Annotated in this window: 85 protein-coding genes, 1 rRNA gene and 1 riboswitch; of the genes, 55 read left to right on the top strand and 31 right to left on the bottom strand. The window is 72.2% G+C overall.

Features of this window, described 5'->3' with window-relative positions:
- Positions 1–157: 157 nt before the first annotated feature.
- From rrf to H181DRAFT_RS23745, 11 genes are all read left to right on the top strand, one after another.
- Positions 158–274 (top strand): 5S ribosomal RNA (gene rrf, locus H181DRAFT_RS23795).
- A 188-nt stretch (positions 275–462) separates the two neighbouring features.
- Complete coding sequence (locus H181DRAFT_RS23790; protein WP_045866436.1) at positions 463–1,071, top strand: cardiolipin synthase ClsA; 609 nt, start codon at positions 463–465, stop codon at positions 1,069–1,071.
- A 114-nt stretch (positions 1,072–1,185) separates the two neighbouring features.
- On the top strand, positions 1,186–3,681 hold the full coding sequence (locus H181DRAFT_RS23785; protein WP_045866435.1) for a mannose-1-phosphate guanyltransferase: 2,496 nt from the start codon (positions 1,186–1,188) through the stop codon (positions 3,679–3,681).
- A 59-nt stretch (positions 3,682–3,740) separates the two neighbouring features.
- Complete coding sequence (locus H181DRAFT_RS23780; RefSeq protein WP_074468019.1) at positions 3,741–4,640, top strand: DUF881 domain-containing protein; 900 nt, start codon at positions 3,741–3,743, stop codon at positions 4,638–4,640.
- A complete protein-coding gene (locus tag H181DRAFT_RS23775; protein ID WP_028432652.1) occupies positions 4,637–4,969 on the top strand; it encodes a small basic family protein in 333 nt (110 codons plus the stop codon). The genes H181DRAFT_RS23780 and H181DRAFT_RS23775 overlap by 4 nt, the downstream gene beginning before the upstream one ends.
- 5 nt (positions 4,970–4,974) lie before the next feature.
- A complete protein-coding gene (locus H181DRAFT_RS23770; protein WP_074468018.1) occupies positions 4,975–6,030 on the top strand; it encodes a DUF881 domain-containing protein in 1,056 nt (351 codons plus the stop codon).
- 427 nt (positions 6,031–6,457) lie between these two features.
- Entirely contained in the window at positions 6,458–6,991 is a 534-nt protein-coding gene (locus H181DRAFT_RS30290) for an FHA domain-containing protein (RefSeq protein ID WP_045866433.1), read from the top strand.
- A gap of 16 nt (positions 6,992–7,007) precedes the next feature.
- Complete coding sequence (locus H181DRAFT_RS23760; protein ID WP_045866432.1) at positions 7,008–7,781, top strand: transcriptional regulator FtsR; 774 nt, start codon at positions 7,008–7,010, stop codon at positions 7,779–7,781.
- 98 nt (positions 7,782–7,879) lie between these two features.
- On the top strand, positions 7,880–8,353 hold the full coding sequence (locus tag H181DRAFT_RS23755) for a bifunctional nuclease family protein (RefSeq protein WP_027764781.1): 474 nt from the start codon (positions 7,880–7,882) through the stop codon (positions 8,351–8,353).
- Between the two features lie 200 nt (positions 8,354–8,553).
- Positions 8,554–9,144, top strand: a complete 591-nt coding sequence (locus H181DRAFT_RS23750) for a MerR family transcriptional regulator (protein WP_074468016.1) — start codon at positions 8,554–8,556, stop codon at positions 9,142–9,144.
- Between the two features lie 34 nt (positions 9,145–9,178).
- Positions 9,179–10,591: a DNA polymerase IV gene (locus H181DRAFT_RS23745; protein WP_045866430.1), complete on the top strand. Its 1,413-nt coding sequence runs from the start codon at positions 9,179–9,181 to the stop codon at positions 10,589–10,591.
- Positions 10,592–10,597: 6 nt separating this feature from the next.
- Here H181DRAFT_RS23745 and H181DRAFT_RS23740 read toward each other — a convergent pair whose 3' ends face one another.
- Positions 10,598–10,993, bottom strand: coding sequence for a PRC-barrel domain-containing protein (locus H181DRAFT_RS23740; RefSeq protein ID WP_045866429.1), 396 nt, complete (start codon positions 10,991–10,993; stop codon positions 10,598–10,600).
- Positions 10,994–11,261: 268 nt separating this feature from the next.
- Positions 11,262–11,359: riboswitch (glycine riboswitch) on the top strand.
- Positions 11,360–11,546: 187 nt separating this feature from the next.
- Between H181DRAFT_RS23740 and gcvP the strand changes: the two genes are divergently transcribed.
- The gene (gene gcvP / locus H181DRAFT_RS23735) at positions 11,547–14,432 is read left to right on the top strand and encodes an aminomethyl-transferring glycine dehydrogenase (RefSeq protein ID WP_045866428.1); all 2,886 of its coding nucleotides are present in this window, start codon (positions 11,547–11,549) and stop codon (positions 14,430–14,432) included.
- Positions 14,433–14,533: 101 nt separating this feature from the next.
- Here gcvP and H181DRAFT_RS23730 read toward each other — a convergent pair whose 3' ends face one another.
- Together H181DRAFT_RS23730 and H181DRAFT_RS23725 are read right to left on the bottom strand one after the other, a co-directional pair.
- Positions 14,534–14,737 carry a DUF5999 family protein gene (locus H181DRAFT_RS23730; RefSeq protein WP_045866470.1) on the bottom strand — a complete coding sequence of 68 codons (204 nt, stop codon included), beginning with the start codon at positions 14,735–14,737 and terminating at the stop codon, positions 14,534–14,536.
- Between the two features lie 284 nt (positions 14,738–15,021).
- A complete protein-coding gene (locus H181DRAFT_RS23725; RefSeq protein WP_045866427.1) occupies positions 15,022–15,627 on the bottom strand; it encodes a hypothetical protein in 606 nt (201 codons plus the stop codon).
- A gap of 514 nt (positions 15,628–16,141) precedes the next feature.
- Here H181DRAFT_RS23725 and H181DRAFT_RS23720 point away from each other — a divergent pair.
- Together H181DRAFT_RS23720 and H181DRAFT_RS23715 are read left to right on the top strand one after the other, a co-directional pair.
- A complete protein-coding gene (locus H181DRAFT_RS23720; RefSeq protein WP_045866426.1) occupies positions 16,142–17,638 on the top strand; it encodes a glutamate-cysteine ligase family protein in 1,497 nt (498 codons plus the stop codon).
- Between the two features lie 195 nt (positions 17,639–17,833).
- The gene (locus tag H181DRAFT_RS23715) at positions 17,834–18,643 is read left to right on the top strand and encodes a CPBP family intramembrane glutamic endopeptidase (protein WP_074468015.1); all 810 of its coding nucleotides are present in this window, start codon (positions 17,834–17,836) and stop codon (positions 18,641–18,643) included.
- A 48-nt stretch (positions 18,644–18,691) separates the two neighbouring features.
- On the opposite strand, the gene H181DRAFT_RS23710 is transcribed toward H181DRAFT_RS23715, so the two are convergent.
- On the bottom strand, positions 18,692–19,525 hold the full coding sequence (locus H181DRAFT_RS23710) for a PhzF family phenazine biosynthesis protein (RefSeq protein WP_045866424.1): 834 nt from the start codon (positions 19,523–19,525) through the stop codon (positions 18,692–18,694).
- 131 nt (positions 19,526–19,656) lie between these two features.
- Complete coding sequence (locus H181DRAFT_RS23705) at positions 19,657–20,139, bottom strand: GNAT family N-acetyltransferase (RefSeq protein WP_302622654.1); 483 nt, start codon at positions 20,137–20,139, stop codon at positions 19,657–19,659.
- A 225-nt stretch (positions 20,140–20,364) separates the two neighbouring features.
- On the opposite strand from H181DRAFT_RS23705, the gene H181DRAFT_RS23700 reads away from it, so the two are divergent.
- On the top strand, positions 20,365–20,994 hold the full coding sequence (locus tag H181DRAFT_RS23700; RefSeq protein WP_078895920.1) for a PadR family transcriptional regulator: 630 nt from the start codon (positions 20,365–20,367) through the stop codon (positions 20,992–20,994).
- A 105-nt stretch (positions 20,995–21,099) separates the two neighbouring features.
- Here the strand turns inward: H181DRAFT_RS23700 and H181DRAFT_RS23695 are convergent, their stop codons facing one another.
- The gene (locus H181DRAFT_RS23695; RefSeq protein ID WP_045866421.1) at positions 21,100–21,765 is read right to left on the bottom strand and encodes a DUF4232 domain-containing protein; all 666 of its coding nucleotides are present in this window, start codon (positions 21,763–21,765) and stop codon (positions 21,100–21,102) included.
- A gap of 210 nt (positions 21,766–21,975) precedes the next feature.
- Between H181DRAFT_RS23695 and H181DRAFT_RS23690 the strand changes: the two genes are divergently transcribed.
- Together H181DRAFT_RS23690 and H181DRAFT_RS23685 are read left to right on the top strand one after the other, a co-directional pair.
- Complete coding sequence (locus H181DRAFT_RS23690) at positions 21,976–22,542, top strand: Clp protease N-terminal domain-containing protein (RefSeq protein WP_045866420.1); 567 nt, start codon at positions 21,976–21,978, stop codon at positions 22,540–22,542.
- 12 nt (positions 22,543–22,554) lie between these two features.
- Complete coding sequence (locus tag H181DRAFT_RS23685) at positions 22,555–23,583, top strand: EamA family transporter (protein WP_045866419.1); 1,029 nt, start codon at positions 22,555–22,557, stop codon at positions 23,581–23,583.
- A gap of 46 nt (positions 23,584–23,629) precedes the next feature.
- Here H181DRAFT_RS23685 and H181DRAFT_RS23680 read toward each other — a convergent pair whose 3' ends face one another.
- Both H181DRAFT_RS23680 and H181DRAFT_RS23675 read right to left on the bottom strand, forming a co-directional pair.
- Positions 23,630–24,268 carry an FMN-binding negative transcriptional regulator gene (locus H181DRAFT_RS23680; RefSeq protein WP_045866418.1) on the bottom strand — a complete coding sequence of 213 codons (639 nt, stop codon included), beginning with the start codon at positions 24,266–24,268 and terminating at the stop codon, positions 23,630–23,632.
- Positions 24,269–24,348: 80 nt separating this feature from the next.
- Positions 24,349–25,026: a pyridoxamine 5'-phosphate oxidase family protein gene (locus tag H181DRAFT_RS23675; RefSeq protein ID WP_045866417.1), complete on the bottom strand. Its 678-nt coding sequence runs from the start codon at positions 25,024–25,026 to the stop codon at positions 24,349–24,351.
- A 58-nt stretch (positions 25,027–25,084) separates the two neighbouring features.
- Between H181DRAFT_RS23675 and H181DRAFT_RS23670 the strand changes: the two genes are divergently transcribed.
- Positions 25,085–26,419 (top strand): aminotransferase class I/II-fold pyridoxal phosphate-dependent enzyme, encoded by a 1,335-nt coding sequence (locus H181DRAFT_RS23670; protein WP_074468014.1) that lies wholly within the window; start codon positions 25,085–25,087, stop codon positions 26,417–26,419.
- Between the two features lie 196 nt (positions 26,420–26,615).
- On the opposite strand, the gene H181DRAFT_RS23665 is transcribed toward H181DRAFT_RS23670, so the two are convergent.
- Both H181DRAFT_RS23665 and H181DRAFT_RS23660 read right to left on the bottom strand, forming a co-directional pair.
- Positions 26,616–27,059: a Rieske (2Fe-2S) protein gene (locus tag H181DRAFT_RS23665; RefSeq protein ID WP_107068832.1), complete on the bottom strand. Its 444-nt coding sequence runs from the start codon at positions 27,057–27,059 to the stop codon at positions 26,616–26,618.
- A 72-nt stretch (positions 27,060–27,131) separates the two neighbouring features.
- Positions 27,132–29,267: a prolyl oligopeptidase family serine peptidase gene (locus tag H181DRAFT_RS23660; RefSeq protein ID WP_078895919.1), complete on the bottom strand. Its 2,136-nt coding sequence runs from the start codon at positions 29,265–29,267 to the stop codon at positions 27,132–27,134.
- A gap of 247 nt (positions 29,268–29,514) precedes the next feature.
- Between H181DRAFT_RS23660 and H181DRAFT_RS23655 the strand changes: the two genes are divergently transcribed.
- The 7 genes from H181DRAFT_RS23655 (at position 29,515) to H181DRAFT_RS23625 (ending at position 35,879) form a co-directional block, all read left to right on the top strand.
- A complete protein-coding gene (locus H181DRAFT_RS23655) occupies positions 29,515–30,348 on the top strand; it encodes a HipA family kinase (protein WP_045866414.1) in 834 nt (277 codons plus the stop codon).
- Positions 30,345–30,743 carry a DUF3037 domain-containing protein gene (locus tag H181DRAFT_RS23650; protein ID WP_045866413.1) on the top strand — a complete coding sequence of 133 codons (399 nt, stop codon included), beginning with the start codon at positions 30,345–30,347 and terminating at the stop codon, positions 30,741–30,743. The genes H181DRAFT_RS23655 and H181DRAFT_RS23650 overlap by 4 nt, the downstream gene beginning before the upstream one ends.
- 108 nt (positions 30,744–30,851) lie before the next feature.
- Positions 30,852–31,613: a 3-oxoacyl-ACP reductase FabG gene (fabG, locus tag H181DRAFT_RS23645; RefSeq protein ID WP_045866412.1), complete on the top strand. Its 762-nt coding sequence runs from the start codon at positions 30,852–30,854 to the stop codon at positions 31,611–31,613.
- Positions 31,614–31,630: 17 nt separating this feature from the next.
- The gene (locus H181DRAFT_RS23640; RefSeq protein WP_045866411.1) at positions 31,631–32,401 is read left to right on the top strand and encodes an SDR family oxidoreductase; all 771 of its coding nucleotides are present in this window, start codon (positions 31,631–31,633) and stop codon (positions 32,399–32,401) included.
- A gap of 311 nt (positions 32,402–32,712) precedes the next feature.
- Positions 32,713–34,305, top strand: a complete 1,593-nt coding sequence (locus H181DRAFT_RS23635) for an ABC transporter substrate-binding protein (RefSeq protein ID WP_045866410.1) — start codon at positions 32,713–32,715, stop codon at positions 34,303–34,305.
- 137 nt (positions 34,306–34,442) lie between these two features.
- On the top strand, positions 34,443–35,126 hold the full coding sequence (ung, locus tag H181DRAFT_RS23630) for a uracil-DNA glycosylase (RefSeq protein WP_045866468.1): 684 nt from the start codon (positions 34,443–34,445) through the stop codon (positions 35,124–35,126).
- Positions 35,127–35,405: 279 nt separating this feature from the next.
- On the top strand, positions 35,406–35,879 hold the full coding sequence (locus tag H181DRAFT_RS23625; RefSeq protein ID WP_045866409.1) for a hypothetical protein: 474 nt from the start codon (positions 35,406–35,408) through the stop codon (positions 35,877–35,879).
- A gap of 115 nt (positions 35,880–35,994) precedes the next feature.
- Here H181DRAFT_RS23625 and H181DRAFT_RS23620 read toward each other — a convergent pair whose 3' ends face one another.
- Complete coding sequence (locus H181DRAFT_RS23620) at positions 35,995–36,588, bottom strand: TetR/AcrR family transcriptional regulator (RefSeq protein ID WP_045866408.1); 594 nt, start codon at positions 36,586–36,588, stop codon at positions 35,995–35,997.
- A gap of 135 nt (positions 36,589–36,723) precedes the next feature.
- Between H181DRAFT_RS23620 and H181DRAFT_RS23615 the strand changes: the two genes are divergently transcribed.
- Both H181DRAFT_RS23615 and H181DRAFT_RS23610 read left to right on the top strand, forming a co-directional pair.
- Positions 36,724–37,950 carry an FAD-dependent monooxygenase gene (locus tag H181DRAFT_RS23615; RefSeq protein WP_045866407.1) on the top strand — a complete coding sequence of 409 codons (1,227 nt, stop codon included), beginning with the start codon at positions 36,724–36,726 and terminating at the stop codon, positions 37,948–37,950.
- A gap of 10 nt (positions 37,951–37,960) precedes the next feature.
- Complete coding sequence (locus H181DRAFT_RS23610; protein ID WP_045866406.1) at positions 37,961–38,854, top strand: Gfo/Idh/MocA family protein; 894 nt, start codon at positions 37,961–37,963, stop codon at positions 38,852–38,854.
- Here the strand turns inward: H181DRAFT_RS23610 and lnt are convergent.
- Positions 38,838–40,499 (bottom strand): apolipoprotein N-acyltransferase, encoded by a 1,662-nt coding sequence (gene lnt, locus H181DRAFT_RS23605; protein ID WP_052708692.1) that lies wholly within the window; start codon positions 40,497–40,499, stop codon positions 38,838–38,840. The two genes, H181DRAFT_RS23610 and lnt, sit on opposite strands and share 17 nt — an antisense overlap.
- A 218-nt stretch (positions 40,500–40,717) precedes the next feature.
- On the opposite strand from lnt, the gene H181DRAFT_RS23600 reads away from it, so the two are divergent.
- From H181DRAFT_RS23600 to H181DRAFT_RS23590, 3 genes are all read left to right on the top strand, one after another.
- The gene (locus H181DRAFT_RS23600) at positions 40,718–43,102 is read left to right on the top strand and encodes a GH92 family glycosyl hydrolase (protein ID WP_045866405.1); all 2,385 of its coding nucleotides are present in this window, start codon (positions 40,718–40,720) and stop codon (positions 43,100–43,102) included.
- A gap of 99 nt (positions 43,103–43,201) precedes the next feature.
- On the top strand, positions 43,202–44,947 hold the full coding sequence (locus H181DRAFT_RS23595) for an IlvD/Edd family dehydratase (RefSeq protein ID WP_045866404.1): 1,746 nt from the start codon (positions 43,202–43,204) through the stop codon (positions 44,945–44,947).
- Between the two features lie 280 nt (positions 44,948–45,227).
- Positions 45,228–45,929 (top strand): hypothetical protein, encoded by a 702-nt coding sequence (locus H181DRAFT_RS23590; RefSeq protein ID WP_045866403.1) that lies wholly within the window; start codon positions 45,228–45,230, stop codon positions 45,927–45,929.
- 206 nt (positions 45,930–46,135) lie between these two features.
- Here H181DRAFT_RS23590 and H181DRAFT_RS23585 read toward each other — a convergent pair whose 3' ends face one another.
- The 3 genes from H181DRAFT_RS23585 to H181DRAFT_RS23575 are packed head-to-tail and all read right to left on the bottom strand — an operon-like array spanning position 46,136 to position 50,184.
- Positions 46,136–47,758 carry an LCP family protein gene (locus tag H181DRAFT_RS23585; protein ID WP_368073290.1) on the bottom strand — a complete coding sequence of 541 codons (1,623 nt, stop codon included), beginning with the start codon at positions 47,756–47,758 and terminating at the stop codon, positions 46,136–46,138.
- A gap of 60 nt (positions 47,759–47,818) precedes the next feature.
- Positions 47,819–49,900: a bifunctional polysaccharide deacetylase/glycosyltransferase family 2 protein gene (locus H181DRAFT_RS23580; RefSeq protein ID WP_045866402.1), complete on the bottom strand. Its 2,082-nt coding sequence runs from the start codon at positions 49,898–49,900 to the stop codon at positions 47,819–47,821.
- The gene (locus H181DRAFT_RS23575) at positions 49,897–50,184 is read right to left on the bottom strand and encodes a hypothetical protein (RefSeq protein ID WP_045866401.1); all 288 of its coding nucleotides are present in this window, start codon (positions 50,182–50,184) and stop codon (positions 49,897–49,899) included. The genes H181DRAFT_RS23580 and H181DRAFT_RS23575 overlap by 4 nt, the downstream gene beginning before the upstream one ends.
- A gap of 1,088 nt (positions 50,185–51,272) precedes the next feature.
- On the opposite strand from H181DRAFT_RS23575, the gene H181DRAFT_RS23570 reads away from it, so the two are divergent.
- Together H181DRAFT_RS23570 and H181DRAFT_RS23565 are read left to right on the top strand one after the other, a co-directional pair.
- Complete coding sequence (locus H181DRAFT_RS23570; protein ID WP_045866400.1) at positions 51,273–51,800, top strand: GNAT family N-acetyltransferase; 528 nt, start codon at positions 51,273–51,275, stop codon at positions 51,798–51,800.
- A 68-nt stretch (positions 51,801–51,868) separates the two neighbouring features.
- Positions 51,869–52,480 (top strand): flavin reductase family protein, encoded by a 612-nt coding sequence (locus H181DRAFT_RS23565; protein ID WP_045866399.1) that lies wholly within the window; start codon positions 51,869–51,871, stop codon positions 52,478–52,480.
- Between the two features lie 52 nt (positions 52,481–52,532).
- On the opposite strand, the gene H181DRAFT_RS23560 is transcribed toward H181DRAFT_RS23565, so the two are convergent.
- The 3 genes from H181DRAFT_RS23560 to H181DRAFT_RS23550 all read right to left on the bottom strand — a co-directional run bounded on the left by H181DRAFT_RS23560 (position 52,533) and on the right by H181DRAFT_RS23550 (position 55,467).
- On the bottom strand, positions 52,533–53,573 hold the full coding sequence (locus H181DRAFT_RS23560) for a DMT family transporter (protein ID WP_052708691.1): 1,041 nt from the start codon (positions 53,571–53,573) through the stop codon (positions 52,533–52,535).
- 172 nt (positions 53,574–53,745) lie between these two features.
- Complete coding sequence (locus H181DRAFT_RS23555) at positions 53,746–54,633, bottom strand: undecaprenyl-diphosphate phosphatase (protein WP_045866398.1); 888 nt, start codon at positions 54,631–54,633, stop codon at positions 53,746–53,748.
- A gap of 120 nt (positions 54,634–54,753) precedes the next feature.
- The gene (locus tag H181DRAFT_RS23550) at positions 54,754–55,467 is read right to left on the bottom strand and encodes a TVP38/TMEM64 family protein (protein ID WP_045866397.1); all 714 of its coding nucleotides are present in this window, start codon (positions 55,465–55,467) and stop codon (positions 54,754–54,756) included.
- 358 nt (positions 55,468–55,825) lie between these two features.
- On the opposite strand from H181DRAFT_RS23550, the gene H181DRAFT_RS23545 reads away from it, so the two are divergent.
- The 3 genes from H181DRAFT_RS23545 (at position 55,826) to H181DRAFT_RS23535 (ending at position 58,157) form a co-directional block, all read left to right on the top strand.
- A complete protein-coding gene (locus H181DRAFT_RS23545) occupies positions 55,826–56,650 on the top strand; it encodes a spermidine synthase (protein WP_045866465.1) in 825 nt (274 codons plus the stop codon).
- 97 nt (positions 56,651–56,747) lie between these two features.
- Positions 56,748–57,206 (top strand): DUF4442 domain-containing protein, encoded by a 459-nt coding sequence (locus tag H181DRAFT_RS23540; protein ID WP_045866396.1) that lies wholly within the window; start codon positions 56,748–56,750, stop codon positions 57,204–57,206.
- 171 nt (positions 57,207–57,377) lie between these two features.
- On the top strand, positions 57,378–58,157 hold the full coding sequence (locus tag H181DRAFT_RS23535) for a DedA family protein (RefSeq protein ID WP_045866395.1): 780 nt from the start codon (positions 57,378–57,380) through the stop codon (positions 58,155–58,157).
- 3 nt (positions 58,158–58,160) lie between these two features.
- Here H181DRAFT_RS23535 and H181DRAFT_RS23530 read toward each other — a convergent pair whose 3' ends face one another.
- Positions 58,161–58,706, bottom strand: a complete 546-nt coding sequence (locus H181DRAFT_RS23530) for a gamma carbonic anhydrase family protein (protein WP_045866394.1) — start codon at positions 58,704–58,706, stop codon at positions 58,161–58,163.
- Positions 58,707–58,835: 129 nt separating this feature from the next.
- Here H181DRAFT_RS23530 and H181DRAFT_RS23525 point away from each other — a divergent pair, with 129 nt between their 5' ends.
- Positions 58,836–59,564 (top strand): acyltransferase, encoded by a 729-nt coding sequence (locus H181DRAFT_RS23525; protein ID WP_045866464.1) that lies wholly within the window; start codon positions 58,836–58,838, stop codon positions 59,562–59,564.
- A gap of 28 nt (positions 59,565–59,592) precedes the next feature.
- Here H181DRAFT_RS23525 and H181DRAFT_RS23520 read toward each other — a convergent pair whose 3' ends face one another.
- Complete coding sequence (locus tag H181DRAFT_RS23520; protein WP_045866393.1) at positions 59,593–60,468, bottom strand: DMT family transporter; 876 nt, start codon at positions 60,466–60,468, stop codon at positions 59,593–59,595.
- 110 nt (positions 60,469–60,578) lie between these two features.
- Here H181DRAFT_RS23520 and H181DRAFT_RS23515 point away from each other — a divergent pair, with 110 nt between their 5' ends.
- The gene (locus H181DRAFT_RS23515; RefSeq protein WP_045866392.1) at positions 60,579–61,151 is read left to right on the top strand and encodes a helix-turn-helix domain-containing protein; all 573 of its coding nucleotides are present in this window, start codon (positions 60,579–60,581) and stop codon (positions 61,149–61,151) included.
- Between the two features lie 39 nt (positions 61,152–61,190).
- Positions 61,191–61,754 (top strand): YbaK/EbsC family protein, encoded by a 564-nt coding sequence (locus H181DRAFT_RS23510; protein WP_045866463.1) that lies wholly within the window; start codon positions 61,191–61,193, stop codon positions 61,752–61,754.
- Between the two features lie 65 nt (positions 61,755–61,819).
- Here the strand turns inward: H181DRAFT_RS23510 and H181DRAFT_RS23505 are convergent, their stop codons facing one another.
- Entirely contained in the window at positions 61,820–62,227 is a 408-nt protein-coding gene (locus H181DRAFT_RS23505) for a CoA-binding protein (RefSeq protein WP_045866391.1), read from the bottom strand.
- Positions 62,228–62,305: 78 nt separating this feature from the next.
- On the opposite strand from H181DRAFT_RS23505, the gene H181DRAFT_RS23500 reads away from it, so the two are divergent.
- The 7 genes from H181DRAFT_RS23500 to H181DRAFT_RS23470 all read left to right on the top strand — a co-directional run bounded on the left by H181DRAFT_RS23500 (position 62,306) and on the right by H181DRAFT_RS23470 (position 73,244).
- Positions 62,306–62,932 (top strand): YigZ family protein, encoded by a 627-nt coding sequence (locus H181DRAFT_RS23500; protein WP_045866390.1) that lies wholly within the window; start codon positions 62,306–62,308, stop codon positions 62,930–62,932.
- Between the two features lie 222 nt (positions 62,933–63,154).
- The gene (locus tag H181DRAFT_RS23495; RefSeq protein WP_045866389.1) at positions 63,155–64,675 is read left to right on the top strand and encodes an MFS transporter; all 1,521 of its coding nucleotides are present in this window, start codon (positions 63,155–63,157) and stop codon (positions 64,673–64,675) included.
- Positions 64,676–64,869: 194 nt separating this feature from the next.
- A complete protein-coding gene (gene asnB / locus H181DRAFT_RS23490) occupies positions 64,870–66,714 on the top strand; it encodes an asparagine synthase (glutamine-hydrolyzing) (protein WP_045866388.1) in 1,845 nt (614 codons plus the stop codon).
- Positions 66,715–66,802: 88 nt separating this feature from the next.
- The gene (locus tag H181DRAFT_RS23485; protein ID WP_045866462.1) at positions 66,803–67,609 is read left to right on the top strand and encodes an SDR family NAD(P)-dependent oxidoreductase; all 807 of its coding nucleotides are present in this window, start codon (positions 66,803–66,805) and stop codon (positions 67,607–67,609) included.
- 273 nt (positions 67,610–67,882) lie between these two features.
- Entirely contained in the window at positions 67,883–69,112 is a 1,230-nt protein-coding gene (locus tag H181DRAFT_RS23480; protein WP_045866387.1) for an exonuclease SbcCD subunit D, read from the top strand.
- Entirely contained in the window at positions 69,109–72,237 is a 3,129-nt protein-coding gene (locus tag H181DRAFT_RS23475) for an AAA family ATPase (protein ID WP_045866386.1), read from the top strand. Before H181DRAFT_RS23480 ends, H181DRAFT_RS23475 begins: the two co-directional genes overlap by 4 nt.
- Before the next feature lie 185 nt (positions 72,238–72,422).
- On the top strand, positions 72,423–73,244 hold the full coding sequence (locus H181DRAFT_RS23470; protein ID WP_107068836.1) for an SDR family oxidoreductase: 822 nt from the start codon (positions 72,423–72,425) through the stop codon (positions 73,242–73,244).
- Positions 73,245–73,430: 186 nt separating this feature from the next.
- Here the strand turns inward: H181DRAFT_RS23470 and H181DRAFT_RS23465 are convergent, their stop codons facing one another.
- On the bottom strand, positions 73,431–75,134 hold the full coding sequence (locus H181DRAFT_RS23465; protein ID WP_045866460.1) for a DUF885 domain-containing protein: 1,704 nt from the start codon (positions 75,132–75,134) through the stop codon (positions 73,431–73,433).
- 41 nt (positions 75,135–75,175) lie between these two features.
- The gene (locus H181DRAFT_RS23460) at positions 75,176–75,649 is read right to left on the bottom strand and encodes an Lrp/AsnC family transcriptional regulator (RefSeq protein WP_045866385.1); all 474 of its coding nucleotides are present in this window, start codon (positions 75,647–75,649) and stop codon (positions 75,176–75,178) included.
- 59 nt (positions 75,650–75,708) lie between these two features.
- Between H181DRAFT_RS23460 and H181DRAFT_RS23455 the strand changes: the two genes are divergently transcribed.
- Entirely contained in the window at positions 75,709–76,953 is a 1,245-nt protein-coding gene (locus H181DRAFT_RS23455; RefSeq protein ID WP_045866384.1) for a trans-sulfuration enzyme family protein, read from the top strand.
- On the opposite strand, the gene H181DRAFT_RS23450 is transcribed toward H181DRAFT_RS23455, so the two are convergent.
- The 3 genes from H181DRAFT_RS23450 to H181DRAFT_RS23440 are packed head-to-tail and all read right to left on the bottom strand — an operon-like array spanning position 76,883 to position 80,504.
- The gene (locus tag H181DRAFT_RS23450) at positions 76,883–78,244 is read right to left on the bottom strand and encodes a GNAT family N-acetyltransferase (protein ID WP_107068831.1); all 1,362 of its coding nucleotides are present in this window, start codon (positions 78,242–78,244) and stop codon (positions 76,883–76,885) included. The genes H181DRAFT_RS23455 and H181DRAFT_RS23450 overlap by 71 nt on opposite strands.
- Positions 78,245–78,301: 57 nt before the next feature.
- A complete protein-coding gene (locus H181DRAFT_RS23445; protein WP_074468013.1) occupies positions 78,302–78,910 on the bottom strand; it encodes a DUF1990 family protein in 609 nt (202 codons plus the stop codon).
- 4 nt (positions 78,911–78,914) lie between these two features.
- On the bottom strand, positions 78,915–80,504 hold the full coding sequence (locus H181DRAFT_RS23440) for an alkaline phosphatase D family protein (RefSeq protein WP_045866383.1): 1,590 nt from the start codon (positions 80,502–80,504) through the stop codon (positions 78,915–78,917).
- Between the two features lie 722 nt (positions 80,505–81,226).
- Between H181DRAFT_RS23440 and H181DRAFT_RS23435 the strand changes: the two genes are divergently transcribed.
- The 4 genes from H181DRAFT_RS23435 (at position 81,227) to H181DRAFT_RS23420 (ending at position 85,664) form a co-directional block, all read left to right on the top strand.
- Positions 81,227–82,261 carry a hypothetical protein gene (locus tag H181DRAFT_RS23435; RefSeq protein WP_045866382.1) on the top strand — a complete coding sequence of 345 codons (1,035 nt, stop codon included), beginning with the start codon at positions 81,227–81,229 and terminating at the stop codon, positions 82,259–82,261.
- Positions 82,262–82,377: 116 nt separating this feature from the next.
- On the top strand, positions 82,378–83,904 hold the full coding sequence (locus H181DRAFT_RS23430; RefSeq protein WP_045866381.1) for an amino acid permease: 1,527 nt from the start codon (positions 82,378–82,380) through the stop codon (positions 83,902–83,904).
- Between the two features lie 205 nt (positions 83,905–84,109).
- Positions 84,110–84,571, top strand: coding sequence for a VOC family protein (locus tag H181DRAFT_RS23425; RefSeq protein WP_045866380.1), 462 nt, complete (start codon positions 84,110–84,112; stop codon positions 84,569–84,571).
- Positions 84,572–84,632: 61 nt separating this feature from the next.
- Positions 84,633–85,664 (top strand): glutathione S-transferase family protein, encoded by a 1,032-nt coding sequence (locus tag H181DRAFT_RS23420; RefSeq protein ID WP_045866379.1) that lies wholly within the window; start codon positions 84,633–84,635, stop codon positions 85,662–85,664.
- Between the two features lie 28 nt (positions 85,665–85,692).
- Here H181DRAFT_RS23420 and H181DRAFT_RS23415 read toward each other — a convergent pair whose 3' ends face one another.
- Positions 85,693–86,565: an alpha/beta fold hydrolase gene (locus H181DRAFT_RS23415; protein WP_045866378.1), complete on the bottom strand. Its 873-nt coding sequence runs from the start codon at positions 86,563–86,565 to the stop codon at positions 85,693–85,695.
- A 138-nt stretch (positions 86,566–86,703) separates the two neighbouring features.
- Between H181DRAFT_RS23415 and sigJ the strand changes: the two genes are divergently transcribed.
- Positions 86,704–87,762, top strand: a complete 1,059-nt coding sequence (gene sigJ / locus H181DRAFT_RS23405) for an RNA polymerase sigma factor SigJ (RefSeq protein WP_302622653.1) — start codon at positions 86,704–86,706, stop codon at positions 87,760–87,762.
- Positions 87,763–87,819: 57 nt separating this feature from the next.
- Here the strand turns inward: sigJ and H181DRAFT_RS23400 are convergent, their stop codons facing one another.
- On the bottom strand, positions 87,820–88,575 hold the full coding sequence (locus H181DRAFT_RS23400; protein ID WP_045866375.1) for an SDR family oxidoreductase: 756 nt from the start codon (positions 88,573–88,575) through the stop codon (positions 87,820–87,822).
- Between the two features lie 206 nt (positions 88,576–88,781).
- Here H181DRAFT_RS23400 and H181DRAFT_RS23395 point away from each other — a divergent pair, with 206 nt between their 5' ends.
- Positions 88,782–89,525, top strand: a complete 744-nt coding sequence (locus H181DRAFT_RS23395) for a GntR family transcriptional regulator (RefSeq protein ID WP_045866374.1) — start codon at positions 88,782–88,784, stop codon at positions 89,523–89,525.
- Positions 89,526–89,634: 109 nt separating this feature from the next.
- On the opposite strand, the gene H181DRAFT_RS23390 is transcribed toward H181DRAFT_RS23395, so the two are convergent.
- From H181DRAFT_RS23390 to H181DRAFT_RS23380, 3 genes are all read right to left on the bottom strand, one after another.
- Positions 89,635–90,795: an ROK family protein gene (locus tag H181DRAFT_RS23390; RefSeq protein WP_045866373.1), complete on the bottom strand. Its 1,161-nt coding sequence runs from the start codon at positions 90,793–90,795 to the stop codon at positions 89,635–89,637.
- A 71-nt stretch (positions 90,796–90,866) separates the two neighbouring features.
- A complete protein-coding gene (locus H181DRAFT_RS23385; RefSeq protein ID WP_045866372.1) occupies positions 90,867–91,517 on the bottom strand; it encodes a response regulator in 651 nt (216 codons plus the stop codon).
- Positions 91,518–91,536: 19 nt separating this feature from the next.
- Positions 91,537–92,874 (bottom strand): histidine kinase, encoded by a 1,338-nt coding sequence (locus H181DRAFT_RS23380; RefSeq protein WP_368073289.1) that lies wholly within the window; start codon positions 92,872–92,874, stop codon positions 91,537–91,539.
- A gap of 108 nt (positions 92,875–92,982) precedes the next feature.
- On the opposite strand from H181DRAFT_RS23380, the gene H181DRAFT_RS23375 reads away from it, so the two are divergent.
- The 3 genes from H181DRAFT_RS23375 to H181DRAFT_RS23365 all read left to right on the top strand — a co-directional run bounded on the left by H181DRAFT_RS23375 (position 92,983) and on the right by H181DRAFT_RS23365 (position 95,326).
- Positions 92,983–93,915: an ATP-binding cassette domain-containing protein gene (locus H181DRAFT_RS23375; protein ID WP_045866371.1), complete on the top strand. Its 933-nt coding sequence runs from the start codon at positions 92,983–92,985 to the stop codon at positions 93,913–93,915.
- 3 nt (positions 93,916–93,918) lie between these two features.
- Positions 93,919–94,710: an ABC transporter permease gene (locus H181DRAFT_RS23370; protein ID WP_045866370.1), complete on the top strand. Its 792-nt coding sequence runs from the start codon at positions 93,919–93,921 to the stop codon at positions 94,708–94,710.
- A 169-nt stretch (positions 94,711–94,879) separates the two neighbouring features.
- Positions 94,880–95,326 carry a hypothetical protein gene (locus tag H181DRAFT_RS23365; protein ID WP_045866369.1) on the top strand — a complete coding sequence of 149 codons (447 nt, stop codon included), beginning with the start codon at positions 94,880–94,882 and terminating at the stop codon, positions 95,324–95,326.
- Positions 95,327–95,368 lie beyond the last annotated feature (42 nt).

The following is a 95,368-nucleotide window of genomic DNA, read 5'->3' as shown; positions in this document are numbered from 1 at the left end:
GGGTTGGAGTTGACTGGTACTAATAAGCCGAGGGCTTGACCATTGATTGCTCGCGTCCACTGTGTCAGTTCTGAGACAACAACCCGCTTGTGATAATTGCAGAGTGAGTGTGTGTTGCCGATACAGGTTTCCACCACCCATGGTGGTGGTGGTGTGTTTCGGTGGTCATAGCGTGAGGGAAACGCCCGGTTACATTCCGAACCCGGAAGCTAAGCCTGACAGCGCCGATGGTACTGCATGCGGGAGCGTGTGGGAGAGTAGGACACCGCCGAACAAATCTTGAGAGAATAGCCCCGTTGGATGGTTAACCCCACCAACGGGGCTATTCTCATTTACCGACCCATGCCCGCGTATTCGTGGAACACCGCACCGCCCGTATCCCCGCCCCCCTGGACGCTGGCCCGCGGCCTGCCGGTAGTGTCAGGGGGCATCGTCGGCACGGTTGCTCACAGGAGGCTCCGGGTGGAGGTCCAGGAAAGACAGGCTGAGGAGGGCCGGGTCTTCACCATCCCCAACATCCTCAGCATGGCCCGCCTGGTCGGCGTGCCGCTCTTTCTGTGGTTGATCCTGTGGCCGGTCTTCGGCGGCCCCAACTGCGACGGCTGGGCGCTGCTCGTCCTCGCCTTCAGCGGCGTGAGCGACTACCTGGACGGCAAACTCGCCCGCCGCTGGAACCAGGTGAGCAACCTCGGCCGGATCCTGGATCCCGCGGCGGACCGGCTGTACATCCTGACCACGCTCCTCGGCCTCACCTGGCGTGACATCCTCCCGCTCTGGCTGACGCTCACGCTGCTGGCCCGAGAGCTCCTGCTGCTGGTGATGGTGTGGCTTCTGGACCGTCACGGTTATGCGCCTCCCCAGGTGAACTTCCTGGGCAAGGCCGCCACGTTCAATCTCATGTACGCGTTTCCGCTGCTGCTTCTCAGCGACGGGAGCGGCTGGATCGCGTCACTCGCTCTCGTTTTCGGGTGGGCTTTCGCCGGCTGGGGTACGACGCTCTACTGGTGGGCCGGGATCCTCTACGTGGTTCAGGTGCGCCGTCTGATCAGATCGGGTACTTCGGCCGACTGACCTGCCTTTCCTGAAGCGGCGTGAGCCAGTGTCGTTCCTCACTCGCGGGTGTGGTCCTTACCGGATCGGGGAAGTCGGTATGACCGTCGTCTGACCGAGGAGGACGCTTCCGACATGAAGGCCGTCGTAATGGCCGGCGGTGAAGGTACCCGCCTTCGCCCGATGACCGCGAGTATGCCCAAGCCGCTGCTTCCCGTCGCCAACCGCCCGATCATGGAGCACGTGCTGCGGCTGCTCAAACGGCACGGGCTCAAAGAGACAGTGGTGACCGTCCAGTTTCTCGCGTCACTCGTCCGGAACTATTTCGGTGACGGCGAGGAGCTCGACATGGAGCTCACATACGCCAACGAGGAGAAGCCCCTCGGCACCGCCGGCAGCGTCAAGAATGCCGAGGAGGCGCTCAAGGACGACTCGTTCCTCGTCATCTCGGGCGATGCGCTGACGGACTTCGACCTGACGGACCTCATCGAATACCACAAGCGCAAGGGCGCGCTCGTTACGGTATGCCTCACGCGCGTTCCGAATCCGCTCGAGTTCGGCATCACCATCGTGGACGACGACGGGAAGGTCGAGCGCTTTCTCGAGAAGCCCACCTGGGGCCAGGTCTTCTCCGACACGGTCAACACCGGCATCTACGTGATGGAGCCGGAGGTGTTCGACTACGTCGAGCCGGATGTCTCCGTCGACTGGTCGGGGGACGTCTTTCCGCAGCTGATGAAGGAAGGCAAGCCCATCTACGGCTACATCGCCGAGGGCTACTGGGAGGACGTCGGCACGCACGAGAGTTACGTCAAGGCGCAGGCGGACGTCCTCGAAGGCAAGGTCGACGTCGACATCGACGGCTTCGAGATCTCCCCGGGCGTATGGGTCGCCGAGGGGGCGGAGGTCCACCCGGACGCCCAGCTCCGCGGCCCGCTCTACATCGGTGACTACGCGAAGGTCGAGGCGGACGCGGAGATCCGGGAGCACTCCGTCGTCGGCTCCAACGTGGTGGTCAAGAGCGGTGCGTTCCTGCACCGCGCCGTCGTGGACAACAACGTGTACATCGGTCCGCAGGCGAACCTCCGCGGGTGCGTCATCGGCAAGAACACGGACGTCATGCGTGCGGCACGTATCGAGGACGGTGCGGTCATCGGCGACGAGTGTCTCGTCGGTGAGGAATCCATCGTGCAGGGGAACGTGCGCGTCTACCCGTTCAAGACGGTCGAGGCGGGAGCGTTCGTCAACACCTCGGTCATCTGGGAGTCGAGGGGACAGGCGCACCTGTTCGGTGCGCGGGGTGTCTCCGGCATTCTCAACGTCGAGATCACCCCGGAGCTGGCCGTCCGGCTGGCGGGCGCCTACGCGACGACGCTGAAGAAGGGTTCGACGGTCACGACAGCCCGTGACCACTCCCGCGGTGCGCGAGCCCTGAAGCGCGCCATGATCTCCGCCCTGCAGACCAGCGCCATGGACGTCCGGGACCTGGAGAACGTGCCTCTGCCCGTCGCCCGCCAGCAGACGGCACGCGGCGCGGCCGGCGGCATCATGATCCGTACGACGCCCGGCGTGCAGGACAACGTCGACATCATGTTCTTCGACGAACGAGGCGCCGACCTCTCCCAGGCCGCGCAGCGCAAGCTCGACCGTGTCTTCGCACGCCAGGAGCACCGGCGCGCGTTCCCCGGCGAGATCGGCGACCTGGCGTTCCCCTCCAGCGTCTACGACTCGTACACGGGGTCGCTGCTGCGCTCCGTCGACACGACGGGAGTCGCCGAGTCCGGGCTGAAGGTCGTCGTCGACGCGGCGAACGGCAGCTCGGGGCTCGTCCTGCCCAGCCTGCTCGGCAGGCTCGGCGTCGACTCCCTGACCATCAACCCGGGCCTGGACGAGTCCCGGCCCACCGAGACCGCGGACGCCCGCCGGGCCGGTCTCGTCCGGCTGGGCGAGATCGTCGCCTCCGCCCGTGCGGCCTTCGGTATCCGCTTCGACCCGGTGGGGGAGCGTCTCTCCCTCGTCGACGAACGCGGCCGGATCATCGAGGACGACCGTGCCCTGCTGGTGATGCTCGATCTCATCGCCGCCGAGCGGCGCAGCGGCAAGGTCGCACTGCCCGTCACCACGACCCGCATCGCCGAGCAGGTCGCGGCCTACCACGGCACGCAGGTCGAGTGGACGACGACGTCGCCCGACGATCTCACCCGCGTCGGCAGGGACGAGAACACCGTCTTCGGCGGAGACGGACGGGGCGGCTTCATCACCCCGGAGTTCAGCTCGGTCTTCGACGGGGCCGCGGCCTTCGTGCGCCTCATCGGCCTCGTCGCCCGCGCTCAGCTCACGCTCAGTCAGATCGACGCCCGCATCCCCCGTGCGCACGTGCACCGCCGGGACCTGGCGACACCGTGGGCGGTGAAGGGGCTCGTCATGCGCACGGTGGTCGAGGCGGCCGGTGACCGCTCCGTCGACACCACGGACGGCGTGCGCGTGGTGGAGTCCGACGGCCGCTGGGTGATGGTGCTGCCCGACCCGGCCGAGGCGGTCACACATCTCTGGGCAGAAGGGCCCGATGACGCTTCAGCCCAGGCGTTGTTGGACGAATGGGCCGCCGTGGTGGACAGCGCCGGACGGTGACGTCACCATCCGGTGGCCCCATTCGGCGGTAGCGGCCATGGCGTGCGACGATGTGCGTCATGTCGCAGCAGCACCCTGATCGGAGTACCGCATCGCGGCCTGCGCGACCCGATGCCTCCATGTCGCTGCTGACCAACGCGATGGACCACAGCCTTGACGACGGGTACGCACAGGCGGCCGCCCGCCGTGGCGTCGAGGGCCGGTCCGGCATGCCTCGCACCGTGCGTGCCAAGCTCGGCCTGGCAGCCGGACTGGTCCTCGCCGCGCTCGTGGTCACCGTCGGCGCGGCGCAGGCCCGGGTCTCCGCGCCGGAGCTCGCCAAGGAGCGGCAGGAGCTCATCTCCAGGATCGACGACGGGGACAAGCGGGCCGACTCCCTTCAGCGCAGCGTCAACAGCCTGCGCAAGGACGTCGAGGCGAAGCAGCGCAAGGCCCTGGAGAAGCACGGGGGCAACGAGGCGGAGGTCGTCGGGCTGCTGTCCGGCTCGCTGCCCGTGCACGGCCCGGGGGTCAAGCTCGTCGTCGACGACGCCGAGGACACCCAGGACACCGACTCCGGAGGCCCGCGGCAGGGCAGCGGTTTCTCGGACAACGGGCGCGTACGGGACCGGGATCTCCAGCGCGTGGTCAACGGCCTCTGGGAGTCGGGCGCCGAAGCCGTCTCCGTCAACGGACAGCGTCTGACGGCCCTTTCGGCGATCCGTGCCGCCGGCGACGCGATACTCGTGGACAACAAGCCGCTCGTGCCGCCGTACACGCTGCTCGCTGTCGGGCCGGGGCAGAAGCTCAGCACCGCCTTCCAAGACAGCGCCGACGGGCAGTACTTGCAGGTGCTGGAGGAGAACTACGGTGTGCGCACCAGCATCAGCACTCAGGACGACGTGCGGCTTCCGGCCGCGCCGAGCCTGATCGTACGAACGGCAGAGCCCGTGCAGACAGGAGAGGGCAGCAGATCGTGATCGCCGTACTGGGCCTCATCGTGGGAGTGGTGGCCGGACTCGTCGTCCGGCCGGTTGTCCCGACGCTGGTCGAGCCCTACCTCCCGATCGCCGTCGTCGCGGCGTTGGACGCGGTCTTCGGGGGCCTGCGAGCCATGCTCGACGGGATCTTCGACGACAAGGTCTTCGTCGTCTCGTTCCTGTCGAACGTCGTGGTGGCAGCACTGATCGTCTTCCTCGGCGACAAGCTCGGAGTCGGAGCCCAGCTCTCCACCGGCGTCGTCGTGGTCCTGGGGATCCGCATCTTCTCGAACGCGGCAGCGATCCGCCGTCACGTTTTCAGGGCGTGAGTTCGATGAGCGACGAGGACGACAAGAAGCGCCCCGGCCAGCTGCCGCCGGAGGAACCGACCGGCGGCGAGGGATCCGGGGACGCGCGCGAGCACTCCGGCCGGCCCCTCCGGCCGGAGGGAGACTCCGGCGCAGAGCCGGGGCCGGAGCAGCGGCAGGCGCAGGACGCCCCCTCCTCGCCGGCGGATGGAGCGGAGAAGGCCCGCGAGCCCGAGGGGGGCGGCCAGGGGCGCCCAGCTGGTCCGGACACCTCACGAGCCGGGCAGGACGCCCAGGAGACACCGGAGGAGCCGAAGAGCGGAGAACCCCAGGCGGCCCCGGCCCCGGGCGCGGAAGCGCCGCGTACCGGACGCCAGCGGCTCGCACAGGCTGTCTGGCCGCCCCGCGTCACGCGAGCCCAACTCATCGTGGCTCTCCTGCTGTTCGTGCTGGGCCTCGGTCTGGCGATCCAGGTGCGCTCCACAAGTGAGAACAGTTCGCTGCGCGGGGCGCGCCAGGAGGACCTGGTCCGCATCCTCGACGAACTGGACGACCGCACGAAGCGCCTCGAGGACGAGAAGCAGAACCTGGAGGGTCAGCGGACCGAGCTGGAGAACAGCTCGGACCAGGCGGAGGAGGCCCGTAAGCAGACCCGTCAAAAGGCGCGCCAGCTGGGAGTGCTGGCGGGTACGGTCGGCGCCCAGGGCCCGGGCATCGAGCTGACGGTGACCGACCCCGGCAAGGCGGTCGAGGCGGACATGCTGCTCGACGCGGTGCAGGAGCTCCGCGCGGCGGGCGCCGAGGCCATAGAGATCAACAACGTACGGGTGGTGGCGAGCACGTACTTCTCGGACAGCCCGGGCGGGGTACGCGTGGACGGACGCAAGATCAGCGAGCCGTACCGCTTTCAGGTGATCGGCAAGCCGCAGGACCTGGAGCCGGCGCTCAACATTCCCGGTGGTGTCGTCCAGACGCTGCGCAAGGAACAGGCCGATGTGTCGGTGAGAGCCTCGAAGAAGATCGTCGTGGACGCCTTGCGATCCGCGAAGCGCCCTGATTACGCTCGGTCATCGTCACCGTGAAGGTGATGGGGGCCTTGCGGGGGGTCGGCGGGCCCGGTGACCATCGCGTGAGGGAAACTGTCTGAAGATCAGGGACGTTGTCCGGGCGTCGCTGTCGGCCAAATGAGAGCATCGAGGGTCTGTCCTGCCCCACGGGCGGGTCTGTTTCGTGCGAGGGGAATCGCCCGTGAGTTTCTTTGCAAAATTGTTCGGCAAGGGCCGCCCGCAGGACGGCGGGGATGCCGCGCGGGGCGGGTCCTCCCAGGAGAGCGATTCCACGGGGCGGATCGCGGGCGAGGATGCCGAGCGGCCGCTGTTCCGTGACGAGGTCGCCGCTCCCGGCGGTGACGAAGCAGGTGGTCACGGTAGGGTTTCTGTTGACCCCGGAGCGTCGGGCCGCATAGGTTCCGGTGCACCATCAACCTCAAGTACGGGTGGAGGGGCAGACGTGCCGGTGTGTAGCAGGTGCGGGACGCAGGTCGCCCAGGCGAGCCGGTTCTGTTCCAACTGCGGGGCACCGCTTCGGGGCGGGGCACCCGTCGCCGAGGGTTCCTCCGAGACGACCTCGACCATCTCGATCTCCGGTCTGGAGGCCTACGAGGCGGAGGCCACAGGCCAGAAGACCCCTCCGCTCTCCCCCGAGGCCCAGGCCGCCGTCGACGCCCTTCCGATGGGCTCCGCGCTGCTGGTGGTGCGCCGCGGTCCGAACGCGGGAAGCCGCTTCCTCCTGGACGGCGAGCTGACGACCGCCGGACGCCACCCGGAGAGCGACATCTTCCTCGACGACGTGACGGTCTCCCGCCGCCACGTGGAGTTCCGCCGCGGTCAGGACGGTGTCTTCACCGTCGCCGACGTCGGCAGCCTCAACGGCACCTACGTGAACCGTGAGCGGATCGACGCCGGTGTGCCGCTGGCCAACGGCGACGAGGTACAGATCGGTAAGTACCGGCTCGTCTTCTTCGCCAGCCGGCACGCGATCTGACGTCTTTCGGGGGCCCATGGAACGCACACCCTCGGGCGGTGCCGGCGGCGGCACCGCCCCGGATCAGGGCAGCGGTCCCATGGGTATCGGCGCCGTCCTCGACGTACTGCGCGAGGAGTTTCCCGAGGTCACCGTCTCCAAGATCCGGTTCCTGGAGGCAGAGGGCCTCGTCGAGCCCCGGCGTACGCCATCCGGCCACCGCATGTTCGGCGCAGAGGACGTCCGGCGCCTGAGCTTCATCCTCCGTATGCAGCGCGATCACTACCTCCCGTTGCGAGTGATCCGGGAGCAGTTCGACTCGCTCACGGACGAGGAAGTGCGGCTGGCCGATCGTCGGGGAAACGTTCCGCCGCACGGAAGAACCCCGGTCGGCGGGGCTCTCGTCCCGGACGCCGTCTCCGGGGACGCCCCGGTCGGCCGCGAGGAGCTGCTGCGCGCGGCCGGACTGTCGGCGGAGGACCTCGCGGAGTGCGAGGCGTCCGGTCTGATCACCCCCGACGACGCGGGCGTGTACGGGCCGGAGGCCGTCGGCATCGCCCGTCTCGTGGCTCGTATCCGCCGCTCGGGAGCGGACCCGCGTCACCTGCGGGCGCTCCGGTCGACCGCGGAGCGCGACGCCGAGACAGTGAGGACGATCTTGGCGGCGCCGGGAAGTGAGAAAAATCCCGCCCTCGGCCCGGAGGCCGGGCCGAGGGCCCGGCCGGAGTCCGGTGCCGCTGAGCTCGTCGCACTGTCGCTGCAGCTCCATGCGGCCCTTGTGCACTCGGCCCTGCGGCTGCGTTCCCGGTGAGGACGTGGTTTGCCGTCCCCCGGGTGAGTCCCTGCACACGACAGCTCAGGGCGGGTCCCGACTACCCAAACAGGCGGGACACGGCCTAGGGTTGCTGTGTGAACGAGCTCGACGTTGTGGGTGTCCGGGTCGAAATGCCCTCCAACCAACCGATCGTGCTGCTGCGTGAAGTGGGTGGCGACCGGTACCTCCCCATCTGGATTGGCCCCGGGGAGGCGACCGCGATCGCCTTCGCGCAGCAGGGGATGACGCCTGCGCGCCCGCTGACCCACGACCTCTTCAAGGACGTGCTGGAAGCGGTGGGGCAGGAGCTCACAGCCGTCCGGATCACGGATCTCCGCGAGGGCGTCTTCTACGCCGAGCTGGTCTTCGCCAGCGGCGTCGAGGTCAGTGCCCGCCCGTCCGACGCCATAGCGCTGGCGCTGCGGACCGGCACGCCGATCTACGGCAGTGACGGTGTGCTGGACGACGCGGGAATCGCGATCCCGGACGAGCAGGAGGACGAGGTGGAGAAGTTCCGCGAGTTCCTCGATCAGATCTCGCCCGAGGACTTCGGCACCAGCAGCCAGTGACGCCTGCCTGTCAGGTCCTCGTCGAGCTGCCGAATCGAAACCCCCAGGACTTCCCCGGCCGAAGTCACGCCAAACCACTCGATGGGTGATTATCACCCGGCGTGCCGAGTGTGGCGATCGTTGACGCACCCCTGGTGACTGCCTACCTTCGGTGAGGCAGGTCCCGGGGGGACTCCGGGATGTGAAGGACGGAGGTCGGCGTGAGAAGTACCGGCGACGGTATGGCAGCGGATGGCCCCGCCCCGGTCACGGGCTCGCAAGGACAGACACCGCCGGAAGAGACCGCGGGCCCGTCCTCGGACCTGGTGGGATACCGCGGCCCCACAGCCTGTTCGGCGGCCGGCATCACGTACCGGCAGCTCGACTACTGGGCGCGCACCGGTCTTGTCGAACCCAGCATCCGACCCGCGTACGGCTCGGGCACGCAGCGGCTCTACAGCTTCCGTGACGTCGTCGTTCTCAAGATCGTCAAGCGGCTGCTGGACACCGGTGTGTCTCTGCAGAACATCCGCACCGCCGTCCAGCATCTGCGCGCGCACGGAATGACCGACCTGGCGCAGATGACGCTGATGAGCGACGGGGCCACCGTGTACGAGTGCTCCTCCCCGGACGAGGTCGTCGACCTGCTGCAGGGGGGTCAGGGCGTCTTCGGCATCGCCGTGGGCGTCGTCTGGAAGGACGTCGAGAGCGCACTGTCGCAACTGCACGGCGAGCACGTCGACACCGGAGAGACCATCGTCGGCGACCACCCCGAGGACGAACTGGCACGCCGGCGCAACCGCGCCGGCTGAGGATTGTCAGAGGCGTCCGGCAGCATCGACGAGTGTGAGAGGCGCACCGACGATCCTGCATCTGGACATGGATGCCTTCTATGCCGCCGTCGAGCAGGCAGCGAAGCCGAGCCTGCGCGGGAAGCCCGTCGTCGTGGGCGGCCTCGGGCCCCGCGGGGTGGTCTCCACCGCTTCCTACGAGGCACGGATCTACGGGGTGCACTCGGCGATGCCCATGGCGCAGGCACGCAGGCTGTGCCCCAACGCCGCGTACCTCACCCCGCGCTTCACGCTCTACCGGCAGGTCAGCGACATCGTGATGGAGATCCTCGGCCGCCACTCCCCGCTGGTGGAGCCCCTGAGTCTCGACGAGGCGTTCGTCGACCTCGAAGCCGGGGAGGTGCTGGAGGCGGCGGAGGCGCGGGCCGCACGCGAGGTGGGGGAGCGGCTGCGCGTCATGATCCGCGAGGCGACGGGCCTGAGCGGCTCGGTCGGCCTTGCGGGCTCGAAGATGCTGGCCAAGATCGCCTCGGAGGAGGCCAAGCCCGACGGCCTCTACCTCATAGAGCCGGGAGCGGAGCGCGAGCTGCTGGCCCCGATGCCGGTGCGCACGCTTCCGGGGGTCGGCCCGGCCACGGCCGAGGTGCTGCGCCGGGCGGGCCTCACCACGGTGGGGGACGTGGCCGAGGCGGGGGAGGCGGAGCTGCTGAGGCTGCTGGGGAAGGCGCACGGCGCGTCGCTGTACGCGATGGCGAACGGCTGGGACGACCGGCCCGTGGTCGCCGAGCGGGACGCCAAGTCCGTCTCCGTGGAGGACACCTTCGACGTCGACCTCACCGAGCGCACCCTGGTGCAGGCCCATGTGGCCCGGCTCGCGGGCCGGTGCGTCGAGCGCCTGCAGGCCGCGGGGAGGTCCGGGCGGACCGTCGTGATCAAAGTGCGCAGCTACGACTTCTCCACGCTCACCCGTTCGGAGACGCTGCGGGGCCCCACGGACGACCCGGCAGTCGTGCGTGAGGCCGCGGCCAGGCTGATCGACACCGTGGACACCACGGCCGGGGTCCGGCTGCTCGGTGTGGGCGTGACGGGTCTCGCGGACTTCACGCAGGAGGACCTCTTCGCCCAGGCCGCAGCCGCCGCGGAGGCCGCCGAACCACCGGAAGGGGAGCCGCATGCTGCCGGCGGCGCCCCTGTGCCGTCAGCGGAGGAGGACGCGGAACCGCTCGCGGACCGGCGGTGGCTTCCCGGGCGTGACGTGTGGCATGCGGAGCACGGCTTCGGCTGGGTCCAGGGAAGCGGCGTGGGGCGTGTGACTGTGCGGTTCGAGACCCCCGATTCGGCGCCGGGGAGGGTGCGCACCTACCCCGTGGACGACCCGGACCTGCAGCCGGCGGACCCCGTTCCGCTGGCTGCGATGGCCGGGCGTGAAGGGCGGGGGAGCGGTGGTGGGGCGGGGCCGGCGGAGTGAGGCCCTTCAGCTCTCCGACCCCGCTATGCGCCCGAAGTCGCGGTCAGGCGGCGGGGAGGCCGGGTACGGCGGGCCCTCCTCCGCCGGGGCGGGTACGTCGAGCCCGTAGTGGATGTAGAGCTGCAGCTCCTGCACGGGAGAGAGGTGCCGTCCTACGCCGAGGACGGGAGTACCCCTGACGAGCGAGCGTGCGAAGGGGACCAGGAGCACGCCGTCCACGAACTCGCTCGGCCCCAGCGGGACGAGAGCCTCGCGCCGGAGGAGACCGGCGCGGACGGCGGCCCACTCCGGCTCGCCGGTGGCGTCGTCGAGATAGACCTCGCCCACCGTTCCGATCTTGCATCCGCTCGAGTCGAGCGCTCTGCGCCCGATCAGCTTCCGGGGGTCGATGTCCCTCTGCACGGGTCCTCCATGTGCTCGCGAGTGGGCGCTGTGTGACCGCGTGTGCGGTGGCCCGGTACGGCTCCGGCTCTCCGGCGGGCAGGTCCAACGGGCCCCGGTACCCGCTCGGGTGCTTGTCACGCGCGGCAGAGTGCTGGGGCTCCAGCGGCGCCGGGAGCCGGTCGCGCAAGCCGTATTACCTACCCAAAGGCACATTGCGGGGTTTGGCCACTCGAGTGCACCTCCAGTTCCCGTCAGCGGAACCGCTGGTACGCTCGAAAGCGGCTGACGACCCCGAGCGGGAGAGTCCTCCGGCGCAGGTGCCGGGGGCGCCGAAGGAGCAACTCCTCCCCGGAATCTCTCAGGCTCACGTACCGCGCGGGTGAGGTCACTCTGGAAAGCAGGGCGAGCCATGCAGTGCCTGGGCTCCCCCTCACCGACGGTGAAAGCCGGACCGGCCGCGTGCTGGGCGGGCCGGTGAAACTCTCAGGTTGAGATGACAGAGGGGGAGGCCGTCCGGGCACCCGTGTCGTGGTGTCCCTCGCAGGTCGCAACGACCAGGAGGCCCCCGCAGATGACCGCCAACCGCATCCCCCTCACCGATCTCGAGCGCGGCACTCCTTTCGAACGGCGCCACATCGGTCCCGACTCCGGCGCGCGGGCGAAGATGCTCGCCCAGGTCGGCTACGGCTCCCTCGACGAGCTCACGTCCGCCGCCGTCCCCGAGGTGATCAAGAGCCACGGGGAACTGGACCTGCTGCCGGCGCAGAGCGAGGCCGAGGTGCTCGCGGAGCTGCGCAGCCTCGCAGGGCGCAACCGCGTCCTGCCGTCGATGATCGGCCTGGGCTACTACGGAACCTTCACGCCGCCGGTCGTCGTGCGGAACATCCTGGAGAATCCCGCGTGGTACACGGCGTACACGCCCTACCAGCCGGAGATCTCGCAGGGCCGACTCGAAGCCCTCCTCAACTTCCAGACGATGGTCGCCGACCTGACGGGGCTCCCCACCTCCGGAGCGTCGCTGCTGGACGAACCGACCGCGGCGGCGGAAGCCATGGCGCTCTCCCGCAGGGTCGGCAAGGTCAAGCAGGGCGTCTTCCTCGTCGATGCGGACTGCCTGCCGCAGACCATCGCCGTCGTGCGTACGCGGGCCGAACCCACGGGCGTCAAGGTGGTCGTCGCGGACCTCAGCGACGGGATCCCGGCCGACGTCGCCGAACAGGGCGTCTTCGGTGTGCTGTTGCAGTACCCCGGGGCGTCCGGCGCCGTACGCGACCACCGTGCCGTGATCGACCGGGCGCACGAACTGGGCGCGATCGTGACCGTCGCCGCCGACCTTCTCGCGCTCACGCTGCTGACCTCGCCGGGCGAGCTCGGCGCGGACATCGCCGTGGGCTCCAGCCAGCGTTTCGGCGTGCCCATGGGCTTCGGCGGACCGCACGCCGGCTACATGTCGGTGCGGGACAAGTTCGCGCGGAGCCTGCCCGGCCGTCTGGTGGGCGTGTCCAAGGACGCGGACGGCGACCAGGCCTACCGTCTCGCGCTGCAGACCCGTGAGCAGCACATCCGCCGCGAGAAGGCCACCAGCAACATCTGCACCGCGCAGGTGCTGCTCGCCGTGATGGCCGGCATGTACGCCGTCCACCACGGCCCGGAGGGGCTTGCCGGGATCGCCCGCCGCACGCACCGCTACGCGACGATCCTCGCGGACGGGCTCCGCGCGGGCGGCGTCGAGGTCGTCCACGGAAGCTACTTCGACACCGTCACCGCCCGGGTCCCCGGGCGGGCGGCGCAGATCGTGGCCCGCGCCCTCGAAGCCGGGGTGAACCTGCGGGAGGTCGACGCGGACCACGTCGGCATGTCCTGCGACGAGACGACGGGGCGGGCCCAACTCGCGGCGGTGTGGTCGGCGTTCGGCGTCGAGGCGGACGTCGAGGAGCTGGACTCCCGCGCGGAGGACGTCCTCCCCGCGGAGCTGCTGCGCACCGACGACTACCTGACGCACCCGGTCTTCCACGAGTACCGGAGCGAGACGGCGATGCTGCGCTACCTGCGCAGGCTCGCCGACCGCGACTACGCGCTCGACCGCGGCATGATCCCGCTGGGCTCCTGCACGATGAAGCTCAACGCCACCACCGAGATGGAGGCCGTCACCTGGCCGGAGTTCGGCGCGCTGCACCCCTTCGCGCCGCTCGACCAGGCGGAGGGCTACGTGACGCTGATCCGCCAGCTCGAGCAGCAGCTCGCGGAGATCACCGGATACGACCGGGTGTCGCTGCAGCCCAACGCGGGCTCCCAGGGCGAGCTCGCGGGTCTGCTGGCGGTGCGCGCCTACCACCGCTCGCGCGGCGACGAGCAGCGCAACGTGTGCCTGATCCCCTCCTCCGCGCACGGTACGAACGCCGCCTCCGCCGTGATGGCCGGGATGCGCGTCGTCGTCGTCAAGACGAGCGAGGACGGCGACGTCGACGTCGAGGACCTGCGGGCGAAGATCGCCCAGCACGGCGAGGAGCTCGCCGTGCTCATGGTCACCTACCCCTCGACGCACGGCGTCTTCGAGGAGCACATCACCGACATCTGCGCCGCCGTGCACGACGCCGGAGGCCAGGTCTACGTGGACGGAGCGAACCTCAACGCCCTGATGGGGCTCGCGAAGCCGGGCAAGTTCGGTGCGGACGTCTCGCATCTGAACCTGCACAAGACCTTCTGCATCCCGCACGGCGGCGGCGGTCCCGGGGTGGGCCCCATCGGCGTGCGCGAGCACCTCGCCCCGCACCTGCCCAACCACCCGCTGCAGCCCGCCGCGGGGCCGGCGAGCGGGATCGGGCCGATCGCGGGCTCGCCCTGGGGTTCGGCCGGGATCCTGCCGATCTCCTGGGCGTACGTCCGGCTCATGGGCGCCCAGGGGCTGCGGCGGGCGACGCAGACGGCGGTGCTGGGCGCCAACTACATCGCCAAGCGTCTGGAGCCGCACTACCCCGTGCTCTACACGGGCCCGCGCGGCCTCGTGGCGCACGAGTGCATCGTCGACGTCCGGCCGCTGACGAAGCAGACGGGTGTGAGCATCGACGACGTCGCGAAGAGGCTGATCGACTACGGCTTCCACGCCCCGACCATGTCGTTCCCCGTCCCGGGGACGCTGATGATCGAGCCCACCGAGAGCGAGGACCTGGCGGAGCTGGACCGCTTCTGCGAGGCGATGATCGAGATCCGTGCCGAGATCGACAAGGTCGGCTCGGGGGAGTGGCCCGCGGACGACAACCCGCTGCGCAACGCACCGCACACCGCAAGGCAGTTGAGCCGTGAGTGGGAGCACAGCTACGGACGGGAAGAGGGAGCGTTCCCCGCGGGGGTGAAGGCGTCCGACAAGTACTGGCCGCCGGTCCGCCGCATCGACGGTGCCTTCGGCGACCGCAACCTCGTCTGCTCGTGCCCGCCGGTGGAGGACTACGACGGCTGACGGGCGGCGCGCCCGAGCGTTCGCGTGCCGCCGGTGGCGGCACAGGTCAGGGCCGGTGCGGCGGTGACGCCGGGCCGGCCCTGGTTTCTTGTCGGGGTCTCTCAGGCAGCGGTGGCGATGCCGCGGACGAGAGGGCGGTGCGGGTCGATGATCTTGCCGTCCGGCAGCAGCTCACCGGTGTCCTCGAAGAGCAGCACGCCGTTGCACAGCAGGCTCCAGCCCTGCTCCGGGAAGTGGGCCACAGGGTGAGCGGCTTCCCGGTCGGCGGATTCGGCTGTGGGGCATGGTGGCTGGTGCTGGCACATTTTCGCTGTCGTCTTCCGTTGTGTCGTGGTGTTCGTGCTGCGGCTGGTCACGGTGTCCATGGCCGCCCCCGTTCCTCGCTCGGTCCCCAGTGTTCCCCTGTGGACTCGAATCCGCAGGGATTTCGCGTCACCACTCCTCAACCAGGACAGACGCATCACCCGTGCGGGTGGTTGCGCCTCAACTGGCTGGCACTGCAAGGCGATTTGCCGGATATGGGCAGGAGGGGGCCGAGGCTTCCGGGGAACTCACCGGATGCGGTTGGCGGTACGCTACCGCACCCTCGTCAGGCCGGAGTCCGCATCAGCGGAGCCGGCACGACGCGGCGAGTCAGCAGCGGCAGGAGGGCGCCGGCCCGGTGCGGGCGGTGTGCCGCGATGCCGGGCGGTGCCGGGGCCAGGGGTATGAGTACGTCGGAGGGCAGCGGGGTGCCCTCGGCGGGCTCGGCCGCGGTGTCCCCGTGCAGCCACAGCGTCAGCATGTACAGCTGCGGTACGGACAGCAGCCGCGGCTGGAGCTCGTCGTCCAGCGATTCGGCCTGCTCCAGCGCCTGCCGTGTCGCGGCGACGTAGGGGCCGCCGCAGAAGTACGCGAACGCCCAGCCGTCCGGGGTGAGTACCGACTCGGCGGCGGCGGGCGCGGAGGTGCCGGACGGGGCCTCCGGGTCGCGCAGCAGGAAGCGCCAGCCGGTGAGACGGGTGGCGGAGCTGCCGGCCGCGGGGGTGAAAGAAGCCAACTCGTGTAGCGGCAGGGGGAGTTCGGGCTGAAGCCGGCTGCGTGGACCTTCCGGCGCGGCGGGCCCGCCTCCCTGGCCGTGCGCGGCGGGGGAGCCGAGGGCTGCGAGAACACTGCGGAGCGCGGCGGGCGGGGCCGGGGGAAGGTGCAGCGGCATGACAGGTCGCCTCTCACTGGGAGACACACGGGTGGTGCGGCCGGGGTGCAGACAGCGCTGTCGGCGTGAGGAAGGCCGCGTCGCGGGCGGCGGGGTGACTGCGGGTGCCGGGCGTCGGCGGTACCGCGTCTCAGCCTTGCCCGGAGTTTATACGAAGGGTGTTCTTGTGTGCTTTCGCCTCGCATCGCCCGATAATGGACGCAAGGGCATATCAAGCCGATATTCACGTTCTCTGCACAGGGTTTTCCATGCCTTTCCGTCGCTCCGGTGCTTCACCGGGTCTCCGGCCTGCCGGAACCGGAGCAGTCGCGGTTCGGCCGGAACCGGTCGGGTCCTTCCGCGCGGGTGTGTGCTTCCGGTGCGGGACGGGGACGTATGCCGGCGGAACATGCCGTTGAAGTGCAGGTGCGCGCGTACTGACAGGTGGGTAGCGAGTGGGCGGTGAGGCGTGATCCACGACCTTGCCGGGCATCATGGCTGACACCACGCGGTCGCATCTAGGAGGGACGTCCCGATGGGTGAGAAGGTCGTCTCCGACGGGTTCGACCTGTCCGACCGGCACCAGTACCGGCGGAAGCTCCGGGAGTGCCTCGACGCGCTGCGCGTGCTCCTGGACGAGAAGCGCTTCGAGCGTCCCCGCAACCTCATGGGGCTGGAGATCGAGCTGAACCTCGCCGACGGCGACGGGCTGCCCCGGATGATGAACCTCGAAGTGCTCCGGCGGATCGGCAGCGAGGACTTCCAGACGGAACTCGGGCAGTTCAATCTCGAGGTGAACATCGTCCCGCACCGTCTGTCCGGACGGGTCTTCGACCAGCTCGCCGAAGAGCTGCGGACGGGGCTGGGGTACGCGGACCGGCAGGCGCGCCAGGAGGGCGCCGGCATCGTGATGATCGGCATCCTCCCCACCCTCACCGACGAGGACCTGGTCTCCTCGAACCTCACCGAGGTGGACCGGTACATGCTGCTCAACGACCAGATCATGGCCTCGCGCGGCGAGGAGGTCGTACTGGACATCGACGGCGTGGAGCGGCTGAACCGCACGTCGAGTTCGATCGCACCCGAGGCGGCTTGCACCTCGGTGCAGCTGCACCTGCAGGTGACGCCCGAGCGGTTCGCCGACGTGTGGAACGCCTCCCAGGCGGTGTCGGCCGTGCAGATCGCGATGGGCGCCAACTCGCCGTTCCTGTTCGGGCGTGAGCTGTGGCGGGAATCGCGGATCCCGCTGTTCCTCCAGGCCACCGACACCAGGCCGGACGAGCTGCGCGCGCAGGGCGTGCGTCCGCGCACCTGGTTCGGCGAGCGGTGGATCGAGTCGGCCTACGACCTCTTCGAGGAGAACTTCCGCTACTTCCCCGCGCTGCTGCCGATCTGCGCGGAGGAGGATCCGCACCAGGTGCTGAGGGAGGGCGGCGTTCCCGCCCTGTCCGAACTGGTGCTCCACAACGGAACTGTCTACCGCTGGAACCGGCCCGTCTACGCCGTCGCCGGAGGGGTGCCGCACCTGCGGGTCGAGAACCGCGTACTGCCGGCAGGGCCCACGGTCACGGACGTCCTGGCCAACACCGCCCTCTACTACGGGCTCGTGCGCAGCCTCGCCGACGAGCAGCGCCCCGTGTGGCGGCGGCTGCCGTTCGAGGCGGCGGCCGAGAACTTCGACGCGGCGTGCCGTCACGGCATCGACGCCGAGCTGCACTGGCCCCGCTCGGGACGTCAGGGCGGTCTGGTGAAGGTTCCCGCTGTGCGGCTCGTACAGGAGGAGCTGCTGCCGATGGCGGCCGCCGGCCTGGAGGCGTGGGGGGTGGAGCGCGCCGACCGTGAGCGCTACCTGGAGGTCCTCGAGGCCAGGTGCCGCTACCGCGTCAACGGCGCCTCGTGGCAGGCCGCGGCGTACCACCGGGCCGTCGACTCGGGGCTCGACCGGGAGAAGGCGCTCGCGGCGGTCACCCGCCGGTACTGCGAGCTCTCGAACACCGGCGAGCCCGTGCACAGCTGGCCGCCCGGTCCATAGAGGGACACGCGGAGGGACGTGCGGAGAGACGTGTGGAAGGACACCGCCGGCCGGCCGGTGACCCCTCCGACGCCCGCGCGGGCCGGGTCGGGCAAGCTGTGACGCATCACCGGAGCGCCGAAGCGGTACGGCCGGCGGGAGCGCGCCGGGCAGCGGAAGCGCGCGAGGCGCGGACCGGCCGAACGGGAGGCATGTGTGAAGTCGCAAGCGCGGGACCCCGGGTCGTCCCCGCCCCTCGGGGAGGACCCTTCGCCGCGCACGCTGCGGAGCGAGATGTACCTCGTGCTGGCGCTCTCCCTCGGGGCCAGCGCGGTCTCCGCCCTCATCAGCTTCGTCGGTTCGCTGACCGCGCCCGGATCGCTCGCGGACCAAGCGGCGCGCATGAACACCTCGCGCGCTCCCGACAGGCCCTGGCTCGACCTGGCCTGGCAGCTCTTCGGCGTGGCGACGGCGCTCGTCCCCGTCGTGCTCGTCGCGCACCTGCTGACGCGGGAGGGGGCGGGCGGGCTGCGCGCCATCGGCTTCGACCGGGCAAGGCCCGCATTCGACCTCACGCGGGGAGCGCTGCTCGCCGCCGCGATCGGAGGCAGCGGCCTCGCCCTGTATCTGGGCGCGGTGCAGGCCGGGTTCAACCTCACCGTCGTGCCGGAGTCGCTGCCGCACGTGTGGTGGCGCATTCCCGTGCTGATCGCGTCCGCGCTGCAGAACGCGATCGTGGAAGAGGTGATCGTCGTCGGCTACCTGCTGCGCAGGCTCGGCCAGACGACGCGGTTCTCGCCCTGGGCGGCGCTGGCGGTCAGTGCGGTGCTGCGGGGCTCGTACCACCTGTACCAGGGCGTCGGCGGCATGGTCGGGAACATGGCGATGGGCGTCATCTTCGTCTGGCTGTACCGGCGTTGGGGCCGGGTCGGGCCGCTGGTGGCGGCGCACGCGCTGATCGACATCGTCGCGTTCACGGGCTACGCCGCCCTCGAGGGACGGGTCGACTGGCTGCCCACGCCCTGACGGCGGGCCGGGGCCCGCACCGCCGCGGGGGCGTGGGCGCCGCGCCCGTCAGAACTCGACGCGCAGCCGTGCGTCCAGCACCGTGACCGCGCTGCCGGTCAGCTCCGTCCGCTCGCCGCGCAGCGCCGTGCGGACCCGGCCCGTACGGGCGGAGCACTGCAGACCGGTGAGGACGTCGCTGCCCAGCCGGCCGGACCACAGCGGAGCCAGCGCGGTGTGCGCGCTGCCGGTGACGGGGTCCTCGGGGATGCCGACGGCGGGGCCGAAGACCCGCGAGACGTAGTCGTAGCCGCTGCCCGCGGGGTCGGCCGCGAGGGCCGTCACGATGACCGCCCGGTGCGGCAGCCGCAGGAGCGCGGTGGGATCGGGCGTCACGGCGCGTACCGCCGCCTCGTCCGGGAGCTCCACGAGGAGGTCGCCGAGCGGCCCCGTGTCGTGGACGGCCACAGGGGCGGAACCCAGGCCCGCCTGCACCTCTGCCGGGGGAGTCACCCGGGTGAGGGGCGCGGTGGGGAAGTCGAGGGTGATGTCGCCGTCCGGGCCGGTGGCCGCGGTGAGCACCCCGCTGCGGGTGCGGAAGCGGACCGGGCCGTCGGCTGCCCGCGTGGCGCCGTCGCCGTGCAGGACGTGCGCGGTGGCGAGCGTCGCGTGACCGCACAGGTCCACCTCGGCGGTGGGGGTGAACCACCGCAGCGCCCAGTCCGCTCCGGGGTCGTCGCGCAGGGGGTGGGCGAAGGCGGTCTCCGAGAGGTTCATCTCCAGTGCCACGCGCTGGAGGCGCTCGTCGGACGGGAAGTCGGAGCTGTCCTCCAGCAGTACGACGGCGGCCGGATTGCCCGTCCAGGGGCGGTCGGTGAAGGCGTCGACAGTGCGGATCCTCATGGCGGGACCGTAGGTGCGACGTGGGGCCGCGGGCCACGGCCAATCACGGGGAGGTGGACCGGGCACCGTCCGGAAGACCCGGCGGCGGACCGTGATCTGCGTGCCGCCGCCGGTCCCGGCGACGCCGGACCTCAGTCCAGGGTGACGCGGTAGACGGCCGAGTCCCTCCGCTGGAAACCCGCCTTCTCGTACAGGCGGTTCGCGGCTTCCCGTGAGGGTCTCGACGTGAGGTCGACGGTCCGGGCCCCGGCCGCGGCGGCCACGTCGAGGGCCTTGTCGATGAGGGCGCGTCCGACCCCGTGGCCGCGTCCGGCCGAGTCGACCACGACGTCCTCGATGTGGGCCCGCAGCCCTGACGGCAACGGGGACATCACCAGCGTCAGAGTTCCGGCGATCACTCCCTCGACCCGGGCCACCAGCACCGTGTTGGTGCTTGCAGCCGTCAGCCTCTCCACGGCCCGGCGGTCCAGCGGCTCGGCACTGGACGACAGTTGCGGCAGGAGGCGGGCGAAGGCCGCCACCAGTTCGTCCGTCGCCTCGTGGACGGCTTCAGTCTCGACGCTCATGCCCTGGAACCTATCGGCCCGGCCGCCGGTGCCTTCGCTGACAGGCACGCCTCAGCTCAGCAGGTCGGCCGTGAACGTCCTGCGGTGGTCCACCGGCCAGGTCTGCTCGATGAGGCCGGGCAAATCGGCGCGGTCCCGAGGAGGAGGCGTAGCTGTCGGCCACCGTGGAAGAGGCTTGCCGCTGGACTATCTCCGATATATCGTTGACGCATCGCGACTAGGTTGAGAAACTCAAAGACAGGTCAATGACAGATCACGATGGAGGGGTCTGCGATGCGCAAGGAAGAGCACGGACGTGGTGGAGGAAGCCGCGGCTTCGGGGGAGGGCCGGGCGGTTGCGGCCCCGGCGCGCACCCCGGGCACGGCCCCTGGGAGCGGAAGGCGTTCGGCCCCTTCGGGCCGCCTTTCGGGGACGGCCCGCCCTTCGGTCCGCGCGGCCGCGGGCGGGGAGGGGCGCGCGGGCGTGCGCGCCGGGGCGACGTACGGGCGTCGATCCTGGCTCTGCTCAAGGACCGGCCCATGCACGGCTACGAGATGATCCAGGAGATCGCGGAGCGCAGCGGGGGTGCGTGGAAGCCCAGCCCCGGATCGGTCTACCCCACCCTCCAGCTCCTGGAGGACGAGGGTCTGATCAGCAGCGCGAGCGAAGGCGGCAAGAACCTCTTCTCGCTCACCGAGGCGGGCCGCGCGGAGGCCGAGGCCGGTCCGGACGCTCCCTGGGAGGAAGCCGGGCGCGGCATCGACTGGGACGCCATGAACGAGGTGCGCAAGGCCGGCGGGGGACTCGTCAGCGCGTTCCAGCAGGTGTGGGCGAACGGCACGCCCGAGCAGCGTGAGAAGGCCGTGGGTGTCGTGAACGATGCCCGCAAGAAGCTCTACCTCATCCTCGCCGAAGAGGAGTAGGGAGGGGGCGGGCGACAACGGGGGCGAACAGCGCGGCCCGGGCAACCGGGGCCGGGAGCGGGGCAGTCGGCGCCCCTCGGGGAGCGGCGCCGGGTGTCCCGCCCGTCAACTGGTCCGCAGCGGCAGTACGTCGATCTCGCCGGCCCCGCAGACCGTGCCGAGCTTCCACGAGGCGGTCTTGGAGGTGCGCTGGTCCGGCGGGATGACGCGCAGCTTCGCCGGCTCGGGGCACTTGCCGTCGGCGGGGTCGCCCTCGCCCGGCACGACCGTCCAGTGCAGCCGGGCCGACGCCTGCCCGCCCGCGGCGAGGGTGAGTGGGCGCGACGGGTCCGAGTGGTCCCGTACGACCTCGGTCGGGATGGCCTCGCCGTCGCCGCGCGTCAGTTGCAGGCCGGGCCAGCCCTGCGTGCGGCAGGAGGTGCCGGAGGAGTTGGTGAGCACGAGAGTGCCGTAGCGGTTGCCGGCGGCCGGCTGGCCGGGGCGGAGTGAGACGGAGAGCGCGCCGGTCGTGCACCAGGGGGGACGGTTGCCGGCCTCGTCGCCCGGGCGGTCCTGCCCGCCTCCCTGTTCCTCGCCGGCCCCGGGGGCCTTCTGCTGTACGGGGGCGGACCCTGCGGAATCGTCCCGTGAGCCGTGCGACGAGGGGCCTGCCTCTCCGGCGGACGCGGGCCTGTCCGAGGAGGAGGCCGCCCCGGCGGTGCATCCGGTCGCGGCCAGGGCGGCACCGACGGTGAGGGCGGCGAGGGCGGCGCGTGCATGGATCCTTGCCATGGGAGTCTCCAAGTGCTGCCGTACAAGCGGGTGTTGTAGGTCAAGACGCGTGATTTCGGGCCCCGGTTCCCTCCCGGGTGGCGGTGCCCGCCTACGCTCCCGCTCCTCCCTGAGGAGGAGGAGCGAGGCCGCCGGCACCACCCACGGTGTGATGTGCAGATGCCTCACAACGAGGATGCCCGCAGGGAGTGTTTGTGATGTGGTGGTCCTGTGAACAGCAGTACGCCTTCAGCTCCCGCAGTCCTCCCGGCCGTCGCCGCCGAGGATCTTTTCAGCGAGCAGCTGGCCGTCGTGGTCGCCGGTGCCAGGAGGCGTGCTGCCCGCAGCGGCGACGGCGACCTGGACACGGCGCACCTGCTGCACAGCCTCCTCGAATCGGATCCGGCTGTCCGCGCGCTGCTCGGCGGCGAGGGCACGCGTACGGCGAAGGTGCTGGGCTACCTGGCGCAGCGGTCCATCGGGTACGGGGTGCGCTGGCGCGACGCCGTCGAGGACGCGCCTTCGTCCGGCGCCGGTGAGGCGGCCGCCCCTGCTGCGCCGCCCGGCTGGTCGCCGCGCGCCGCTCAGGCGTTGCGCGTCGCGCAGGAGCGGGCGGTCTCGCGCGGTGCCGCTGACGTGGAGGGCGTCGACCTGTTCGCCGGGCTCCTCGCGGACGAGGGCTGCCGGGCGGTGGAGGTGCTGCGCGCCTCGGGGGCCGGGGCGGACGGGCTTCCGGGCGCCCTCCCGGACGCGCGGGACGTCAGGAGCATGCGGGGTGACACTGCTGTCGCGCGTTGACATGATGAGCGCATGCACGACTCCGCCCGCCCAGGCCCCCCGGCCCCGACCGCGCAAGCGCGCGGTTCCGGCCTGACGCTCGCCCTCGTCTCCGCCTTCGCGTTCGGAGGATCGGGGCCCGCCGCCAAGCCGCTCATCGAAGCGGGTCTGGAACCGCTGCACGTCACCTGGCTGCGGGTCGCGGGAGCCGCGCTCGTCCTGCTGCCGCTGGCGTGGCGGCACCGCGGGCTGCTGCGCGAACGTCCGGGCCTGCTCGCGGGGTTCGGGCTGCTCGCCGTGGCCGGGGTGCAGGCCTGCTACTTCGCGGCCATCTCCCGCATCCCGGTGGGCGTCGCCCTCCTCATCGAGTACCTGGCTCCCGCGCTGGTGCTGGGCTGGGTGCGGTTCGTGCAGCGCCGGCCGGTGACGCGGGCAGCGGGCGCCGGTGTCGTCCTCGCCGTCGGCGGCCTCGCCTGCGTGGTGCGTGTGTGGTCCGGACTGACCCTGGACGCCCTGGGGTTGCTGCTCGCCCTGGGGGCGGCCTGCTGCCAGGTGGGCTACTTCGTCCTCTCCGACCACGGCGCCGACGGCAAGGACGGCAGGCGGCCGTCCGACCCGATGGGCGTGATCGCGTACGGACTGCTGTCGGGAGCCCTCGTGCTCACCGTGGTGGCCCGGCCGTGGACGATGAACTGGGCGGTGCTGGGCGGGAGTTCGTCGATGAACGGGACGTCCGTGCCCGCCTGGCTGCTGCTGGCGTGGATCGTGCTGGTGGCGACGGTGGCCGCGTACCTCACCGGCGTGGTGTCTGTGCGACGGCTCTCCCCGCAGGTCGCCGGCGTCGTCGCATGCCTGGAGGCCGTCATCGCCACCGTGCTCGCGTGGGTGCTGCTCGGCGAGCACCTGGCGGTCGTGCAACTCCTCGGCGGGGCCGTGGTGTTGCTCGGCGCCTTCATCGCGCAGAGCTCCGCGCCCAAGGACGCGGGCGCCGAGCCGATCGCGTCCGGCGCGGGGGCCGCGGCCGGTGACGAGGCCCGGCTGAAGGACGTTCCCGCGCCGTGACGCGCGCCGCCCCGGCGAGAATCCCCCGGCCCCCGGCACCTTCGGCTCACTGGCAAGGGGGCATGCGGCTCAGCTGAACCTTCAGCGCCCCGCTGTCGCGGTCCTCGCAACGCGAGGCGAGGCCGGAGGCGATGCGGTAGCGCACGGATTCCGGCTTGCCGTCCGCGTACTTGAACTTCGCCCGCACATCGTTGACTTGGAGACGCAGGACCCGGAGGCCCGCCAGCTTCGGCCCGTAGGGCGGTGCGTCCGCGACGACCTCCGCCGAACCGCCCTCCGGCTGGAAGTGCTCCACCTGGGCCTGCAACAGGGCGGCTTTCGCCCGCGGTTCGTCGATCACGTGAGCGGTGCAGCGCAGCTGGACGGCCGCGTAGAAGCTGGTGGGCACGCCGTGTTCGGCCGGTGTGCCCTCGGGCGCCTGCCACGGGCCGGGTATGAACGCGTAGTCGTCCACGACGCTCAGCAGGACCTCGGGGTCGGCTTCGAGCGCCTTCCAGACCGGGTTGGGCCGCGCGAGGTGGCTCAGGACGTGCGCGGCGGCAGGGTCGTAGACGAAGTGGAGGGGCTGCACCAGCGGCGGCTCGCCCGGGGCGCCGTTGACGGCGAGCTGCCCGAAGTCGTGCTCCGCCAGCCAGCGTTGCCACTCCGTGTCGTCGCGTGCTGCGTCCCAGGGGTGGATGAGCATCCGTGCCCGGCCTCTCTTCCTGTCGTTCGGGTGCGCGGGTGGGGCCGGTGCGAGGCGTCCGCATCCGACCCGTCCCGGGTTCAGCGGCCGGAGAGGTACCCGGGCAACGGCGTTCCCGGGGCGAGGTCCTCGGCGGGCTCCGGCGTTCCGTAGGTACGGCTGACCGGCAGCACGCCGGTCCAGTAGGGAAGGGACCGGTCCTCGGGTTCGTCGTTCGGGCCTCCCTGGCGCACCTTGGCGGAGACCTCGTCGAGATCGAGCCGCAGCACGGCTGTCGCGGCAAGCTCCTTGGCGTCGGCGGGACGGGAGTCGGCGGCCCGGCCGGGGACCACGTTGTCGACCAACGCGTCCAGGGCGGCGGTGAGTTCGTCCCGCTCGGTGACCCTGCGGGCGAGGCCGTGGGCCACGACGGAGCGGTAGTTGACCGAGTGGTGGAAGGCCGACCGAGCCAGCACGAGCCCGTCGACCCGGGTGACCGTGACGCACACCGGCAGTCCCTCGCCGTCCGCCTCCCGCAGCGGCCGGGAGCCGGTCGAACCGTGCAGGTAGACGCGATCGTCCACCCTCACGTACAGGGTGGGCAGGACCACGGGGGCGCCGTCGCGGACGTATCCCACGTGGCACAGGTAGTCGTCGTCGAGGATCGCGTGCACCGCCGCGCGATCGTACTCGGCGCGTTCGCGGTTGCGGGTCGGGGTGCTTCGCCCGGTCGGTGTGTAGCTGCCTGACGCGGGGCCTTGTTCGGGGGTGGCCGGCAAAGCGCCTCTCCTTGCTCGGTCGTTGCGCGATTTTTTGTACTAGTGCATACTCGTGATTGTGTTAGAAGGATATCGGATCGAGGGACGGCGCGCAGCGGAGATCTCGGCCAGCGTGGAGAGCGGCGTGCGCTCAGGAGAGCTCGCTCCGGGCGACGCGCTGCCGCCCGTCCGGGACTTGGCGGCGGATCTCGGCGTCAACGCCAACACCGTCGCCTCCGCGTACCGCACCCTGCGCGAGCGGGGGGTGATCGAGACGGCGGGGCGGCGCGGGACCAGGATCCGCGAGCGCCGGGCGGAGACGACGCCGCGGGAGGCGATCCGCGTCGAAGTCCCCGAAGGCGGCCGGGACATCGCTTCCGGCAACCCCGATCCCCGGTTGCTCCCCCCGCTGCACGCGGCCCTCGCCGCGGCGGCCGAGGCCGTCTCGCACCGGAGCACGTTCTACGGCGGCCCCTCCGTCGACGCCCGGCTCGCCCGTACGGCCCGCGCGCTGCTCGACGCCGACGGCGTTCCGGACGGCCCTCTGGCGCTGACCTCCGGCGCTCTCGACGCCATCGGCCTCGCGCTCTCCGAGCAGCTGGACCCGGGTGACGCCGTCGCCGTCGAGGACCCGGGCTGGGGGAGCGTGCTGGATCTCGTGCCCGCCCTGGGTCTGCGTCCGGTGCCCGTGGCCGTCGACGACGAAGGCCCGCGCCCCGAGGGCGTGGAGCGCGCTCTGGGCGAGGGCGCCCGCGCGCTGATCGTCACCAGCCGGGCCCAGAACCCGACCGGCGCCGCCGTCAGCGCGGAGCGTTCCAGGAAGCTGCGCGAGGTGCTCGCCTGCCGCCCGGAGACCCTGCTCGTGGAGGACGACCACGGGCACGGCATCGTCGACGCGCCGCTCCGTCCGGTCGTGGGCACGACGGACCGCTGGGTGCTGGTGCGCTCCACCGCGAAGGCGTACGGCCCCGATCTCCGGCTCGCGGTGGTCACGGGCGACGCCCTCACCCTCGACCGCATGCAGCGGCGGCAGCTGCTCGGCCCGGGCTGGGTCTCGCACCTGTTGCAGGGAGCGGTCCGCCACCTGTGGGAGACGGACGCGCTGGACGTCCGGAGCGTCGCGCGCGGCTACGGAGAGCGGCGGGAGGCTCTGGTGCGGGCGCTGGCCGCACGGGGCGTGGCCGCCCGCGGGCGTACGGGGATGAACGTCTGGGTGCCCGTGACGGACGAGACGGGAGCGGTGGCGAGGCTCCTGCAGTCCGGCTGGGCCGTCGCTCCCGGGGCGCGTTTCCGTGTCGACTCGGCGCCCGGCGTGCGGCTCACAGTCTCGGAACTGGCCATGGGCGACATCGAGGACCTCGCCGGAGCGGTCGCCGCGGCGCTGCGGCCGGGCGAGGCCCGGCGCTACGAGTGACGGCGCTGCGAGTGACGGCGCTGCGGGAGACCGCGCTCGTCGTGCCGGCGCTGCGGGCGCTGCGGGCGACGCGCCGCGGCTGACGGACGGCGGCCGAGGGCGGGTGCCGGGAGTGGACGCGACTGCGGGGCGTGCGCGCTCCCCGGCGCATCACGCCCCGCAGTGCCCGGCAGGCTTCGGGTCCCGGCGGACCGGATCAGGCGAGCTTGATCTCGCCGCCTTCGACGACGACCTTCTTCGGCGCCAGCGGCTTCTTCGCGGGGCCGCCGGTGGGGCTGCCGTCGTTGATGTCGAACTTGCTGTTGTGGCAGGGGCAGACGATGTTCCCGCCGGTGATCTCCTTGACCGCGCAGCCCTGGTGGGTGCACGTGGAGTCGAACGCCTTGTACTCGTTCGCGCTGGGACGGGTGACGACGACCTTCTGGTCCTTGAAGACCTTGCCCCCGCCCTCCGGGATCTCGGAGGCCTTGCCGAGCGCCCCGCCCGCGGCGTCGCCCCCGCCGTCTCCTCCGCCCTCGCCCGAGCCGGTGTCCTTGGACTCGCCTCCGCCGCTGTCCGAGCCGCAGGCGGCGAGTGAGACGGCGGCTGTGGCGGCGCCCGCGGCGGCGATCACGGACCGGCGGCTGGTCGATGCAGTCATGGGCGAACACATCCTGTTCTGTCGGAGGGCTGCACGCTTGCCTCTGCCTTGGGCATCCTGCCTTCGCGGTTGTCAGGGGCGAAGGGCTTTGTCAAGAAAGACCAATTGAGTGGTCAACAGCCTCATGCTCGTGACCTCGTCGCTTACGATGTGCGACTGGCCGGACAGGGGCAGCACGGCGTGCTCGCGTCCCGCGGCCTGCAACGCGGCGGACATCCGCAGAGTGTGTGCGAATGCGACGTTGTCGTCGGTGGTCCCGTGCACCAGCAGCAGCGGACGGCGCAGCAGCTCCGCCTCCCGCGTCAGGGTGCAGCGGTCGTAGTGCTCCGGATACTCGGCGGGGTGCCCGAGGAAGCGCTCCTTCCAGTGCGTGTCGTACAGCCTCGGGTCGACGGCCGGTGCGCCGGCGACGGCGGCGTGGAAGGTCTCGGGACGGCGCAGCACGGCGGCCGCCGCAAGCCATCCGCTGAAGGACCATCCGCGGATGCCGACCCGGTCCAGGTCGAGGAAGGGATACCTCTCGGCCGCCGCGTGGAGCGCGTCGGTCTGGTCCTCCAGTACGGGCGTCAACTGATCGCCCCAGACGGCCTTCTCCCAGGCCGGTCCGCGCCCGGGGGTGCCCCGGCCGTCGGTGACGAGCACCGCGTAGCCCTGCTCGGCGAACCACTGCGAGACGCATGCGTTCCACGTCCGCCCCCGCACCACGAGCTGGAGGCCGGGCCCGCTGTAGGGGTCGGCCAGCACGGGCAGCGGGGCCGCGCCCGCGGCTTGAGGGTCGTACCAGGACGGCAGGAACAGGGCGCTGCGCAACCGCCGTTCCCCGAGCGTCAGACGGACGGGCCGGGGCAGCAGCGACGGCTCCTCGGCCCGTGAGGTGATCACGGCCGGCGGGCCTTCCGCGCGGAGGACGCCGACCTGGTGGCCGTCGTCCGTGAGGCTGTCCAGCACGGTCGTGCCGCCGCGCGAGAGGCCCGTGTGCACTCCGGGCGTGCTGCTGAGCCGCGTGCACCCCGATGCCGGGGAGTAGGCCCACACATGCGTTTCGAGGGGGTCTTCGCTCGCGGTGAAGAGCACGCTGTCCCCGTCGGTGCCGAGGACGACCCTCAGTTGCAGGCCGGCCGGCGTGACCACTTCGCCGCCCACGCGCAGCCGCCGGGTCCCCTCGCTCTCGCAGGGCACCACGAGCGCACCCGACGCCGTACGGCGGTAGGCGCCCGGCACCAGCTCCACCCAGTGGTCGTCCCGCTGCTCCGCCAGCACCCGCGTCCCGCCGCTCGCGGGATCGACGGCCAGGGTGCGCACGGTGCGCTGGTCACGGCTCTGCACCGTGATGAGGGGGCCGTGGGCGTCCCAGCCCCCGGACGCGAGGTACTCGAACCCCTCACGGTCCCAGTCGACGGGGACCCGGCTGCCGTCGAGGCCCAGCAGCCAGCAGGTCACCTCGGCGTTCGCCGAACCGGCGACCGGATAGCGCTGCACGCGAGGTGGCTTGTGCGGCTCGGCGGGGTCCGCGAGGTAGCGGCGCCCCACCGCGCTCTCGTCGACCCTGGCCGCCAGCAGGGCGCTGCCGTCGGGAGCCCACCAGTAGCCCCGCATACGGCCCATCGACTCGGCCGAGACGTGGTCCGTCAGGCCGTACTTCACGTCGTCCGACTCGGGCGCCGCGAGCCGGCGTTCCCCGCCGCCGTCCGTGGCGACGACGTGCAGGGCGCCGCCCGTGACGTAGGCGACGAGCCGACCGTCCGGGGAGGGCCGCGGATCGGTCGCCGGACCGGCCGCCGGCACGGGGAACGGCTCGCCCCGCCGCGTACGCACCGCCCACACCGCGCCGTCGAGGGAGAAGACGGCCAGTTCGGCGGCGCCGTCCACCGCGTAGGAGGTCACGCCCGAGGCCACGTCGCGCGCCCGCTCCCTGCGTGTCAGCTCCTCCTCGGTGGGCTCCGTCGGGCCCGCCGCCAGGGAGCGCGGATGCGCGAGCAGCCTCTCCCGGCCGTCCTCCCACTCCCAGAGGGCGGCGAGCGGGTCTTCCGGGTCGGTGCGCAGGAACAGCGCGCGCAGCCCGTCGGGAGAGAGCGTCACGTCCCGGACGGCGCCGAGTGAGAAGCGCCGGGTCCGGCCGAACTGCCGGGGGAAGTCGGGGGATCGGAATCGGGCTGGGGCGCTGCGCGAAGCGCCGCCTCGTGCCGGGGAGATCTCAGCTTCAGCCATGCGGGAACCATGGCACCCGCCGGGGCGCGGAGCACCCGAGTATTCAGTGAGTGTTCCGCCGGCCGGCGAGTAGGACGTGTCGTTTGGATCTCCGCGGGCTCGCGACGCCGGCTACGGCACCTCCCTGCGTTGTCGGAGTCGTCCGAGTACGCCCAGTACGAGGACGATCCTCCGCCTTGCGATGCACCGCATCCGACGCCGCGAGCTGATCCACGAAGATCCAAACGACACGCCCTAACCTTTGCGGATGCTCACCCAGGTCACCGCCACCCGCTACGTCACCCCTCTGCGGGAGGGCGGCTCGCTGCCGGGGATCGTCGAGGCGGACGACTGCGGCACGTACGTCATGAAGTTCACGGGCGCGGGGCAGGGCCCCAGGACCCTCGTGGCGGAGGTCGTCAGCGGGCGGCTCGCCCAGCGTCTCGGCCTGCGCGTCCCGGAGCTCGTGGGGATCCAGCTCGACCCGGTCATCGGCCTCGGCGAACCCGATGAGGAGGTGCAGGCGCTGCTGAAGGCCAGCGGCGGCCTCAACCTCGGAATGGACTACCTGCCGGGCTCGTTGGGCTTCGACCCGCTCGCCTTCACCGTGACCCCGTCCGAGGCCGGACGCGTCGTGTGGTTCGACGCGCTGGTCGGGAACGTCGACCGGTCCTGGCGCAACCCCAACCTGCTGATCTGGCACGGGAAGCTGTGGCTCATCGATCATGGGGCCACGATGATCTGGCACCACAACTGGCCGGCGGCCCGGACCGCCGCCGCGAAGCCCTACGACGCGTCCGACCACGTCCTCTCCCCGTTCGCCCCCGATCTGGCCGCCGCCGCCGAGGAGTTGGCGCCGAGGGTCACGCGCGGCCTCCTTGAGGAGTGCGTCGCGGACGTCCCCGGCGAATGGCTGGCCGACGGCACGGGCGAGGCGGACGCGGAAGCGCTGCGCGCCGCGTACGTGGACGTCCTGCTGGAGCGCGCTCCCGCCGTGCACGAGCGCGTCACGCTGGGCGAGCCCAGCACGGACGGCGGCTCGCGGGCTCCCGGCTGGCTCACCGGCGACTGGCCCCACGCCGGACGGGGCGTGAACCGGTGAACGCCCAGGAGACCCCGGACCGCGACGTGTTCGAGTACGCGCTGCTGCGCGTCGTGCCCCGCGTGGAGCGCGGGGAGACGATGAACGCGGGCGTGGTCGTGTACTGCCGCGCGAGGTCGGCGGTCCTCGCCCGCACGCACCTGGACGAGGAGCGGCTGCGCGCCTTGGACCCGGAGGCCGACGTGGCGGGTGTGCGGGCCGCGCTGCGCGCCGCCGAACGCGTCTGCGGCGGCGGGGAGGAGGCCGGCCAGGCGGCGCAGGACGGGCCGGGACGGCGCTTCCGCTGGCTGGTCGCCCCGCGCAGCACCGTCGTGCAGCCCGGCCCGGTGCACACCGGACTGACGGCGGACCCCGAGGGGGAGGCGGAGCGGCTGCTGGACCTGCTCGTGCGGTGAACGTCATGTGGCCGGGTCCCCGTTGACAGCAGGTGGTGGGACTCATAGCGTCTCGACTGCCATAGGTACTAAGCGGTTGCTCACCACTTGAGGGCAGGAGAGAACAGCATGTCCACCACCGACCAGCGCGTCGCGATCGTCACCGGCGCGGCCCGGGGAATCGGCGCCGCCACCGCGGTGCGCCTCGCGGCCGAGGGCCGCGCCGTCGCCGTGCTCGACCTCGACGAGGCCGCCTGCGGGGAGACCGTCGAGAAGATCACCTCCGGGGGCGGCAGGGCGATCGCCGTCGGCTGTGACGTCTCCGACTCCGCGCAGGTGGAGTCGGCGGTGGCGCGGGTCGTCGACGAACTGGGGCCGCCCACCGTGCTCGTGAACAACGCGGGCGTGCTCCGGGACAACCTGCTGTTCAAGATGAGCGACTCCGACTGGGACACCGTGATGAACGTCCACCTGCGCGGTGCGTTCCTGATGTCCCGCGCCTGCCAGAAGCACATGGTCGACGCCGGCTTCGGGCGCATCGTGAACCTCTCGTCGTCCTCCGCGCTGGGCAACCGCGGACAGGTCAACTACGCCGCGGCCAAGGCCGGCATGCAGGGCTTCACCAAGACCCTCGCCAAGGAGCTGGGCAAGTTCGGCGTCACCGCCAACTCCGTCGCCCCGGGCTTCATCGTCACCGACATGACGGCGGCGACCGCGGAGCGCGTCGGCATGGGCTTCGAGGACTTCCAGGCGGCCGCCGCGTCGCAGATCCCCGTACAGCGCGTGGGCAGGCCGGAGGACATCGCGGGCGCCATCGCCTTCTTCACCGGCGAGGAGGCCGGGTTCGTCTCCGGCCAGGTCCTGTACGTGGCCGGCGGCCCGCTCAACTGACCGGAGGGCACGGGAACATGGCAGAGCAGAGCGCAGAGCGGCCGGACAGCGGCGAGGTCGCGATCGTCACCGGCGGCAGCCGGGGCATCGGCTACGGCGTCGCGCAGGCGCTGATCGCGCGCGGCCACCGCGTGTGCATCACCGGGCGGAACGAGGACGCACTCCGGGAGGCGGTCGAAGGACTGGGCCCGGGGCGGGCGATGTACGTCGCCGGCAAGGCCCACGACGAGGACCACCGCCGCGTCGCGGTCGAGAAGGTCATGGAGGCGTACGGGCGTGTGGACCACCTGGTCAACAACGCCGGTACGAACCCCGTGTTCGGGCCCATCGCGGAACTCGACCTCGGAGTGGCGCGCAAGGTGTTCGAGACCAACGTGGTCTCCGCGCTGGGCTTCGCCCAGGCGACCTGGGCGGCCTGGCAGCGCGACAACGGTGGCACGGTCGTCAACGTCGCCTCCATCGCGGGGATGTCGGCGTCACCGTTCATCGGGGCGTACGGCATGAGCAAGGCCGCGATGATCAATCTCACGCAGCAGCTCGCGCACGAGTTCGCGCCGGGGGTGCGGGTGAACGCGGTCGCCCCGGCCGTGGTGAAGACGAAATTCGCCGCCGCTCTCTACGAGGGCCGTGAGCAGGAGGCAGTGGCGCGGTACCCGATGCAGCGCCTGGGCGTTCCCCAGGACATCGGCGGGGCGGCCGCCTTCCTCACGTCCGCCGATTCCGCCTGGATCACCGGTCAGACGCTTGTCGTCGACGGCGGACTCTCCCTCAACGCGGGTGTGGAGTAGGGATATTCGCTCTGCTCAGCACCTTGAACGGAGGGTAATTCGGGTGCCGGTCCGTCGTCGGACCGGCACCCGCTGTCATCAGCGGGTTCGGGCGGGCTTGGCAAATGATGAATGGTTGACCAGTGCATGTTCTGAGCTCGGGTGCTGAGGTAAGGTCTCTCTCGCCCCTCGGCCAGCGGGTCCGCGTATGGCGTCGGCGTACCGCTACGGCGACGCGGAGAAACGCAAAGAACGCATAGACCGGCCGACCGGCATTTTCCCTTATGCAACCGCATCAGCAGCAGTGGCCCCGCCGAATGAGGAGCGCGTAGGTGTCCGACCGGAACGGATCTCTGAGGATCGCAGCGACCGTCGTCATATCGACGTCCCTGGTCGCCGGGTGCAGTTCGCTCCCCGGGGACGACGCCGAGCAGCAGCGCCGCGAGATCGTCACGGGAACCACCAGCGCGCCCAGCACCCTCGACCCCGCGGCGGCGTGGGACGGCTCCTGGGAGCTGTACAAGAACACCTTCCAGACACTGCTCTCCTTCCCCAGCAGCAGCTCCTCGCCGGAGCCCGACGCGGCCGAGCGGTGCCGGTTCACCGACAACGCCAGCCGCGTCTACCGCTGCACGCTGAAGAAGGGCCTGAAGTTCTCCAACGGGAATCCCCTGGACGCGGAGGCCGTGAAGCATTCCGTCGAGCGCGTCGGGGCGATCAAGTCGAAGTCCGGTCCGCTCGGTCTGATGGGCAGCCTCGACCGCGTCGAGACCCTCGGCAAGAGCACAGTCGTCTTCCACCTGAAGAAGCCGGACGCCACCTTCCCGTTCATCCTCGCGACTCCGGCGACGGCGATCGTCGATCCCGAGACCTATCCCGCGAAGAAGCTCCTCGAAGGCGACAAGCTCGTGGGTTCCGGCCCCTACACCCTTGAGTCGTACTCCAAGGGCAAGAGCGCGAAGCTGGAGAAGTACGCCGGCTACAAGGGACCGGCGAAGGTCAAGAACGACGTCGTCACGGTCAATTACTACAAGGAGTCTTCCCAGATGGTGAAGGCTCTCAAGAGCAAGAAGATCGACGTCGCCTACCGTGGTCTGACACCCGATCAGGTAACGGGATTCCAGAAGGACAAGGCCAACGGCAAGACCGACATCGAGCTGAACGAGATCCTCGGATCCGAGATCAGCTATCTCGTCTTCAATCCCCAGGACCCCACCGCGGGGAAGGCGCCGGTACGGAAGGCGATCGCGGAGCTGATCGACCGGAAGGCGCTGGTGCGCAACGTCTACAAGCGCACCGCGGACCCGCTGTACTCGATGGTCCCGGGCGGTATCACCGGCCACACCAGCGCCTTCTACGACGCGTACGGGGAGCCGAGCAAGGCCGAGGCGGAGAGGACGCTCCGCGAGGCCGGCATCAACAAGAAGGTGCGGCTGACGCTCTGGTACACGACCGACCGTTACGGCGACACGACCGGTGACACCTTCGCCGAGATCAAGCGTCAGCTGAACGAGTCCGGGCTCTTCGACATCACCGTCAAGGGCCGTCCCTGGTCGGAGTTCGTCGAGGGGTACAGCAAGGGCAAGTACCCGGCGTTCGGCCGCGGTTGGTTCCCCGACTTCCCGGACGCCGACAACTACGTCGCGCCGTTCGTGGGCGAGAACAACGCGCTCGGCACGCCGTACGAGAACCGCGAGATCACCGAGGACCTGCTGCCGACGTCGCGCAAGGAGAGCAACCGCGCGACCGCCAGCCGCGCCTTCACGAGCGCACAGAAGATCATCGCGAAGGACGCGCGTCTCCTGCCGCTGTGGCAGGGCCGGGTCTACGTCGCCTCGGCCAAGGAGGTCTCGGGCGTCGAGTGGGTGCTCGACCCCTCGACCCTGCCGCGCCTGTGGGAGCTGCAGAAGAAGTCGAGCTGGTAAGCGGGGCTTTCGGGGCCCGGGAGCACGGGCCCCGCACCGCCTCCCGCGGTCGGATTCACGCGTTGTCAGCGGTCGCCGGTACGTTCTTCCTCACCGACAGCTATGAACGCACCGCGGAGGTAAGTGAGTTGAGCGACATGCTGGGCACGCTGCCCGAGTCCTGGCAGCACGCCCTGGGCGAGGAGACCGGGAAGCCCTACTTCAAGGAGCTCGCCGAATTCGTCGAGCAGGAGCGGGAGCGGGTCCGCGTCTTCCCTCCGCGTGACGAGGTGTTCGCCGCTCTGCACGCGACGCCGTACGACGAGGTGAAGGTCCTCGTCCTGGGCCAGGACCCGTACCACGGCCACGGGCAGGGCCACGGCCTGTGCTTCTCGGTGCGGCCCGGTGTCCCGACCCCGCCCTCGCTGCGCAACATCTACAAGGAGCTGCGCGAGGACCTGGGCCATCCCGTCCCCGACAACGGCTACCTGATGCCGTGGGCCGAGCAGGGCGTGCTCCTGCTGAACGCGGTGCTGACGGTCAGGGAAGGGGAGGCCAACTCCCATAAGAACAAGGGCTGGGAGGCCTTCACGGACGCGGTGATCCGCGCCGTCTCCGAGCGGGAGGACCCGGCGGTCTTCGTGCTGTGGGGCAACTACGCGAAGAAGAAGCTGCCCCTGATCGACACGGAGAAGCACGTCGTCGTGCAGGGAGCACACCCCTCGCCGCTCTCGGCGAAGAAGTTCCTCGGCTCCCGTCCCTTCAGCCAGATCGACGCCGCGATCGCGGCCCAGGGCCACACCGCCATCGACTGGCGCATCCCGGACATCGGGTCCGTCTGACAGGTCTCGCCTTGCTCGCGGCGGACGGCGCTTCGTCAGACAGGCTCTGGGCCCGCTCTCCTGAGCCGCGTACCGCGATTCCCGGCCTGCCCGGCCGGCCCGGGCCCGCACCCCGCACCCGCTCGTGACCGCATCCTCCGTGCAGTGCGGGCGGGTGCGCCGTGCGTGCGGGCGGGTGGGCGCCGCGAGCGCCTGAGCCCGAATGTCGGTGCCGGCCGCTAGCGTCTCGGAACAGGCAGGCGGCAGTAGCCTGGCGCGCTGGTGAGCAGGAGGAACCCCGTGGCGGAGCCGCAGCAGGAGACGTCTCCGGACGCGATCATGGTCCGGATCGGTCAGGCGATCATGCTTCACCGGGCGGGGGACCGGGAGGAGGCCCGGAACCGCTTCGCGCTGCTGTGGTCGCAGACCGGCGAGGAGACCCTCTTCCACCGGTGCACCATCGCGCACTACATGGCCGACACCCAGGACGACCCGGCCACCGAACTCGAATGGGACCGGCGCGCGCTGGCGGCGGCGGACGCCCTGACGGAGGACGAGGTGCAGTGGGGTGAGCACGCCCTGGCGGTGAGCTGCCTGTACCCCTCGCTGTATCTGAACCTGGCCGCGGACCACGCCAGGCTCGGTCAACTGGCCGATGCGCGCAGGGAGTTGCGCCGCGCGCAGGACGTACTGGGCACGCTGGCCGACGACGAGTACGGAGCGGGGGTCAGGGCCGCGGCCCAGCGCCTGGAGCGGACCCTCGCCCTCGGCTGAGCTTCAGCCGTGAGCCGTGAGCCGTGAGCCGTGAGCCGTGAGCCGTGAGCCGTGAGCCGGTGCGGCCGCCGTCCCGGCAGGACCCCGTCCGGCCGGGCCGCCGGCGGCCGGGGCTTCACCCGAGCATCCCCCGCAGCAACTCCAGCAGCCCGCGGCGCAGTTCGTCCCTGCCGGGAGTGTGCGCGGAGTAGGAGCCCGCGGTGCACGAGAAGAGCATGCCGTCGCACCACGACACCAGGGAGAGGGTGTGCCTCTCGGGGTCCGGGGAGCCGGCCCGCCGCAGCATCGCCTCCAGCGGCTCCCGGAACGCGGTGGTGCCCGTGCGTACGTACATCTCCCGCAGCTCCGGCCTGCGGGTGATCTCCAGCGCCAGTTCGTAGCGGGCGACGAGCAGGTCGGGGTCACCGGTGAGGTAGCGGTGCATGGCGAGGGAGAGACCGTCCGCCAGCTCCTCGGGCCCTTCCCCCTGGGGCAGATCGTCCATGGAGACGACCTGCGTCTCCCGGACGGCGAGCCGCCGCACCGTCGCCTCCAGCAGGGCCGCACGCGTCCGCGCGTGGTTCGACGTCGACCCCTCCGGCAGCCCGGCCGCCTCGTCCACGGCGCGGTGGGTGAGGCCCCGCAGCCCGCGCCGGGCGAGCAGGCCGATGGCCGTGTCGGCGATCAACTCGGCGCGTGCGGTGGGCCGTGGGGGAGGGGAGGTGCGCATGGCAGCAATCTACGTGGGGGATCGGGCACCGAGGAGCGCGGAACTACAGCAGTAGTACACTACGGCTGTAGTGGACGGTGCGATCCGTACCGCCATGAAGACCGCTGCTCGGTCCACGCGTGTGAGGAGCCCGCCATGTCCCAGCCCAGTGCGCTCGTCGTCGGTGCCGGAATCGGCGGCCTCACCGCCGCACTCGCCCTGCACCGGCGCGGGTGGCGCGTCACGGTGCTCGAACGCGCCCCGAGCGTCGAGGCAGTGGGAGCGGGCCTGGGTCTGACGCCCAACTCCCTCCGCGCGCTGGACACTCTGGGCCTCGGCGACACCCTGCGTGCCAGACGCACCTGGACGCAGGAGGGCGGTCTGCGCACATCGTCGGGCCGCTGGCTCTCCCGCACCGACCCGGAGGCCGCGTCCCGCCGGTTCGGGGGCCCGCTCGTCCCCGTACACCGGGCCACGCTCGTCTCGCTGCTGCTCTCGCGGCTTCCGGAAGGGACCGTGGTCACCGGAGCGACGGGCCGGATCGACGACATCGGCGACCGCGGACGCCCGGCAGCCGTCCGCGCCGGTCGGAGCCGGTGGGAAGCGGACCTCGTCGTCGCGGCCGACGGCATCCACTCCACGGCACGCGGCGTCCTCTTCCCCGGCAGCCCGGAGCCCCGCTACGCCGGATTCACCGCATGGCGCATGGTCGTCCCCGCCCCGGAGACCGGCTACCCGCCCCACGAGACGTGGGGACGGGGCACGCTGTGGGGCACCCAGCCGCTCGCCGACGGCAGCGTCTACGCCTACGCCGCAGCGACCGTACCCCCGGGTCAGCGGTCTCCCGACGGGGAACTCGCCGAGCTGCGGCGGCTGTTCGGCGGCTGGCACGCGCCCGTGCCGGCCATCCTCGACGCCGCCGTCCCCGAGCGGATCCTGCGCAACGACGTCTACCGGTCCGCCGGGCCGCTCCCCGCCCTCCACCGAGGGCGGGTCGCGCTGCTCGGGGACGCGGCGCACGCCATGCCGCCCAACCTCGGCCAGGGCGGCAACCAGGCCGTCGAGGACGGCGTCGTGCTCGCCCATCACGCCGCCGCGCTCTCCGGCAGCGGGGTCGGGGAGGCACTCGCGGCCTACACCGCCGACCGTCTGCCGCGCACCACCGAGGTCGTGCGGCGCTCCGTCCGCGTCGCCCGGCTCGTCACGGTGACGTCCCTGGTGGGATGCCTGCTGAGGGACGGTGCGATGACGGCCGTCAACCGGATCGCCCCGCACCTCGCCCTGCGCGCCCTGGACGGGATCGCGGACTGGAGCCCGCCGGGTCACACGTATGCTTCCCCCTCACAGCGCGACAGTACGGCGGCCCCGTCCCCACCGAACTGAGGAGCACCACGTGAAGATCGGCGTGATCGGTCTCGGCGACATCGCGCAGAAGGCCTATCTGCCCCTGCTCGCCTCGCAGCCGGAGCTCGAACCGCATCTCGTCACCCGCACCCCGGCCGTCCTGGAACGCGCCGGCGCCGCCCACCGCATCCCCGCCGCGCACCAGCACGCGGACGTGGAGTCCCTGCTCGCGGTGCGGCCCGACGCCGCCTTCGTGCACGTGGCCACCCCCGCGCACCCCGAGATCGTCTCCCGGCTGCTCGACGCCGGCGTCGCCACCTACGTCGACAAGCCGCTCGCGTACCGGCTGGAGGAGGCGGAACGCCTCGTCGGTCTGGCCGCCGAGCGCGGCGTCAGCCTCGCCGTCGGATTCAACCGCCGCTACGCGCCCGCGTACGCCCAGTGCCTCGAACACCCCCGCGACCTGATCCTCATGCAGAAGCACCGGCTCGGTCTGCCCGAGGAGCCGCGCCGCATGGTCTTCGACGACTTCATCCACGTCGTCGACACGCTGCGCTTCCTCGTTCCGGGCGCCGTCGACCACGTCGACGTGCGGACGCGGGTGCGGGACGGGCTGCTGCACCACGCGGTGCTGCAGCTGTCCGGTGACGGGTTCACCGCCGTGGGCGCCATGAACCGGCTGTCGGGATCGGCGGAGGAGGTCCTCGAGGTCTCGGGGCAGGACTCCAAGCGCGAGGTGCGCAACATCGCCGAGATCGTCGACCACAAGGGGCAGCCTAGCGTGCGGCGCCGGGGCGACTGGGTGCCGGTCGTGCGGCAGCGCGGCATCGAGCAGATCGTGCTCCGCTTCCTCGACGCGGTACGCGAAGGGGAGGTGCTGTCCGCCCAAGACGCCCTGCGCACGCACGAGTTGTGCGAGCGGGTGGTCAAGTCCGCCCGGTGAGTCGGCTGCCCGCGCGACCGGAGGGCTTCCCGCGCCGCCGGCCGCGTACCCGGCGCACGCCCTCGACGCCGGCGAACAGGGCGAGCCCCGCCACCGCCGCGTACACCACCCAGTCGCCGTAGCGCACGTAGAGCGTCTCGCCCGTGGCCAGGGGGACGCGGTAGACCTCCGCGGTGCTGCGCCCGGTGCCCAGCCATCGGCCGACGGGTTCGCCGCGCGGCCCGTTCACCGCGGTGCTGCCGGTGAGGGTGGCGTGCACCATCGGGCGACCGGACTCCGCCGCTCTGAGCGCCGCGAGGGAGGCGTGCTGGGCAGGGGCCCAACTGTGCTGGAACGTCGAGGTGGAGGACTGCGCCACGAGCAACTCCACGCCCTGACCCGCCAGTTCACGGCTCATGTCCGGGAAGGCCGTCTCGAAGCAGACCAGCGGCCCGAAGGTGACGCCGCCGGCCTTCATCAGCACCGGGCCGTCCCCGCGCAGCCGGTCCTCGGCGGCGGCGCGGCCCACCGAGGTGGCCCAGCCGAGCAGCTCGCGCGCGGGGACGTACTCCCCGAACGGCACCAGACGCGTCTTGTCGTAGCGGTCGCCGACGGGCCCCTCCGGTCCGATCAGTATCGAGCTCTTGTAGATGCCCGGACGGTCGGAGCGGCGGGCGTCCACGTTCACCAGGATCCCGGCGCCGACCTCGGAGGAGAGGGCGGCCAGCCGGTCGCGCACCTTGCGGTGGGCGCCGAGGTCGTAGCTGACGCTGCTCTCCCCCCACACCACCAGGTCCACGTCGCGGCCCGCGAGCCGCCGGGTCAGCTCCTCGCTGCGCTCCAGTCGCGCACGCTGGCCGACGACGACGCCCGGCTGCACCACCGCGACGCGCGACTCGCCGGCCGGACGCGGCACCGGAGCCCAGGCCCATGCCGCCCCGAGGGCACCGGCGGCCACCGCGAGCAGCGAGACCGCGCACACGGCCGCCGGAGCGGCGGGGCGCCGGAGCGGAGCGGGCTCGGCGGCCGCAACTCCCGCCGCGGCTGCACCGGTCGGCTCTCCGCCGTCCTCGGTGCGACGGCCCGCGGCCACCGCGACGAGAGCGGTGAGCATGGTGTTGACGGCAACCAGGACGAAGCCGGCAAGCCACACGCCGCCCACCGACGCCAGCCGCAGCACCGGGGCCACCTGCCACTGGCTCGCGCCCAGCAGGCCCCAGGGTCCCCCCAAGTACTCCCAGGAGCGGACGAGTTCGGCCATCAGCCACCCGGACGGCACCAGGCCGGCGGCTGCCGCGATCCGCCCGGCGCCGGGCCGGCCGCGCAGCATGCGCCGCACCAGCCACCCCCAGGGCGCCCACAGCAGCGCGAGCAGAGCGGCCAGCACCAGGAAGAAGACGTGCAGGCTCGGCAGGAGCCAGTGGTGCACCGACAGCATGAAGCCCACGCCTCCGAGCCAGCCGCTCAACGCCGCCTGACGCCCGGAGGAAGCCGAACGGATCAGCAGCATCCACGGCACCAGCGCCACCCAGGCGAGCCACCACAGGGCGGGAGCGGGGAAGGAGAGGGCAGGCAACGCCCCCGCCAGGAGCGTGAGGACAGCACGTACCCATCGAGTTCGGGAGCCGATCGCCGCAAGCCGCCCCGGTACCCGCCGTGCGGCCATCCGCAGCCCTCCGTCTCCCGTGTCCCGGTTCCCGCGCCCCTCCCGCCGATTGACGGGAGCGCCGACTGTGCGGAGGGATTCCCCGGCGGCCGGGTGCGCATGCACCGCGGCAATCGTACGGACATGTTGTGACCTGGGGCATAGACAGCCGCAGGTCACGTGGCGAAACCTGGGCCGCCCGACAACGATGTCCCGGCCTCGGAGGCTCAGTGGTACGAGTGAAACGCGTCCGGACCCTGCTGGGTCTGGCCGGTGCCGCCCTGTGCGCGGGACTGGTGGGCGCCTCACCGCACGCCCCTCCGGTCAGCGTAGGGGAGATTTCGGACGGAAAGCCCGCCGGGGATCCTGTGAGCCTCGTCAACCCCTTCATCGGCACCCGCAACGAGGGGAACACCTTCCCCGGAGCGGCCTTCCCCTTCGGCAAGGTGCAGCTCTCGCCGGACACCGGCGCCAACACCGGCTACGACTGGGACGACGACCGCATCCGCGGCTTCTCCTCGGTCCACCTCTCGGGCGTGGGCTGCAAGCTGGGCGGCGACCTGCCGGTGATGCCCACGACCGGAGACGTCACCACCACCGACAACGCGGAGTACGCCTCCGCCTTCCGGCACGAGAAGGAGAGCGCCTCACCCGGCTCGTACGAGGTGGCGCTGGACGACTACGGCGGCACGAAGGCGGAGCTGACCGCGGCCCGGCACACCGGCCACCAGCGCTACACCTTCCCGGAGACCGGCAAGGCCAACGTGCTGCTCAACTCCGGGCAGGCCCTGCACAAGGTCACCGGCAGCTCCGTACGCGTGCTGGACGAGCGGACGGTGGCCACCAAGGTCACGGGGAGCGGCTTCTGCCAGGGGACGGAGCCGTACACCGTCTGGCAGGTGACCCGCTTCGACCGCCCCTTCGACTCCTACGGGACGTGGGACGGGGAGCGCGTCACCGAGGGAAGCAGGTCGTCGGAGGGTGGCGGACGGCGCGGGGCCTACGCCCGGTTCGACACCAGGGACGGGGACCGGGACGTCGAAGCGGTGACCGCTCTGTCGTACGTCGACGCCGAGGGCGCAGCCCGCAACCTCGACGCGGAGGGCGGCCGCACCTTCGACGAGACGCGCGAGAAGGCCCGGTCCGCCTGGCGGGAGCGCCTCGGCAGGGTGAAGGTCACGGGAGGGAGCCCCGAGCGGCGCCGCGTCTTCTACTCGTCCCTCTACCGGTCGCTGCTCCACCCCAACATCGGCGAGGACGCCGACCGCCGGTACCGCGGATGGGACCAGAGGATCCACCGCGCGAAGGGGCACACCTACTACCAGAACTGGTCGCTGTGGGACACGTTCCGCACGCAGGCGCAGCTGCTGACCCTCGTCGCGCCGCGCGAGTCGCGCGACATGGCGCTCTCCGTGCTCGACGTCGAGGAGCAGGGCGGCTGGCTGCCGCGGTGGGGCTACGGGACGACCGAGACGAACATCATGACCGGGGACCCCGTCACCCCCTTCCTCGCGAACGCCTACCAGCAGGGGCTGCTCGGGAAGGGCGAGGGCGAGCGGGCGTACCGCGCGCTGAAGAGGAACGCGGACGGCGTACCTCCGCGCGAATCGCCCTATCTCGGACGTATGGCGAACAAGGAGTACATCAGGGACGGTTACATACCGCACCAGCCGGACAGGCCGAAGCTCAAGCCCGGCAGCCCCGACTGGCGGCACAGCGCGTCGGCCAGCCTCGAGTACGCCGCCGCGGACGCCTCCCTCGCCGGGATGGCGCGCGACCTCGGCCACGACGAGGACGCCCGCCGGTACGCCGAACGATCCCGCAACTACCGCGAGACCTTCGACCCCGGGACGGGCTTCCCGCGCGCCCGCGACAGCCGCGGAGAGTTCACGGGACCCTCCGATCCGGCCCGCAGCAAGGGCTTCCAGGAGGGCACGTCCTGGCAGTACCAGTGGTCGGTGCCGCACGACATCCCCGGCCTGATGTCGCTCATGGGCGGAGAGAAGGCCGCGGAGGACCGCCTGGACTCCTTCTTCGCCCACGACGACCTGGTCAGGGACCCGGAAGGGACGGCGCGCGGCACGTGGGTCAACGGCCCGTACGACTACTACGGCACCGACAAGTACAACCCGCACAACGAGCACGACCTCATCGCCCCGTACACCTACCTCTCCACCGGCTCCCCGTGGAAGACCACCGACGTCGTCGACGCCGCGCTGCGTCTCTTCGACGACTCCCCGGCCGGGGTCACGGGCAACGACGACCTGGGCACCATGTCGTCGTGGATGGTGCTCTCCTCCATCGGCGTCTTCCCGGTCTCACCCGGCACGGACACCTGGGGGCTGAACACGCCCGCCTTCGACCGCGTAGAACTCGCACTGGACCGCGAGTGGTATCCGCGGGGCGGCTTCACCGTCACCGCGGACGGCACGGAGGACGGCAGCCGCTACGTCCGCTCCGCCTCGCTCGGCGGCTCGGACACCTCCCGCACGTGGATCACCACGGACGACATACGGCGCGGACGCGACCTGCACTTCGACCTCGCGCGCACGCCCTCGGACTGGGGGACCGGTGACGGCGACGCGCCTCCCTCGCTGCGCAGACCGCCGCCGCAGGACCGTTGACCCGGCGGCGGCGCGCCCAGCAAGATCGATTACCAGGTCGCGTCAGGTCAGGAGGGGACAGGTCGGGCCGGGAAACAGTGAGACGGCACAGGGAGTGAAATGAGCAACGACGGGACCAACGGCCGGCGCAGCGCGGAATGGTTCGCGGCGGAGGGGCGCAACGGCTTCATCCACCGGTCCTGGATGCGCAACCAGGGGTTCGGCCCCGAGGTCTTCGACGGCCGCCCGGTCATCGGCATCGGCAACAGCTGGTCCGAACTCACGCCGTGCAACGCGCACTTGAGGGACGTCGCCGAAGCCGTCAAGCGGGGGGTGTGGGAAGCCGGCGGCCTGCCGCTGGAGTTCCCCGTCATGTCGCTGGGCGAGACGCTGATGCGTCCCACCACGATGCTCTTCCGCAACCTCATGGCCATGGAGGTCGAGGAGACCCTGCGGGCCAACCCCCTCGACGGCGTCGTCCTGCTCTCCGGCTGCGACAAGACCACGCCCGCCATGCTCATGGGCGCCGCCAGCGTCGACATACCCGCACTGATGGTCACCGGCGGGCCCATGCTCAACGGCAAGTTCCGCGGACGCGACATCGGTTCCGGCACCGCCGTGTGGAAGCTGAGCGAGGAGATGCGCGCGGGGAAGCTGACCGAAGCGGATCTGCGCGAGGCCGAAGGGTGCATGTCGCGGAGCCGGGGCCACTGCATGACGATGGGGACCGCCTCGACCATGGCCTGCATCGCGGAGGGGCTGGGCATGCAGATGTCGGGCGGCGCGGCCATTCCCGCCGCCGACTCCCGGCGGTACGCGCTGGCACAGGCGTCCGGAAGGCAGGCCGTGCGACTCGTCGAGCAGGACCTGCGGCCGTCGCAGATCCTCACCCGGGAGGCGTTCGAGAACGCGATCCGCGTCAACGCCGCGCTCGGGGGCTCCACCAACGCGGTGGTGCACCTGCTGGCGCTGGCCGGACGGGTGGAAGTGCCCCTGGAGCTCGCCGACTTCGACCGGCTCACCGCAGAGGTGCCGGTGCTGGCCGACATGATGCCCTCCGGACGCTTCCTCATGGAGGACTTCTACTACGCGGGCGGGCTGCCCGCCGTCATGCGCGAACTGGGCGACCTCGTCCACCGCGAGTCGATCACCGTCACCGGCCGGCCCATCGGTGAGGAGATCGCCGACGCGGAATGCTACAACCGCGAGGTCATCGGGACGATGTCCGAGCCCTTCATGGCGCCTGGTGCCGGAACCGCCGTGCTGCACGGCACCCTCTGCCCCGACGGGGCCGTCATCAAAGTCTCCGCTGCGGACGAGCGCCTGCTGCGGCACCGGGGGAAGGCCCTCGTCTTCGACCGCGTCGAGGACTACACGGCGGTCGCCGACGACCCGGGACTGCCCGTCGACTCCTCCACCGTCATCGTCGTGCGCAACGCCGGACCCAAGGGCTACCCGGGCTTCCCGGAGGTGGGCAACGTACCCGTGCCGAAGGCCCTGCTGGAAGCGGGAGTCGAGGACGTCGTGCGGATCAGCGACGCCCGGATGAGCGGCACGGGGTACGGCACGTGCGTGCTGCACGTCGCCCCCGAGTCGGCTGTCGGCGGGCCGCTCGCGCTCGTGCGGACGGGAGACGTCATCGAACTCGACGTGCCCGGGCGGCGGTTGGACCTGTGCGTCGGCGACGACGAACTCGCTGCCCGGCGCGAGGAGTTGGCGGCCGAGGGCGAACCCGCCGACATGTCCGGCCGCCGGCGCGGCTGGGAGAGGCTCTACACGGAGCACGTCATGCAGGCCGACCGGGGTGCGGACCTGGACTTCCTGACGGGCGGCAGCGGCGACAAGGTGCCGCGCCACTCGCACTGAACCACCCCGGGTCTCCCGGTGTGGTCCGCCCGACGGGGCCGCCCTCGCGCTGCGGGGGCGGCCCCGCTTGTTCGAGCGCCCGGGCGGCCGTGCCGCGGCACCGCTGCTCGGAACCGCGTCGCCTCACGCTCCGGTCCTGGCGCCCGTGTCCCAACTCCCGCACGGGGACGTCCACTCGGGTCGCCGCCGCCTGGCCGCCGGGTCTCACCAGTGGTTGACTCTGCGTCGACCGGCCGACGGCCGGTCGCATCCTTGAACCCCCCACCCCGAGGAAGAGACCTTGAGACCCGTAACCTCCGTACGCATAGCCGTCGCCACGGCCCTCGCCGCCTCCTCGGTCCTGCTGACCGCGCCGCTCGTCTCGGCGCAGCCGGCGGAGGACAAGGCGGAATCGAAGGCCGCCGACACCATCGGCGTCTACCCGCCGATCCAGGGCAGCTCGATCTGGGACCGGTTCGGCCAGACGCCGCCCTCCTCCCACCACCGCGTCTTCTACAACTACGGCTATCTCAACGACTGGGCGGTCGACATCTACCAGAACCCGGGGGCCACGGTCGTCTCGCCGTTCGGCAGCAAGACGTCCGCAGGGAACCCGGTGTCCGTCCAGGTCGTGACCGTCCAGCCGGGATGCGCCACGGGGGACCTCGCCGACGGCGGTTACCGCGTCGGCCTGGAGGCACGTGACGAAGCCACGGGCACGGTCGTCGGACGCGCGGACGTCATGCACGTCGACAAGAAGCCGGACGCGATCGCCGTGGGAGCCGCCGTCGGACCGTGGACCAAGCTCGGCGAGACCGGACGGTTCCGCTACTCCTCGTGCTACCAGGTCAACGGCGACTCCGGCGCCCACATCCACCTCGAAGTCATCAACAAGACGCGCTACTCCTGCTACGTCAACCACGGGGCCGGCACCACGCTCGGCGACGAGACCGTCGTCGGCCGCGTCGGCACGCAGAACACCGGCCCGCAGCAGGCCTGCTGACGCCGTCCCGACCACGGCGGGCGCGATCCGCTCCGACGGCCCGGGCCGGGGGCCGACGCAGCGGACGGCAGACGTGAGCCGTGCCGGACCCGGGCGTCGGACGACGCACCTGTTCGGCACGGCCGACCAGCAGCCGTGACCTGCGAGCCGCCCGCAGGAGAAGACAGGAGGGCGCTGCCGGCCGGGAGTCGGAAGGCCGCCCCGCTCTACTGCGAGCGGACCGTCACCCTTTGATCCCGCTTCAGCTGGCCGAAGAGCTTCTCCGCCTGAGCCGAGTTCCAGGCCACCGCGTCGCCCTTGCGGGTGCGGATCGGGCCCTTCGTCGGCACGTTGATCCGCTTGCCGCCGCCTTCCGAGATGCCCTGCACCGTCCGCAGCATGGTGCTCAGCTCCTTCAGGCTCATGCCCTGGTCGACGACCAGGGTGTCGAGCCCGGCGCTCACGGCGGGATACACGGCGCCGGGGTCGAGGGCCGTATCCGGGTCCGCCGCCTTCTTGGCGAGTGCCGAGAGGAACTTCTGCTGGTTCTGCGTCCGGCCGAGGTCGCCCTTGGCCTCCTGCTTGCGCTGGCGGACGAAGGCCAGGGCCTCCGCACCGTCGAGGTTCTGGCAGCCCTTCTTCAGGTTGGCGCCCGAGTCCTTGTCCTTGATGTTCCGGTCGACGCACATCGGGACGCCGCCCACGGCGTCGACGATGTTCACGAACCCGGCGAACCCGATCTCCGCGTAGTGGTCGATCCGAAGGCCCGTGTTCTGCTCGATGGTGCTGATCAGCAGCTCCGGACCGCCTTGCGAGAAGGCCGCGTTGAGCTTGTTCTTCACGGGCCCCGAGGTCTTGCCCGTGGAGGGGTGGGTGTACCCGGGGAGGGTGACCCACGAGTCACGCGGGAAGCTGACCATCGTCGTCCCGTTCGCGCCCTTGTGCACCAGGATCATCGAGTCGGTTCGACGGCCCCCGAAGACACCGGTGTTGAGCCTCTTCCTGTCCTCCTCGGAGAGACCTTCACGGCTGTCGGAGCCCACGATGAGGTAGTTGGTGCCTTTGCCGGACGGGGGCCGGGAGTCGAACTTGTTGAGATCGACGTTGCGCTGCAGCTTCGTCTCCGCCCACGCGTACGTCCCCACGGAACCCGCGATGATCGTGGCGAGCAGGATGACGGCCGCACGGCGCAGCGGGCGGCGGCGTTTGGGACGCCGGCCGGCGCGGGGGGCCTCGGGCCCGAAGCGCGAGGAGAAGCCGCCCGGGCCGCCCGGACCGTTCCCTCCCGGCGGGAAGGCCGGAGTGCCGGGCCCGCCCGGGCCGCCCGGCTGGACGGCACCGGGATGGCCCACGGGCTGGACGGCGGCTGCGGAGTGGCTTCCTGTCCGGACGGCACCGGGGTGTGCTCCGGGCGGCATCGCACCGGGGTGCATTCCCGGCTGCGCCGCCCCGGGCTGTACTCCGGGCTGTCCTCCGGACTGGATCGGTCCGGGAGGGCCCGCGGGCTGGGCCGCACCGGGCGGCATGCCGCCACGCCGGCGCGTTCCCTGCTCCGCCCCGGCAGCGGGGGGCTCCTGGGCGGGCAGGGGCGTCGTGCGCCGGGACACGGCCTCACCCTGGATGACCTCGCCGCCGGACCGCTTCCGCTCCTCCGGCCTCGGCGGAAAGGTCACGGGCCCTCCGGGCCGGGCCGGGCTCACCACGTTGACGGGGTCTCCCACGGCGTACTCGCCCGTGTCGAAGTCGTCGCGCTTGCGACGGCCCGCGGAACGGGCGGCACGGCCCCGCCGGGCCCCGGCGCGCGAACCGCCGCGGCCACCCTCGGCCCACTGGTCGTGTGGGTCCTTCATGGCCCGACTCTCCCCTCGCTCACTTGATTCCGGTCACTTCGCTTCGTCTCGCGCCGCCGGTCACTTCGACGACAGAGTGCGCTGCCTGACGGGTTCGCTGAGCAGATGCTGGTCGGCGGTGCCCGATCGGCGCATGCGCTGCCACTTCAGCCGGTTACCCAGCAACGCCGTCACCACCGACTGGATGATCACGAAATAGAGCAGCTGCCGGTAGACGAACAGCTGCAGAGGCAGCGACCACAGCTCGCGCAGGGGCTCCCTGTCCAGCCTCAGCGCGTACGCGGCGGTCACCATCTGCATGGCCAGGAAGCCGAGCCAGACGCCCAGCGCCTCCAAAGGGTGGCGGAAGAAGAGGCCGTACAGGAAGAACACGTCGACGACGGGCGCGGCGAAAGGCAGGGCGATCTGGAAGAGCGTGAGGTAGCTCAGACCACGGCGCCCGAAGCGTCCTGCCGGTCCCACCTCCAGCGCCGCCCGCCGGTGCTTCCACATGGACTGCAGCGTGCCGTAGCACCAGCGGTAGCGCTGCCGCCACAACTGGCTGAGGGTCTCGGGCACTTCGGTCCAGGCGATGGCCGTCTCCTCGTAGACGACGCGCCATCCGGCACGCCACAGGGCCATCGTCAGGTCGGTGTCCTCGGCCAGCGTGTCCTCGCTCACGCCGCCGATGCCCAGCAGCGCGTCGCGGCGGAAGGCGCCGATCGCTCCCGGGACCGTCGGCATGCACTCCAGCACCTCGAACATGCGCCGGTCGAGGTTGAAGCCGAAGACGTACTCCAGGTGCTGCCACTTGCCCAGCAGCTTCTGCCTGTTGCCGACCTTGGTGTTGCCGCTGACCGCGCCGATCGCGGGGTGCGCGAGCGGCTGGACGAGCTGGTGCAGGGCCTCCGGCTCGAAGACGGTGTCCGCGTCGACCATCACGACGATGTTCGACCTCGCGTGCGCCAGGCCGGTGTTGAGGGCGCCCGGCTTGCCGGTGTTGCCCTGCCGGATGACGAGGACCCGCGGGTCCTGGATGCGTTCGGCGATGTCTGCGGTGGCGTCGGTCGAGCCGTCGTCGATCACGATCACCTGCAGATAGGGATGCGTGGACGCCAGCAGCGAACGCACCGTCGACTCGATGCCCGCCTCCTCGTTGTGGGCGGGCACAAGCACCGTCACCGGTTCGTTCACCTCCCTCAGCCACGGCGAGCCCGGCCGGAACCGCTGCAGCCGGTTCGTGTGCATCCGCGCGAACATCAGCAGCAGGATGAGCCTCAGCAGGCTGAGCCCTCCCGCCGCCACGAGGGCCCACGCCATCGCGCTGGTGAAGAAGGCGCCGAGCATCCTCGCCCAGATCAGGCCCTCGCCCCGCAGCCTCTCCGAGGCGGAGACGGTCGTGGTGGGGGAGGGCCGTCCCAGTCCGTCTGTGACGGTGGTGAACCTCTCCACGTTCCGGTTGCGCAGCAACTGCTCAGCCTCGTGATAACCGAGGTCCGAGTTGCTGTACTGGCGCACCACGCCCTGCGACGGCTTCCGCGACTTGCGGTCCGCCGCGACGATCAGATAGCCCTGCTCGGCGCTGCGCACGGCGGCGTCCCAGGACTCGCCGCACAGGGTGTCCGCCGCGGTCGTGTGCGGCAGCCTCAGCAGCCCCGTGTTGACGCCGGCCGAGCCGGCGAGCGCCGTCTGCGTCAGCGACAGCTCCATCTTGGAGCGCAGCGGAGACGCCGACCCGAGGTCGCCGCCCGTGTAGGTGTACGAGCCGATCTCATGGCCCTCGGCGCGGATCCGGCGCACCAGTTCAGGGTGGCGTGTCGCCTGGGACCCGTAGATGAAGAAGGTGGCCTGCGCGCGGTGCTTGCGCAGCAGGTCCAGTACCCGGGGCGTCCATACGGGATCGGGGCCGCCGTTGAAGGTGAGGGCGGCCGTGCGCGGGGGCATGGAGGCGGTCTGGATGGTGCCGTCGTTCAGGCGCAGTACCGGGTCGCCGGTGTCCGCGGCCTTGGGCATGGGAGTCGTGCACGGGCGCTTGTTGCGCGCGTCGTCGACCTCGTGGTTCGTCCAGCCCTCGAAGACGAGCGCGGCGATGACCACGGGGAGGAAGAGCAGGAGCAGCAGCCAGTGCCCCCGCGGGTCCCGGCGCAGCGCGTGACGGCTCACCTGTTCGCGCCGCCGGGACGGGCCGAGGAGGTGGCCGGTGCGGTCGGGGACGGCGAGGGGTCACGGCCCTGGTCCTGGGAGGACTTGGGCGAGGGGTTCGCTCCGGGCGACTCCGAGCGCGCGGGGAACTGTGCGCCCGCGGGAACGTCCGAGTCCTTCTGGGAGGAACTGCTGGGCAGCGGCTCGTCCATGCGCGGCGGGTTCTCGCCCGTGGACTCCTGCAGACCCCCGAACACAGCGGCGAAGATGGCGAGATACCCGGTGCAGGCACACCCGATGGTCACTGCCGCATAGCGCACGAGTCTCCGACGCCTACCTGAACTGGCAATGAATATCGGGTGATTCTGGTCTTCACGCCTCCGACGGCTGTCGTTCATGGATCGCATGGGGCGTGAGTGTAGCCAGCCCGGAACGCGAGTGAGCCGGAAAGATTCAGTAATCCACCTGTGAACTGTGTCGCCTTTTTCTCAGGCTCGCTGGGAAGTAGCCGTATTCGCATGCGTCACCACTCTTGGTTGGCGGTCCGGCCCCCCGGTTCCCCCACTGCGCATCATGCCGCTCGACTGTGCGGGAAACGCAGCCGTATGGGCGTCGGGGCTTGTCGTTGACACCGCTGCGCGTTGCGGTCACGTGGCGGGAATTCGCCTCGGGGGCGGCGCTCCTGATAGGCCGGGAGGGATTCGCCCGCGCAGTGGGCAAGGGGGTTTCCCGGCGAACGGGCGAGGGGAATGACCCGGTCGTGGCGGGGTGGACGGGCGTACGCGCAGCGATCGGCGACCACGACGGGCCCGGAGTACGGGCTCCGGTGCCGCCCCGCCGTTCTGAACCTTTTGCCGGCATTTCTCCGATCACCGCGTCTTCACAGAGTCGCCCGCACCGTGACGGTGACATTGGCCGGATCCGCTCGGCGTACGGGAGCCGGCCGCCTCTCCCGTGCAGGCCTTCGGCGTTCGCCCAGGTGCGGAGAAAGGGCGAAGTAACTGCTCTGAAAGACAAAGAAGTTGTTGTGCGTGATTTTCAGCTTCTTCCTTACTTTCCCGTCAATCGCGACGGGGCGGATCTGATGCAGGTTCCTCGTCTTCCGCTGAATCGCGACATTCGCCACCGCGTCCGCGAGAGATCGCACGTCACGGGCCTGCGTGAAGAAGAAGTGAAGATCCAGTGCCGAAGGGGAAACTCCCGGCCGGGAGTGCTGGAGCGACCGCCGAGTCCACTCGTACCGGGCGCCGCCTGCGTCCGGCCGAGGCGTTCGTTCGCAGCCCTGCGTATCACGCCGATTACCCCTCGCGTCATATTCAGTTGAGCATGCAATCGAGTAGGTGCTACTTCTCATCGGGTCCGCCAGTTCTGCTAGACGACAGGAAGGCCCGTCATGGTTCTCGGAGAAGGCATCGAACTGCGGGCTCTGGACCCGTCCGAGGCGGACCGGTTGTGGCGCTGGAACCACGACCCGGACGTGTTGCGCTGGATGCAGGAGAATTATCCGCAGTCCCTGGCCCAGGTCAGGAAGCGCCTGGAGGAACGGGCGCCGAACGCGTACGGGGAAGTCCTCTTCGGCATCCAGGTCCGTGAGGACGGCGAGTTGATCGGTCTCGTGCGGCTGCGGGACGCCGAACCCGAGACGGGCTGCGCCGAACTCGACATCTACATCGGTGAGAAGGCGTACTGGGGACGCGGTCACGCGACCGACGCCATGCGCACGGTCTGCCGCTACGGGTTCGACAGGATGCGGCTGCACAAGATCTCGCTGACCGTCGCCACCGAGAACCACTCGGCCCGGCACGTCTACGAGAAGGTCGGGTTCGTCGAAGAGGGGCGCCTGCGGCAGGTCTTCCGCCGGGACGGCCGCTGGCACGACATGTTCACGATGGGCCTGCTGGAGGGCGAACTCCGCGACTGAGCGCGGCATTTCGCCTCCCGCCGGGCGCGGTGCCGGAAGCGGGGCGGCAGGCTGGGACACTTGTCACCATGCGTACCGACTTCGATCCCGGGGGCCTTCCCCGGGAAGCCTTCTACAGGCTGCTGACCGCGCTCGTCGTGCCCCGCCCGATCGCCTGGGTCTCCAGCACCACGCCCGACGGCACGGACAACCTCGCGCCGCACTCGTTCTTCAACGTCGCGTGCGTCACACCGCCTGTCGTGCAGTTCTCGTCGGTCGGCCGCAAGGACTCCCTGCGCAACATCGAGGAGACCGGGGAGTTCGTGGTGAACCTGGCCCCCGAGCGGCTCTTCGAGCAGATCAACGACACGGCCACCGACTTCCCCCGGGGGACGAGCGAGTTCGACGCCGCCGGCGTGGAGCGGGAGCCGAGCCTGCGCGTGAAGCCCCCGCGGGTGGCCGCCTCGCCTGCGGCGCTGGAATGCGTACTGCACAGCACGGTCCGGCTGGGTGACTCCACCGTCGTCTTCGGCCGTGTCGTGCACGCCGCCGTCTCCGACGACGTCCTCGTCGACGGCCACCCCGAGGCGGAGCGGCTGCGTCCGCTCACTCGGATGGGCAGGAACGAGTGGGCCACGCTCGGCGAGGTCCGCGAGATCGCCCGTGTCCCGTACAGCGAGTGGCAGGGACGGTCCGAGTAGCGGCCCTCGCTGGTCGGCCGAGCGGCCCTCGATGGTCAGGGGCGTTCGCGGATCACCCGCGGCGGGCCGTTCGGCGCCGGGAGCCCGTGACGCGTGGCCCGTGCGGTCGGGCGCCGATCCGCGCACGGCGCGGGTGGAGTCCCAGGTGCCCGTGCGCGGCTGCCCTGTGCACGACGCCGGAGAGCCGGCCCGGCGGCCGCACCGGGACGGGACCGGGGCCGCGCACCGGCGTGGACGCGGCGGGGGCCCGCGCGGGAGCGCCGCGCCCGCTGTGGTCGACGGCCAGCACGAAGAGGCCCCGGACGGTGGCGCAGGCCGCGAGGACCGCGCCCGCCGCGCCCAGGGCCCCGAACCGGAACCCCTCGTCGAGCAGCACGATGCCCACGGCGGCGGCGAAGGCCGGGTTGACCACCGTGGTCGTCGCGAGCGGCGTGGCGAGCCCGCCGCCGCGGTAGGAGGCCTGCGACGTCGCGAGGCCGGTCGCGGCGAGGACGCCGATCAGGCCCATCAGCGGCGCGAGGACCAGCAGGGGCGTCGAACCCCAGTTGTCGGCCACCGTCTTGATGAAGACGGACGCGGCTCCGTAGGCGACCCCTGCCGCAGTGGCCAGCGAGACGGTGCGCGTCAGCCGTGCACGACGGCCCGCCGTCGCGGCGGTCGCCACGAGGAGTACGAGGGCGCAGGCCACCGCTGCCGCGAGCACCGGCTGCTCCGCTCCCGCGAGCGCGTGGTTCGGCGTGGAGCCGGTGAGCACCAGGAGCACGGCAAGGCCGCCCGAGACGAGGGCGATGCCCCGCCAGGCCGGGCCGCTCACGGGCCGCCGGACCATGACGGCCGCCAGGGGAGGGGCGAGGACGAGGGTCAGGACACCCAGCGGCTGCACCACGGACAGGGGGCCGAGGCTCAGCGCGCCGACGTGCAGCACCGCCCCCAGTCCGTTGAGGGCGACGGCCCCCCACCAGCGGGGAGAGCGCAGCAGGCCGTAGCGGCTGGGCGGCGTCGTCGCCGCGATGCGTTCCTGGACGATGGCCGCCGTGGCGTAGCAGACGGCCGAGAGCAGTGCCAGCAGCACCGCGCCGATGAGGGCGTTCACGGCCGAACCGGCCGGAACAGGCGCATCCGGTTCATACCGTCAACGATGCCTCTCGCGAGGGCGGGGCGTCGCCGTACCGCGGGTGCGTACTGCCGTACGGCCCCAGGACTGCACCCTCGCGCTGCTCACCCGGTGCGCTCCCGGGCTCATCGAGCCACGCCGGGACCACGGGTCAGCCCGAGGAGACGCCTCCGGACGACGCGCCTTCGTTCGGGCTCAGAACCCCCATGGCGACCAGCGCGAACAGCAGCAGGCCCAGCAGGATGCGGTAGATCACGAAGGGCATGAAGCTGCGCGTGGAGATGAACTTCATGAACCAGGCGATCACCGCGTACGCCACGAAGAAGGCGAGCAGGGTCGCGAAGATCGTCGGTCCCCAGGAGACATGGCCTTCGCCGATCTCCGTCAGCTCGAACACGCCGGAGGCCATCACCGCCGGGATGGCCAGCAGGAACGAGTAGCGCGCCGCGGCCTCACGCGTGTAGCCCATGAAGAGGCCGCCGCTGATGGTGGCGCCCGACCGGGAGACGCCCGGCACCAGGGCCAGCGCCTGGGCGCAGCCGTAGAGGAGCCCGTCCCTGACCGTCAGCTGCTCCAGCGTCTTGCGCTCCCGCCGCTGCCGGTGCTCGCCGCCGCGTGCGTCGCGGGCGGCGAGCCGGTCGGCGATGCCGAGGACGATGCCCAGCACGATCAGGGTGGTGGCGATCAGGCGCAGGTCCCGGAAGGGCCCCTCGATCTGGTCCTTGAGCGTCAGCCCCAGCACGCCGATCGGGATCGAGCCGACGATCACCAGCCAGCCCATCTGCGCGTCGTGGTCGCGCCGCATCTCCCGGTCGGTCAGCGACCGGAACCAGGCGGAGACGATGCGGGCGATGTCCTTGCGGAAGAAGATGATGACCGCCGCCTCCGTCCCGATCTGCGTGACGGCGGTGAACGCGGCCCCCGGGTCCTCCCAGCCCGCGAAGGCCGCGGTGAGCCGGAGGTGTGCGCTGGAGGAGATCGGGAGGAATTCGGTCAGTCCCTGGACGAGCCCGAGGATGAACGATTCGAACCAAGACATCTGCTTAAGACCCGTCCTGTCATCAGACATGCCGGTGAGCCGCGCGAGCGCGCGCCGCGATCACGCGGAGCACACTACAGCGGCTGAATGACGCGTCCTCATGGGGGCGCGGAGAGGGTCCTACGCGCGCGGTTCCGCGTCGCGCAGCATCGCGCGCTTGCGCCAGGCGACAGCGGCGCCGCCCAGTCCGGACAGGGCGATGAAGCCGAAGGCGGCGAGGAAGACGGGCGAGGTCGGGGCCGCGGCGTGGCTGCCGGCGATCACGTACGCGGCGGTGTTGGGGATCACTCCCAGCGCCGTGGCCGCGAGGAACGCGGGCCAGGTCATACGGGAGACGGCCGCCCCGTAGTTGGAGGCCGCGAAGGGGACGCCGGGCAGCAGCCGGATCACCAGCATCGAACGGAACCCGTGCCTGCTCAGCTGGCGGTCCGCCGCGCTGAGCCACCGCGCCCGCAGCATGGGGCGCAGGGCGTCCTGGCCGAGCATGCGGCCCAGCCCGAAGGCGATGCCGGAGCCGATGACCGTCCCGACGACGGCCGAGACGGTGCCGGCCTCGATACCGAACAGCGCGCCCGCGGCGACGTTGAGGACGGGGCGCGGGACGAAGGCCGCCGTGCACAGGCCGTACGCCACGGTGAAGACGACGCCCGCCACGCCGCTGGAGAGGTGCGGGGGCAGGCCGTGGATGAACAACCGCTGCGGCTCGTACAGCAGCACCGATATGCCCCCGGCGCACAGGAGCACCAGCAGCAGGGCCAGGCGGCACCTGGGCGAGAGCAGAGTCCGTGCCAGCCGGCTGGTCGGCTCGGCGGACTGCGTGGCGGTTACCGGCACGTCGGCGAGCGTAACGGACGTTCCGGGAACTCCGCGGGGTGGGAACGCCGGGAGTAAGGCGTCACACACAGGGGAAGGGACGCCGTGGCGGCCGGATGCGGGGCTCGGGACGGGCCCGGGAAATTCGCCCGACCGTACGGCTGTTGGGGCGTCCGTCTCGTACGCGTGTTCCCGCAGACCCCCCGTGGGGACGTCCGCCGTCTCAGCGGCCCCGCACCGCTGCCGCTACGACCGCGCGTACGGGCCGCGCCCCGCGCGCCCGCACAATGGGACGGTGGAGAAGAACCAGCCCGAACAGCAGGGAAGCCGTCAGTCCTCGGCGCCGGAAGCGCCGCCCGCCACCGAGGCGATACCCGTGATGCGTGCCGTCGGTTCGGGGACCGCCAAGCTGATGCCCGACGTCGACCGGCCGGAAGCCTGGCTGCTCACCGTCGACGGCGCCCCCCAGTCGTACGTCGACCTGCGCGACCCCACGTACCTGGAGTTCGAGTACGCGCGGCGGGTCGCCCACGTCCTCGACCTCGCCGCCGAGGACGCACGCCCGCTCGACGTCCTTCACCTCGGCGGCGGCGCACTGACCCTGCCCCGCTACGTCGCCGCCACCCGGCCCGGCTCCCGGCAGCGCGTGGCCGAGACGGACGAGGCGCTGTCCGCGCTCGTCGTGGAGCACCTCCCGCTGCCGGAGGACTCCGGCATCGCGGTCGAGGCGGCGGACGCCCGCCGCTTCCTCGACGCCTCACCGGCGGAGTCGGCGGACGCCGTGGTCGCCGACGTCTACGGCGGTGTCCACGTCCCGGCGCACCTCACCACCCTCGGCTACGCCCGGGCCGCCTGCCGCGTCCTCCGCCCGCACGGCCTGTACATCGCCAACCTCGCCGACTCCGCCCCCTTCCCCTTCGTGGGGGCGCAACTGGCCACGTTCGCCGAGGTGTTCCCGTACATGTGCCTCATCGCGGAACCGTCCGTGCTGCGCGGGCGGCGGTTCGGCAACACCGTGCTCGTGGGCGCGCACCAGCCGCTGCCGCTCGCGGAGCTCTCCCGCCGCACCGCTTCGGACGCCTTCCCCGCGAGGGTCGAGGCGGGTGCGCCGCTGGCCCGGCTCACCGAGGGCAGGAAGCCGGTGCACGACGGGGACGCCAGCCCCTCCCCGGTGCCGCCCGAGGGCGCCTTCACCATCGGCTGACCGGCCGGCCGGCCGGTGCCCGACCTGCGGTGTACGGCGGGCTCCCGCTGCCGGAGGGGGCTTACCGCGCGTGGTTACTCAATGGTAACGTCCGGGCATGCCCACAGAACCCCTTCCGTCCATCGGCGAGATGATGGCGGCCACCGTCCCGATGGCAGGCACGCTCAACCTGGAGTTCTCCGAGACGACCCCGGAGCGTGCCGTCGTCGTCCTGCCCGACCAGAGCGCGTTCCACAACCACGTGGGCGGTCCGCACGCGGGTGCGATGTTCACGCTGGCCGAGTCGGCCAGCGGGGCGATCGTGCTCGCCGCCTTCGGGGACCAGCTCAAGCGCGCGGTGCCGCTGGCCGTGCGGGCCGAGATCGACTACAAGAAGCTCGCGATGGGAGCCGTCACCGCGACGGCGGAGCTGGGCCGGCCGGTCGCGGAGGTGCTCGCCGAACTCGACGCCGGGAACCGGCCGGAATTCCCGGTGCACGTCTCTATCACCCGCGAGGACGGCGCCGTCACCGGAGAGATGAAGATCATCTGGACGCTGCGGCCGCACGCCGCCTGACCTCCGCCGGACGCTCTCCCGCCGCCGCTGGGCCATCCGCGGCGGCGCGAAACGCTGTTCCCACGCATCGGTTAGGCTGCGGAACGTGTGCCCGCGGAGTGCGGGCGGCGTGCGGGGGTTGACCACGGACCGACTGCCTCCCGCGTTCATCACCGGCGGGAGGATGCCCAGTTGCACGTCCAGGAGTGGCTCGAGAACGTGCCGGCGGTGAGCATCTACCTGCTCGTGGGGCTGGTGATCGGGCTGGAGAGCCTGGGTATCCCGCTCCCCGGCGAGATCATCCTCGTCAGCTCCGCGCTTCTGGCCTCCCAGCACGGTGAGATCGACCCGCTCGTCCTCGGCGCCTGCGCCACCACGGGCGCCATCGTCGGCGACTCCATCGGCTACGCGATCGGACGCAGAGGCGGCAAACCCCTGCTGGCCTGGCTCGGGCGGAAGTTCCCGAAGCACTTCGGGCCCCACCATGTCGCCACCGCGGAACGCTCCTTCGAACGCTGGGGGATGTGGGCCGTCTTCTTCGGCCGCTTCGTGGCCCTGCTGCGCATCTTCGCGGGCCCGCTCGCAGGTGTGCTGAAGATGCCGTACTGGAAGTTCGCCATCGCCAACGTGCTCGGCGGGATCGTCTGGGCGGGCGGCACCACGGCCGTCATCTACTACGTGGGCATCGTCGCGGAGGCGTGGCTCAAACGCTTCTCCTGGCTGGGCCTGGTGGTCGCCGTCCTCTTCGGAATCGGTTCGATGGTCGTGATCCGGCGCCGCTCCCGCAAGACCGAGGCGCAGCACGCGGCCGCCCAGGGCGAGCCGCTGGCCTCCAGCGCTCAGACGCCGGACACCTCCCGCGAAGAGGCGGGCGGCAGCGCCGCCGAAGCTCCGGCCGAGGCAGGTGCGGCGACGGGCGGCGACACGGCCGGCGGCCGGGAGGCGGTCCCGGCCGCCGAACGGACCGACTGACCGTCACTCGCCGTCGGCGGGAGTGACCTCGTCGCGGTGAGCGCGTGCCAGGTGCTGGTACATCTCCGCGTTGGCCCTGATGCCCTCGCGCTCCTCGGACGTCAGCTCCCGCTTGACCTTTGCCGGCACTCCCGCGACCAGCGAGCCCGGGGGCACCTGCATGCCCTGGGGGACGAGCGCGTGCGCGGCGATCAGGGAACCCTCCCCGATGCGGGCGCCGTTGAGGACCGTGGCGCTCATTCCGACCAGGACGCCGTCCTCCACGACGCAGCCGTGCAGCACGGCGTTGTGCCCCACCGAGACGCCCTCGCCGACGTGCGTGGGGTACCCGGGGTCGGCGTGCACCGTGCAGTTGTCCTGGATGTTGGAGCCGGCCCCCAGGGTGACGGAGTCGCAGTCCGCACGAAGTACCGCGCCGTACCAGACACTTGACGCAGCCCCCATGGTCACGTCGCCCACGACCACCGAGGTCGGTGCGGTGAAGACGTCCTCGTCGATCTTGGGAACCCTGCCGCTCACGCCCGCGATCACCGGTCGCTGCTCCGTCATCGTCTTCGTCTCCGTTCGCTTCCCGTCCGGCCGTACGCCGGCCTCCCGCTGAACCGTATGCGATGGATGGGTGGAAGATCACAGGAGGCCGTCCCCTCCGCCCGGGCCCGCGCGCACTACCGTGACGGCGTGCCCTCGATCCGGAACCTCCCCGCAGCGCTCGCCTCCCGGGCGGTGCACGGCGTCTGGCGCCTCGCGCAGCAAGCGGGCGCGGTGACCGCCGAGCACCAGGGCCCGTACTCCTTCCGCCGCATCGGCGAGGGGACGAGGCTGGCCTTCCCGCAGGGGACGGTCTTCGGCACGCCGTGGATCGAGCTGGGCGCCCACTGCGTCATCGGCCGGGAGGTCACGCTGAGCGCCGGGATGCTGCCCGGCCTGGACCTCGGCCCCGCCCCCGTGGTGACGCTCGGCGACGGCGTCGTCCTGGGCCGCGGCAGCCACGTCATCGGGGACGCGCAGCGGTCGGTGGTCATCGGGGACGACGTCTACTGCGGGCCGTACGTCTACGTCACCTCGACCAACCACTCCTACGACGACCCGCACGAGCCGGTCGGCAAGCAGTGGCCCCGCAGCGCCCCGGTGGAGATCGGCGCCGGAAGCTGGCTGGGCGCGGGCTCCGTGGTCCTGCCGGGCGCGCGGCTCGGGCGCAACGTGGTGGTCGCGGCCGGAGCGGTCGTACGGGGAGAGGTCCCGGACCACGCCGTGGTCGCCGGAGCGCCCGCGCGGATCGTGCGGCGGTGGGACGCGGAGCGCGGCTGGCAGCCGCCGCTGCGGACCCCGGCCCCCGAGCCGGTGCCCGCGGGGGTCACGTCCGAGGAGCTGCTCGCGGCGGCCCAACTCGCCGCGGACGCCGAGTAGGACGGACGCCGGGGACCGCCCGGCCCCGTCAGGCCGAGGCCAGCAGCACCGTGCCGCACAGCGCCAGCCCGGCGCCCGCCGCCTGGATGCCGCGCAGCCTCTCGTGCAGCACTCCGCGGGCGGCGAGTGCCGTGACCACGGGGTAGAGCGAGGCGAGCACGGCGGCGGTCGTCACCGGACCGTAGAGGGTCGCGACCATGTAGGTGCCGTTGGCGGCGACGTCGGCCAGGCCGACGAAGGCGAGCGCGGGCAGGGCGGCCGTCACGGCGCGCACGCCGCCGCCCTCGCCCGTGGGGAGAGCGGGGACGCCGCGCCTCGACTGCACGTACAGCGCCGCGCCGCCGACGGCCACGTTGCACACCCGCTGGACGAGCAGCGCGAGGAAGAGCCCGGCCGCTGTCGCCGTGAAAGCGTGCTCGATGAGTGCCATCACGGCGCCGAAGCCCACCGCGGAAACCAGCGTCAGCGCGATCGTCTGCCGCTGCACCGGCGCGCCGCGCAGCTCCGGTCCGCCGGCGAGCACCACGCCCGCCACCGCGACGGCGATTCCCACGGCCTGCAGCCAGCCGGGCCGCTCGCCCAGCGCCAGCCCGGCTGCGACGGGCACCACCACTGCGAGCGAGGCGAGTGGGGAGACGACGCCCATGGGGCCCTTGGAGAGGGCCTTGTAGAAGGCGAGCATCGCGACCGGCCCGACGACGCCGGCGGCCGCCGCGAACCACAGGTGCCCACCCCACTCGCTCCAGCCGCCGGTGGCGACGACGAGCACCCCCAGGGCGGCGGCCGCGAGCGTCTGCGAGACGACCACGACCGTCAGCGCGGACATGCGGCGGGTCAGCAGACCGCCCCCGAAGTCGGCCAGCCCCCACATGAGGCTGGTCGTCAGGGCCAGGACAGCGGTCATGGGAACACCTCGAAGTACAGTGGCTTGAACACGAAAGTCGAAAGTACAGCTCACCCTAGTGCAGTGAACTGAACTCTGTCATTCACGATAATGGACGGTATCCGAAGACCGTGACGGACCTCGACCACCTCACGCAGTCACTCGCCCGCAATCTGAAGCGCTGGCGCCAGGAGCGGAACTTCACCCTGGACGGCCTGGCCGCCCGCGCGGGAGTAAGCCGGGGGATGCTCATCCAGATCGAGCAGGCCCGTACGAACCCCAGCGTCGGCACCGTCGTCAAGGTCGCCGACGCGCTGGGCGTCAGCATCACCACGCTGCTCGACTTCGACCAGGAACCGCAGGTGCGGCTCATCCCCGCGGAGCAGGCGGTGCGGCTTTGGTCCACGGAGGCGGGCAGCCACAGCACTCTGCTGGCCGGTGCGGAGGCTCCCGGCCCGCTCGAGCTGTGGTCGTGGCGGCTGATGCCGGGGGAGGGCAGCGATTCCGACGCCCACCCCTCGGGTACGACGGAGCTGGTGCATGTGACGTCCGGTGTGCTCACCCTGTGCGTCGAGGGCAGCGACCACCGGGTGCCGGCGGGCACCTCGGCGAGCTTCGAGTCGAACGTGCCGCATGGCTACCGCAACGACGGTGCCGAGCCGGTGGAGATGACCATGGCGGTCTCCGTCCCCGCGCCCCGCTGACTCGCTGCCCCACCGGCCCGCGGTGTTAGCGTGCGCCGCATGCGCGCGCCCATCGGAGACTTCGCCTCCGCCACACCGGCCGCCGAGGCGGACGCGTTCACGGGGCCCGCCGCCGAGGCGATCCGGGACTGGAGCGGCGACGTTCCGGCCGGCCAGCTGCTCTACGTGGACACCGACCCGGAGAAGGCCGACACCGCCGTCTTCATCGAGAACTACGGCGCCGACCTGCACGAGACCTCGGCCAACTGCGTCGTGGTCGCCGCGAAGCGGGGCGGCGAGCGCACGCTCGCCGCCTGCGTGGTCCTCTCCCGCACGCGCGTGGACGTCAACGGGGCGGTGCGGCGTCAACTCGGAGCGCGCAAGGCCTCGTTCGCGCCGACGGACACCGCCGTCGCCGAGACCGGCATGGAGTACGGCGGCATCACGCCCTTCGGCCTGCCCGAGGGCTGGCCGGTGCTCGTCGACCGTGCCGTCACGGAGCTGCCGTGGACGCTCGTCGGCAGCGGCAGGCGCCGGGGGAAGCTGATCGTGCCGGGCAGGGCGCTGGCCGCGCTGCCCGGCGCCGTCGTCATGGAGGAGCTGGGCGTTCCGGCCGCCGACTGATCCGGGCCGGGCGCAGCCGCGGCCGGACGGCCGGGCAGCGTGGCGGGGCCCGCCGCGACGCCGCCTCAGCCCAGCTTCGGGATCTCGATGGCGGGGCAGCGGTCCATCACCATGTCCAGCCCGGCCGCGCGCGTCCGTTCGTAGGCGGCCTCGTCGATCACGCCCAGCTGGAACCAGACCGCGCGGGCGCCGATCTCCACGGCTCCGTCCGCGACGTCCCCCGCGAGCTGCGAGTTGACGAACACGTCCACGACGTCCACGGGGAAGGGGATCTCCGACAGTTCGGCGTACCCCTTCTCGCCGTGCACGCTCTCGGCTCCGGGATGCACCGGAACCACGCGCTTGCCGAAGCGCTGCAGGACCTCCGCCACGCCGTAGGCGGCGCGCTGCCGGTTGTTCGACAGCCCCACCACGGCCCACGTGTCCCCGGTCTCCGTCAGAATCCTGCGCACCGTCTCCGTGTCTGCGTACATGCCCCGTGCAACGGGCCGCTCCGCGCGGGCATTCCCGTGCCGTCCCGCGGTCCGGGAGCGCTGCGTAAGGTGCGTGGCATGCAGGAGCAGTACGTGACGGTCGCGGGCGAGGGTGTGCACGAGACGGAGGTCAGCCGTTCACGCTTCCTGTGCGCGCTGGCCCCCGCGGCGACGGAGGAGGAGGCGCGGGCGTTCATCGAACGGGTCCGGGCGCGGCACCCGGGGGCGTCGCACAACTGCTGGGCGTATGTCATCGGCACGGACGGCGGCGTCCAGAAGTCGAGCGACGACGGCGAGCCGGGCGGCACGGCCGGTCTCCCCATGCTCCAGATGCTCGACCGCCGCGGCATCCGTTACGCGGTCGCCGTCGTCACCCGCTACTTCGGCGGCACCAAGCTCGGTGCCGGCGGGCTGATCAGGGCGTACGGCGGTGCCGTGGGGGAGGCGCTGGACGCCGTGGGATGCAGCGTGCGGCAGCGCTACCGGCTCGTGACCGTCACCGCCGGCCACCAGAGGGCCGGCAGGCTGGAGAACGACCTGCGCGGCAGCGGCCGCTCGGTGCGGGACGTGACGTACGGCGCGGAGGTCACCTTCGAGATCGGTCTGCCCGAGGCGGACGTCGAGGACTTCCGCCGCTGGCTGGCGGACGCCACGGCCGGGACGGCGCGCCTCACCCTGGGCGGCGAGGCGTACGGCACCGTCTGACCGGACCGGACCCGGGCTGAGAGTCCGTCCGCAGGCGGCGGATCGTTTGCGGGCCGTGCGAGCCGGACATAGCGTGACGGATGCGCAGTTTCCGCAGCGAATCGTTCAGCCGTCCCGCCGTCGAGCCGTCCAGCAGTCCGTCGCTCAGCCGTGGAGCCGTCCAGCCGCCCGAGGGGGCATGACGCCCGCTGCCGTGGAGCCGTGGAACCGAAAGGTCCGCCGATGCCCGCACCACCGGACGGTCCCGGAGGTCCCGCCGCCGGCCCGGCGACCGGAGACGCGGCCCCGTCGCACACCCCGCACCGCTGGCTGACGCTGGCGGTGATCAGCCTCGCCCAGCTCATGGTCGTGCTGGACGCGACGATCGTGAATATCGCTCTCCCCTCCGCGCAGCGCGCGCTGGGCTTCGACAACGACGGACGGCAGTGGGTCGTCACCGCCTACACCCTCGCCTTCGGCAGCCTGCTGCTGCTCGGCGGGCGCCTGTCCGACTACTTCGGCCGCCGCCGGACCTTCGTGACCGGCCTCGTCGGTTTCGGTGTCGCCTCGGTGCTGGGCGGAGCGGCAAGCAGCTTCGCCTGGCTGATCGGAGCACGCGCCGTCCAGGGCGCGTTCGGCTCGGTGCTCGCGCCTTCCGCGCTCTCGCTGCTGACGACCACGTTCACCGAACCGCGCGAACGCTCGCGGGCGTTCGGCGTCTTCGGCGCCATCGCGGGGTCCGGCGCAGCCATCGGGCTGCTGCTCGGCGGAGTGCTCACCGAGCATCTGAGCTGGCGCTGGACGCTCTACGTCAACGTGGTCATCGCCGCGGTGGCCGCGATCCTCGGGATGCTGCTTCTTCCGCCGCACAGACCCTCGGAGCGTCCCCGTCTGGACATGTCCGGCGCGGCGCTGGTCGCGGGCGGCCTGTTCTGCCTGGTCTACGGGTTCTCCGCCGCCGACACCGAGGCCTGGAGCGACTGGCGCTGCTGGGGGTCGCTGACGGTGAGCGGGCTGCTCATCGCGGCCTTCGCCGTCCACGAGGTGCGCGCCGCGCATCCGCTGCTGCCGCCGCGCGTGCTGCGGGACCGCAACCGGGCCGCGTCCTTCCTCAGCGTCTTCATCGCGGGCGCCGGCATGTTCGGCGTCTTCCTCTTCCTGACCTACTACCTGCAGCGGACGCTCGGATACACGCCCGTGACGACGGGGCTGGCCTTCCTGCCCCTGGTGGGCTCCCTGATGCTCACCGCGCAGCTCTCCACGAACCTGCTGATCCCGCGGCTGGGGCCGAAGCCCGTGGTGCCCACGGGCATGGGGCTGGCCGTCGCCGGGCTGATCTGGCTCACCGCGCTCGGCCTGGACAGCGAGTACGCGTCGCACGTACTGCCTCCGCTGATCGTCCTCGGCGTGGGGCTGGGGCTGGTGATGCCGTCGGCGATCTCCCTGGCGACGCTGGGCGTCGCCGGGCGGGACCAGGGCGTCGCCTCCGCGACCGTCAACACCATGCAGCAGGTGGGCGGTTCGGTCGGCACGGCGCTGTTCAACACGATGGCCGCGTCCGCGGTGACGGACTACCTGCGCAACCGCCCCCGCACCCCCGGCGTCGCCGCGCGGGCCCAGGTGCACAGCTTCGCGACGGCCTACTGGTGGGCGACGGGGTTCTTCGCCGTCGGCCTGGTCGCGACCCTCGTCCTCTACCAGCGGGGGCGTCCGAGGGACCTGGCGGTGGGGCGGACGACGGGGCCGCCCGAGAGCGGCGGCTGAATTCCGCCCTCCGGACGGTGGGAGCCGGAGGCCGGCCTTGACCGGGAGCAGGGGGAGGGCGGATGCTGCGGAGAAATAGTTGGCACATACAACGGTCTCCGCGGGTGGCCGCTGGACAGCCCCGCGCACGGCCGCCGCCGCGGCGTGCCCAGGGCCTGGCGCACGCTGCCGGAGCCGGGAAATCGGGTGCGTACATGTGCGGAATCGCCGGCTGGGTCTCCTACGGACGCGACCTCGCCCAGGAGCGCGGCACCGTCGACGCCATGACCGAGACGATGTCCTGCCGCGGACCGGACGACCGCGGCACGTGGATATCCGGCCCGGCGGCCCTGGGCCACCGCAGGCTCGCCGTCATCGACCTGCCCGGCGGACGCCAGCCGATGAGCGCCGAAGGCCCCTCGGGGCAGAAGGCTGCGATGGTCTACTCGGGGGAGTGCTACAACTTCGAGGAGCTGCGGGCCGAACTCCGCGCCCGCGGGCACCGGTTCACCACCAGCTCCGACACCGAGGTGGTGCTGCGCGGTTACCAGGAGTGGGGCGCGGCCGTCGCGGAGCGTCTCAACGGGATGTACGCCTTCGCGATATGGGACGAGCAGGCACGTGAACTCGTACTCGTCCGCGACCGCATGGGCATCAAGCCCCTCTACTACTACGGGACCGGGGACGGAGTCCTCTTCGGATCCGAGCCCAAGGCGCTCCTGGCCAATCCGCTCGTCCGGCGCGAAGTCGGCCCCAACGGCCTCCGCGAGCTGTTCTCCATGATCAAGACACCCGGCTGCGCCGTGTGGGAGGGCATGCGCGAGGTGGAGCCCGGCACCGTCGTCACGGTCGGCGCCAACGGCCTGCGGATGACGGCCTACTGGTCGCTGGAGACCCGGGAGCACACCGACGGCAAGGACGACTCGATCGCCCGCGTACGCGAGCTGCTCGACGACATCATCCGCAGGCAGCTGGTCGCCGACGTGCCCCGCTGCACCCTGCTCTCCGGAGGTCTGGACTCGTCCCTGCTGACCGGGATCGCGGCACGCCAACTCGCCGCCGAGGGCGAGAAGGTGCGCAGCTTCGCCGTCGACTTCGCGGGCCACACGGACAACTTCGTGGCCGACTCGCTGCGCGCCACTCCGGACGGCCCCTACGTGCACGACGTGGCCGCGGACTCGGGCACCGAGCACCAGGACATCGTGCTCTCCTCGGCCGAACTCGCCGACCCCGGCGTGCGTGCCCGCATGATCCGCGCCCGGGATCTGCCGATGGGCCTGGGGGACGTGGACACCTCGCTGTACCTCCTCTTCAAGGCCGTCCGGGAGCACTCGACGGTCGCGCTCTCGGGGGAGTCCGCGGACGAGGTCTTCGGCGGGTACAAGCAGTTCTTCGACCCGGCGGCGCGCAGCGCCCCGACCTTCCCCTGGCTGGTGATGATCCCCGAGATGATCGGCGAGCAGGGCGGCTTCCTCACCGGCGAGACCAAGGAGGCCCTCGACCTGCCCACCTACATCGAGGACGGCTACCGCGAGGCGGTCTCCGGCATCGGGCGCCTGGACGGGGAGAGCGACTTCGAGTACCGGATGCGGCAGATCTGCCACCTCCACCTGACGCGTTTCGTCCGGATGCTGCTGGACCGGAAGGACCGGGCGAGCATGGCCGTGGGACTGGAGGTGCGGGTGCCCTTCTGCGACCACCGCCTCGTCGAGTACGTCTACAACACGCCCTGGAGCCTGAAGTCCTTCGACGGCAGGGAGAAGAGCCTGCTGCGCGAGGCGACCGCCGACGTCCTGCCGCGGTCGGTGTACGAGAGGGTCAAGAGCCCCTATCCCTCGACACAGGACCCGCGGTACGTCGCGGCGCTGCAGGAGAACGCCCGCGAGGTGCTCGCCGACGGTTCCCACGCCGTCTTCGGCCTCGTCAGTCGGGAGTGGCTGAAGGAGGCCGTTGAGGCGGACTGCGCCCGGATCGCGCCGGCACACCGGCACGGCCTGGAGCACACGCTGGACCTGGCCCTGTGGATCGACATGTACACACCGGCCATTACGCTTTCCTGAGCAGCTGGAACAGGTGGCGGGAACGGCTCCGGCCGTCCCCGCCACGCGGCAGGGACCGGCCCGCCGGGCGGGGAAGGACGGCGACGCGATGACGCAGCAGACGGCAGCCGCGAAGGGCGAGTTCGACGGACGCACCGCCGCCGTGACCGGCGGCGCCTCCGGGATCGGTCTGGCCGTCGCGCGGGAACTGAGCCGCCGCGGGGCCGAGGTGTGCGTGCTGGACCTGTCGGCCGACGCCGTGCCCGAAGGGCTGCACGGCCTGGCCTGCGACGTGACCGACCGCGCCTCCGTGGAACGGGCCTTCGGCCGCATCGAGGAGCGCTTCGGCCGTCTCGACGTCCTGGTCAACAACGCGGGCATCGGCGCCCAGGGCACCGTGGAGGACAACGGCGACGACGAGTGGAGCCGCGTGCTCGACGTCAACGTCACCGGCATGGCACGCGTCTCCGCCGCCGCGCTGCCGCTGCTGCGCCGTGGCGCAGCAGCGGCGGGGGACGGGGCGGCGATCGTCAACACCTGCTCGGTGGCCGCCACGGCGGGCCTGCCCCGGCGTGCCCTGTACTCCGCCAGCAAGGGAGCGGTCCTCGCGCTCACCCGGGCGATGGCCGCGGACCACGTACGTGAGGGCATCCGCGTCAACTGCGTGAACCCCGGCACCGTGGACACCCCCTGGATCGGGCGGCTGCTGGACACCGCGCCCGACCCCGGTGCCGAACGCGCCGCGCTGGAGGCCCGGCAGCCCACCGGGCGGCTGGTCTCGGCCGAGGAGGTCGCCGCCGCCGTGTGCTACCTGGCCGGGCCCCTCGCCGGTGCGACGACAGGCACGGCACTCGCCGTCGACGGCGGCATGCACGGATTGCGCCTGCGTCCGGCTGAACCTCCCACGGGGCACTGACCCCCCGCTGCGACGCGCCGCAAGTGACCCGCGCCGCACGGATGTTGGGCCGAGCGGAGCCTTACCTGACCTTCCGTCACCACGGAGCGTCCGTCGACTGCCCGCAGTGTGCGCGGCGCCGGAACGCCGGCGCGGACTCCCCGCGGGCGCACACGCGCCGGGCGTGCCGTGCGGGGGTCCTCAAGGCGGATGTCAGTGGCAGCTGGTAGACCAGGGGTGGTCCGGATCGGCGTAACCGCGGGGAGAGTTGAACGTGCGGGTGGGAGCACTTCTGTGAGATTGCTGCACACGTCGGACTGGCATCTGGGGCGGAGCTTTCACCGCATCAGCCTCCTCGATGCGCAGCGGGACTTCCTCGACCACCTCCTCGCCACCGTCGAGGAGGAGCGGGTCGACGCGGTGCTGGTGGCGGGAGACGTGTACGACAGAGCGGTGCCGCCGCTGGCCGCCGTCGAGCTCTTCGACCACGCTCTGCACCGTCTCGCCGAACTGGGCGTGCCCACGGTCATGATCTCCGGGAACCACGACTCCGCCCGCCGCCTGGGAGTCGGGTCCGGACTGATGCGTCACGCCGGTATCCATCTGCGCACCGACCCGGAGGGCTGCGGAACACCCGTGGTCCTCCCGGACGAGCACGGTGACGTCGCCTGCTACGGGCTGCCCTACCTGGAACCCGCCCTCGCCCGGGCCGCGTTGGGCGCCCGCGAGGGCGGCCACACCGCGGTGCTCGGCGCGGCCATGGAGCGGGTCCGCGAGGACCTGGCCGCCCGCCCCGGCACCACCCGCTCCGTCGTGCTCGCCCACGCCTTCGTGCACGGGGGCGAGAGCTCGGACAGCGAACGGGACATCACCGTCGGCGGGGTGTCCGCCGTTCCGGCATCCGTCTTCGACGGCGTCGACTACGCCGCGCTCGGGCACCTGCACGGCTGCCAGACCATCAACGACCGTGTGCGCTACTCCGGTTCGCCCCTCGCGTACTCCTTCTCCGAGAGCGGCCACCGCAAGTCCATGTGGCTCGTCGACCTCGATGCCCAGGGCGGCGTGTCGGCACGGCGCCTCGACTGCCCCGTCCCCCGGCCCCTCGCCCGTATCCGCGGCGCCCTCGAACAGCTCCTGGAAGAGCCCGAGTTGGCGCGGCACGAGCAGTCCTGGGTCGAGGCGACCCTGACCGACCCCGTACGCCCCCACGGCGCGATGGCCACGCTCGCCGCCCGCTTCCCGCACATCGTCAGCATCGTCTTCGACCCCCGCGTCCGCGACGGGGGCGGCGAACAGGTCTCCTACGCCCGCCGCCTGCGGGGCCGCAGCGACCAGCAGATCGCCGAGGACTTCGTGGGGCACGTGCGCACCGGGCGTGAACCGGACGAACTGGAGCGGGAGATGCTGGGAGAGGCCCTGGAAGCGGCCCGCGTGGAGGAAGCACAGGAGGGCGACTCGCAGTCCGGCGCCCGGGACACGACGCGGGTGCGGCCCGTCACGGCCGGGGCGGAGGCGGCGGGATGAGGCTCCACCGGCTGACGATGACCGCCTTCGGGCCCTTCGCCGGCGAGACGGCGGTGGACTTCGACGAACTCTCCGCCGCCGGCCTCTTCCTGATGCACGGCGCGACCGGCGCGGGGAAGACTTCCGTGCTGGACGCCGTCTGCTTCGCCCTCTACGGCGGCGTCCCCGGCGCCCGTCAGCAGCCGGGCGGCACGCTGCGCAGCGACTACGCCGCTCCCGGCACCCTCACCGAGGTCGTCCTCGACCTGACGATCGGCGGCAGGCGCCTGGAGATCACCAGACGCCCGGAACAGAGCCGCCCCAAGCGCCGCGGCACCGGCTCCACCCGGGAACGTGCCCAGTCGTGGCTGCGCGAGTACGACGCGGGTACGGGGGAGTGGCGTGCGCTGAGCCGCTCCCACCAGGAGATCGGCGAGGAGATCGCCCAGCTGACCGGCATGAGCCGCGACCAGTTCTGCCAGGTCGTGCTGCTCCCGCAAGGGGACTTCGCCCGGTTCCTGCGCGCCGGCGCCGAGGACCGGGCCAAGCTGCTCGGCAGGCTCTTCGACACCGGGCGCTTCGCGGCGGCCGAGGAGGAGCTGGCCCGGATGCGCAGGAACGCCCAGGAAGCGGTGCGCGCCGGGGACGAGGCGCTGCTGCGGCTCCTGCACCGGATGAGGCAGGCCGTCGGCAGCGAGGCGGAGCCGGCGGGCCTTCCGCCGGCCGGCAGCCTGCGTGGAGACGGCGAATCCGCTCCCCGCGCCGGGAAGTCCGCCCGCTCGGCCGTCCCGGACCAGCGCGGCCGCGAGAAGGGCGGCGCGGGCCACGCCGGCCGGGAGCCGTCCCCCGGGGATCCGGGGCTCGCCGAGGCCGTACTGGAATGGGCCGCACTGGCCCGTACGCACGCCCGCGAACGCGCCTGCGCCGCCTCGATCGCGGTCGGCGCGGCGGAAGAGCGCCACTCCGAGGCCATGGCGCACCTCGATGCGACGCGTGAAGTCGCCCGGCGGCAGAGGCAGTTCACCGAGGCGCAGGAGCGTGCCCGCGAGCTGGCCGGCCAGGCCGGCGAACGCGAGCACACCCGGCGACGCCTGGAGCGCGCCCGCGCCGCGGCCGGTGTCGCCCCGGCGCTGGCGTTGCGGGACGCGGCCGCGGCGGCGCACCGCGAGACGCGGTCGGACGAGACCCGGAGCCGCGCCCGGCTGCCCGCGCAGCTGCGGGACGCGGCGCCGGATCACCTCTCCCGCCTCGCCGGGGAGGTGCGCCAGGAGCTGGGCGGCCTCGACGCGGCCCGGCGTGCGGAGGAGCGCCGAACCGGCATCGACTCCGAACTGGCCGCTCTGGAACGGGAGTCGAGAGCGGACGAGGAGGTGCTGCGGGAGGCCGAGGAGTGGCTGGCCGGATGGGAGACGGAGCGTCCCGTCCTCCAGCGGCGGGTGGACGCCGCGCAGGAAGCGGCGGCCCGCGCGGAGAACCTGGCGGGCCGGCTCGACCCCGCCCGGCAGCGGCTGGATGCGGCGAGGCGCCGGGACGGGCTCCTCGACCGGGCGCGGGGCGCGGAGGAGAGCCTCCTGCGGGCGCGGGAGCACGCGGCGGCCGCCCAGGAGGAGTGGCTGCGGCTGAAGGATCTGCGGCTGCGCGGCATCGCCGCGGAACTCGCGGCGGACCTGCGGGACGGAAGCCCCTGCGCGGTGTGCGGAGCGACGGAGCACCCCGACCCGGCGCGCGCGGGCGCGGGGCACGTGGACCAGGCGGCCGAGGACGCGGCGCTGGGGACGTACCGCGAGGCGGAGGCGGCCCGCCAGGAGGCGGAGCAGTCGGCCCGTGGGGTACGGGAGGCGCTCGCGGCGGCCCGCGCCGAGTCGAAGGACGAGGAGACGACGGCTCTGGCGTCCGCCGTCGCCGGTCTGGAGGAGGAACACACCGCGGCCCACGCCGAGGCGGCCGGCGCCCACGCGGCACGCGAAGCCCTCGCCCAGGCGGAACGGGAAGCTTCCGGACGCCTCGCCCAACAGCAGGACGCGGGCCGGCGTGCGGCCGCCCGCACCTCGCACCGGGAGGCGCTGCAGCGTGAACGTGCCGCTCTCGAAAGCGAGTTGACCAAGGCTCGCGGCGATTCGGCCAGCGTGGCCGAGCGCTCCGCGCTGCTGCGGCGACGCGCCGTCCTGCTGGCGGAGGCCGCGGAGGCGGCCCGCCGGGAGCAGGCCGCGGCCGACCGGGCGGCGGAGGCGGACGGGCAGCTCGGCGAGGCGGCGAAGCGTGCGGGGTTCGGGAGCCCGGACGAGGCGGCGGCAGCCGTGCTCGGCGAGGCGGAGCAGCGGGCTCTCCAGCAGCGTGCCGACGAGTGGCAGGCGGCCGAGGCAGCGGTGGCCTCGGCCCTCGCGGATCCCGAACTTGCGGCCGCCGCGGCCCTGCCGGCCGCGGACCCGGGCGCCGCCCTGCGCGCGACGGAAGAGGCGACTCGGCGGCTCCGGGCCGCGTCGGCCACGCTGGAGGCGGCCCGTACCCGGTGCGGCGAGCTGGACGAACTGACCCGGCAGGCCCTGGCCGATGCCCGCGGCCTCGCCCCGCTGCGCGCCGAGTACGAGCGGATCGCCCGGCTCGCGGGCCTCGCGGCGGGCACGTCGGTGGAGAACGAACACCGGATGCGGCTGGAGTCGTACGTGCTGGCTGCCAGGCTGGAGCAGGTCGCCGCGGCGGCGAGCGCGCGTCTGGCGCGGATGTCCGCGGGCCGCTACACGCTGGTCCACTCCGACGAGCGCGCCGGCGGACGAGGGCGATCGGGTCTGGGCCTGCACGTCGTCGACGCGTGGACCGGCGCGGAGCGCGACACCGCGACGCTCTCCGGCGGCGAGACCTTCTCCGCCAGTCTCGCCCTGGCGCTCGGGCTCGCCGACGTCGTCACGGACGAGGCGGGCGGCACGCGCCTGCAGACCCTCTTCATCGACGAGGGCTTCGGCAGCCTCGACGAGCAGACGCTCGACGAGATCCTCGACGTCCTGGACTCCCTGCGGGAGAGGGACCGCTGCGTGGGCATCGTCAGCCACGTCGCCGACCTGCGCCAGCGCATCCCCGTGCAGCTGGAGGTCGTCAAGTCCCGGGAGGGTTCGGCGCTGCGTCACCGCACGGCTCCGGCAGCGGGCTGACGGGCTGACGGGCTACGCGACGCCGGGCGCGGGCCGGCGGTGGGCAGTGCGTCCGAGGCTGGAGTGCGTCCGAGGCTGTGGGCCGGAGGCCTCAAAAGGATGTGACGGCAGCCCCGCCGGCCGTCAGGGTGGCGGCCATGACCTCCACCTCACGACAGCCCGGCACGCAGCCCGAACCGCCCCCGATGGAGAGCGCCCCGTACCGGGACGCGCTGCCGCTGCGCGGACGCACCGCACTGGTCACGGGGGCGAGCCGCCGCAGCGGCATCGGTTTCGCCGTAGCGCGGCGCCTCGCCGCCTACGGCGCATCCGTCTACCTGCATCACCACCGTCCGCACGACGACGCGCAGCCCTGGGGGGCCGACCCCGACGGGCCGGACGCGCTCGTTCGCAGCGTCCGGGAGACGGCGGCCGCCGGAGCGCGCGTCGCCCACGGCCCAGCCGACCTGACGGAACCCGGCGCCCCGGCCCGGCTGGTCGAGGAGGCGACCGGCGCCCTCGCCGCGTCCCGACTCGACATCCTGATCTGCAACCACGCGCTTAGCGGCAGCGACGGACCGCTCGAGTCCGTCGACGCCGCCATGCTCGACGCCCACTGGGCCGTCAACACCCGCTCGGTGATCCTGCTGGTGCAGGCGTTCGCCGCGCAGCACCGCGGCGGGGACGCACCCACAGGACGGGTGGTGACGATGACCTCCGGTCAGGACGTCAGGGGCGGAATGCCCGGCGAGCTGTGCTATGCGCTCGCGAAGGGCGCTCTGGCGTCGTCGGTGCGCACGCTGGCCACGGCGCTGGCCCCGGGAATCACAGTCAACGCGGTCAACCCCGGCCCGGTGGACACCGGTTACCGCACCGGGCCCGATTACGACGAGGTCGCGGCGCTCTTCCCCGGCGGGCAGTGGGCGACCCCGGACGTGCCGGCCCGGCTGGTCTCCTGGCTCACCACGGACGAGGCGGGCTGGATCACCGGCGAGGTCATCAACTCCGAGAACGGCTTCGGCCGTTGAGCCGGAGAGCGTGAGCGGGCACAAGGCACCGCGCCACCGCCACCGCCACCGCGCCACAGCGGTGACGACGAGTCGACGGGCCGACTTCTCGAGAAGTCGACCCGTCGACATGGCGTCACGGTCCGCGCCTTGCTCCGTCCGCGACCGGCGCGCCGCGGCCGGTCACGGTCCGGCGGAGGCCGCCGATCAGAGAGCGGAGAGCTCGGTGACGAGGTCGTCGAGACCGAGCGAGCCCTGGGACAGCGCCGCCATGTGCCACTTCTTCAGGTCGAAGTCGTCGCCGTGTGCCTCGCGGGCGGCCTCGCGGCCCTTGAGCCAGGCGCGTTCGCCCAGCTTGTAGCCGATCGCCTGGCCCGGCATGCCCAGGTAGCGCACCAGCTCGCTCTCCACGAAGTCGGCCGGGCGGCCGCTGTGCATGCCGAAGAACTCCTGCGCGAGCTCCGGCGTCCACCGCTCGCCCGGGTGGAACGGCGAGTCGTCCGGGATCCGCAGTTCCAGGTGCATGCCGATGTCGACGATGACCCGCGCCGCCCGCATCATCTGCGCGTCCAGGTAGCCCAGCCGCTGCTCGGCGTTGACCAGGAAGCCCAGCTCGTCCATGAGCCGCTCGGCGTACAGCGCCCACCCCTCGGCGTTGGCGCTGACCATGCCCACCGTGGTCTGGTACCGGGACAGTTCGTCCGCGACGTACACCCACTGCGCGAGCTGCAGATGGTGCCCGGGAACGCCCTCGTGGTACCACGTCGAGACGAGGTCGTAGACGGGGAAGCGGGTCTCGCCCATCGTCGGGAGCCAGGTGCGGCCCGGCCGGGAGAAGTCCAGCGACGGCTGCGTGTAGTAGGGGGCCGCCGCGCCGCCGGGCGGCGCGATCCGCGACTCGACGCGCTTGACCGGCCCGGCGAGTTCGAAGTGCGTGCCGTCCAGCTTCTCGACGGCCTCGTCCATCAACCCCTGCAGCCAGTCCCGTACTTCGTCGACGCCCTCGACGGCCTCGCCCTCGGTGTCGAGGTGGCGCAGCGCCTCCCACGGAGTGGAGGCACCGGGGAGGATCTTCTCCGCCTCCGTGCGCATCTCGGCCAGCAGCCGGTGGAATTCGGACCAGCCGTAGGAGTACGCCTCGTCGAGGTCGAGGTCGGTCCCGTTCCAGTAGCGCGACCAGAGCGCGTAGCGCTCACGTCCGACGATCTCCGCGGCCCCCTCGACCCCGGGTGCGTACACGTCGCGCAGCCAGTCGCGCAGCCGGGCGACGGCGCCGGTGGCCTCCGCCGCCGCTGCGTCGAGCACGTCACGCAGCGACTCGGGACCCTCGGCGGCGAAGGCCGCGAACCAGCCCCGCCCGTCTCCTCCTTCGCCGTCGCCGACCCACTCGTCGAGCTGCGTCAGGACGGTGGAGACCTGGCGCGGCCCCGCGTGAAGCCCCTTCTCCAGCCCGGCGGCCAGCGACTCGCGGTAGCCCTCCAGGGCCTCGGGGACCGCGCGCAGCCGCTGCGCCACGGCCGTCCAGTCCTCGAGCGTCTCGGAGGGCATCACGGTGAAGATGCCCCGCACGGAATGGGCGGGGGAGTGGATGTTGCTGACCGCCCGCAGGCCTTCCTGGGCGTCGTGCACGGCCAGTTCAGCCGTCAGCCTCTCGCGGAGCAGCCGCGCGCAGCGCCGCTCGGCGGGCTCGGAGGCGCCCGGCTGCTCCTCGGCCTCGGAGAGCTTGCGCAGGGTCATGCGGCTCAGATCGGCGAGCGCCTCCTGTCCGGCGGGGGAGAAGTCGGGCAGCCGGCTGTGGCTCTCGGGCACACCGAGGTAGCTGCCGGTGATCGGGTCGAGTTCGACGAGAGCGTCGACGTAGGAGTCGGCGACCTGTCGCGGGAGGGGGGTGGGGTTCTTGGCATCGGACATGGATCCATCCTCGTACGTGCGGGCCCCCGCCGTCATCAACATCAGCCCGGCGGCAGCAGCGGACCGCACTCCCAGCGCTGGAAGATCAACCGCGTCTCCACACGGGCGACTTCCTTGCGCGAGGTGAACTCGTCCAGCACGAGCCGCTGCAGATCCGACGTGCCGGTCACCGCCACGTGGACCAAGTAGTCCTCGGGGCCCGCCAGATGGAACAGCGCACGCGACTCCGGAAGGGCGCGGATGCGCTCCACGAAGGGGCCGACCAGCTCACGCCGGTGCGGGCGGACCTGCACGGACAGCAGGGCCTGCAGCGGCCGGCCCAGCCGCGCCGCGTCGAGGCGCAGCTCCTGGCCGAGGATGACGCCGCTGCGGCGCAGCCGTGTCACACGGTCCAGGCAGGTCGACGGCGCGACGCCCACGGCGGCGGACAGGTCGCGGTACGTCATCCGGGCGTCGTTCTGCAGGAGACGGAGGATCTCCAGGTCGACCGGATCGAGTGCGACGGAATCGTTCATCGGGCGAACGTAGCACGGCGTTCTCGGCGTTCTCTCCGGCAGTTGTTCAGGATGCGGGTATGGAGAACACGCAGACCGGCGTCCGGCCGGACCCCGTCAGCGCACCGGCCGCCGCCCCGCACCCGCGCGCTCAGGCGACCGAGGCCGTCCACGCCGGACGCGACGACCTCGCGGCCCTCGGCGTGCACGCGGTCCCGCTGGACCTGTCGACCACCTACCCCGCACCCGACACCCGTGCCGAGGCGGCCCGCATCGACGAGTTCGCGTCGGGCGGCGCCCGGCCCGACGGCCCGCCGGTGTACGCGCGGCTGGACAACCCGACGGTCGCGCGCTTCGAGGACGCCCTCGCCCGGCTCGAAGGGACGCAGTCCGCGGTGGCGTTCGCGAGCGGCATGGCCGCGCTCACCGCCACGCTGCTGGTCCGGGCGGCCGAGGGGCTGCGTCACGTCGTCGCCGTACGGCCGCTGTACGGGTGCAGCGACCACCTGCTGGAGAGCGGGCTGCTGGGCACCGAGGTCACCTGGACCGACCCGGCGGGGGTCGAGGCGGCGATCCGGCCCGACACGGGACTCGTGATGGTCGAGAGCCCCGCGAACCCGACCCTCGCGGAGGTCGACCTGGCCGCCCTCGCCCGCGCCTGCGGACCGGTGCCGCTGCTCGCGGACAACACCTTCGCCACTCCGGTACTCCAGCGCCCGCACGAGTCCGGCGCGCGGCTGGTCCTGCACAGCGCCACCAAGTACTTGGGGGGCCACGGGGACGTCCTGGGCGGGATCGTGGCGTGCGACGAGGAGTTCGCGTGCCGGCTGCGGCAGGTGCGCTTCGCGACGGGCGGCGTACTGCACCCGCTCGCCGGATACCTGCTGCTGCGCGGGCTGTCCACGCTGCCGGTACGCGTACGGGCGCAGTCCCGTACCGCGGCCGATCTCGCCGGGCGGCTGGCGGCGGACCCCCGTATCGCCCGCGTGCACTACCCGCGGCTCGGCGGGGCGATGGTCGCCTTCGAGGTGGAGGGCGACCCGCACGCCGTCACCGCCGGGGTGCGGCTGATCACCCCGGCGGTCAGCCTCGGCTCCGTCGACACCCTCATCCAGCACCCCGCGTCGATCAGCCACCGCATCGTCGCCGAGGGCGACCGGCACAGCGCCGGCATCAGCGAGAAGCTGCTGCGCATGTCGGTCGGTCTGGAGGACGTCGAGGACCTGTGGCAGGACCTCGACCGGGCGCTGGGCGTCAGTCCCGGGCCGACGGGGCGTAGGCCAGAGCCCGCACAGCGGGAGCTGCACCCGGCAGCTGCGCCGTGACGACGAGAGTGCCCTCCTCGATCTGGTAGTCCAGCGGCAGACCGAGGCCGCGCATCGCCGCGACCATGGCGGTGTTGGACGCCTGGGTGACGGCGTACACGCTGCCCGCGCCGTCCTCCAGCGCCATCGCGACGAGACGGCGCAGCAGTTCGCCGCCGAGGCCGCGGTGCTGCCAGGCGTCCTCGACGAGGAGGGCGACCTCGGTCTCCTCGCCGTCCCACAGCAGGTGGCCGAGCGCGGCGAACTCCCCCGGAGCGGTCTCCACCGCCAGGGAACGGCCGAACCGGGGGGAGAGCAGATGCGTGAGGTAGGAGTCGGCGTCGGCGACGGGCCCGTGGTAGCGCTTGGAGAGCGTCTCCCTGGAGCAGCGCCCGTGCAGGGCGAGCGCCGCGTCGACGTCCCGGGTGTCGGCCCGGCGCACGGTGACGGACGGCCCCCCGGAGAGGGTGACGCTGTCCGGGGAGTGCGGCACCCGCTTCCCGGCGCCCAGCTGCCGGTCCAGCTCGACGAGCGCGCGTGCACGAGCGAACTCACTGGGCGCGAAAGGCAGTTGCGGCCGCTCGATGACGAGGACACCTCCTGCCGGGTCCCGCAGCCGCAGCACGGTCCCCTCCCAGCGGCCCTCCGGAGGGACGTCGAGTACCTCCGGATCGATCCTGCGGCCGGACGGTGAGACGGGCGGCACCGATCGGATGGTGCATCTGCCGAGCAACTGCCGCAGTACCAGCGGCAGTTCGGCGGTGTCCAGGGCGGTGCGGGTGGCGAGCTGCAGGACGCGTGTCGGGATGTCGACAAGGGAATCCTCGTCGGCGCGCTCCGTCCATGTGTGACGTCCGCCCGCCGCCTCGACCAGCCGGTGCAGCTCCGCCGCCTCGACCTCGCGGGGAGCGCGCAGCACGAACTCGTCGATACTCTGCTCCGGCGAGTGCCCGGCGTCCGCGCCGACTCGGGCCCCGGACGGGGACGGGGTGTCCGCTGCGGAGGAGGAGTCCGCCGTCCGCGGTCCCAGCGGGAAGGTCTGCAGCGAGACGATGTCGATGCGTTCGCGCGCGAGTGCGGTGCACAGTCCGGCGAGCGCCCCCGGCTCCTCTCGCACGGTCGTGCGCATCAGCCACAGCGACGTCGCCCCGGCCCCCACCGGTGGTTCCACGCCGCCGGTGCCGCTCCGCGGCGGCTCCGCCGCGGAGGCGCAGCGCCGCCGCAGCCTGCTCCAGCTCTCCTGCACGCTTCCGCCGACGAGACGCAGGAAGCCGTGACGGGATGGCTGCTCGTTCTGCGACATGTCAGTCATGCGACCCACTCTCACCCACTGCCATTGCCCGATCAAGAACGCTTTGTGACCGTCGGATTACGGCTGCTTCCGGTCGTCCTGCCGCGACCGGCGCGCCGTCACCGGTGCTCCGCCGGCCCGGCCCCCGTCCCGCCCGCCGCCGTCCCCGGCCCGCGCGACCAGCCGCCGCAGCACGGCGCCGCACCGTCGTGCGTACCAGCGCTGGAAGAGCGGCAGCAGGGGGCCGGCGGCGACCGTGAACCACGAAACCGGTCTGCTGAAGGCGCGCACCTCCAGCCAGACCGCGCCGTCGGCGTCCCTGCTCACGACGAACGCCTCCTCGCCGCGCACCGGATGGCCCGGCAGCGTCCCGTACGCCCATCCGGCGCTGCGCTCCTCGGCGACGGTCCACACCACGCGGCAGGGCGCGTGCAGCCGCAGCGCTCCGACGCCGAGCCCGACGACGACGTCGACGCCCGGGGACGCGCGGAGCGCTTCCGTGCCGAAGCGCACGCCCGCTTCCCGGTGCAGTCGCCATGTCGCCAGCGCCTCGGCGGCGGCGTCGAAGTCGGCCCGGCCGTGCCCCAGTCGCGTACGGACCCGCAGCCTGCGGTAGCCGGTCGGCCACTCGTGCGGCCCGTGCCGGGTCGCCCCGGCCGCCGGGTAGTTCAGGCGGGCGCCGGTCATCGGGTCACTGGCCGACGCGACCGGGCTGCAGCACCTTCGTGAACAGCACAGCGCCGCCCTCCTCCCGCAGACGCACCGTCATCTCACCGCTCTCGCCGTCGATGTCCACCTGGCCGAAGTACTGACCGCCGTCGGTGGGCGGCACGTTGGCCTTCTCCGGTGCCTTGACGAACGGCTGGGTGGGCCCGAAAGTGCCGTCGAGCTTCAGCGCGGGGAAGCCTCCCGCGTTGAGCGGCCCGGAGACGAACTCCCAGAAGGGCTCGAAGTCCTTGAACGCGGCCCTCTCCGGTTCGTAGTGCTGGGCGCAGGTGTAGTGCACGTCGGTGGTGAACCACACGGTCCCGGTGATGCGTTCCGTCTTGATGTGCCGCAGGAGTTCGGCCAGTTGGAGCTCCCGGCCCAGCGGGGCACCGGGGTCCCCCTGCGCGACGCCTTCGAAGTCCGTCTCGCCGTCAGGGACGACCAGCCCGACCGGCATGTCCGAGGCGATCACCTTCCACACCGCCCGGGAGCGCGACAACTCCCGCTTCAGCCACTTCAGTTGCCGCTCGCCGAGGATGCCCCGGGGGTCCTGGTCCTGCCTGCCGGGCGAGTTGGGGCCCCGGTAGGCGCGCATGTCGAGGACGAAGACGTCCAGCAGCGGGCCGTGCCGCACGACCCGGTAGACGCGGCCGTCCTCGTCCTTCGGCGGCAGCGTGGTGAGGGGGTGGTACTCGCTGAAGGCGCGCAGCGAGCGGGCGGCGAGGGTGTCCACGTCTTTGACCTTGTAGCGGTCGTCGTCGAGGATCTCGCCCGGATACCAGTTGTTGAGGACCTCGTGGTCGTCCCACTGGACGATCGAGGGCACCTGGGCCTGGAAGCGGCGCAGCTTGCCGTCGAGCAGGTTGTAGCGGAAGTTGCCGCGGAACTCCGCGAGCGTCTCGGCGACCTTGGACTTCTCCTCGATGACGACGTTGCGCCACACGCCGCCGTCCGGCAGGGCGACCTTCTCCGCGAGTGGGCCGTCGGCGTAGATCGAGTCGCCGCTGTTGAGGAAGAAGTCGGGGTCGAGGCGGCGCATCTCCTCGAAGATCGGATAGCCGCCGCGGTCGGGGTTGATGCCCCAGCCCTGGCCCGCGAGGTCGCCCGACCAGAGGAAGCGCACCTTGTGGCGGCGCTTGTCGGGCGCCGTGCGGAAGGTGCCGCGCACGGGCTCGCCCGTGCGCCGGGGGTCGTCCGCGTCGGCCAGCATGACCCGGTAGTGCACCTGCTCCCCGGCGGGCAGGCCGTGCACCGGCGTCATGCCCGTGTAGTCCGTGTCCGGGCCCACGACGGGGCCGATCCAGCGGCGCGCGCCGCGGAAGGACTCCGTCGCCGAGGTCTCCACGATCATCCGGGCCCTGCGGTCCGACCGCACCCAGATCAGTCCCGACGACGAGGTCACGTCCCCCGCCTGTACCCCCCATTTCGCGGCGGGACGCCCCTTGAGCGCCTGGGCGGGAGCCGCCCCCGAGAGGGACAGCGCGGCCGAGGCCGCGAGCGAGCCGCGCAGCAGCGTGCGGCGTGCCGGGACCAGGCCGGGGGTGAGCGGGTTGCCGGGTTCCTCGTGCGCCATGGACGAGCCTCCTGGATCGCGGTCGTACGGAGCAGGGGTACGGGCCGAACACAGCGACCCGTATCACCGCTGGAGGCGGCGCACGAGGCGCTTCGTGGAGCGCAGCATGGGACTGGACTCAGTCAACACCGACGCCGCGGCGGCTGAAAGGGTTCCGGATGACCGGCGTGGTGCTTCTCATCCCGGGGACGGGGCTCCCTCCGGGGGACGGGCTCGTCCGGGCGAGGGGCGTCCGGTTCCGTACGCCGTCCCGCCGCCGTCCGCGGTGCTGCGGGGGCTATGACGCGGTCGGGTCTCGATTGCCGCAGGACTCTTCCCTCCTGGCCCGCCGGAGGTCAAAGTGACGTCACTCGACTCGCGGACGTGCCGGCCGCGGGCGGCGGAGAGCCCTGACGCCGTAACGCGGCGTGCGGGAAAGGGCAGAGCACCAACGAGAACGGACTGAAACGACGATGACTCCAAAGCTGTCTGCGCTTGCGGGCTTTCGGCGCAGAACCGTCACACTTCCCGACCGCCGTCAGGCGATGGTGAAAGGTTAGGTTCGGTGGCGAATCCGGGACCCGTCGTCGCGCATCCCCGCTCGCCTGACCAGCGGTGCACGCATGCCGGAGCGGTCCCTGCCCCAGTCGTTGAGGACCGCTTGTGATGTCGTACAGCCCCCCTGCCCCCGAGTCGTGCCCGCAGCCGGGGCGTGCCGGCTGTGAGGCCGCGGGGAAGCGCCGATGAGGGGCACGGCAGGCAGCCACGGCCGCGGCGTCCGCATCGTCTACAGCCCCGCCGGCTTCGACTTCGAACTACGCGGCGCCGTCGAGGAGTTGCGCGCCGGACGCTGGATGGCGATGCGCACCCTGCTGGCGCGTACCGGCAGTTCCTGGGGGCTGCGTACGACGCGCTCGCAGGTGCTCGGTGTCGTCGCGGCGGGCTCGCACGTGGTGGAGACCTGGCTGCAGGAGTCGCCGAAGGACCCCGACGCACGCATGATGCACGCCAGGGTGGCCGTGGAGCGCGCGGTCCGGGCCAGTCGTGAACAACACCACACAGCACAGGAGTTGGAGCAGGAAGCCCGTCAGGAGTGTTACGCGGCGGCCGAGTTGCTGCCCGGGGACCCGGTGCCCTGGGTGGCGCTGCTCGCCCTCGCGAGGCTCGACAAGCGCCAGGAACGCGCCGAGCACCGTGAACGCGCGGCCGAGCCGATGCTGCCGCCCGGCCCCTGGGGCCTGCTGTACCGCGTCTACGAGCGCGACCGCTACAACCGCGAGGCGCACCACCGTATGCTCCACTTCCTGCATGCCCGCGCGGACCGGGACACGGGGAACGCGGGGTCGCGCGCCTCGGCGATCGACTTCGTCCGCTGGGTCTCCTCGTGGGCCCCGGCCGGCTCGGATCTGCTGGCGCTGCCCCTGTACGCCTACGTGGAGCAGTACCGGCGCCAGCGCGCCGCCCAGCCGTCCAAGGGCCATCTGCTGCTGAGCAGGCAGTGGTCGCACGACCCGGTCGCCCTCGACGCACGTTCGGCGTTGCAGGGGTGGTTCGAGCTGACGGACCCCACCACCCAGTCGGTGCTGGACCTGAACCACCTGGCCCACGCCCTGTGGGCGGGCCAGCGCACGTCGGACGCCGCCCGGGTCTTCGCCGCTCTCGGCCCGTACTTCACCCCGCAGCCCTGGCTGCAGGTCGCCGAGGACCCCGAACAGCCGGAAGCGGCCAGGACGGAGTTCCTCCGGGCCCGCGACCACTGCCTCGCCGCGGACGACTGACCCCGCCGGCCCCGCCCCTCTTTCGACTCCGCTCCGCCGCCCCTCTTTCGCTCCGCCCCTCTCCCGCTCCGTTGCTTTTCCACCGTTCCGCACCCGAAAGTCCCGCAGGAGGTTCCGTGTTCCCCACCGCCAGGTCGCGTCGCCCCGGCCGCATAGACGACGACGCCAAGCTCCGCGATCTCGGCTACCACCCCGTGCTGATCCGGCGGATGGGCTCGTTCGGCAACTTCGCCATCAGCTTCTCCGTCATCTCCGTCCTCTCCGGATGCATGACGCTCTACGGCTTCGGCCTGGTCACCGGCGGACCGGCGGTGATGATCTGGGGCTGGGTCCTGGTGGGCCTGATGGTGATGTTCGTCGGTGCCGGGCTGGCGGAGGTCACCAGCGCGTATCCCACCTCGGGCGCGCTGTACTACATGGCGGACCAGCTCGGCGGGCGCCGCTGGGGCTGGTACACCGGGTGGCTCAACCTGCTGGGGCTGCTGGGCACCCTGGCCGGTATCGACTACGGCGCCGCGATGTTCACCGGAGCGCTGCTGAACCTCCAGTGGGGGATCGAGCCGACGCCCGGGACCGTCATGCTGATCTTCCTGTGCATCCTCGTGCTGCACGCGGCGCTGAACCTCTTCGGCGTGCGCCTCGTCAGCGTGCTCAACTCGGTGAGCGTGTGGTGGCACTTCGCCGGTGTCGCCGTGATCGTCACGGTGCTGGCGCTCGTCCCGTCGGAACACCGCTCCGCGTCCTTCGTCTTCGGCGAGTTCGTCAACGACACGAACTGGTCCAGCCCGGTGTACGTCGTCATGATCGGGCTGCTGGTGGCCCAGTACACCTTCACGGGGTACGACGCCAGCGCCCACCTCTCCGAGGAGACGACGAACGCCGAGGTCAGCGCGGCACGCGGCATCGTACGGGCCGTCGGCTGGTCGTGGCTCGCGGGCTTCGTGCTGCTGGTCGGGCTGACGTTCGCGATCCAGGACTACGCCGGAACCCAGGCCAGCGCGACCGGAGTGCCGCCCGCGCAGATCTTCCTGGACGCGCTCGGACTCACGGGCGCCAAGCTGCTGCTGCTCGTCGTGATCGTCGCCCAGCTCTTCTGCGGCAACGCGGAGGTGGCCGCCGCCAGCCGCATGGTCTTCGCCTTCTCCCGCGACGGCGCGCTGCCCTTCTCCACGCACTGGCGGCGCGTCCACCCGCGCACCGGCACGCCCGCACGCGCGGTCGTGCTGACGGTCGCAGTCGCGGCCCTGCTCGCCCTGCCGGCGCTCTACAGCGAAGCCGCGTACGGCGCGGTCACCGCGATCGCCGTCATCGGCGTCACGCCCGCCTACGCGATCCCGATCTACCTGCGGCTGCGCAACAAGGACCGCTTCCGGCAGGGCAAGTGGAACCTCGGACGCTGGGGAGTTCCCATCGGCTGGACGGCCGTGGTCTGGGTCGTCTTCGTGACGGTGCTCTTCTGCCTCCCCCAGAAGACACCCGTCGACGTCGAGTCCTTCAACTACGCGCCGCTGGCGCTCATCGGCGTGCTGGGCCTGGCGACGCTGTGGTGGGCCGTCTCCGGGCGCGGCTCCTACACCACGCCCGGGTACCGGGCCGGGGGCGACGAACGCGAACTCGCGGAGATGAGCGAGGAGATCGTCTGACTCCAGGCTGTACACCGGGGGCCGCCCGGGACGTCCTGTCCCGGGCCGGGACCTCCGGCCCAGGTCCGCGGACGTACGTCAACAGGTGCCGGAGACCGAGGAGTCCGGACGCGGAGCTGTCTACGGTGTGCGGTCGCGGGGCATCCGCCGCCCCGGCCGAGCCAGCAGACCGCGCGCCTCCGGGCGCGAAAGGGAGCCGTGACCCATGACGATCAGCGTCCGCAACCACATCCGTATCGCCCGCCCGTCGCGCGACCTGGCGGCCGCCGAGCGCTTCTGGGCGGGGGGCCTCGGCCTCGACGTGCTCTACCGCGGCGAGCCCGGCCCCGCCAGGGGCGGCGGAGAGGAGTACGCGCTGCTGATGGTGGGGCCGCGGGGCGGGGGCTGGCATCTGGAGCTGGCACGGGACGAGGAGCGTCCCCTGGAGCCGACACCCGGGGAGGACGATCTGCTCGTGATCTACCTCGACGCCCCCGTTCCGGAGGAGACGGTGGCGAAGCTGGAGGAGCACGGCGGCAGGCGCGTACCGGCGCGCAACCCGTACTGGGACACTTGGGGCGTGACCGTCCAGGACCCGGACGGATACCGGCTGGTGCTGTGCACGCGGGGCTGGGTAGACGACGAGGGCCCGAGCACAGCCGCGACGGCGGTCCCGGGGAGCCCGTAGGCGCCCCTCCGAGGTGGGCAGGTCTCCGCGACGGAGACCCGACAGGGAAGGAACGTGCACGATGAGCCGCGAGGGCGACGGCACGACGGACGGCAACGAGAAGTACGGCAAGAAGCCCTTCAAGAGGTCGAAGAGCCACTTCGCGGACCGGATCACAGCGGACGGGGCGGACGGCTGGCCGGTCGAGGCCGGCCGCTACCGGCTCGTGATCAGCCGGGCCTGCCCGTGGGCGAGCAGGGCGGCGATCTCCCGGCGGCTGCTGGGGCTGGAGGACGCGCTGTCGCTGGCCGTCACCGACCCCCTGCAGGACGAGCGCAGCTGGCGCTTCACGCTCGACCCGGACGGCAAGGACCCGGTCCTGGGGATCCGCTACCTCCACGAGGCCTACGACGCGCGCGAGACGGACTACCCGGGCGGCGTGAGCGTCCCCGCCGTGGTGGACGTGCCCAGCGGGCAGCTCGTCACCAACGACTTCCAGCAGATCACCCTGGACCTCGCCACCGAGTGGACGGCCCTGCACAGGCCGGGCGCGCCCGACCTGTATCCGCAGGAGCTGCGCGAGGAGATGCACGAGGTGATGGACGGGGTCTACCGGGACCTCAACAACGGCGTCTACCGGGCGGGCTTCGCCACCGGCCAGGCGGAGTACGAGGCCGCCTTCGGGGACGTCTTCCGCCGCCTCGGGCTCCTCTCCGAACGGCTCGCCGGCCGCCGCTACCTGGTGGGCGAGAGCATCACGGAGGCCGACATCCGCCTGTTCACCACGCTGGTGCGCTTCGACGCCGTCTACCACGGCCACTTCAAGTGCAACCGCCACAAGCTCACCGAGGACCCCGTCCTGTGGGCCTACGCCAGGGACCTGTACCAGACGCCCGGCTTCGGCGACACGGTCGACTTCGACCACATCAAGCGGCACTACTACGAGGTCCACACCGGCGTGAACCCCACGGGCATCGTGCCCTGCGGGCCGGACCTGTCCGGATGGACGTCCCTGCACCACCGCGAGCAACTGGGCGGACGCCCCTTCGGCGACGGCACCCCGCCCCCGCCGGTGCCCCCGGAGGAGGCGGTACCGGCGGCACACCGGCCCTGAGCGGCGCTGCCCGGGGGCGCCAGCGATGTCAGGCGGCCCGCGCCGTCTCCAGGACGAGCCGTGCGACGAGCGCCGGGTCGTCGTTCATCGGCACGTGCCCGCATCCGGGGAGGCGGACCAGACGGGCGCCGGGGATCGTCTTCTTCGCTCGGATCCCCTGGCGGGGGAGGAGCAGGCGGTCCTTGGCGCCCCAGCCGATGGTCACCGGCATCCCGGGCAGGTCGCGGTCGAAGACGGAGCCGGGGCGCCTGCCGACGGCGAGCACCGGTGCGAAACCCGTGGCCGCGCGCATGGAGTGGGTCTCGGCGACGACCGCCTCGGGTGAACGGCGGCCGGGCCGGGCGTAGATGGTGCCGGTCAGCGCGGCGCGTCCGGCGGCGCTGCCCGCGAGCCGCCGCAGCAGCCCGTCCGGTATGGCCTTCGCACCGGCGCGCATGCCCGTCAGCAGGGCGTAGGCGTAGCGGCGCTCCGCCTGCGTCCAGAAACCGGCCGGGGACAGGGCGGTGACCGAGCGCGCATGGCCGTGCAGCGCCAGCTCCAGGGCCAGCAGCCCGCCCAGGGAGTTGCCGACCACGTGCGGCCGTTCGAGACCCAGGGCACGGAGGCCCTCACCGAGCAGCGGGACGACGCTCTCCAGTTCGTAGGAGACGCCCTCGGGCAGCTGCGGCGAGGCGCCGAACCCCGGCAGGTCGACAGCGACCACCTCGTGCGAGGCGGCCAGGATGCTCAACACCGGTTCCCACGCCTGCCAGTGGTGTCCGATGCCGTGCAGCAGCACGACGGGTTCGCCGCTGCCGCGGCGCTCGTAGGCGAGGTCGAAGGACGGCGACCCGGCGGGCGAGACGCGCACGAACGACTCGGTCCGGGGTACGGGGGCGTGGGGCGAGGCGACAGCGGTCATGGGCATTTCCTGTCGGGTTCGGGCCCGGACACCGATCGCGGTGCGGGTGCACGGCAGTTCGTAGACACGATGTCAGCAAGTCGTCCCGCGTGGAAGGCCGCCCGTGGTCCGCGGCGGAAGGGCTGCGATGATGTGCGGGTGGACGCCGAACAGAGCGCAGCCGACACCCACGCCCGACTCCGCCGTGCCGGCACATCCCCCGACGGCGCCCCGGACGGGGGCGGTCCGGCCGGCGGCGGCCCGCTCGGCGGTCGCGGCGGCGGTGCTCGGGGGGACCGCGAGGGCCACGGTCGGGATGCTGCCGCCCAGGACGCCACGGCAGTCTTCGAGCAGCACCGCGGGGTCCTGATGGGTGTCGCCTACCGCATGCTCGGCAGCGTCGCCGACGCGGAGGACGTCGTCCAGGACGCCTGGCTGCGCTGGCAGTCCGCGGGCAGGGACGGTGTACGGGAGCCCCGCGCGTACCTGGTGCGCGTCGCCACCCGCCTCGCTGTCGACAGGCTCCGCGCGGCGCAGCGCCGCCGGGAGACCTACGTCGGGCCGTGGCTGCCCGAGCCGCTCGTCACGCACGCGGGCACCGGCCCGGAGCGGGGCGGCACGGAACCGGACGCCGCGCAGAGCGTGCTGGCCGCCGAGTCCGTCTCCTTCGCCCTGCTGGTCGTGATGGAGTCGCTCTCGCCGCTGGAGCGCGCGGTGTTCGTCCTGCGCGAGGCATTCGGCTTCCCGTACGCGGAGATCGCGGCCGCCCTCGACCGCAGCGAGGCGGCCGTGCGCCAGCTCGGCGGCCGGGCCCGCGCGCACGTGGCCGAGCGGCGCCCCCGCTTCGACGTCGACCCCGAGGCCCGACGCGACCTGACCGAGCGGTTCCTGGCCGCCGCCACCCGGGGCGACCTCGCCGCGCTGATGGAGATGCTCGCCCCGGACGCTCGCCTCCTCGGCGACGGCGGCGGCAAGGCGAAGGCTCCGATGCGCGCCATCACCACCGCGGACAAGGTCGGCCGCTTCGCGGAGGCGATCGCCCGACGGGGCCTCGCCGCGAGGGACTTCAGGCTCGTCGAGGTCAACGGCGGCCCCGCGCTGCTCGCGACGGAACAGGGAGTCCCCACGGCCGTCCTGCAGATCGACGTCGCCGGCGGCCGCATCCAGAGCGTCTACATCGTGGCCAACCCCGACAAGCTGACCCGGCTCACGCCCTGACCGCTGGGCGCGGAGCCGGCAGTCCTTACTCCGGGCTGTCCGGCAGCCCGGCACTGATCACAGTCCGCCGGAGACGCGCAGGACGGCACCGGTGGTGAAGGACGCCTCGTCCGACATCAGCCAGGCGACGGCGTCCGCGATCTCCCGGGGCTCGCCGGGGCGGCGCAGCGGCGTCGCGTCCGCCTTCTTCCACGCCCTGTCCGGATCGCCCATGGCGGCGTGCATCCCGGTCAGTACAGCCCCCGGCTGCACCGAGTTGACGCGGACGCCCCGCGGCCCGAACTCCTTGGCCAGGCCGACCGTCATCGCGTCCACCGCTGCCTTCGACGCCGCGTAGTGGACGTACTCGCCGGGCGCCCCGAGGGTCGCCGCACAGGAGGAGATGTTGACGATGCTGCCGCCCTCGCCGCCGTGTCCCGTCGACATCTCCAGCAGGGCCCGCCGCGCGCACAGCAGCGCGCCGAGGACGTTCACGTCGAGCACGCGGCGCATCACGGACGTCGGCGTCTCGGTGAAGCCGCCCAACGGGCCGGACACGGCGGCGTTGTTGACGAGGCCCGTCACGGCGCCCAGCTCGTCGCGCACCGTGTCGAAGAGCTGCCCGACCTGCTCCTCGACGCTGGTGTCCACCTGGACGGCCACCGCGCGCATCCCCTCGGCCCGGACGGCGAGGGCCGTCTCCTGCGCGTCCACCCGGGAGCGCTCGTAGCCGATGCCGACGTGGTGCCCGGCCCGCGCGAGGCGCACGGCGACGGCCGCGCCGATGCCCCTGCTGCCTCCCGTGACCACCGTGACCCGCTGCTGTTCCGTCATGGCGATGCCCTCCCGACCTGGCGAACGATGATCGATCATCCCAGCTGAAGGCGGCGTCGGGGAACGGTTCCCGGTCCCCGGATTGGTCTTGACCAAGCTGGGGACCCGCCCTATGGTCGGCCATACGCAACAACCTTTAAAAAACAAGCACGTATAAAGTCCGGCCGCTTCGGGCCGGGCTGGACGCGGGGAAAGCGGAGGCCACTGTGGGGACCACACAGGTGGAGGCTGTGCCGGAGCCGAAGTACTGGCACTTGAAGACGGTGCTGTCCGACGCGCTGGACTCCGAGTTCGAGGTGGGGGAGATCCTGCCGAACGAGCGCGAACTCGCTGCCCGCTTCGGCGTCGCCCGTGCGACCCTGCGCCAGGCACTGGAGCAGCTCGAACTGGAGGGACGCCTGCAGCGCAGGCGCGGCGTGGGCACCACCGTCGCACCGCCCCGCTTCGGTGTCGACGTCGGCCCCGCGGAGGACAGCTGGCCCGGCGCACCCGACGACGCGTGGCAGACCGGCGACTGCGAGGACGTCGAACCGCCCGCCCCGGTGGCGAGGTTGCTGGGTGAGGACGCCGGGTCACCCGTCCACTCGGTGCGCCGTACGCGCATGACGCACGGGCAGCCCGTCGCCACCGAACTCCTCTATGTGCCGCACGCGTCCGTCCCCGGACTGCCCGCCATAGAGGCTGCGGGAGGCTCCGCCCGGGGCCGTGCGGTGCTGCGCGAACTGCACCGCCTCGAACTCGAGGGGCAGGAGCGGACCGTGGAGCTGGGCTCGGCCCGCGCCGACGACGCCCGCCAGCTGGACCGGCTGCCCGGGGCCCCGGTGCTCGTGGTCACCACGCGCTACCTCGCCCGCGGGACGACGGCCGCCGTCGCCGTCGCCACCTACCGGGCCGACACGTGCAGGCTCACCTTCGGGGACGCCCAGCCCGGCGCCCTGATGGCCGGCTGAGCCCTCAACTCCCTGGCTGTGCCCCCGACTTCCGGGCTGGGCCCCCGACTTCCGGGCTGGGCCCCCGACTTCCGGGCTGAGCCCTCAATCCCCGGGCTGAGCCCGGCAGTCAGCCGGCGTCCACGCTGAACAGCTCGCTCTCGACCTGGTCGAGGGCGAGCCGCAGCGCTCCCGTCGCGACCGCCGCTTCGCCCAGCACCGAGAGCTCGACGCGCGGGGGGCGCAGGCAGTAGCGCTCCAACTCGCCCCGGAGCGGCTCCAGCACGTCGTCCAGCCCGGACGCCCAGCCGCCGATGACGACCAGTTCGGGGTCGAGCGCGAGGACCAGCGCGGCCACGTCGTGGACGAGCCGCTGCACGAAGCGTTCCATCGCCCGCCGCGCCTGCTCGTCGCCGGCGCGGGCGAGCGCGAAGACCCCCGCGACCGCTGCCTCGTCGAGAGGGTGGAGCGGCTCGTCCGTCGTCGACAGCAGCCGCTCCGGCGTCGCCTCGCGCCCCAGCAGGTGCAGGGCGCCGATCTCCCCGGCCGCGCCGCCGAAACCGCGGTGCAGCCGCCCGCCGATCAGCGAACCGGCGCCTGGGCTGAGCCCGATCAGCACCATCACGACATCCTCGGCGCCGACCGCCGCGCCCTTCCAACGCTCGGCGACGACACCGGCGTTGGCGTCGTTCTCGACGAGCACGGGGCAGCAGAACCGCTCCCTCAGCCGTTCGCCCAGGGGCAGGCCCGTCCAGCCCGGCAGCGCGGTTCCGAGCCGTACGGTGCCGTCGGCCTCGACGATTCCCGGCGTGCCGACGCCGACCGCCCGCAGCGACTCGCGCCGCACGGCGCTGCCCTCCAGCAACTCGTCCACGGCCCTGTGGGCCTCGGCCAGCCGCTGGTCCTCGGGGGCTCCCTCGCCGACCTCGTGCGCGACCGTGCCGGTGGTGCGGCCCGTCAGGTCGGAGAGGACGGCCGCGATGCGGTGCGACCCGACCTCCACGCCGAGTGCGTAGCCGGCCTCGGCCCGGAAGCGGAAGCGCCGGGCGGGACGGCCCCGGCGCGCGTGCTGGGCCGCGGAGTCGGGTTCCTCCTCGGCCTCGGCGGCGAGCCCGGCGTCGACCAGGCCCTCGACGACGCCCTCGACCGTCGGCCGGGAGAGCTCGGTGGCGTGCGCCAGATCCGTCAGCGTCAGCGGGGGGTGGCCGAACTGGGAGCGCAGCACACGCAGCACGGCAGTCGAGTTGATCCGTCGCAGCAGAGAAGGATCCCTGCCGGAGAGCCGCGCCAAGTCCGCCTCCCTGCCTGTCCCGTGAGGCGGATCGTACCGCTCGGCCTCCCATTACCACGAGTAGGGGGCGGTCAGCCCGGGGCGACGAAACCGGACTCGTACGCGAGGATCACGGCCTGCGTGCGGTCCCGCGCGCCGAGTTTCGCGAGCAGCGAGCCGACGTGTGTCTTCACGGTCTCCGTGCCGACCACGAGCCGCTGCGCGGTCTCCGCGTTGCTCAGCCCGGCGGCCACCAGCCGCAGGACCTCCTCCTCGCGGGCCGTCAGCGCGGCACGCTCGAGCACCGCCCGCGCCCGCGGATTGCCGTGGGCGGCGGCGAGTTCGCGCAGAGCGGCCGGGAAGAGCAGGCTCTCGCCCTCGGCGGCGAGCCGGACCGCGTGGACGATCTCCGCGGGCGCTGCGCGCTTCAGGAGGAAGCCGTCGGCTCCCGCCCGCAGCGCCTGGTAGACGTAGTCGTCCTGCTCGAACGTCGTCACCACGAGGATCTTCGGCGGGCCGGAGACGGAGCGCAGCACCGCCCGCGTCGCCTCGATCCCGTCGAGCAGCGGCATGCGGACGTCCATCGCCACCACGTCGGGGCGCAGTCGACGCACCAGCGGCACCACTGCCGCGCCGTCCGCGGCCTCGCCCACCACGCTGATGTCCGGCTGGGCCTCCAGGATCACCCGGAGCCCCGCCCGCACGAGCGGCTCGTCGTCGACGAGGAGCACGGTCACCGGCACGGGCCCACCCCGCAGCGCGTCACGCCGTCCCCCGGGAGCTGCGGGCGCCGTCCGGCGTGGCGGGGACGGCGGACCCCGTCGGGCGGCGCCGGCGTTCCCGGCGACCGCCGCCCGGGGGCGCCTGCGGCAGCACGACCCGTACACGCCACTCGCCGCCGTCCGGCCCCGTCTCGGCCCGGCCGCCCAGCAACCCGGCCCGCCCGCTCCCTCCCCTCCGGCCGGCGGCCGACGGCGGACTCCCCGGCAGCGGGCTGCGCACCTCGAGTTCCAGGCCGTCCCCACCGGCTTCGAGCGAGACGGTCACCGGCACCGGGCCCGCATGGCGCAGCACGTTGGTCAGCGCCTCCTGCAGGATGCGGTAGCCCTCGCGCGAGACGGGGCCGGGGAGGTCGCCGAGCGGTCCCCTGATCCGCTCGGTGACCTGGGCCCCGGCCGCCCGCGCGGACGCCAGCAGGCGTCCGGCGTCCTCGACGCCCGGCCGTGATGCGGGCCGGGGCGCGTCCTCGCGCAGCAGGCGCAGAACCCGTTCCAGATCCTCGAGCGCTTCACGGCCGGAGGACTCGATCGCGGACAGGGCACGCTCCGTGAACTCCGGCGAACCCGCGGCACGCGCCGCGCCCGCCTGGACGACCGACAGCGTCAGCGCGTGCCCGATCGAGTCGTGCAACTCCCCGGCCAGGCGGCTGCGTTCGAGCATCGCCTCGGTGCGTTCCTCCGCCGCGGCGAGCAACTCCGTGGGAGAGGGCCCGAGGAGGCGGCGGGCCCCCGCCAGCGCCACCCGCCCGGGGATCACGACGACGCACACGAGCGCGGCGAACGCCGCCGCGGCCAGGAGCACGCACGGCCAGGGCTCCGACGGGAGGTACGGGCCCAGCTCCGTCTGCGGAGCGCCGGACGAGGCCGTGACCAGCAGATCGACGATCGCCGTCGTGAGGACGACGCTCGACCAGGCGACGGTGAAGCCCAGTTGGTGCCTGAACGTCAGCCAGACAGCCGTCCGTGCACGGTCGCTCCAGGACGCCGACGGAGCCGCTGCCAGACCGTCGTGGTCCGCCGCGTCCGCCCCTTCGGGGCGGCGCCGGGCGTGCCGGCCGGGCAGCAGCATCAGCTGGGCCTGCAGGCCCTCGGCCAGCCGGGCGTCCGGCACGATCGCCGCGCACCAGAGCAGCGGCAGCGGCAGCACCAGCACCCACACCAGGCCGAGCTGCAACAGGCCGTTCCAGCCGGGGAAGACGAAAGTGCACATCACCGCGGGCAACGAGCCGACGAGCAGGTGCAGCCACCGCGTGTACGTGACAGCGCGAACCAGTGCGCCGGGCAGTCGCAGCGGTCGCGGCAGCATTGAAGGGGCGGGCACGGCTTCATCGTGCCAGCGCCGCCCGCGCTCCCGCCTCCCCCGGGCGGGGGAGACGCGACCCACCGGCGGGGGAGGTGCCCGGCACCGCCCGTCGGCAGGCTTGCTGCCATGACCTGCATCGAAGTGAACGGACTCACCAAGGAATATGGCAGTGTGCGTGCCGTCGACCGCGTCACCTTCACCGTGGAGCCGGGGAGGGTCACCGGCTTTCTCGGGCCCAACGGAGCCGGCAAGTCGACCGCCATGCGCCTCGTACTGGGCCTCTCACGCCCGACGTCGGGCACCGCCACCGTGGGAGGGCGGTCCTTCGCCGGCCTCGGCCAGCCGCTGCGGCACGTCGGACCGCTGCTGGACGCCCAGGCCGCACACGGCTCCCGCACCGCTCGCGACCATCTGCTCGTGCTCTGCGCGGCCAACCGCATTCCCGCCGTGAGGGCAGGCGAGGTGCTGGAGGAGACCGGTCTCGCCGGGGTCGCCCGGCGGCGGGTCAGGACGTTCTCGCTCGGAATGCGCCAGCGTCTCGGCATCGCCGCCGCGCTGCTCGGCGATCCCGGCGTGCTGATGCTGGACGAGCCGTCCAACGGGCTCGACCCGGAGGGCATCGTCTGGATCCGGGGGCTGCTGCGCCGCCTCGCCGCCGAGGGGCGCACCGTCCTCGTCTCCAGCCACCTGATGTCGGAGACCGCCTCGTACGCCGACCACCTGCTGGTGCTCGGCAAGGGCAGGCTGCTGGCGGACAGCCCGATGCGTGCCTTCATCGACGCACACGTGCAGCCGCGCGTGCGGCTGCGCACCACCGAGCCGGAGCGGCTGCGCAGCGTGCTGCTCCGCGCCGGCTACGAACCCGAACCCGGCGAGGACGGACGCATGACCGTCCCCGGTGCACGCGCGGCCCGGCTCGGCCCGCTCGCCGCCGGGGAGAACCTTCCCGTCCTCGAACTCGCCGACGACGAGGCGACGTTGGAACAGGCCTATCTCGCGCTCACCGCGGACGAGACCCAGTTCGCCGCCGCCCCTTCCGCGCCCGCCCAGGAGGTCTGAGACATGTCCGCCGCATCCACCGCCACGGCAGTACCGCCCGCATCCACCGGTCCGGTCGCGTCCTTCACGGCGGCCGCCAGGTCCGAGTGGGTCAAGGTCAGATCGCTGCGCTCGTCAATGTTCTCCCTGCTGGCCGTCGTGGTCGCCACGGTCGGCATCAGCGCGCTCGTCTGCGCCGTCGACGACGGGGGAGGGGACAGCGAGCAGGGATTCGACGCGCTGTTCGCCTCCTTCTACGGCCTCAACTTCGGTCAGATCGCCGCCATCGCCTTCGCCGTCACCGCGTTCTCCTCGGAGTTCCACAACGGAGCGCTGCGCGTCTCGCTGAGCGCCGTGCCCCGCCGCGGAGTGTTCTACGTGGCGAAGACCGCCGTCGTGGGGGGACTCGTCCTGGCCGCCGGGCTGGTAGCCGGGTTCTCCGCGTTCCTCGCGGGGCAGCACCTCCTGGGCGCGAAGGGCCTCGGCCTCGCCGATCCCGGGGCGCTGCGGGCATGCTTCGGAAGCGCCGTATACCTCACGCTGATGGCGCTCTTCGCCTGCGGACTGACAGCGCTGCTGCGCAGCGGCGTCGCGGTCCTGTCGACGCTGATCCCCTTCCTGCTGATCGTCCCCTTCGTCCTCGGAGATCTGGCGGCAGGCGCCGCCGAGTATCTGCCGGACAGGGCCGGCCAGTTGGTGCTCCAGCAGAACCCCGGCAGCAGCCTGGGGCCGTGGACGGGTCTCGCCGTGACGGCGGTCTGGGCGCTCGCGGCGGTGGTGGCGGGCTGGGTCGCGGTGCGGCGGCGCGACGCCTGACCGGGCTTGATGCCTGACCGGCCGCCGCGGCTGACCGACTGCCGCGCCCGTACCGCGTCGTGGCGCGCGCATCGCGTCCGGGCGGCCGTCCGGTGCGGGCTGAGACGGTGTCAGAGGGGCGGGCGGCGCGGGCGGACCGGGTGTCAGTGCCGGCCGGTTTACTGGCCTCATGGCCGCGACCGCCCGAACGCAACACCTCGCCACGATCGACCTGTTACGCGCCCGCCCCTTCCCGGCGCGGCGCCGCCGGTCGGCCCGGGTGACCAGCGGCCCTGGCTACCACGTCGCGGAACTGGTGACGAGCGAGGAGTTCTGGGAGGACGACGGCACAGCCAGGATCGAGGCGCTGGAGGAGTGCGAGGCGGAGCGCGGGGCGCTGAGTGCCGTGCTGGCGGAACGCTGGGGCGAGCCGCAGGAGATGAGCCTGTGGAGCACCCTGGTGCGGAGCGGCGAGGGCGCCCCGGCGCCGCAGCCATGGCTCGAACTCAGCGCCGTCGCGGCCTGCTTGGAGCTGTGGCGGGTGGACGGACGCTGGATAGCGCTGGGCGTCTGCCAGCAGAGCGCCGAGCTGCCCTTCCAGCTCGTGGCGGCCGTCACCGTCAACGACCCTCCATGAGCCCTCACCGTCCTCCATGAACCCTCACCGTCAACGGCCCTC

The organism is Streptomyces sp. WMMB 714, assembly GCF_900090125.1.
Classification (GTDB): Bacteria; Actinomycetota; Actinomycetes; order Streptomycetales; family Streptomycetaceae; genus Streptomyces; species Streptomyces daqingensis.
This window is presented reverse-complemented; position numbering and strand designations above follow the sequence as displayed.

What these genes read in the sequence shown, in the direction of transcription:
- H181DRAFT_RS23435 (WP_045866382.1), top strand. Translation starts at nt 81,227, where the DNA reads ATGAGGGGCACGGCAGGCAGCCACGGCCGCGGCGTCCGCATCGTCTAC.
- H181DRAFT_RS23485 (WP_045866462.1), top strand. Translation starts at nt 66,803, where the DNA reads ATGACGCAGCAGACGGCAGCCGCGAAGGGCGAGTTCGACGGACGCACC.
- H181DRAFT_RS23730 (WP_045866470.1), bottom strand. Translation starts at nt 14,737, where the DNA reads ATGTGCCAGCACCAGCCACCATGCCCCACAGCCGAATCCGCCGACCGG.
- asnB (WP_045866388.1), top strand. Translation starts at nt 64,870, where the DNA reads ATGTGCGGAATCGCCGGCTGGGTCTCCTACGGACGCGACCTCGCCCAG.
- H181DRAFT_RS23720 (WP_045866426.1), top strand. Translation starts at nt 16,142, where the DNA reads ATGGGTGAGAAGGTCGTCTCCGACGGGTTCGACCTGTCCGACCGGCAC.
- H181DRAFT_RS23655 (WP_045866414.1), top strand. Translation starts at nt 29,515, where the DNA reads ATGCTCACCCAGGTCACCGCCACCCGCTACGTCACCCCTCTGCGGGAG.
- H181DRAFT_RS23495 (WP_045866389.1), top strand. Translation starts at nt 63,155, where the DNA reads ATGCCCGCACCACCGGACGGTCCCGGAGGTCCCGCCGCCGGCCCGGCG.
- H181DRAFT_RS23500 (WP_045866390.1), top strand. Translation starts at nt 62,306, where the DNA reads ATGCAGGAGCAGTACGTGACGGTCGCGGGCGAGGGTGTGCACGAGACG.
- H181DRAFT_RS23785 (WP_045866435.1), top strand. Translation starts at nt 1,186, where the DNA reads ATGAAGGCCGTCGTAATGGCCGGCGGTGAAGGTACCCGCCTTCGCCCG.
- H181DRAFT_RS23450 (WP_107068831.1), bottom strand. Translation starts at nt 78,244, where the DNA reads ATGACTGACATGTCGCAGAACGAGCAGCCATCCCGTCACGGCTTCCTG.
- H181DRAFT_RS23400 (WP_045866375.1), bottom strand. Translation starts at nt 88,575, where the DNA reads ATGACGGAACAGCAGCGGGTCACGGTGGTCACGGGAGGCAGCAGGGGC.
- H181DRAFT_RS23585 (WP_368073290.1), bottom strand. Translation starts at nt 47,758, where the DNA reads ATGAAGGACCCACACGACCAGTGGGCCGAGGGTGGCCGCGGCGGTTCG.
- H181DRAFT_RS23595 (WP_045866404.1), top strand. Translation starts at nt 43,202, where the DNA reads ATGAGCAACGACGGGACCAACGGCCGGCGCAGCGCGGAATGGTTCGCG.
- H181DRAFT_RS23615 (WP_045866407.1), top strand. Translation starts at nt 36,724, where the DNA reads ATGTCCCAGCCCAGTGCGCTCGTCGTCGGTGCCGGAATCGGCGGCCTC.
- H181DRAFT_RS23700 (WP_078895920.1), top strand. Translation starts at nt 20,365, where the DNA reads ATGCGCAAGGAAGAGCACGGACGTGGTGGAGGAAGCCGCGGCTTCGGG.
- H181DRAFT_RS23455 (WP_045866384.1), top strand. Translation starts at nt 75,709, where the DNA reads ATGGAGAACACGCAGACCGGCGTCCGGCCGGACCCCGTCAGCGCACCG.
- H181DRAFT_RS23370 (WP_045866370.1), top strand. Translation starts at nt 93,919, where the DNA reads ATGTCCGCCGCATCCACCGCCACGGCAGTACCGCCCGCATCCACCGGT.
- H181DRAFT_RS23415 (WP_045866378.1), bottom strand. Translation starts at nt 86,565, where the DNA reads ATGACCGCTGTCGCCTCGCCCCACGCCCCCGTACCCCGGACCGAGTCG.
- H181DRAFT_RS23780 (WP_074468019.1), top strand. Translation starts at nt 3,741, where the DNA reads ATGTCGCAGCAGCACCCTGATCGGAGTACCGCATCGCGGCCTGCGCGA.
- H181DRAFT_RS23375 (WP_045866371.1), top strand. Translation starts at nt 92,983, where the DNA reads ATGACCTGCATCGAAGTGAACGGACTCACCAAGGAATATGGCAGTGTG.
- ung (WP_045866468.1), top strand. Translation starts at nt 34,443, where the DNA reads ATGCTGGGCACGCTGCCCGAGTCCTGGCAGCACGCCCTGGGCGAGGAG.
- H181DRAFT_RS23545 (WP_045866465.1), top strand. Translation starts at nt 55,826, where the DNA reads ATGCGTGCCGTCGGTTCGGGGACCGCCAAGCTGATGCCCGACGTCGAC.
- H181DRAFT_RS23710 (WP_045866424.1), bottom strand. Translation starts at nt 19,525, where the DNA reads ATGAGGATCCGCACTGTCGACGCCTTCACCGACCGCCCCTGGACGGGC.
- H181DRAFT_RS23620 (WP_045866408.1), bottom strand. Translation starts at nt 36,588, where the DNA reads ATGCGCACCTCCCCTCCCCCACGGCCCACCGCACGCGCCGAGTTGATC.
- H181DRAFT_RS23665 (WP_107068832.1), bottom strand. Translation starts at nt 27,059, where the DNA reads ATGACTGCATCGACCAGCCGCCGGTCCGTGATCGCCGCCGCGGGCGCC.
- H181DRAFT_RS23475 (WP_045866386.1), top strand. Translation starts at nt 69,109, where the DNA reads ATGAGGCTCCACCGGCTGACGATGACCGCCTTCGGGCCCTTCGCCGGC.
- H181DRAFT_RS23365 (WP_045866369.1), top strand. Translation starts at nt 94,880, where the DNA reads ATGGCCGCGACCGCCCGAACGCAACACCTCGCCACGATCGACCTGTTA.
- H181DRAFT_RS23570 (WP_045866400.1), top strand. Translation starts at nt 51,273, where the DNA reads ATGGTTCTCGGAGAAGGCATCGAACTGCGGGCTCTGGACCCGTCCGAG.
- H181DRAFT_RS23445 (WP_074468013.1), bottom strand. Translation starts at nt 78,910, where the DNA reads ATGACCGGCGCCCGCCTGAACTACCCGGCGGCCGGGGCGACCCGGCAC.
- H181DRAFT_RS23505 (WP_045866391.1), bottom strand. Translation starts at nt 62,227, where the DNA reads ATGTACGCAGACACGGAGACGGTGCGCAGGATTCTGACGGAGACCGGG.
- H181DRAFT_RS23660 (WP_078895919.1), bottom strand. Translation starts at nt 29,267, where the DNA reads ATGGCTGAAGCTGAGATCTCCCCGGCACGAGGCGGCGCTTCGCGCAGC.
- H181DRAFT_RS23520 (WP_045866393.1), bottom strand. Translation starts at nt 60,468, where the DNA reads ATGACCGCTGTCCTGGCCCTGACGACCAGCCTCATGTGGGGGCTGGCC.
- H181DRAFT_RS23465 (WP_045866460.1), bottom strand. Translation starts at nt 75,134, where the DNA reads ATGTCCGATGCCAAGAACCCCACCCCCCTCCCGCGACAGGTCGCCGAC.
- H181DRAFT_RS23470 (WP_107068836.1), top strand. Translation starts at nt 72,423, where the DNA reads ATGGAGAGCGCCCCGTACCGGGACGCGCTGCCGCTGCGCGGACGCACC.
- fabG (WP_045866412.1), top strand. Translation starts at nt 30,852, where the DNA reads ATGTCCACCACCGACCAGCGCGTCGCGATCGTCACCGGCGCGGCCCGG.
- H181DRAFT_RS23440 (WP_045866383.1), bottom strand. Translation starts at nt 80,504, where the DNA reads ATGGCGCACGAGGAACCCGGCAACCCGCTCACCCCCGGCCTGGTCCCG.
- lnt (WP_052708692.1), bottom strand. Translation starts at nt 40,499, where the DNA reads ATGGCCGCACGGCGGGTACCGGGGCGGCTTGCGGCGATCGGCTCCCGA.
- H181DRAFT_RS23425 (WP_045866380.1), top strand. Translation starts at nt 84,110, where the DNA reads ATGACGATCAGCGTCCGCAACCACATCCGTATCGCCCGCCCGTCGCGC.
- H181DRAFT_RS23510 (WP_045866463.1), top strand. Translation starts at nt 61,191, where the DNA reads ATGCGCGCGCCCATCGGAGACTTCGCCTCCGCCACACCGGCCGCCGAG.
- H181DRAFT_RS23555 (WP_045866398.1), bottom strand. Translation starts at nt 54,633, where the DNA reads ATGTCTTGGTTCGAATCGTTCATCCTCGGGCTCGTCCAGGGACTGACC.
- H181DRAFT_RS23680 (WP_045866418.1), bottom strand. Translation starts at nt 24,268, where the DNA reads ATGCTCATCCACCCCTGGGACGCAGCACGCGACGACACGGAGTGGCAA.
- H181DRAFT_RS23540 (WP_045866396.1), top strand. Translation starts at nt 56,748, where the DNA reads ATGCCCACAGAACCCCTTCCGTCCATCGGCGAGATGATGGCGGCCACC.
- H181DRAFT_RS23725 (WP_045866427.1), bottom strand. Translation starts at nt 15,627, where the DNA reads ATGCCGCTGCACCTTCCCCCGGCCCCGCCCGCCGCGCTCCGCAGTGTT.
- gcvP (WP_045866428.1), top strand. Translation starts at nt 11,547, where the DNA reads ATGACCGCCAACCGCATCCCCCTCACCGATCTCGAGCGCGGCACTCCT.
- H181DRAFT_RS23460 (WP_045866385.1), bottom strand. Translation starts at nt 75,649, where the DNA reads ATGAACGATTCCGTCGCACTCGATCCGGTCGACCTGGAGATCCTCCGT.
- H181DRAFT_RS23565 (WP_045866399.1), top strand. Translation starts at nt 51,869, where the DNA reads ATGCGTACCGACTTCGATCCCGGGGGCCTTCCCCGGGAAGCCTTCTAC.
- H181DRAFT_RS23685 (WP_045866419.1), top strand. Translation starts at nt 22,555, where the DNA reads ATGCACGACTCCGCCCGCCCAGGCCCCCCGGCCCCGACCGCGCAAGCG.
- H181DRAFT_RS23640 (WP_045866411.1), top strand. Translation starts at nt 31,631, where the DNA reads ATGGCAGAGCAGAGCGCAGAGCGGCCGGACAGCGGCGAGGTCGCGATC.
- H181DRAFT_RS23695 (WP_045866421.1), bottom strand. Translation starts at nt 21,765, where the DNA reads ATGGCAAGGATCCATGCACGCGCCGCCCTCGCCGCCCTCACCGTCGGT.
- H181DRAFT_RS23530 (WP_045866394.1), bottom strand. Translation starts at nt 58,706, where the DNA reads ATGACGGAGCAGCGACCGGTGATCGCGGGCGTGAGCGGCAGGGTTCCC.
- H181DRAFT_RS23420 (WP_045866379.1), top strand. Translation starts at nt 84,633, where the DNA reads ATGAGCCGCGAGGGCGACGGCACGACGGACGGCAACGAGAAGTACGGC.
- H181DRAFT_RS23770 (WP_074468018.1), top strand. Translation starts at nt 4,975, where the DNA reads ATGAGCGACGAGGACGACAAGAAGCGCCCCGGCCAGCTGCCGCCGGAG.
- H181DRAFT_RS23760 (WP_045866432.1), top strand. Translation starts at nt 7,008, where the DNA reads ATGGAACGCACACCCTCGGGCGGTGCCGGCGGCGGCACCGCCCCGGAT.